The sequence below is a fragment of the Nesterenkonia sp. E16_10 genome, from assembly GCF_017347085.1.
GTDB lineage: Bacteria > Actinomycetota > Actinomycetes > Actinomycetales > Micrococcaceae > Nesterenkonia.
The window spans coordinates 1-112713 of the sequence record NZ_JADPSA010000016.1 but is presented as its reverse complement, the minus strand read 5'-3'; the positions used below and the strand labels follow the sequence as shown (position 1 = coordinate 112713).

At 66.6% G+C, this 112713-nt stretch carries 112 protein-coding genes (1 of these 112 only partly in view); 39 read left to right on the top strand and 73 right to left on the bottom strand.

Going from position 1 to position 112713, the window contains the following annotated elements:
• Positions 1-397, top strand: partial view of a MarR family winged helix-turn-helix transcriptional regulator gene (locus I2487_RS05180; RefSeq protein WP_345941337.1) — the 3' portion only. 188 nt of this gene lie to the left of the window's left edge; the window shows 397 of its 585 coding nt (coding positions 189-585); its start codon lies beyond the left edge, outside the window; the stop codon is at positions 395-397.
• Positions 398-451: 54 nt separating this feature from the next.
• Here the strand turns inward: I2487_RS05180 and I2487_RS05175 are convergent, their stop codons facing one another.
• The 6 genes from I2487_RS05175 to I2487_RS05150 form a co-directional block, all read right to left on the bottom strand.
• Positions 452-1351: an SseB family protein gene (locus I2487_RS05175; RefSeq protein WP_207170897.1), complete on the bottom strand. Its 900-nt coding sequence runs from the start codon at positions 1349-1351 to the stop codon at positions 452-454.
• Positions 1348-2109 carry a bifunctional 1-(5-phosphoribosyl)-5-((5-phosphoribosylamino)methylideneamino)imidazole-4-carboxamide isomerase/phosphoribosylanthranilate isomerase PriA gene (gene priA, locus I2487_RS05170; RefSeq protein WP_207170896.1) on the bottom strand — a complete coding sequence of 254 codons (762 nt, stop codon included), beginning with the start codon at positions 2107-2109 and terminating at the stop codon, positions 1348-1350. Before priA ends, I2487_RS05175 begins: the two co-directional genes overlap by 4 nt.
• A 107-nt stretch (positions 2110-2216) precedes the next feature.
• Entirely contained in the window at positions 2217-2858 is a 642-nt protein-coding gene (hisH, locus tag I2487_RS05165) for an imidazole glycerol phosphate synthase subunit HisH (protein ID WP_207170895.1), read from the bottom strand.
• The gene (hisB, locus tag I2487_RS05160) at positions 2855-3472 is read right to left on the bottom strand and encodes an imidazoleglycerol-phosphate dehydratase HisB (protein WP_207170894.1); all 618 of its coding nucleotides are present in this window, start codon (positions 3470-3472) and stop codon (positions 2855-2857) included. The genes hisH and hisB overlap by 4 nt, the downstream gene beginning before the upstream one ends.
• Positions 3473-3510: 38 nt before the next feature.
• Positions 3511-4650: a histidinol-phosphate transaminase gene (locus tag I2487_RS05155; RefSeq protein WP_207170893.1), complete on the bottom strand. Its 1140-nt coding sequence runs from the start codon at positions 4648-4650 to the stop codon at positions 3511-3513.
• 53 nt (positions 4651-4703) lie between these two features.
• A complete protein-coding gene (locus tag I2487_RS05150) occupies positions 4704-5069 on the bottom strand; it encodes a LysM peptidoglycan-binding domain-containing protein (protein ID WP_207170892.1) in 366 nt (121 codons plus the stop codon).
• A 322-nt stretch (positions 5070-5391) separates the two neighbouring features.
• Between I2487_RS05150 and lexA the strand changes: the two genes are divergently transcribed.
• Entirely contained in the window at positions 5392-6105 is a 714-nt protein-coding gene (gene lexA, locus I2487_RS05145) for a transcriptional repressor LexA (RefSeq protein ID WP_218624219.1), read from the top strand.
• Between the two features lie 33 nt (positions 6106-6138).
• On the opposite strand, the gene I2487_RS05140 is transcribed toward lexA, so the two are convergent.
• From I2487_RS05140 to hflX, 3 genes are all read right to left on the bottom strand, one after another.
• Positions 6139-7569 (bottom strand): CapA family protein, encoded by a 1431-nt coding sequence (locus tag I2487_RS05140; protein ID WP_207170890.1) that lies wholly within the window; start codon positions 7567-7569, stop codon positions 6139-6141.
• 111 nt (positions 7570-7680) lie between these two features.
• Positions 7681-9708 carry an ATP-dependent DNA helicase gene (locus tag I2487_RS05135; RefSeq protein ID WP_345941336.1) on the bottom strand — a complete coding sequence of 676 codons (2028 nt, stop codon included), beginning with the start codon at positions 9706-9708 and terminating at the stop codon, positions 7681-7683.
• Between the two features lie 2 nt (positions 9709-9710).
• Entirely contained in the window at positions 9711-11336 is a 1626-nt protein-coding gene (hflX, locus tag I2487_RS05130) for a GTPase HflX (protein WP_207170889.1), read from the bottom strand.
• A 323-nt stretch (positions 11337-11659) separates the two neighbouring features.
• Between hflX and I2487_RS05125 the strand changes: the two genes are divergently transcribed.
• Positions 11660-12277 (top strand): methyltransferase, encoded by a 618-nt coding sequence (locus I2487_RS05125; protein ID WP_207170888.1) that lies wholly within the window; start codon positions 11660-11662, stop codon positions 12275-12277.
• Between the two features lie 74 nt (positions 12278-12351).
• Here I2487_RS05125 and dapF read toward each other — a convergent pair whose 3' ends face one another.
• The 17 genes from dapF to I2487_RS05040 all read right to left on the bottom strand — a co-directional run bounded on the left by dapF (position 12352) and on the right by I2487_RS05040 (position 30734).
• Positions 12352-13326 carry a diaminopimelate epimerase gene (dapF, locus tag I2487_RS05120; RefSeq protein ID WP_345941335.1) on the bottom strand — a complete coding sequence of 325 codons (975 nt, stop codon included), beginning with the start codon at positions 13324-13326 and terminating at the stop codon, positions 12352-12354.
• Between the two features lie 80 nt (positions 13327-13406).
• On the bottom strand, positions 13407-14378 hold the full coding sequence (gene miaA / locus I2487_RS05115) for a tRNA (adenosine(37)-N6)-dimethylallyltransferase MiaA (protein ID WP_207170886.1): 972 nt from the start codon (positions 14376-14378) through the stop codon (positions 13407-13409).
• Complete coding sequence (miaB, locus tag I2487_RS05110; protein WP_518523698.1) at positions 14378-15952, bottom strand: tRNA (N6-isopentenyl adenosine(37)-C2)-methylthiotransferase MiaB; 1575 nt, start codon at positions 15950-15952, stop codon at positions 14378-14380. The genes miaA and miaB overlap by 1 nt, the downstream gene beginning before the upstream one ends.
• 11 nt (positions 15953-15963) lie before the next feature.
• Positions 15964-17103: a RecX family transcriptional regulator gene (locus I2487_RS05105; RefSeq protein WP_255545960.1), complete on the bottom strand. Its 1140-nt coding sequence runs from the start codon at positions 17101-17103 to the stop codon at positions 15964-15966.
• A gap of 12 nt (positions 17104-17115) precedes the next feature.
• The gene (recA, locus tag I2487_RS05100) at positions 17116-18159 is read right to left on the bottom strand and encodes a recombinase RecA (RefSeq protein WP_036475049.1); all 1044 of its coding nucleotides are present in this window, start codon (positions 18157-18159) and stop codon (positions 17116-17118) included.
• Between the two features lie 221 nt (positions 18160-18380).
• The gene (locus I2487_RS05095) at positions 18381-18599 is read right to left on the bottom strand and encodes a DUF3046 domain-containing protein (RefSeq protein WP_207170885.1); all 219 of its coding nucleotides are present in this window, start codon (positions 18597-18599) and stop codon (positions 18381-18383) included.
• Complete coding sequence (locus I2487_RS05090) at positions 18596-19180, bottom strand: MarR family winged helix-turn-helix transcriptional regulator (RefSeq protein ID WP_207170884.1); 585 nt, start codon at positions 19178-19180, stop codon at positions 18596-18598. Before I2487_RS05090 ends, I2487_RS05095 begins: the two co-directional genes overlap by 4 nt.
• A 146-nt stretch (positions 19181-19326) precedes the next feature.
• Positions 19327-19773: a helix-turn-helix domain-containing protein gene (locus tag I2487_RS05085; RefSeq protein ID WP_036475055.1), complete on the bottom strand. Its 447-nt coding sequence runs from the start codon at positions 19771-19773 to the stop codon at positions 19327-19329.
• A 94-nt stretch (positions 19774-19867) separates the two neighbouring features.
• Positions 19868-20557 carry a CinA family protein gene (locus I2487_RS05080; protein ID WP_207170883.1) on the bottom strand — a complete coding sequence of 230 codons (690 nt, stop codon included), beginning with the start codon at positions 20555-20557 and terminating at the stop codon, positions 19868-19870.
• Positions 20550-21242 (bottom strand): CDP-diacylglycerol--glycerol-3-phosphate 3-phosphatidyltransferase, encoded by a 693-nt coding sequence (gene pgsA / locus I2487_RS05075; RefSeq protein WP_207170882.1) that lies wholly within the window; start codon positions 21240-21242, stop codon positions 20550-20552. Before pgsA ends, I2487_RS05080 begins: the two co-directional genes overlap by 8 nt.
• A 7-nt stretch (positions 21243-21249) precedes the next feature.
• Positions 21250-24621, bottom strand: a complete 3372-nt coding sequence (locus I2487_RS05070; RefSeq protein WP_255545959.1) for an FtsK/SpoIIIE family DNA translocase — start codon at positions 24619-24621, stop codon at positions 21250-21252.
• 203 nt (positions 24622-24824) lie between these two features.
• Positions 24825-26507: a ribonuclease J gene (locus I2487_RS05065; RefSeq protein ID WP_207170881.1), complete on the bottom strand. Its 1683-nt coding sequence runs from the start codon at positions 26505-26507 to the stop codon at positions 24825-24827.
• Between the two features lie 97 nt (positions 26508-26604).
• Complete coding sequence (gene dapA, locus I2487_RS05060) at positions 26605-27567, bottom strand: 4-hydroxy-tetrahydrodipicolinate synthase (RefSeq protein WP_207170880.1); 963 nt, start codon at positions 27565-27567, stop codon at positions 26605-26607.
• Positions 27568-27632: 65 nt separating this feature from the next.
• Entirely contained in the window at positions 27633-28604 is a 972-nt protein-coding gene (locus tag I2487_RS05055; RefSeq protein WP_207170879.1) for an anti-sigma factor domain-containing protein, read from the bottom strand.
• Entirely contained in the window at positions 28597-29154 is a 558-nt protein-coding gene (locus I2487_RS05050; RefSeq protein WP_255545958.1) for an RNA polymerase sigma factor, read from the bottom strand. Before I2487_RS05050 ends, I2487_RS05055 begins: the two co-directional genes overlap by 8 nt.
• Positions 29155-29188: 34 nt before the next feature.
• Complete coding sequence (locus I2487_RS05045) at positions 29189-29908, bottom strand: sortase domain-containing protein (protein ID WP_207170878.1); 720 nt, start codon at positions 29906-29908, stop codon at positions 29189-29191.
• Position 29909: 1 nt separating this feature from the next.
• Positions 29910-30734, bottom strand: a complete 825-nt coding sequence (locus tag I2487_RS05040; protein ID WP_207170877.1) for a DUF4397 domain-containing protein — start codon at positions 30732-30734, stop codon at positions 29910-29912.
• A gap of 217 nt (positions 30735-30951) precedes the next feature.
• Here I2487_RS05040 and I2487_RS05035 point away from each other — a divergent pair, with 217 nt between their 5' ends.
• Positions 30952-32166, top strand: coding sequence for a heparan-alpha-glucosaminide N-acetyltransferase domain-containing protein (locus I2487_RS05035; RefSeq protein WP_207170876.1), 1215 nt, complete (start codon positions 30952-30954; stop codon positions 32164-32166).
• Between the two features lie 15 nt (positions 32167-32181).
• Here I2487_RS05035 and galK read toward each other — a convergent pair whose 3' ends face one another.
• From galK to I2487_RS05015, 4 genes are read right to left on the bottom strand one after another with little or no spacing between them, the layout of a single operon-like run.
• Positions 32182-33402 (bottom strand): galactokinase, encoded by a 1221-nt coding sequence (gene galK, locus I2487_RS05030; RefSeq protein WP_207170875.1) that lies wholly within the window; start codon positions 33400-33402, stop codon positions 32182-32184.
• Positions 33399-34397, bottom strand: a complete 999-nt coding sequence (galE, locus tag I2487_RS05025) for a UDP-glucose 4-epimerase GalE (protein ID WP_207170874.1) — start codon at positions 34395-34397, stop codon at positions 33399-33401. Before galE ends, galK begins: the two co-directional genes overlap by 4 nt.
• Positions 34394-35614 (bottom strand): galactose-1-phosphate uridylyltransferase, encoded by a 1221-nt coding sequence (gene galT / locus I2487_RS05020; protein ID WP_207170873.1) that lies wholly within the window; start codon positions 35612-35614, stop codon positions 34394-34396. The genes galE and galT overlap by 4 nt, the downstream gene beginning before the upstream one ends.
• On the bottom strand, positions 35611-36450 hold the full coding sequence (locus I2487_RS05015; protein ID WP_207170872.1) for a DeoR/GlpR family DNA-binding transcription regulator: 840 nt from the start codon (positions 36448-36450) through the stop codon (positions 35611-35613). The genes galT and I2487_RS05015 overlap by 4 nt, the downstream gene beginning before the upstream one ends.
• Positions 36451-36573: 123 nt before the next feature.
• Here I2487_RS05015 and dapB point away from each other — a divergent pair, with 123 nt between their 5' ends.
• On the top strand, positions 36574-37335 hold the full coding sequence (gene dapB, locus I2487_RS05010; RefSeq protein WP_207170871.1) for a 4-hydroxy-tetrahydrodipicolinate reductase: 762 nt from the start codon (positions 36574-36576) through the stop codon (positions 37333-37335).
• A gap of 5 nt (positions 37336-37340) precedes the next feature.
• The gene (locus I2487_RS05005; RefSeq protein WP_207170870.1) at positions 37341-37793 is read left to right on the top strand and encodes a hypothetical protein; all 453 of its coding nucleotides are present in this window, start codon (positions 37341-37343) and stop codon (positions 37791-37793) included.
• 121 nt (positions 37794-37914) lie between these two features.
• Here the strand turns inward: I2487_RS05005 and I2487_RS05000 are convergent, their stop codons facing one another.
• From I2487_RS05000 to I2487_RS04985, 4 genes are read right to left on the bottom strand one after another with little or no spacing between them, the layout of a single operon-like run.
• The gene (locus tag I2487_RS05000; RefSeq protein ID WP_207170869.1) at positions 37915-38403 is read right to left on the bottom strand and encodes a molybdenum cofactor biosynthesis protein MoaE; all 489 of its coding nucleotides are present in this window, start codon (positions 38401-38403) and stop codon (positions 37915-37917) included.
• On the bottom strand, positions 38400-38990 hold the full coding sequence (locus I2487_RS04995; protein WP_255545957.1) for a MogA/MoaB family molybdenum cofactor biosynthesis protein: 591 nt from the start codon (positions 38988-38990) through the stop codon (positions 38400-38402). Before I2487_RS04995 ends, I2487_RS05000 begins: the two co-directional genes overlap by 4 nt.
• Positions 38987-39529, bottom strand: a complete 543-nt coding sequence (gene moaC, locus I2487_RS04990; RefSeq protein ID WP_255545956.1) for a cyclic pyranopterin monophosphate synthase MoaC — start codon at positions 39527-39529, stop codon at positions 38987-38989. The genes I2487_RS04995 and moaC overlap by 4 nt, the downstream gene beginning before the upstream one ends.
• Positions 39526-40869, bottom strand: coding sequence for a molybdopterin molybdotransferase MoeA (locus I2487_RS04985; protein ID WP_207170868.1), 1344 nt, complete (start codon positions 40867-40869; stop codon positions 39526-39528). Before I2487_RS04985 ends, moaC begins: the two co-directional genes overlap by 4 nt.
• A 158-nt stretch (positions 40870-41027) precedes the next feature.
• Here I2487_RS04985 and moaA point away from each other — a divergent pair, with 158 nt between their 5' ends.
• The 3 genes from moaA (at position 41028) to I2487_RS04970 (ending at position 42966) form a co-directional block, all read left to right on the top strand.
• Positions 41028-42185 (top strand): GTP 3',8-cyclase MoaA, encoded by a 1158-nt coding sequence (gene moaA, locus I2487_RS04980; protein WP_518523701.1) that lies wholly within the window; start codon positions 41028-41030, stop codon positions 42183-42185.
• Between the two features lie 5 nt (positions 42186-42190).
• Complete coding sequence (locus I2487_RS04975) at positions 42191-42523, top strand: MoaD/ThiS family protein (protein WP_207170866.1); 333 nt, start codon at positions 42191-42193, stop codon at positions 42521-42523.
• 62 nt (positions 42524-42585) lie between these two features.
• Complete coding sequence (locus tag I2487_RS04970; protein WP_207170865.1) at positions 42586-42966, top strand: nuclear transport factor 2 family protein; 381 nt, start codon at positions 42586-42588, stop codon at positions 42964-42966.
• 86 nt (positions 42967-43052) lie between these two features.
• Here I2487_RS04970 and I2487_RS04965 read toward each other — a convergent pair whose 3' ends face one another.
• The 3 genes from I2487_RS04965 to I2487_RS04955 all read right to left on the bottom strand — a co-directional run bounded on the left by I2487_RS04965 (position 43053) and on the right by I2487_RS04955 (position 45527).
• The gene (locus tag I2487_RS04965) at positions 43053-43568 is read right to left on the bottom strand and encodes a hypothetical protein (protein ID WP_207170864.1); all 516 of its coding nucleotides are present in this window, start codon (positions 43566-43568) and stop codon (positions 43053-43055) included.
• Between the two features lie 39 nt (positions 43569-43607).
• Positions 43608-44909, bottom strand: coding sequence for a M16 family metallopeptidase (locus tag I2487_RS04960; protein WP_207170863.1), 1302 nt, complete (start codon positions 44907-44909; stop codon positions 43608-43610).
• A 186-nt stretch (positions 44910-45095) separates the two neighbouring features.
• The gene (locus I2487_RS04955; protein WP_106122999.1) at positions 45096-45527 is read right to left on the bottom strand and encodes an Lrp/AsnC family transcriptional regulator; all 432 of its coding nucleotides are present in this window, start codon (positions 45525-45527) and stop codon (positions 45096-45098) included.
• A gap of 147 nt (positions 45528-45674) precedes the next feature.
• On the opposite strand from I2487_RS04955, the gene ocd reads away from it, so the two are divergent.
• Together ocd and ctlX are read left to right on the top strand one after the other, a co-directional pair.
• Positions 45675-46703: an ornithine cyclodeaminase gene (gene ocd, locus I2487_RS04950; RefSeq protein ID WP_207170862.1), complete on the top strand. Its 1029-nt coding sequence runs from the start codon at positions 45675-45677 to the stop codon at positions 46701-46703.
• 6 nt (positions 46704-46709) lie between these two features.
• Complete coding sequence (gene ctlX, locus I2487_RS04945) at positions 46710-47732, top strand: citrulline utilization hydrolase CtlX (RefSeq protein WP_207170861.1); 1023 nt, start codon at positions 46710-46712, stop codon at positions 47730-47732.
• 15 nt (positions 47733-47747) lie between these two features.
• Here the strand turns inward: ctlX and I2487_RS04940 are convergent, their stop codons facing one another.
• The 3 genes from I2487_RS04940 to poxB form a co-directional block, all read right to left on the bottom strand.
• Positions 47748-48458, bottom strand: a complete 711-nt coding sequence (locus I2487_RS04940) for a hypothetical protein (protein ID WP_218624218.1) — start codon at positions 48456-48458, stop codon at positions 47748-47750.
• A 396-nt stretch (positions 48459-48854) separates the two neighbouring features.
• Positions 48855-49517 (bottom strand): DUF6318 family protein, encoded by a 663-nt coding sequence (locus I2487_RS04935; RefSeq protein WP_207170860.1) that lies wholly within the window; start codon positions 49515-49517, stop codon positions 48855-48857.
• 130 nt (positions 49518-49647) lie between these two features.
• Complete coding sequence (poxB, locus tag I2487_RS04930; protein ID WP_207170859.1) at positions 49648-51363, bottom strand: ubiquinone-dependent pyruvate dehydrogenase; 1716 nt, start codon at positions 51361-51363, stop codon at positions 49648-49650.
• 184 nt (positions 51364-51547) lie between these two features.
• On the opposite strand from poxB, the gene I2487_RS04925 reads away from it, so the two are divergent.
• Positions 51548-52180 carry an NUDIX domain-containing protein gene (locus I2487_RS04925; RefSeq protein ID WP_207170858.1) on the top strand — a complete coding sequence of 211 codons (633 nt, stop codon included), beginning with the start codon at positions 51548-51550 and terminating at the stop codon, positions 52178-52180.
• Here the strand turns inward: I2487_RS04925 and I2487_RS04920 are convergent.
• Positions 52177-53133 carry a helix-turn-helix transcriptional regulator gene (locus I2487_RS04920; protein ID WP_207170857.1) on the bottom strand — a complete coding sequence of 319 codons (957 nt, stop codon included), beginning with the start codon at positions 53131-53133 and terminating at the stop codon, positions 52177-52179. The two genes, I2487_RS04925 and I2487_RS04920, sit on opposite strands and share 4 nt — an antisense overlap.
• A 61-nt stretch (positions 53134-53194) precedes the next feature.
• On the opposite strand from I2487_RS04920, the gene I2487_RS04915 reads away from it, so the two are divergent.
• Positions 53195-54358, top strand: a complete 1164-nt coding sequence (locus I2487_RS04915; RefSeq protein WP_207170856.1) for an epoxide hydrolase family protein — start codon at positions 53195-53197, stop codon at positions 54356-54358.
• Between the two features lie 76 nt (positions 54359-54434).
• On the opposite strand, the gene I2487_RS04910 is transcribed toward I2487_RS04915, so the two are convergent.
• Positions 54435-55415 (bottom strand): alpha/beta fold hydrolase, encoded by a 981-nt coding sequence (locus tag I2487_RS04910; RefSeq protein ID WP_207170855.1) that lies wholly within the window; start codon positions 55413-55415, stop codon positions 54435-54437.
• A gap of 155 nt (positions 55416-55570) precedes the next feature.
• Between I2487_RS04910 and I2487_RS04905 the strand changes: the two genes are divergently transcribed.
• Positions 55571-56503: a cation diffusion facilitator family transporter gene (locus I2487_RS04905; RefSeq protein ID WP_207170854.1), complete on the top strand. Its 933-nt coding sequence runs from the start codon at positions 55571-55573 to the stop codon at positions 56501-56503.
• 15 nt (positions 56504-56518) lie between these two features.
• Here I2487_RS04905 and ku read toward each other — a convergent pair whose 3' ends face one another.
• The 3 genes from ku to I2487_RS04890 all read right to left on the bottom strand — a co-directional run bounded on the left by ku (position 56519) and on the right by I2487_RS04890 (position 58272).
• Entirely contained in the window at positions 56519-57391 is an 873-nt protein-coding gene (gene ku / locus I2487_RS04900; protein ID WP_207170853.1) for a non-homologous end joining protein Ku, read from the bottom strand.
• 147 nt (positions 57392-57538) lie between these two features.
• Entirely contained in the window at positions 57539-57940 is a 402-nt protein-coding gene (locus tag I2487_RS04895) for a DUF1048 domain-containing protein (RefSeq protein WP_207170852.1), read from the bottom strand.
• Between the two features lie 2 nt (positions 57941-57942).
• Positions 57943-58272: a helix-turn-helix transcriptional regulator gene (locus I2487_RS04890; protein WP_207170851.1), complete on the bottom strand. Its 330-nt coding sequence runs from the start codon at positions 58270-58272 to the stop codon at positions 57943-57945.
• A gap of 389 nt (positions 58273-58661) precedes the next feature.
• Here I2487_RS04890 and I2487_RS04885 point away from each other — a divergent pair, with 389 nt between their 5' ends.
• The gene (locus I2487_RS04885) at positions 58662-59597 is read left to right on the top strand and encodes a hypothetical protein (RefSeq protein ID WP_207170850.1); all 936 of its coding nucleotides are present in this window, start codon (positions 58662-58664) and stop codon (positions 59595-59597) included.
• A gap of 132 nt (positions 59598-59729) precedes the next feature.
• Here the strand turns inward: I2487_RS04885 and I2487_RS04880 are convergent, their stop codons facing one another.
• From I2487_RS04880 to I2487_RS04855, 6 genes are all read right to left on the bottom strand, one after another.
• Positions 59730-60599 (bottom strand): M23 family metallopeptidase, encoded by an 870-nt coding sequence (locus tag I2487_RS04880; protein WP_207170849.1) that lies wholly within the window; start codon positions 60597-60599, stop codon positions 59730-59732.
• On the bottom strand, positions 60599-61114 hold the full coding sequence (locus I2487_RS04875) for an ArsR/SmtB family transcription factor (RefSeq protein WP_207170848.1): 516 nt from the start codon (positions 61112-61114) through the stop codon (positions 60599-60601). The genes I2487_RS04880 and I2487_RS04875 overlap by 1 nt, the downstream gene beginning before the upstream one ends.
• Positions 61115-61278: 164 nt before the next feature.
• Positions 61279-61506: a hypothetical protein gene (locus I2487_RS04870; RefSeq protein ID WP_036473899.1), complete on the bottom strand. Its 228-nt coding sequence runs from the start codon at positions 61504-61506 to the stop codon at positions 61279-61281.
• Between the two features lie 143 nt (positions 61507-61649).
• Positions 61650-62528, bottom strand: coding sequence for a serine hydrolase (locus I2487_RS04865; RefSeq protein WP_207170847.1), 879 nt, complete (start codon positions 62526-62528; stop codon positions 61650-61652).
• The gene (locus I2487_RS04860) at positions 62518-63396 is read right to left on the bottom strand and encodes a serine hydrolase (RefSeq protein WP_207170846.1); all 879 of its coding nucleotides are present in this window, start codon (positions 63394-63396) and stop codon (positions 62518-62520) included. The genes I2487_RS04865 and I2487_RS04860 overlap by 11 nt, the downstream gene beginning before the upstream one ends.
• 71 nt (positions 63397-63467) lie before the next feature.
• Positions 63468-64373 (bottom strand): LysR family transcriptional regulator, encoded by a 906-nt coding sequence (locus I2487_RS04855; RefSeq protein WP_207170845.1) that lies wholly within the window; start codon positions 64371-64373, stop codon positions 63468-63470.
• Between the two features lie 72 nt (positions 64374-64445).
• Here I2487_RS04855 and I2487_RS04850 point away from each other — a divergent pair, with 72 nt between their 5' ends.
• Positions 64446-65846, top strand: coding sequence for an MFS transporter (locus I2487_RS04850; protein WP_207170844.1), 1401 nt, complete (start codon positions 64446-64448; stop codon positions 65844-65846).
• A gap of 107 nt (positions 65847-65953) precedes the next feature.
• Here I2487_RS04850 and I2487_RS04845 read toward each other — a convergent pair whose 3' ends face one another.
• A complete protein-coding gene (locus tag I2487_RS04845; protein WP_207170843.1) occupies positions 65954-66271 on the bottom strand; it encodes an XRE family transcriptional regulator in 318 nt (105 codons plus the stop codon).
• Positions 66272-66423: 152 nt separating this feature from the next.
• Between I2487_RS04845 and I2487_RS04840 the strand changes: the two genes are divergently transcribed.
• The 3 genes from I2487_RS04840 to I2487_RS04830 all read left to right on the top strand — a co-directional run bounded on the left by I2487_RS04840 (position 66424) and on the right by I2487_RS04830 (position 68617).
• Complete coding sequence (locus I2487_RS04840; protein ID WP_207170842.1) at positions 66424-67197, top strand: CPBP family intramembrane glutamic endopeptidase; 774 nt, start codon at positions 66424-66426, stop codon at positions 67195-67197.
• 126 nt (positions 67198-67323) lie between these two features.
• Positions 67324-68022 (top strand): 8-oxoguanine DNA glycosylase OGG fold protein, encoded by a 699-nt coding sequence (locus I2487_RS04835; RefSeq protein ID WP_207170841.1) that lies wholly within the window; start codon positions 67324-67326, stop codon positions 68020-68022.
• 133 nt (positions 68023-68155) lie between these two features.
• Positions 68156-68617, top strand: a complete 462-nt coding sequence (locus I2487_RS04830) for a hypothetical protein (RefSeq protein ID WP_255545955.1) — start codon at positions 68156-68158, stop codon at positions 68615-68617.
• An 87-nt stretch (positions 68618-68704) separates the two neighbouring features.
• Here I2487_RS04830 and I2487_RS04825 read toward each other — a convergent pair whose 3' ends face one another.
• Both I2487_RS04825 and I2487_RS04820 read right to left on the bottom strand, forming a co-directional pair.
• The gene (locus I2487_RS04825; protein ID WP_207170840.1) at positions 68705-69442 is read right to left on the bottom strand and encodes a flavodoxin family protein; all 738 of its coding nucleotides are present in this window, start codon (positions 69440-69442) and stop codon (positions 68705-68707) included.
• A gap of 34 nt (positions 69443-69476) precedes the next feature.
• A complete protein-coding gene (locus I2487_RS04820; protein WP_255545954.1) occupies positions 69477-70058 on the bottom strand; it encodes a class I SAM-dependent methyltransferase in 582 nt (193 codons plus the stop codon).
• Between the two features lie 252 nt (positions 70059-70310).
• Here I2487_RS04820 and I2487_RS04815 point away from each other — a divergent pair, with 252 nt between their 5' ends.
• Positions 70311-71792 carry a dihydrolipoyl dehydrogenase family protein gene (locus tag I2487_RS04815; RefSeq protein ID WP_207170839.1) on the top strand — a complete coding sequence of 494 codons (1482 nt, stop codon included), beginning with the start codon at positions 70311-70313 and terminating at the stop codon, positions 71790-71792.
• Here the strand turns inward: I2487_RS04815 and I2487_RS04810 are convergent.
• Both I2487_RS04810 and I2487_RS04805 read right to left on the bottom strand, forming a co-directional pair.
• Positions 71777-72460: a CDP-alcohol phosphatidyltransferase family protein gene (locus I2487_RS04810; protein WP_207170838.1), complete on the bottom strand. Its 684-nt coding sequence runs from the start codon at positions 72458-72460 to the stop codon at positions 71777-71779. The genes I2487_RS04815 and I2487_RS04810 overlap by 16 nt on opposite strands.
• Positions 72453-73235 carry a TVP38/TMEM64 family protein gene (locus tag I2487_RS04805; RefSeq protein WP_345941334.1) on the bottom strand — a complete coding sequence of 261 codons (783 nt, stop codon included), beginning with the start codon at positions 73233-73235 and terminating at the stop codon, positions 72453-72455. Before I2487_RS04805 ends, I2487_RS04810 begins: the two co-directional genes overlap by 8 nt.
• Positions 73236-73279: 44 nt before the next feature.
• Between I2487_RS04805 and I2487_RS04800 the strand changes: the two genes are divergently transcribed.
• The 8 genes from I2487_RS04800 (at position 73280) to I2487_RS04765 (ending at position 82060) form a co-directional block, all read left to right on the top strand.
• Positions 73280-74533, top strand: a complete 1254-nt coding sequence (locus I2487_RS04800) for an ABC transporter substrate-binding protein (RefSeq protein WP_207170837.1) — start codon at positions 73280-73282, stop codon at positions 74531-74533.
• Positions 74530-75426 carry an ABC transporter permease family protein gene (locus tag I2487_RS04795; RefSeq protein ID WP_207170836.1) on the top strand — a complete coding sequence of 299 codons (897 nt, stop codon included), beginning with the start codon at positions 74530-74532 and terminating at the stop codon, positions 75424-75426. Before I2487_RS04800 ends, I2487_RS04795 begins: the two co-directional genes overlap by 4 nt.
• Positions 75423-76265 (top strand): ABC transporter permease, encoded by an 843-nt coding sequence (locus I2487_RS04790; RefSeq protein WP_207170835.1) that lies wholly within the window; start codon positions 75423-75425, stop codon positions 76263-76265. Before I2487_RS04795 ends, I2487_RS04790 begins: the two co-directional genes overlap by 4 nt.
• Complete coding sequence (locus I2487_RS04785) at positions 76262-77314, top strand: ABC transporter ATP-binding protein (protein WP_207170834.1); 1053 nt, start codon at positions 76262-76264, stop codon at positions 77312-77314. The genes I2487_RS04790 and I2487_RS04785 overlap by 4 nt, the downstream gene beginning before the upstream one ends.
• 225 nt (positions 77315-77539) lie before the next feature.
• Positions 77540-78250, top strand: coding sequence for a Crp/Fnr family transcriptional regulator (locus I2487_RS04780; RefSeq protein WP_255545953.1), 711 nt, complete (start codon positions 77540-77542; stop codon positions 78248-78250).
• A gap of 60 nt (positions 78251-78310) precedes the next feature.
• On the top strand, positions 78311-78853 hold the full coding sequence (locus I2487_RS04775) for a carboxymuconolactone decarboxylase family protein (RefSeq protein WP_207170833.1): 543 nt from the start codon (positions 78311-78313) through the stop codon (positions 78851-78853).
• Positions 78854-79032: 179 nt separating this feature from the next.
• Positions 79033-81495 (top strand): ATP-dependent DNA ligase, encoded by a 2463-nt coding sequence (locus tag I2487_RS04770; RefSeq protein ID WP_207170832.1) that lies wholly within the window; start codon positions 79033-79035, stop codon positions 81493-81495.
• An 88-nt stretch (positions 81496-81583) separates the two neighbouring features.
• Entirely contained in the window at positions 81584-82060 is a 477-nt protein-coding gene (locus I2487_RS04765) for a pyridoxamine 5'-phosphate oxidase family protein (protein ID WP_207170831.1), read from the top strand.
• A gap of 175 nt (positions 82061-82235) precedes the next feature.
• Here I2487_RS04765 and I2487_RS04760 read toward each other — a convergent pair whose 3' ends face one another.
• From I2487_RS04760 to I2487_RS04720, 9 genes are all read right to left on the bottom strand, one after another.
• On the bottom strand, positions 82236-83177 hold the full coding sequence (locus tag I2487_RS04760) for a ketopantoate reductase family protein (protein WP_255545952.1): 942 nt from the start codon (positions 83175-83177) through the stop codon (positions 82236-82238).
• 117 nt (positions 83178-83294) lie between these two features.
• Positions 83295-83768 (bottom strand): DUF3237 domain-containing protein, encoded by a 474-nt coding sequence (locus tag I2487_RS04755; protein ID WP_207170829.1) that lies wholly within the window; start codon positions 83766-83768, stop codon positions 83295-83297.
• Positions 83769-83905: 137 nt separating this feature from the next.
• The gene (locus I2487_RS04750; RefSeq protein ID WP_207170828.1) at positions 83906-85264 is read right to left on the bottom strand and encodes a TRAP transporter large permease; all 1359 of its coding nucleotides are present in this window, start codon (positions 85262-85264) and stop codon (positions 83906-83908) included.
• Positions 85261-85782, bottom strand: coding sequence for a TRAP transporter small permease (locus tag I2487_RS04745; RefSeq protein WP_255545967.1), 522 nt, complete (start codon positions 85780-85782; stop codon positions 85261-85263). The genes I2487_RS04750 and I2487_RS04745 overlap by 4 nt, the downstream gene beginning before the upstream one ends.
• A gap of 182 nt (positions 85783-85964) precedes the next feature.
• Positions 85965-87083, bottom strand: a complete 1119-nt coding sequence (dctP, locus tag I2487_RS04740; protein ID WP_207170826.1) for a TRAP transporter substrate-binding protein DctP — start codon at positions 87081-87083, stop codon at positions 85965-85967.
• Positions 87084-87163: 80 nt separating this feature from the next.
• The gene (gene mdlC / locus I2487_RS04735) at positions 87164-88762 is read right to left on the bottom strand and encodes a benzoylformate decarboxylase (protein ID WP_207170825.1); all 1599 of its coding nucleotides are present in this window, start codon (positions 88760-88762) and stop codon (positions 87164-87166) included.
• Positions 88763-88874: 112 nt separating this feature from the next.
• The gene (locus I2487_RS04730) at positions 88875-90371 is read right to left on the bottom strand and encodes an aldehyde dehydrogenase family protein (RefSeq protein ID WP_207170824.1); all 1497 of its coding nucleotides are present in this window, start codon (positions 90369-90371) and stop codon (positions 88875-88877) included.
• A 169-nt stretch (positions 90372-90540) separates the two neighbouring features.
• A complete protein-coding gene (locus tag I2487_RS04725; RefSeq protein WP_207170823.1) occupies positions 90541-91413 on the bottom strand; it encodes a LysR family transcriptional regulator in 873 nt (290 codons plus the stop codon).
• A 135-nt stretch (positions 91414-91548) separates the two neighbouring features.
• Entirely contained in the window at positions 91549-91746 is a 198-nt protein-coding gene (locus I2487_RS04720; protein ID WP_207170822.1) for a hypothetical protein, read from the bottom strand.
• Positions 91747-92170: 424 nt separating this feature from the next.
• On the opposite strand from I2487_RS04720, the gene I2487_RS04715 reads away from it, so the two are divergent.
• From I2487_RS04715 to I2487_RS15835, 3 genes are all read left to right on the top strand, one after another.
• On the top strand, positions 92171-94414 hold the full coding sequence (locus I2487_RS04715) for an McrB family protein (RefSeq protein ID WP_255545951.1): 2244 nt from the start codon (positions 92171-92173) through the stop codon (positions 94412-94414).
• Entirely contained in the window at positions 94411-95463 is a 1053-nt protein-coding gene (mcrC, locus tag I2487_RS04710) for a 5-methylcytosine-specific restriction endonuclease system specificity protein McrC (RefSeq protein WP_207170821.1), read from the top strand. Before I2487_RS04715 ends, mcrC begins: the two co-directional genes overlap by 4 nt.
• 319 nt (positions 95464-95782) lie before the next feature.
• On the top strand, positions 95783-96160 hold the full coding sequence (locus I2487_RS15835) for a DUF805 domain-containing protein (RefSeq protein ID WP_207170820.1): 378 nt from the start codon (positions 95783-95785) through the stop codon (positions 96158-96160).
• 22 nt (positions 96161-96182) lie between these two features.
• On the opposite strand, the gene I2487_RS04700 is transcribed toward I2487_RS15835, so the two are convergent.
• The 3 genes from I2487_RS04700 to I2487_RS04690 are packed head-to-tail and all read right to left on the bottom strand — an operon-like array spanning position 96183 to position 99252.
• Positions 96183-97241: a polyphosphate kinase 2 family protein gene (locus tag I2487_RS04700; protein WP_207170819.1), complete on the bottom strand. Its 1059-nt coding sequence runs from the start codon at positions 97239-97241 to the stop codon at positions 96183-96185.
• Positions 97242-97294: 53 nt separating this feature from the next.
• A complete protein-coding gene (locus tag I2487_RS04695) occupies positions 97295-98185 on the bottom strand; it encodes a polysaccharide deacetylase family protein (protein ID WP_207170818.1) in 891 nt (296 codons plus the stop codon).
• A gap of 44 nt (positions 98186-98229) precedes the next feature.
• A complete protein-coding gene (locus I2487_RS04690) occupies positions 98230-99252 on the bottom strand; it encodes an asparaginase (protein ID WP_207170817.1) in 1023 nt (340 codons plus the stop codon).
• A 176-nt stretch (positions 99253-99428) separates the two neighbouring features.
• Here I2487_RS04690 and I2487_RS04685 point away from each other — a divergent pair, with 176 nt between their 5' ends.
• From I2487_RS04685 to I2487_RS04670, 4 genes are all read left to right on the top strand, one after another.
• The gene (locus tag I2487_RS04685; protein ID WP_207170816.1) at positions 99429-99860 is read left to right on the top strand and encodes a hypothetical protein; all 432 of its coding nucleotides are present in this window, start codon (positions 99429-99431) and stop codon (positions 99858-99860) included.
• A 90-nt stretch (positions 99861-99950) separates the two neighbouring features.
• Entirely contained in the window at positions 99951-100490 is a 540-nt protein-coding gene (locus I2487_RS04680; RefSeq protein WP_207170815.1) for a hypothetical protein, read from the top strand.
• Between the two features lie 132 nt (positions 100491-100622).
• On the top strand, positions 100623-101309 hold the full coding sequence (locus I2487_RS04675) for an Rv1352/Rv1906c domain-containing protein (RefSeq protein WP_207170814.1): 687 nt from the start codon (positions 100623-100625) through the stop codon (positions 101307-101309).
• Positions 101310-101498: 189 nt separating this feature from the next.
• The gene (locus I2487_RS04670; protein WP_207170813.1) at positions 101499-102983 is read left to right on the top strand and encodes a benzaldehyde dehydrogenase; all 1485 of its coding nucleotides are present in this window, start codon (positions 101499-101501) and stop codon (positions 102981-102983) included.
• A 294-nt stretch (positions 102984-103277) separates the two neighbouring features.
• Here I2487_RS04670 and I2487_RS04665 read toward each other — a convergent pair whose 3' ends face one another.
• Positions 103278-103880: a TIGR03085 family metal-binding protein gene (locus I2487_RS04665; protein ID WP_207170812.1), complete on the bottom strand. Its 603-nt coding sequence runs from the start codon at positions 103878-103880 to the stop codon at positions 103278-103280.
• Positions 103881-103932: 52 nt separating this feature from the next.
• Between I2487_RS04665 and I2487_RS04660 the strand changes: the two genes are divergently transcribed.
• Entirely contained in the window at positions 103933-104478 is a 546-nt protein-coding gene (locus I2487_RS04660; protein ID WP_207170811.1) for a TspO/MBR family protein, read from the top strand.
• Here I2487_RS04660 and I2487_RS04655 read toward each other — a convergent pair.
• Together I2487_RS04655 and I2487_RS04650 are read right to left on the bottom strand one after the other, a co-directional pair.
• Positions 104475-104729 carry a glutaredoxin domain-containing protein gene (locus I2487_RS04655; protein WP_207170810.1) on the bottom strand — a complete coding sequence of 85 codons (255 nt, stop codon included), beginning with the start codon at positions 104727-104729 and terminating at the stop codon, positions 104475-104477. The two genes, I2487_RS04660 and I2487_RS04655, sit on opposite strands and share 4 nt — an antisense overlap.
• Positions 104730-104743: 14 nt before the next feature.
• Complete coding sequence (locus I2487_RS04650) at positions 104744-106270, bottom strand: TIGR01777 family oxidoreductase (protein ID WP_207170809.1); 1527 nt, start codon at positions 106268-106270, stop codon at positions 104744-104746.
• 132 nt (positions 106271-106402) lie between these two features.
• Between I2487_RS04650 and I2487_RS04645 the strand changes: the two genes are divergently transcribed.
• The 3 genes from I2487_RS04645 (at position 106403) to I2487_RS04635 (ending at position 110845) form a co-directional block, all read left to right on the top strand.
• The gene (locus I2487_RS04645) at positions 106403-106759 is read left to right on the top strand and encodes an HNH endonuclease (RefSeq protein ID WP_207170808.1); all 357 of its coding nucleotides are present in this window, start codon (positions 106403-106405) and stop codon (positions 106757-106759) included.
• 100 nt (positions 106760-106859) lie between these two features.
• The gene (locus I2487_RS04640; protein WP_207170963.1) at positions 106860-109031 is read left to right on the top strand and encodes a RecQ family ATP-dependent DNA helicase; all 2172 of its coding nucleotides are present in this window, start codon (positions 106860-106862) and stop codon (positions 109029-109031) included.
• A gap of 158 nt (positions 109032-109189) precedes the next feature.
• Entirely contained in the window at positions 109190-110845 is a 1656-nt protein-coding gene (locus I2487_RS04635; RefSeq protein ID WP_207173014.1) for an FAD-dependent oxidoreductase, read from the top strand.
• On the opposite strand, the gene I2487_RS04630 is transcribed toward I2487_RS04635, so the two are convergent.
• Complete coding sequence (locus I2487_RS04630; protein ID WP_207172320.1) at positions 110823-111740, bottom strand: ribokinase; 918 nt, start codon at positions 111738-111740, stop codon at positions 110823-110825. The genes I2487_RS04635 and I2487_RS04630 overlap by 23 nt on opposite strands.
• A gap of 144 nt (positions 111741-111884) precedes the next feature.
• A partial coding sequence (locus I2487_RS04625) for a cytochrome c oxidase subunit I (protein WP_207173013.1) occupies positions 111885-112713 on the bottom strand: 829 nt, incomplete at its 5' end.

Genomic DNA, 112713 nt, shown 5'->3' with positions numbered 1-112713 from the left:
CATCAGCGACCGCATGGAGAAGCGGCTGCACACCAGCACCGGGCTGCGGCTCAGCGACTATAACCTGATGCTGCTTCTGGCCGAGGCCGAGGACCATCAGCTTCGTATGGGGGAACTCGCCGAAGGCATGGTCTTCTCTCCCTCTCGGCTCTCCTACCAGGTCAAGTCGCTGCAGAAGCGCGGCTTGATCGATCGCTTCGCCGACGCCGAGGACCGGCGCGGCATGACCGCCCAGCTCACAGAAGAGGGCCACCGCGTCTTCGAACAGGCCTCCCGGCTGCATGCGACCCATATCAAGCAGCTCTTCCACCCTGCACTGGACGACGCCGAGGCGGATACGCTGCGACAGATCTGCGAGCAGATCAAGGACACCGTGGCGGCGGCAGACCGGGCCTGAGCTCAGGCTGCGAGACGGGCTCTGCCCCGAAGCCCGGAGTCCAACGGCCTCGGTTCAGCGGACCAGCTTGAGCTGGACCGAGTCGGCACGTTTGCGCAGCATCTGGACATCCTCCAGGGCGGTCTGCACACTGGCCAGGGCCAGCCGGGCATCCACCTCATCGGCCTCGGGCCGCAGAACGACGCCGATGCTCAGCTCCGGTCCGCTGCCGCCCCCGGCGACAGGATCCCCGGTCGCGGTGCGGGTCCCCACTCCCTCACCGGGCTGCAGCTGCAGCTGGGTGACTCCGGGGCACAGATCCAGGACTCCGGTCAGGGCCTCGGCCAGCTCGGGGTCCTGATACGAGGGCGACCAACGGGTCCCCTGCGCCAGAGCCTCCACCGCGGGGCGGCGCAGCACGAAGGTCAGCTCCGCACCCGGATCCAGCACCGCCAGCTCGGCACCCTCGGCAAGGGTTGCCAGCATGATCCGCTCGGTCTCGGCCGCCACGGGCCGCGCCTTCTCGTGCCACGCCGTGAGCGCCTGCACCGAGCTGAACACCGGCATGGTGGTCCGGCCGTCGCGGTTGGTGAGGCTGATCAGGGTGATATCGGCCTGCTTGTCCCCCACCGGGGCGTTCTCCTCGCCGGTCCCGCTGGCCGGGACCGGTTCGGCCTCCTCGGCCAGCTCGGCGAGGACCGGGACGAAGAGCCGCTGGCCGATGAGGGCGTTGACAAATCCTGCCTCGTCGAGCTCCCCGGCGAGCAGCCGCTCCCGGGCGGAGCGGACCGCGGGGGTGGCCAGGCCGTCGTCGCCGTCGAAGGTGTGCAGCGGGTTGCCCTCCGCCGAGAGATCGCGATCCGCCCAGGGAATCCCGGCAGAGTCCGCGGGGCGACCCTGCGCGTCTCGAGGTGCACGCTGCAGCAGGGCAGCGATATGTCCGGGAAGATCCTTGCTGGCGGCGTTCTGGCTCATGCGGAGGCTGCGGCCACCTTCAGCGCCTCAGGGAACTCGAACTTCCCTGCGTAGAGCGCCTTGCCCATGATGGCGCCCTCGACGCCGAGGGAGACCATCTTGGCCAGCGCGGCGACGTCCTCGAGCGAGGAGATGCCTCCGGAGGCGACCACGGGCTTGCGCGTCTTGGCGCAGACCTGGGCGAGCAGTTCGGTGTTGGGGCCGCGCAGGGTGCCGTCCTTGGTGACGTCGGTGACCACATAGCGGGGGCAGCCGGCGTCCTCGAGGCGCTGCAGCACCTCCCAGATGTTGCCGCCCTCGCGGGTCCAGCCGCGGGCGGCGAGGGTCTCGCCGCGCACGTCCAGGCCCACGGCGATCGCGTCGCCGTGGCGCTCGATGGCGCGGGCGGTCCACTCCGGGTCCTCCAGCGCGGCTGTGCCGAGGTTGACCCGGGTGGCGCCGAGCTCCAGGGCGCGGTCCAGGGACTCGTCGTCGCGGATGCCGCCGGAGAGCTCGATCTTCACGCCCAGCTCCCTGACCACCCGGGCCATGATGTCCCGGTTGTCACCGCGACCGAAGGCGGCGTCGAGGTCCACCAGGTGGATCCATTCCGCGCCCTGCTGCTGCCAGTTCAGTGCCGCCTCCAGCGGGTCGCCGTAGCCGGTCTCGGAGCCGGCCTCACCCTGGACCAGTCGCACGGCCTGACCGTCGGCCACATCGACGGCGGGCAGCAGCTCCAGGGCGGGAACGGGGGCGGTGGTCGCGGAGGACTCAGTCATGGATCAACTTTCGGCTGGTGGTGGGGCTTATCGGGAGGTATGTCTGGGTGGATCAGATGCGCCGGCGGCGGACCCGCAGGTCACCGCCGGGGCTTCGGGGACTCCGGTCAGAGACTCAGGATCCAGTTGCGCAGCAGCTGCATCCCGGCGTCGCCGGACTTCTCCGGGTGGAACTGGGTGGCCGAGAGCGGCCCGTTCTCCACGGCGGCGACGAAGTCGGTGCCGTGGTGGCTCCAGGTGACCTTCGGCGGGTGCATGGACTGCACGGACTGATCGAAGTCCCAGGACTGCACGGCATAGGAGTGCACGAAGTAGAACCGCTCGTCGGCAAGCCCCTCGAAGAGCACGCTGTCCTCGGGAGGACGCACGGTGTTCCACCCCATGTGCGGGACCACGGCGTCAGCGGGCAGTGCGGTGACCTCACCGGGCCACTCCCCCAGGCCCTCTGCGGGGATTCCGTGCTCGACTCCGCGGTCGAACATCACCTGGTGGCCCACACAGATGCCGAGCACCGGGCGGGAGCCGGCGATCCGGCGTCCGATCCAGCGGGGTCCATCGATCTCGCGCAGCGCGGACATCACCGCGGCGAAGGCGCCCACACCGGGCACCACGAGTCCGGAGGCGTTGAGCACCGCGTCGGTGTCCTTGGTCAGGGTGACCTCCGCGCCGGCGCGCTCCAGCGCCCGGACCGCGGAGTGGATGTTGCCTGAACCGTAGTCCAGGACGACGACGTCGGGCCTGCCGCTCACAGGGCACCCTTGGTGGAGGGGATCTCGTCGGTGCGGGGGTCAGACTCCACGGCTTCGCGCAGGGCCCGGGCGAAGGCCTTGAACTGGGCCTCCACGATGTGGTGCGGGTCGCGTCCGCCGAGCAGGGTCATGTGCAGGCAGATCCCGGAGTGGTACGTGATCGCCTCGAAGACATGGCGGGTCATGGAACCGGTGAAGTGCCCTCCGATGAGGTGATACTGCTGACCTTCGGGTTCCCCGGAGTGCACCAGGTAGGGCCTGCCGGAGACATCGACCACGGCCTGCGCGATCGCCTCGTCCAGCGGGATGGTGGCATTGCCGAACCGGCGGATGCCCCGCTTGTCCCCGAGCGCGACGCGCAGCACCTCACCGAGCACGATCGCGGTGTCCTCCACGGTGTGGTGCACATCGATGTGGATGTCGCCGGACGACTCCACGTCGAGGTCGATGAGCGAATGCCGGGACAGCGCGGTGAGCATGTGGTCATAGAACGGCACGCCGGTGCTGATGTTCGAGGTCCCGGTGCCATCGAGGTCCATCCGGACCTTGACGCTGGACTCGCTGGTGACACGTTCCATCCGGGCGATGCGCCCAGAGATCAATTCTGCTCCCATAACTCCTGCTTGGTGGTGGGGTACGCCAACATCTAAGTCTACGCGGTGGTGCTGGTGATGAAGCGCTGCAGTGAGGCCAGGAAGTCGGAGGTCTCCGGCTCGGTCCCGGCGGTCACCCGCAGATGCCCGGGGATCCCGACATCGCGGATCAGGATCCCGTCCTGGAGGAGGTGCTGCCACGCGGCCTTCTCATCGTCGAGTCCGCCGAAGAAGACGAAGTTCGCGTCCGAGGGCGCCGGGCGCAGCCCCATCGCTTCCAGAGCGGTGACGATCCGATCGCGCTGGTCCTTGATGCGTTCCACGTTGGCCATCAGGGTCGCCGAGTGGTCCAGGGCGGCGATGGCTGTCGCCTGGGTCACCGCGGAGAGGTGATAGGGCAGTCGGACCAGTCGCATGGCGTCGGTGACCTCTGGGGCCGCGGCGAGGTAGCCGAGCCTGCCCCCGGCCAGCGCGAAGGCCTTGCTCATGGTCCGGGAGACGATCAGCCGCTCTCGTCCCGGCAGCAGGGCCAGCGCCGATCCGGTGCCGGACTGTCGGAACTCTCCGTAGGCCTCATCCACCACCACCATGGTGTCCGACTCCTCGGCCGCGGCGTAGGCGGCCTCCACGGTCTCCAGGGACAGCGCGGTGCCGGTGGGGTTGTTCGGCGAACACAGGATCACGACGTTCGGGCGGTGCTCACGGATCTGCGCGGCGACATCTGCGGGGCTCTGGGTGAAGTCCGCGGCGCGGGTGCCGGCGATGTACTCGCTGTAGGTGCCGCGGGCGTAGAGCGGATACATCGAGTAGGTCGGCGGGAAGGAGAGCACGGAGCGGCCCGGCCCGGCGAAGGCCTGCAGGATGTGCTGCATGATCTCGTTGGAGCCATTGGCGGCCCAGATGTTCTCGGCCGTGAGGGCGGCCGGCTCGCTCTCCGAGACGAGATCTCGGTTCAGGTATTCGGCGAGCTTCTCCCGCAGCACCGAGAATTCACGGTCTGGGTAGCGGTTGAGCTGGGCGGCTGCCAGTCGGACCTCTTTGCCGATGGCGTCGACCACATCTGCGGGGACGTCATAGGTGGTCTCGTTGACGTTGAGCATCGCCTTCACGCTCAGCTGCGGGGCTCCGTAGGGCTCTTGACCCTGGAGCTCCTCGCGCAGCGGCAGTCTGGACAGGTTCCTGGAGCGGGATGAAGTCACCGGGTCATTCTAGCCCGGTGACGTGCACCGACCCGAGCGCCCCGTGGGCCGGCTCAGTCCTGCGGGACGAACAGCTCCTGGCCCGGGGTGAGTGCCGAGTCGTCGAGGCCGTTGAGCTCAGCGATCTGGCCGATCAGGACCTGAGTGTGCTCCTCGGATTCCACAGAGGCGGCCACGCTCCAGAGGGTGTCCCCCGCGCCGACGGTGACGACCTGGGCGTCCACGCCGGGGACCCCGCCGGAGGACGCCTGTGCCTGGTTGAGCAGGGAGGTGGCGAGCAGGAGCGCCCCCAAGAGTGCGACCGCCAGGACGGCCAGCGCGGGCAGACCTAGCAGGAGGAAACGACCGCGGCGAGTGAGGTGCACCGCCGAGGCGGGTGCAGAGTCGACAGGTGCAAGTGCAAGCTGCGCTGTACTCATGGGAAAGAACCTCTCATTCGAACGTGTGTACTATTTCTAGCACATAGATTCGAAACTTGACCAGACTCGCCGCAGAATCAATGGAATCTCTCTACGATTTCGAGTAACCTGAGCGCCAAGTTCGAAGTGATCTTCGAAGCGAATCTCACAGGGAACAGTCCATCAGCAGGCTCTGACATGGATGCCGACATGGGTCCTGGGCGGCGCAGCTCCAGACCGGTCCAGCAAGACCAGACCGGGCCCGGCGCGGCTCCAGTTCCACCGGGGCAGCAGGACATCGGCGTGGGACGCAGAACGCTCGGCACAACATATGGAGGCAGCAATGGCGCAGAACACCAGGGACTCATCGGCAGCGCCGCGACTCACCGATCGGCAGCGTCAGATCGTCGACGTCATCCAGGAATCCTTGGCTGAGCGCAGCTACCCGCCCTCCATGCGTGAGATCGGTGACTCCTGCGGGCTGGCCTCGCTCTCCTCGGTGACCCACCAGCTGGCGCGACTCCAGGAGCTGGGCTATCTCCGACGGGTGCCCGGACGGCCCCGCGCCATGGAGGTGCTGCGGGACTCAGCCGGGACTCCGGTGCTCAGCGAACAGGCCCAGGAGGCCGCAGCCCGCGACTCGGTGGTCGATCTGCAGGGCTACCGCACCCAGTCCGACAGCCGGATCTCTGAGATCCCTGTGGTGGGCCAGATCGCGGCCGGCGGACCGATCCTCGCCGATCAGCAGGTCGAAGACATCATGCCGCTGCCGCGCCAGCTCACCGGCGAGGGCGAGCTGTTCATGCTTCAGGTCCGCGGCGACTCGATGATCGAGGCCGGGATCTTCGAGGGCGACTGGGTGGTGGTGCGTCGGCAGAGCACCGCGGAGAACGGGGACATCGTTGCCGCACTGCTCGAGGACGAGGCCACGGTGAAGACCCTCAAGCGCCGCGACGGCCACGTCTGGCTGCTGCCACAGAACCGACAGTACGAGCCGATCCTCGGTGACGAGTCCACCATCATGGGCAAGGTCGTCACGGTGCTGCGCAGCCTCTGAGCCAGTCGCGCTCTCGGCGCCTCGGCTCTGCGCTCACCCGTGGTCCTGGCTCGGCGCTGCGCTCTCGTGACTTCGTTGCACCACCGTTGGTTCGTCCCCCGTGGGCGCGGGTGGATCCTCACGAAGCTGCTGCTCGGTCATGACGTCGAGCATCCGTGACCACCGGTCCTCGATCCTTCCCGGGCTCAGTTTAACGCCCGAGGGAGTCTTCCCCTGCGTGAGGTCGCGCAGCGGCCAGATTCCCCGGTGCGGCTCTTCATCGGTGGGACCTCGATCCACCGTGACGGGCAGCCAGTCCAGGCCGCTGACCCGCGCGGCATCCTCGTCGACCTCCACCGTGGCGTAGACCACGGTCCCGCTGGCGGTCTCCGGGACGCAGCAGGCCTCGTCCTGGTTGGACAGGAAGTTCCCCATCGACCACACCACCCACATGCCCTCATCCGTCGGGCCGCCCTCGAGACGCTCCAACGGCTGCGGCGTGTGTGAATGGCTGCCGAACACCACATCGACCTCGCCACCGGCGGCCAGCGCCTCTCCATAGGCTCGCTGTTCCTGGGCCGGCTCATGGGCATACTCCTCGCCCCAGTGCACGGAGGCGACCACGACGTCGGCGCCGTCCTCCCGCGCCATGGCCGCCTGGTCGGTGAGCTCCTGGGCAGAGACATCCGCGACCCGCCACCTCTCGTCCTCCGGCGGCGGGGCGGCCTGGTTGTGCAGCATGGTGGTGGCCAGGTGCGCCACGGTCACTTCGCGTCCGCCGCGTTCCAGGGTGTAGAGCTGAGGCTGCTCCGCCTCGGCCTCGGTCCGTGCTGTGCCCGCATGACCCAGTGCCGCGTCATCGAGGACGTCAAGCGTGCGCTTCTGCCCGGCGCGACCCTGGTCGAAGGAATGGTTGTTCGCCGTGGAGCAGCCGTGGAAGCCGACCTCGCCGAGGTCGGCGGCGATCTCCGGCGGTGCGGCGAACACCGGGTATCCGGCGGGCTCCACGCCCTCGGGAGCGATCTGGGTCTCCAGTCCGCACAACGCGAGGTCCGCGCCGCCGATGAGGTCTTCGACTCCTCGCATGAGCGGCGCGAAGGAGTAGTCCGCGTCATCGGCGAGGACGGCCGCCTGATCGAGCACCGGGCCGTGCAGGAGCACGTCCCCGGCGCCGGCGATGGTGAACTCCTCCGTGGACGGCTCAGCAGTCTCCGTGGGAGTTCCGCCAGCCTCCCCCGGGTCGGCTTCCTCATGGTCGGTGCCCGGCGGCTGGGAGTTCGAAACCTCAGAGGGGGCTGAGCCGGCGTCGTCGTCATCAACGCCCACGCCGCAGCCGGTCAGGATGAACGCTGCCGCGAACAGCCCGAAGGCGACTGCGGCGCTGGGACGCCTCGAAACTGCTGGGCGTCCTATGCCTCCCGGGCGTCCTAGTCCCGCTGGGCCTGCCGGACCTGCCGGGCCCGCTGGACCTGTGGAATCTGTCATCGTCTACCGGCCTCTCGTGGCCAACCATCGTGCTGGATCGATCCGAGTTCTGCGGTCCCACCTCGGCGGCGCTGCACCATCGGCAACACCTGCCGTATCGCCGCGGTCCGGCTAGCTCTCCAGCTCGGCGAGCCGGGCGAGCGCCCCGCGGGCCAGGTCCCCGTTCACGGTGGGCCAGAAATCTGGCATCGACTGTTTCAGGAAGCCGCCGTAGCGCGCGTTGGCCAGGCGTGAGTCAAGGATCGCCAGCACCCCCTTGTCCTGGGAGGTGCGGATCAGTCGTCCAGCGCCCTGGGCCAGCCGGGTGGCGGCGTGGGTGGCCGCGACCTGCATGAACCCGTTGCCGCCATGCCGGGTGACCTCTTGGCTGCGCGCGCTGACCAGCGGGTCGTCCGGGCGGGGGAACGGGATCCGATCGATGGCCACCAGTCGGCAGGAGCGTCCGGGCACATCCACACCCTGCCACAGGCTCATGGTGCCGAACAGGCAGGTCTCCTCATCCTCGGCAAAGGCGCGCACCAGCGAGGACATGGTGGAATCACCCTGGCAGAGGATCGGGAGGTCCAGACGCTGACGCAGGTCCTCGGCCGCCTCCTCGGCCGCCCGACGGGAGGAGAACAGCGCCAGGGTCGCGCCCTTCGAGGCTTCGATCAGGCCGGCCAGCTCATCGCGCTGGGCCTGCGCGGTCTTCATCGACGGCGGCGGCAGGTGCTTGGCGACGTAGAGCACCCCCTGCTTGGGGTAGTCGAAGGGGCTTCCCACGTCTACGGCGTCCCAGGCCGGGGCCTTCTCCCCCGCCAGCCCCAGTGAACCGGCCACGGGATCGAAGCTGTCGCCGATGGTCAGCGTGGCGGAGGTCAGCACCACGGTGCGATCCCCGAAGAGGCCTTCGCGCAGCCGCCCGGCCACGGAGGTGGGCGCGACGTAGATGAGCGGGGATTCCTCGAGATCGGCCTCCTGGTAGCCCCGTCCCGGCACGAACGCGCCGGGGCGGTTCAGCCAGACCACATCGGGGGTCTCCGGGGAGTCGAGGATCCGGTTGGCGGTGTCGAGCACGGCCTGCATCCGGGACCTGGCGGTGCTGCGACCAGGATCGGCCTCGGCGTCGCCGGTGGGCTTGGAGTCGGAGAGCGCGGTGCGCGCGGCGTTGCGGGCCAGCTCGATCGCCTCGCGCTGCTGGGGGTTGAGACCCCGCGCGAGCAGACCTGAGTCGACTCGGTGGAAGGCCGCCTCCACGGCGACCGCGGAGCTCTGCAGCGCCTCGACGTTGATCGCGGTGTGACGTTTTGCGGAGGAGGCTGCGGCCTTGATCATCTGCGCCGAGAGCTGGGCGGTGACGGCGGAGGTCACCCGGTCGGCCAGTTCGTGGGCCTCATCGACGATGACGGCGTCGTGGTCTGGCAGCACGTCGAGGCCTTCGAAGGCGTCGATGGCGAGCATGGCGTGGTTGGTGATGACCAGGTCGGCGTCCTTGGCCTTCTCGCGGGCGCGCTCGGAGAAGCACTCGGCGGCCATCGGGCATTTGCGCGGCCCGATGCAGTCCACGGCGTTGACCGAGATCTGGCGCCAGGCCCGGTCGGTCACCCCCTGGGGCAGGTCGTCGCGATCTCCGGTCTCGGTGACCTCGGCCCACTCGCGCAGCGTCACGATCTCCTTGCCCAGCTGGGAGCCGGGCTCGAAGGCGGTGACCCCGCCGGTGGGTTCATCGGCGAACGCGAAGAGCGCCTGCTCGTCGTCGTCCTCGGGGAAGCCGCCGTCCATCTTGTGTTTGCAGGCGTAGTTCGCCCGGCCCTTCACCAGGGCGACGTCCACCGGACGTTCCACATGTTCCGCGATGTTCTCCAGCAGCCGCGGCAGGTCTCGGCCCATGATCTGGGCCTGCAGCGCGAGGGTGGCGGTGGAGATCAGCACCGGTTTCTCCGCGTCCAAGGCGTGGACCACCGCCGGCACCAGGTAGGCAAGAGACTTGCCTGTGCCGGTGCCGGCCTGGACCAGCAGGTGGCGGCGCTTGCGTAGCGCCATGGCCACATGCTCGGCCATGGTCACCTGACCTTCGCGCTTGACCCCACCCATGGCGGTGACCGCGCGCTCGAGCAGGTCCGTGGTCTCCCGGTATCCCGTGGACCGGCTGGTGCTCACGCTCAAGGCGTCGGCTCTGCCTTGACCTGGAATTCGGCGAGATCTCCCACCAGTTCTCGGCGGACCAGCACCTTCAGCAGGGTGCCCTCCTCCTGATACTCGGTGGAGAGGATCTCGGCGTCCTCGGCGTGGAGCCGGGAGACGATGTCGCCCTGGGCGTAGGGCACCATCAGCTCCAGTGGGACGCTGGGCCGCGGGATGGAGCTGCTGATCAGTTCGCGCAGCTCCTCGATCCCCTGCCCGGAGTGGGCCGAGACCACGATGGTGTGCGGTTCACGACGACGAATGCGTTCCACCACGTCCCAGTCGGCGACGTCGGCCTTGTTGAGCACGATGACCTCATCGACCTCGTGGGCGTCCACTTCGGCGAGCACGGTGCGCACCGCGCTGATCTGGCTCTCGGGCTCGGGGTGCGACGCGTCGACCACGTGCAGGATGAGGTCGGCATCAGCGACCTCCTCCAGGGTCGAGCGGAAGGCTTCGATCAGCTGCGTGGGCAGCTGCCGGACGAAGCCGACGGTGTCCGAAAGCGTGTAGCCGATCCCATCGGGAGTGACGGCCTTACGGGTGGTGGGGTCGAGGGTGGCGAACAGGGCGTTCTCCACCAGGACCCCGGCGTCGGTGAGCCGGTTCAACAGCGAGGACTTGCCCGCGTTGGTGTACCCGGCGATCGCGACGGAGGGCACGGCATTGCGCTTGCGGTTGGCCCGCTTGGCATCGCGGGCCGGCTTCATCGCCGCGATGTCCTTGCGCAGCTTCGCCATGCGCGCGTTGATCCGGCGCCGATCGAGCTCGATCTTGGTCTCACCGGGACCGCGGGATCCGATGCCGGCGCTCGCGCCGCCGACCTGGCCGCCGGCCTGCCGGGAGAGCGATTCGCCCCAGCCGCGCAGCCGGGGAAGCATGTACTCCATCTGGGCCAGCTCCACCTGGGCCTTGCCTTCCCGAGACTTCGCGTGCTGGGCGAAGATGTCCAGGATCAGCCCGGTGCGGTCGATGACCTTGACCTTGACGATGTCCTCGAGGCCACGGCGCTGGGAGGGGGCGAGCTCGGAGTCCACCACGACGGTGTCGGCACCGAGGTCGGCCACGGCCACGCGGATCTCCTCGGCCTTGCCGGAGCCGAAGAAGGTGCCCGGATCGGGCTTGGCACGGCGCTGCAGGAAGCCGTCGAGCACCGTGGAGCCCGCGGTCTCCGCGAGGGCGGAGAGCTCGCGCAGCGAATACTCTGCCTCGGCGACGGTTCCCTCGCCCCAGAGCCCGGCGAGCACCACGCGCTCCAGGCGCAGCTGCCGGTACTCGACTTCGGAGACATCCTCGAGCTCGGTGGAGAGCCCATCGACGCGGCGCAGCGAGCGGCGTTCCATGAGCTCGAACTGCTCGCCGTCGGACTCGGAGTGCGCGGTCTCACCGGCGATCTCGCGGGCCTGTTCGCCCAGGATGCCGCGGCGTTTGAAGCTCGAGTCAGCCTCGAAGCGGGTGGTCCGTTTCGGCGCGTCTTCGCGTGCGCGATCAGCGGCGAGGATCCGTTCGATGGTCGCATCGACGGAGGACTGCTCGGCGGCCGGCGTCGTGGCGTCCTCCGGGGTCTCCCCGGAAGGTGCGGGCGTGTGCTTCTGCTTGGTCATGATCTCCTTAGGACCAGTTTTCGGGCTGGCCCTGCCCGTCGTGGATCTCCATCCTACGTTCGACCCTGGACACGGTTAAGTGTGCGGGGCGGCTCTGGAGATCGGGCGGGACTTGTCCGGGGGTGTGGATGGTGTCCGTTCGGCCAGTTCCCGGATCCGCAGGAGGGATCCGAGACGGCGCAGTCCGGCGGACGCGCGGCGTCGGCGTCGAACGGCACTGCCGGCTCAGCGAGCCGACCAGATGGCGAAGGGGTGACTCAACCGCGCGGGCGGGAGTACGTCAGGTGAATCCACATGCGCATGAGTCTACTACGATTCACCCTGTGAACTCCCAGCATTATTTCTCCGCCTCCCCCGAGGGGCCCTTCACCCGCCGATCCATGAGCGTCACCCTGGGCGGCAGCGAGGTCTCCGTGTCCACCGCCGGGGGGATCTTCTCCCCCGATGGCGTGGACAAGGGCACGGCCGTGCTGCTCAAGCATGCTCCGGATCCGGCCGCCCAGGGCCACCTGCTCGACATCGGATGTGGCTGGGGTCCGTTGGCGCTGACTCTCGCGATGCGCTCTCCGGAAGCCACGGTCTGGGCGGTGGACGTCAATGAACGTTCTCGCATCCTGTGTGCGGAGAACGCGGCGGCGCTGGGCCTGAGCAACCTGCGGGTGCTGGCGCCCGAGGAGGTGCCCCAGGACATCGAGTTCGACACCATCTGGTCCAATCCTCCGATCCGTGTGGGCAAGGAGGTGCTTCACGGGATCTTGGAGCACTGGCTGCCGCGGCTGAGCTCCGGGGGCGAGGCCTGGCTGGTGGTCCAGAAGAACCTCGGGGCAGACTCGCTGCTGTCCTGGATCTCCACGATGCTCGCCGGCGTCGCCGGAGAGTTCCGGAGCGGGCGCGCCGAGACCGCGAAGGGCTTTCGGCTGCTGCGGATCACCCGCAGCTGAGTGCAGGGCTTGTCAGCTCATCGCCCTTCCGGGGACGCCAGCTCACCGACCTGGTGAGCGGAAGGCGCGCCTGTTCAGGTGAGGGTCCCGGTCAGCACCAGCTGAGCCGGCCCTGAGAGCTCCACATCCTCGGCCCCGTCCTCACGGGCGGTGAACCGGACGGTGACCTGTCCGCCGGGGACGTCGACCTTCCAGAGGTTCACCGTGTCATCTGCGGCCCAGACCCGGACCGCAGCGGCCGCGGCGCAGGCGCCGGTCCCACAGGACATGGTCTCCCCGACCCCGCGTTCGTGTACGCGCATACGCACCCGCCCCACGGCCTGACCGTCCGCATCCGGGGTGACCAGCGGTTCGGCGGGGACCACGAACTCCACGTTGGTCCCCGCGGGTGGAAGCGGGTCCACCTTGGGCGCCTCGTGGAGGTTGAGGTCCTGCAGCGTGGTCTCGTCTCCGAGGGCGACGACGGTGTGTGGATTGCCCATCGAGATGCTCAGGGCTGGCCGGGGCTCCTCCAGTCCGGCGGCGATCACCAGCGCGTCAGAGGCGTTGGTGGCGGCCTGGTCGGGGTCGAGGAAGGACCATACGCCCATGCCGATCGCGTAACCCTCGGGCACCTTGCGCACGCTGCGCAGCCCGGCGCGGGTCAGGACCGGCAGCTGCTGACCCTCGAGGAGCTGCACCAGGTCCTGATGGATCAGGAAGTGCGCGAAGGCGCGCACGCCGTTGCCGCACATCTCGGACACCGAGCCGTCGGAGTTCCGGTAGTCCATGAACCACAGCGGAGCCTCGTCGGTGCTGCTCAGCTCGGGGTCCTCGGCGAGCAGTCGGGAGACCATGGCGTCGCCGGCCACCCGATGCGCGGGGACCGCCCGGATGAGCCCGTCGCCGCCGATGCCGAGGTGCCGGTCGCAGAGCGCGGCGACCTGGTGTGCCTCGAGCGTGTGTTCTCCCTTGGGGTCCGCGATCATGACGAAGTCGTTGCCGGTGGCGTGAGCCTTGGTGACTGCGGTGCCGCGCAGGGCCTCCAGGCCGGTGAGGTGATGGGCCACGCGGTTCTCCTTCGTTGCTGCGTCGGTGCGCTGCTGCTGGGATTCGGTGCTGCTGGGACGGGTATCTGCTGCTGAGGTGTTCAACGCTGGGCTTGCCGTATCGCTTCCAGGGCCTGCCCGCAGAGGTCTTCGGAGGGCGCGTGCAACCAGGTCACGCGGGGGTCGGCACGGAACCAGGTCTCTTGCCGGCGGGCGAACCTGCGGGTGGCCGTCGTGGTGGATTCGATCGCCTCGGCCAGGGTGAGCTCCTCGTCGAGGACCTGAAGGAACTGCTGGTATCCGATGGCCCGAGGTGCGGTGCGTCCGCGGCGCAGCCCGGCGTCGTCGAGCTGGCGCACCTCCTCGAGCAGACCCTGTTCGGCCATGCGCTGCACACGGTGGGCGATGCGCTGGTGGAGCAGGGACCGGTCCACGTCGAGTCCGAGCTGCACCACCGGTTCCAGGCTGGGTTCGTGGATTCGCTGCGGCATGAACGAGGAGAAGGTCCGTCCGGTCAGCAGCACCACCTCCAGGGCGCGGATCAGGCGACGGTCATCCTTGATGACCGCGGCGGATTCAGGGTCCAGGTCGCGCAGCTCCAGACGCAGCGGCGCCGCGCCCTCCTCCTCGAGTCGCCGGGTCAGGCGGCTGCGCAGCTCCGGGTCGGTGGGTGGGAACTCAATGACGTCGATCACGGCGCGCACGTAGAGCCCCGAGCCTCCGACCATGATCGGGGTCTTGCCACGGGCCCTGATCTCACCGATGACCTGGCGCGCCTGTTCCTGGAAGTCCGCGACCGAGGCCTCCCGGGTCACGTCGAGGACGTCCAGCAGGTGGTGCGGCACGGCCCCAGCCTCGTCCGGCGTGATCTTTGCGGTGCCGATGTCCATTCCCTGGTAGAGCTGCATGGAATCGGCGTTGATGATCTCCCCGTCGAGCCGCTCTGCCAGCTCGATGCCCAAGGCGGATTTTCCGGAGGCGGTGGGGCCGACCAGGACGATCAGCGGGGCCGTGGGCGCTGCGGCTGCAGAGTCCTCCGTGGTGGTCAGCGGCGCGAGCTCAGCAGCGCTCATCAGGAGGCGGGACGCAGGGTCGGCATGCCGAGGGAGACCGCCGGGGTGGGTCCGCCCACCTGCGTGGTGCCCACTCCGCAGGAGTCCGCCTGCCAGCGGTCCCAGGCCTCCCCGGCGGGTGAGCGGCGAAGTCGGTAGTCTCCCGGCCCTGCCGGATCCGCGAGCAGGTGGAACCCGGCGGCCTCGGTGATGGTGACCGTGACGAAGTCCCCGGGACGCGGAGAGCTGGCTCCGGCGGGCACGGTGAAATGCACCAGTCGGTTGTCCCGCGACCGCCCGCTGAGTCGTCCGGTCTCGCGGGATCTCGTCCCGGAGTCGGCCGTGACCAGCAGCTCCTGGGAGCTGCCGACGAGTTTGGCGTTCTCTTCGGCGCCGATGCGGTCCTGCAGGGCGCACAGACGCTCGAACCGTTCCTGCACGACCGCCTTGGGGATCTGATCCTCCATGGTGGCTGCCGGGGTGCCGGGGCGGGGTGAGTACTGGAAGGTGTAGGCCGAGGCGAAACGGGAGGCCTCCACCACCCGCATGGTGTCAGCGAAGTCGGCCTCGGTCTCCCCTGGGAAGCCGACGATGATGTCGGTGGTCACCGCGGCCTCCGGCATGGACTCGCGCACCTTCTCCAGGATCCCGAGGAACTTCTTGGATCGGTAGGAGCGGCGCATGTCCTTGAGGACCTTGTCCGAACCGGACTGCAGGGGCATGTGCAGCTGGGGCATGACGTTCGGCGTCTCGGCCATGGCGTGGATGACGTCATCGGTGAACGACGCCGGGTGGGGGCTGGTGAACCGGACACGTTCAAGTCCTTCGATCTCTCCGCAGGCGCGCAGCAACTTCGCGAAGGCACCGCGGTCGCCGAACTCTACGCCGTAGGTGTTCACGTTCTGGCCCAGCAGCGTGACCTCCACGGCACCGTCGGCGACGAGCGCGCGGACCTCGGCCAGGATCTCTCCGGGGCGACGGTCGCGTTCCTTCCCGCGCAGCGCCGGCACGATGCAGAAGGTGCAGGTGTTGTTGCAGCCCACCGAGATGGAGACCCAGCCGGAGTGCACGGACTCGCGTTTGGTCGGCAGGGTCGAGGGGAAGGTCTCGAGGGATTCGAGGATCTCGATCTCGGCCTCGGCGTTGTGACGGGAGCGTTCCAGCAGCGTCGGCAGCGAGCCGATGTTGTGGGTGCCGAAGACGACGTCGACCCAGGGAGCCTTCTTCTGGACGGTCTCCTGGTCCTTCTGTGCCAGACAGCCGCCGACGGCGATCTGCATGCCCTCGTGCTCGGCCTTGGTCTGGCGGAGCATCCCGAGATGTCCGTAGAGCTTGTTGTCCGCGTTCTCGCGCACCGCGCAGGTGTTGAACACCACCAGGTCCGCCGTGGCACCCGGTTGCGCGGGGCCGTAGCCGGCATCTTCGAGAAGCCCGGACATCCGCTCGGAGTCATGCACGTTCATCTGACACCCGAAGGTGCGCACCTCGTAGGTGCGTCGGCGCGTCGCCGCCGAATGCGCGTCTGCGGCAGAGGCCTCGACTCGGTCGGGATCTGCTGCGGTGGTCTCGGCGCGGTCCATCAGTGCATCACTCATTGCAGTGGATTCTACTCGCCCGAGTGCTCCTGGATCATTTCTCGGACGATCTGGAACGCCGCCCCTGGGGAGTGGCCTCGGCGGGCCAGCATCGAGACCAATCTGCGGGTGACCTTGTCCCGTTCGGCGCGCTCCTCCGGGCTGGGGCCGGTGGGCACGGGTCTGCCCTGGAGCTTGCGCCGGACGAGTTCGCGCGCCGCAGCACCTTCATCCTCAGGGCTGATCTGCTCCAGCGCCTCCTGGGCCACCAGCTCGCTGATGCCCTTTTCACGCAGTTCCCGGCGCAGCGCAGACTTCCCGAGGTTCTTCAGCTCGTGACGACCCCTGACCCAGGTCTGGGCAAAATCGGTGTCATTGACCAGATGTACCTCTTCCATCCGATCCAGCACCCGGGTGATCACCTCTGGGCTGAACTCCTTCTCCTTCAGCGCCACGGCGAGCTGGTGCCGCGACTTAGGGGATCCCGTGAGTCGGCGCAGCACGACCGCACGTGCCTTCTCGTACTGCTCCTCCGGAGGCAGTGCGGCCACTCCCTCCGCAGCGGGTTCAGCCTCCGCCTCGACGGGTGACTCAGCCTCCGCCTCGTCGACGGGCGACTCAGCCTCCGCCTCGACGGGCAACGCCGCGCGCGCACCAGTCTCGGGCCCAGTCTCCACTTCGGTCCCAGCCCCGGTCCCCGACCGAGCCTCGGCCTGGACCCCGGTGCCGACGGGCTCCCCCGCCGAGAACGAGACGGGATCCTCCGAGAGCTTCTCCGGCTCTATGAGGGGACGCGCCTCGGCGGAGGCTACGAACTCGAGGTCACCGGATTCAAGATCTTCGAAATCCGGGGCGTCAGATTCAGGATCCAGGAACTCCGGGTCGGTGGATTCATCCTCACCAGATTCGCCAGCGCCCCCAGAGGTGGCGGGGGCGGAGGTCGCGGACCCAGAAGCAGCAGGCTCGGAGTCAGCGCCGGCGGCGGCTCCTGGGCCTGACGGAACCGAGCTGGCTCCGGTGGACTCGGCCCGAGCAGGTGTCACCTCGGCCGGCGCGACGGACACCGAGGTGTCCACCACCAGGAAGTCGGGAACCGGGGCGTCCGGGTCCCGCTCCTGGATGCTCGTCATGGCAGCCCGCAGCGCTTCGATCTTCTGCTGCTGATCACCCATAGTCGCCTCCTATCAGGCGTCGACGGCCTTCAGCGCGGGTCCACCCTCTTCTTCCAGCGGGGCGAGCAGACCGAGCTTCTCACGGATACGACGCTCGATCTCATCAGCAAGATCGGGGTTGTCCTTGAGGAAGGTTCGAGCCTTCTCCTTGCCCTGGCCCAGCTGGTCTCCGTCGTAGGTGAACCATGCGCCGGACTTCTTCACCAGACCGTTCTCCACGCCCACGTCGATCAGGCCACCCTCGCGGGAGATGCCTTCGCCGTAGATGATGTCGAATTCGGCCTGCTTGAACGGCGGGGCCATCTTGTTCTTCACGATCTTGGCGCGCGTCCGGTTGCCCACCGCGTTGGTCCCCTCCTTGAGGGTCTCGATGCGGCGTACGTCCACGCGGACCGAGGCATAGAACTTCAGCGCCTTGCCGCCGGAGGTGGTCTCCGGGGATCCGAAGAAGACTCCGATCTTTTCGCGCAGCTGGTTGATGAAGATTGCGGTGGTCTTGGTCTGCGAGAGTCGGCCTGCGATCTTGCGCAGCGCCTGCGACATCAGGCGAGCCTGGAGACCCACGTGGGAGTCGCCCATCTCACCTTCGATCTCGGCGCGCGGCACCAGCGCGGCGACGGAGTCGATCACGACGATGTCGATCGATCCGGAGGAGACCAGCATGTCCATGATCTCCAGCGCCTGCTCGCCGGTGTCCGGCTGGGAGACCAGCAGCGCGTCGGTGTCCACACCCAGCTTCTGGGCGTACACCGGGTCCAGGGCGTGCTCGGCGTCGATGAAGGCCGCGATGCCGCCCATCTTCTGGGCGTTGGCCACTGCGTGCAGGGCCACGGTCGTCTTGCCGGAGGACTCGGGGCCGTAGATCTCTACGACACGGCCGCGGGGGAAGCCGCCGATGCCGAGTGCGGCGTCCATGGCGATCGAGGAGGTCGGGATGGTCTCGATGGGCGCTCGGGTCTCATCACCCAGACGCATGACCGAACCCTTGCCGTACTGCTTGTCGATCTGTGCCAGCGCTGCTTCAAGCGCCTTCTCACGATCTTTGCTGACTGCCATGATTCACCTCGATGACTCGTTGTATGTATGTGGTGTCAGATTAGGCGGACCCTCTGACATGCCCTCGTGCACGGGCAGACGATGTGCATCCAACCGGATCGACTCCGCAGCTCGGGCCCTCTGGGGAAAACTCTAGCGCATCGAATCGAACATATCTTCGACTGCCGCCCGGCGTGTCCGGCCGGGTCCTCGCGGCGGCTGCCCCGTCTCCGGGGACCGGCTCAGCTCTTGGGCGCGATGTCCCGTCCGAGCCGCCGATCAGCAGGCACATCCTGCTGGTCACACACGGCGTCCCAGACGTCGCGGGGACTCACTCCGGCCTGCAGCGCGGACTTCACCGTCAGCTGATACTGGCTCAGCACCAGTGAGTCGGCGAGCACGTGGGCATAGTTCGGTCCGAACTCGCCCTCCATGAGGAACCAGAATCGACTTTCTCTCATGAAATCCTCTTGTCGGTGCTGTCTGCGGTCCCCTGGGGCGCGGCTGATCCGGCCGAGGGCTCTTCGGGCCCGGCGAGGCTCACTGCTCCTGGGATCTCCGCGCCCTGGGTGAGCGCGGGGTCCTGCTCGGCGTCGAAGTCGGTATAGGCCTGGTTCAACTTGGCCAGCAGCTTGGAGAGCGTCTGGATCTCCAGCTCCTGCCAGGGGGTGAGCATCTGCAGGTATCGCTCGGCTCGGTCTGCCTGGGCAGCCTCCAGGCGGGCGCGGCCCTCCTCGGTGAGCGAGACCATCTGTGCCCGACCGTCGGCGGGGTCGGTGGCCTTCTCCACGAAGCCGCGGTGCTCCAAGGTGCTGAGCTGACGCGAGAGCGTGGGCTTGCCGATCCCCAGGTGCCGGGCGATGGCGGTCATCCGCTGCGGGCCCATCTGCTGGAGCGTGGCGAGCACGGAATAGGAGGCCGGCTCGATCTCCGAGTCGATCTGGCGCGCCAGCTGCAGGGCGTTGAATCGTCGCCGGACGAAGAGTCGGTTGAATTCCTGCTCCAGCTCGTGGACCTTCGCGCGTCGATCAAAACTTTCCATGAGCAACAGTCTAAGACAGCAGAAGAGGGCCGCCCTATAGGGCAGCCCTCCGATGCTGAGTCTCGGCCTGTTCGCAGACGGCTTCGGTCAGTCGTCTTCTTGCTCGCTCATGCCGGGCGGACCCATACGGCTCCGGTGTAAAGCCCTCAGGACCCGCTGCGGGCGAGTTCTTCTCGGGTCAGTGCGTCGGGCACCCGGTCCGGGACGACACCGCCGCCGAACTCGCGCTGGAACTCGGTAGGTACGGTGTCGGGGACATGCAGGCCCTCGGCGGTGGCGATGCGCTCCGCGACCTGGGAGAGCATCGTGGAGAGGGGCACCTCGAGTGCCGAGCAGATCGAGGCCAGCAGCTCCGAAGAGGCTTCCTTCTGTCCGCGCTCCACCTCGGAGAGGTAGCCCAGGGACACTCGCGCATCATGAGAGACATCGCGCAGGGTGCGGCCCTCGGCCTGACGGATGCTGCGCAGGACGTCACCGATCTCTTGGCGCAGGACCACGCCCTTGGACTCTCGCGGCTGGGTCGTGGCGACGCCGTCGACGTCCATATCTTTCCAACGGGTCACGCCGTTGACGGTGACTGGTTGTCTCACCATGGACTCACTCCTCTTTCGGTATGTTCCACCTGTCATCAACGGTCTTCGCAGGTGTTTTCTTCCCGGGGCGGCTGAAGGTACCTACGCTCCTACTCTAGTCGCGATCCCCGATGCCGTGAGGTTCGGTCCGCAAGAAGTCTTCGACGAGCTTCAATGCGCCCTCGACCGAGGCTGCCCGGATCTCCGCGCGATCACCGTGGAGGTCCAGCAGCAGGGAGCCGGAGAGCCAGGTCTGGGCGTCCTCCGGGTTCAGCCCTGCCGCGGCAGGTTCGGCACCGGCGGGCAGGTGCAGTCCGAGCCGCTCGGCAGAGGTCTTTCTGCAGGCCAGGCCCAGGTACACGGTGCCCACGTCCTTGCCCTCATGCGGCTCGGGGCCGGCCACACCGGTCGTGGCGATGCCGATATCGGCTCCGGTCACGGACGCGACGCCGCGCGCCATGGCTGCCGCGACGTCCGGGTCCACGGCCCCGCGATCCTCGAGAAGCTGCGCATCGACGTCGAGAACATTACGCTTTACGGCGCTGGAATAGGCGACCACGCCGCCCAGCAGCGCCACCGAGGTGCCGGGCACCTCGGCGATGCGGGAGGACAGGCCGCCGGCGGTCAGCGACTCGGCGGTGGCCAGCGTGAGGTCGCGGTGACCCAGGCTCTGGATGATGGTGCGCGGCTCCGTCCGGCGCTCGGCGGCCCGCGCCACCTCCCCGGCGCGGCCGGACACCTTGCCAGATGCGGGGTCGGGCTCAGTGCCAGATGCCGGGTCGGGCTCTTGGGTGAGATCAGTCATGATCGCGGCCCCGGAGCGGATCCTCAGATTGCGGGGCGGCGCGGTCCGCCCGCACTCGGCGGCGCATCCGGATCGCGGAGATCAGGTAGTCCACGCCGGTGACCACGGTGACGACCAGGGCGAGGATCATGATCCAGAACGCGACGTCGGCGAGCCAGGTGGCGATGACCACCAGCGGCAGCAGCATCAGCAGCAGGCCTGCGGACTGCAGCACGGTCTTGAGCTTGCCGCCGCGGGAGGCCGGCATCACCCCATAACGGATCACGACCATGCGCAGCACCGTGACACCGAGCTCGCGGGCCAGGATCACCAGGGTGACCCACCAGGGCAGCTCCCCGAGCAGCGAGAGCATGACCAGGCCCGCACCGATCAGCAGCTTGTCGGCGATCGGATCGGCGATCTTGCCGAAGTCGGTGACCAGGTTCCGAGATCGAGCGAGATCGCCGTCGATCTTGTCGGTGAGCACCGCAAGGGCGAACACCCCGGCCGCAGCCCAGCGCCAGCCGCCGTTGGTCGCCTCCCCGGAGCCGCCGAACACCTCTCCCTGGGCGTCGAGCACCAGGAACCAGATGAAGACCGGGACGAGCGCGATGCGGAGCATGGTCAGGATGTTGGCGATATTGAGCAGCGGCGGTTCGACCGGTGGCCCGGTCTGTGCAGCTGGTTCACGCGGTGTGTCAGTCATGAGTCTCTCAGCGTCCGGTCAGTTCCCACATGTCCTCGCCGGACGTGGAGTCGTGCCCGTCATGATAGTCCCTCGCCTCGGGCAGGGCCGCGGTGCGTTCGGCGAGATCGCGGGCGATCAGATCGGCGCTGGAGAGCGAGGCCCGGCTGACCTGGCGCTGACCGACGGCCTGGGTGGGTTCGGTCTGCGTGGGCTCCGCGCCGCGGCGTGCGGCGTAGTCCTCGACCTCGCGCGCCTGGACCTGCTGGACCTGGGTGGGCTGGGTGGCGGGGTAGCCCACCGGGTCTGGTGCCGAATCCGCCGAGAGCGCCGAGACGGCCGAGACCGGCGAATAACCGGACGGGGCCGAGGCGCCAGAGACGGCAGAGGCCGAGGAGACCGCTGCATAGCCGGGAGCCGCAGAACCGGGCCCTGCGGCCGGTGCGGGGCTCGGGGCGGTGGGAGCACCTTGAGCTGCGCCGCCGACGATCCCGCTGGGCGCGGTCTGCACCGACTGGCCCGGCTCGTATTCGATGCCGGTGTTGTCATAGGCCTCCGGGGCGTCCTCGCTGGGCGCCGCCGCGCGCGGCTCCTCGCCGCGCATCATGGCCAGCAGACCGGGAAGCTCCTCCGGGGCGACCAGCACGTCACGGGCCTTGGAGCCCTCGGACGCGCTGACCACACCGCGGGATTCCATGAGGTCCATCAGGCGACCCGCCTTCGCGAAGCCCACGCGCAGCTTGCGCTGGAGCATCGAGGTGGAGCCGAACTGCGTGGTCACCACGAGTTCGGTGGCCTGCAGGAGCACGTCGAGATCGTCGCCGATGTCCTCGTCGATCTTCTTGGAGACCTTCTCGGGGACCACGTCTTCGCGGTACTGGGCCTTGAGCTGGGACTTCACGTGCTCGACCACCGCGTGAACCTCGGAGTCGTTGACCCAGGCACCCTGCACGCGCATCGGGTTGGGCCGGCCGGCGGGCAGGAACAGGGCGTCGCCCTGTCCGAGCAGCTTCTCGGCACCCACCGAGTCCAGCACCACGCGGGAGTCGGTGGAGGAGGAAGTCGCGAAGGCCATCCGGGAGGGGATGTTCGCCTTGATCAGGCCGGTGACCACGTTGACCGAGGGACGCTGGGTAGCCAGCACCAGGTGGATGCCGGCGGCGCGGGCGAGCTGGGTGATGCGCACGATCGAGTCTTCGACGTCGCGCGGGGCCACCATCATCAGGTCGGCGAGCTCGTCGACGATCACCAGCAGGTACGGATAGGGGCGCAGGTCGCGCTTGGAGTCCGGGGGCAGCTGGATCGCGCCGTTGCGCACGGCCTTGTTGAAGTCATCGACATGCTTATAGCCGAAGTGGGCGAGGTCGTCGTAGCGGTTGTCCATCTCCTTGACCACCCACTGCAGCGCCTCGGCGGCCTTCTTGGCGTCGGTGATGATCGGGGTGACCAGGTGTGGGACACCTTCGTAGGCGGTGAGCTCCACCCGCTTGGGGTCCACCATGACCAGGCGCACCTCATCGGGGGTGGCTCGCATGAGGATCGAGGTGACCATGGAGTTCACGAAGGCCGACTTGCCCGCACCGGTGGCGCCGGCGACGAGCAGGTGCGGCATCTTCGCCAGGTTCGCGACGACGAACCCACCCTCCACATCCTTGCCGACACCCATGACCATCGGGTGCTCGGTCTTGCGGGCAGCGTTGGAACGCAGCACGTCGCCCAGGGCGACGACTTCCTTGTCCTTGTTCGGGATCTCGATGCCGATGGCGGATTTGCCCGGGATCGGGGAAAGGATCCGGACCTCGTTGGAGGCCACGGCAAGGGAGATGTTCTTCTCCAGACCGGTGACCTTCTCCACCTTGGTGCCCGGGACCAGCTCCACCTCGTAGCGGGTGACGGTGGGACCGCGGGAGAACCCGGTGACCTGGGCCTCGACCTTGAACTGCTGGAAGGTCTGGTTCAGCGCGTGGACGATCTCATCGTTGGCGGCGGTGTGCTCCTTGGCCGGCGGGCCCGAGGGCAGCAGACCCTGCTCCGGCAAGGTGTAGGTGACGTCGCCACCGAGGGTGAGCTGCTCGGAGCGCACCGGCATGGCGGCGGCCGGGGCGGGCGCCTCGGGGTCGGGGTTGCGCTTGAGTGCGGCGGAGGACGGAACGCCCGACGGCGGCACGGCAGGAGCCGCTGCCGCGGCAGGGGCCGCCTGGGCTGCGGCGGTGTCAGCCTTGTCCCGGGCGCGCTGGATGGCGCGCTCCTGGGCGGTGGGGCGACGCACCCCGGCAGGCACGGCCGGGGAGCTGGAGGACTCGGACTCCTCGAGCACCGGGTCCTCATAGGCTCCCTCGGTGGCTCGCTTCGACTCGGGGTCCTCGTGGCCGAAGGACTCGATGTCGGAGTCCTCGGAGTCCTGCTTGGAGCCCATGATCTTCGAGAGCAGAGACTTCTTGGTGTGGCCCTCGGCGGAGCCGTCCTCGGCGTGGCGCGGGGTGCGGAGCGGGCGGGCCGCGGCGTCGTCCTCGGAGCTGGAGGGGGCGGCGGGCGCTGCGGCGGCCGCAGACCTCGACCCGGACCTCGACCCGGACTTCTGCGCCGGTGCGGACTGCTGGGCAGCCCCGCCGCTGGGCAGATTCGGATCTTCCAGCGGTTCGCGGCGCTCCCCGACGAGGAAGCTCTTGGCGACGGCGACCCGGTCGGGCACTCGGCGCAGCGGAGTGTCGGTGAGGACCAGCAGTCCCGAGAGCAGCGCGAGGATCAGCAGCGCCCAGACCGGGTAGACGGTCACCAGGGAGGCCAGCGGGACGCTGACCAGGTAGCCGATGACTCCTCCGGAGTTCAGCAGCGCGGTGAAGCTGCCGTCCTCGCCGACGGTGAAGGCCTCGTTGATGCTGGGCAGGCCATTGGCCAGGTGCACCACACCGGCGGAGGCGACCAGGATGATCGCGCTGCCCGCGGCGATCCGGGCGTTGCTGGAGTGGTCCTGGGGTGCGCGGAAGTAGCGCACCGCGGCGATGAACAGGATCAGCGGCAGGATCACCGAGGCCCAGCCGAAGGTGCCTGCCGTGGAGGTGTGCACCAGGTTCAGCGCCCAGTGATCCAGGGCGCGGGCCCCCCACCAGTCGACCACCGCGGTGAGCAGCGCGAGCAGGAAGAACACCAGCCCGGCGCCGTCGCGGCGATCATCGGGATGAACCTTCACCTGCCGCCCGATCCCGCGCACGGCAGAGGCCACAGGCGTGGCCAGGGCCAGCCAGAAGCCGCGCGCGGCGGAGGCCAGCAGGTTCCCGCGAGGGGCCTCTGCTGGTGGGTTGGAGGAATTCTTCGACGTCGTCGCGCGGCCGGATGCACTCTTGGAGGTCTTGCTTCCTTTGGTGCTGGCGGCTCGAGCGGGGGAAGTACGTGTCGCCATAGAAGCTAACCTACCCTCGATGCCGGGTCCGGTCACCGATCGGCACACCTTTCACCCGGGCCAGGCCCTGGTCCCGGGGAGGCTGCGGGCTCCCCCGGGACCAGGGGCACCCGCGGTGCCATTGGGCCCGGATACGCCGCTGGGCCCCGCGCGATGCGAGGCCCAGCGGCGTGGTGAGGGGGGTGGAGACGATCCACGTGGGATCAGGTCTCGACGACCACCGGGACGATCATCGGCTTGCGGCGCAGCTTGCGCGCCACCCAGGAGCCCATGGTGCGACGCACGATCTGCTGCAGCTGATGCGTGGTGTGCTCCTTGTTGTCCTGGATCGCCTCGGTGAGCGCGCGGGAGATCTTGGGCTTGATGTCCTTGAAGACCTGATCCTCCTCGGCCACACCGCGGGCGTGGATGTCGGGACCGGAGATGATCTTGCCGGTCTGCCGGTTGACCACCACGACCACCGAGATGAAGCCCTCTTCGCCCAGAACCCGACGGTCCTTGAGGTCGTTGTCGGTGATCTCACCGATGGAGGAGCCGTCCACGTAGACGTAGCCGCACTCGACCTGACCCACGATCTGCGCCACGCCCTGGTGCAGGTCCACCACGGTGCCGTCGTCGGCGAGGATCACCCGGTCGCTGGGGACCCCGGTGTCCTCGGCGAGCTTGCCGTTGGCGATCAGGTGGCGGGTCTCGCCGTGGACCGGCATCACGTTCTTGGGCTTGACGATGTTGTAGCAGTAAAGCAGCTCGCCGGCGGAGGCGTGCCCGGAGACGTGGACCTTCGCGGTGCCCTTGTGGATCACGTCGGTGCCGAGCTTGAGCAGCCCGTTGATCACGCGGAAGACCGCGTTCTCGTTGCCCGGGATCAGTGAGGAGGCCAGGATGACGGTGTCACCCTCACCCACCTGGATCGGGTGGTCGCCGTTGGCCATCCGCGAGAGCGCCGCCATCGGCTCGCCCTGCGAACCGGTGGACATCAGCACCACCTCGGAGTCGGGGTAGTTGTCCACCTTCTTCATGTCCACCAGGATGCCCTCGGGCACGTCCAGGAAGCCCAGCTTCGAGGCGATGCCCATATTGCGCACCATCGAGCGGCCCACGAAGGCGACCTTGCGGTTGTGCGCGTGGGCGGCGTTGAGCACCTGCTGCACCCGGTGCACGTGGGAGGAGAAGGACGCGACGATGATCCGCCGGTTGGAGGTGCCGAAGAGCTGGTCCAGGGTCGGACCGATCTCCTTCTCCGGAGTGGTGAAGCCGGGGACATCGGCGTTGGTGGAGTCGGTGAGGAACAGGTCCACGCCCTCTTCGCCGAGCTTCGCGAAGTGGCGCAGGTCGGTGATCCGCCCGTCCAGCGGAAGCTGGTCCATCTTGAAGTCACCGGTGTGCAGCACCGAACCGGCTTCGGTTCGGATGAACACCGCCAGCGCGTCCGGGATGGAGTGGTTGACCGCGACGAACTCGCACTGGAAGGGACCGAAGTCCTCGACGTCGCCCTCTTTGACCTCGAGGGTGTAGGGCTTGATCCGGTGCTCGGTGAGCTTGGCCTCGATGAAGGCCAGGGTCAGGGTGGAGCCGATCAGGGGGATGTCGGGCTTCTTGCGCAACAGGTACGGGACGGCGCCGATGTGATCCTCGTGGCCGTGGGTGAGCACCAGGCCGACGACGTCGTCGAGGCGGTTCTCGATATAGCTGAAGTCAGGAAGGATCAGGTCAACGCCGGGCTGTTCCTCTTCGGGGAACAGCACGCCACAGTCGACGATCAGCAGCTTGCCGCCGATCTCGAAGACCGTCATGTTGCGCCCGACCTCCCCCAGGCCGCCCAGAGCGACCGTGCGCAGGGTGCCGCGGCGTAGTTTCGGTGGAGTGATGAGGCGCTGTGCTGCCAAGGTGAGATTCCTCCTCAAGAGATCCCGGTGGGGACCTCAATTGTGTAGTGGTTGTGTGCTGCGCTCCTGCTGCCCGCCCGTGCTTCGGACGGATGGCTCAGAGCTGCCAGCCTGCCTCGCGCAGGTCGGCGATGATCAGTTGCTTCTCGAGTTCATTGGCCTGCACCAGGGGCAGGCGGACGCCGGGGTACATGCCGGTGCCGAGCCAGTTGAGCACCTGCTTGCAGGAGACCGCGCCCTGGACGCGGGTCATCATCGCGCGGATCACCGGGCCGAGCTCGCCGTGGGCGATGCGGGCCTCGCGCAGCTCATAGTTCAGCACCGCGTCGATCATCCGGCGGAAGGTCGGGGAGGCCACGTGGGCGGTGACCGAGACGACGCCAGCGGCGCCCATGGCCATCCAGGCGAGCACGTTCTGGTCATCGCCAGAGTAGACCTCGAGGTCGGTCTTGGTCAGCACCTCGGTGGTGGCAGTGATGTCGTTCTTGGCGTCCTTGAGCGACATGATGTGCGGGTGCTCGGCAAGCTTGAGGATCGTCTCGGTGGCGATCGGGATGCCGGTGCGTCCGGGGATGTCGTAGATCATCAGCGGCAGGTCCGCGGCGTTGGCCACCGCGGTGAAGTGCGCGAAGACGCCGTCCTGGCTGGGCTTGTTGTAATACGGGGTGACCACCAGCTGGCCGTCGGCCCCAGCGCGCTCGGCACGCTTGGCCATCAGCAGGTCGTGGTCGGTGTGATTGGTCGCGGTGCCGGCGATGACCTTGGCCCGGTCCCCGACGGCGGACTTCGCGGCACGGACCAGGGACTCCTTCTCGTGGTCCTCCAGCGTGGAGGTCTCCCCCGTGGTGCCCGAGACCACCAGCGAGTCGTTGCCCTCCTCGACGAGTCGCACGGCGAGCGCCTCGAAGGCATCGAAATCGATCTTGTCATCCGGGGTGAACGGCGTGACCATCGCCGTGATCAGGTGCCCGAAGAACGGGTCGGTCTGATCCGGGTGCTGGACCTGCCCCTCGGTGAGGTGCGGATCGAATTCGTGTGTGGGCTCATTGTCGCTTGCCATGGGCAACAGCCTACCGCCTGGGTCCCGCCCGGGGGCCAGCGACGGGCGGGAACCTGGACGCGCGGTCAGCTGTCTGGCTCCTCCATGGGCCCGGCGCCCAAGGTGGTGCCGCTGTGGCTGGGGTCGCCGTCGAAGTGTTCGTGCGAGACGTCGACCACGGGATACTGACTCAGATCGATCCCCGCCGGGACGGTGAAGGTGGTGGCCCCGGCGGTGGCGGAGCCGAGCGAGATCAGCTGGGTGCCCTCCGCGTCACGCAGCCAGACCTCGAAGTACCCGGCCTCCGGGTCCGGGGCGGCTGAGATCTCCACGGTGAGCTCCAGGTCCCCGGCCTCGGTCTCGACCATTTCGGCGCGGCCGGTGAAGTCCTCTGCGGCCACCGGCTCCAGGGTGGCGTCGCCGACCACGGTGGTCACCGCCACGGGGGGCTGGACCTCCGCCGGGTCGTTCTGGGCGAGCAGCGCTGCCACCGCCGCACCGCCGAGCACGGCACCCGCGGCGGCCGCCGCCAGCGGAACCCAGAGCCGACGAGGAGGATGCTCCGCGGTGCCGGCCCGCCGGCGCCGGCGGGAGCCCAGCTCGCTGACCGAGGCCATCGGGCGGCCTCCGTCCAGGCGGTCCTCCCCCGAGCGGTCCTCCATCGGGAGGTCCTCCGCTGGGCGGTCTCTGTCCGAGCGGTCCTCCGCCGGGCGGCCTCGGCCCGAGGGGCTCGGGCCGGCACCCCGGGTCTCTTCCGAGATCGCGGCGATCTCGGCGGCGATGCGGTCCCAGAGCTCGGCGGGGGGCTCGTGGAGTGCGGCGGGATCCCGCAGCGCCTCCATGGCGCGTTCGGTGGCCTCGAATGCCGCGCGACAGGGTCCACACAGCGTGAGGTGCTCTCGCTGCACGGAAGGCCGCAGCTGGTGCGCCTGCCCGGCGGCGGGCTCAGCAGTGGGCTCGGTGCGGCCGAGCCGGGGGTCGGCGAGGATCGCGAGGTGCTCGTCTGTGAGGTGCCCATCCGAGCTGGAACCGTTCCGCGGTGGGATCTGCTCAGTCACTATGCACCTCCAGACTTTCTCTCATGCGTGCCAGGCCCCGATGGACATGGGATTTCACGGTGCCGAGCGGCATCTCCAGGCGTTCCGCGATCGTTCTGAGCGGAAGATCCTCGGAATAAGCCAGGCGAATTATCTCATCCTGCGGCGGACCCAGCTGTCGCAGGCTCTGCTGGACCACGACTCGATCGATCACGGCGTCGGTGGGCCGTGTCGCGCCGTTGCGCACCATCACATCGGCCCCGGCCTCGGCGGTCTGCTGATCGCGCTCGCGCCGGGCGAATACGTCAGCGATCACCCGGCGGGTGATCCCGGTGATCCAGGCGCCGGTCGGCTGGGAAGGGTCATAGCTCTCCCGCGAGCGCCAGGCGCGGGTGAACACCTGCTGGGTGGCATCCTCTGCGTCCTGACGATGCCGCAGCGCGACCATGCACAGCGAGAACACGAAGCTCGCGTGCTGCTGGTAGAGGTCATGCATGGCTGCGGGTTCCCCGGCCGCGAAGCGCGTCGCAAGAGGCTGCTGATCCAGGGCGTCTCCTTCGTCGGAGGGCAAGGGCGCGGTCCCCGCAGCCGGGGCGCTCGCCTGCTCAGTCGAGGGGTTCAGCGACCACAATGATGTTGTCCGCATAGCTGCTGCGCTCGTCGATCCACTGACCCCCACAGGTGATGAGCACGAGACGGTGTTCTCCGGCTCGCTCGAAGTACGGAGCGAAGTCCAGTCCGTCCTTGCCGAGCTGCTCCACCTGTGTGACTTCATAGTGGTGCTCCACGCCGGCTTCGTCAAGGACCGTGACCTCCTCGCCTGGCCGGGAGTCCTTCAGTGCATAGAGCGGCCCGACGGGGGTCTCCTGGGAACCGGCGTGAGCCGAGATGACGGTGGTCCCGACCTCATCTGCCGGCGCCTTTCCGTACTCATACCAGGCCGCCTGGGCGGCGTCGTCGGGGATGTCCATCTGACCATCCTCGGCGACGCCGCGCGGCTCCACCGGGATATCCGCATCGATGCCCGGGTAGAGCAGCTGCGTGGGCTCAGGGGTGGGCTCCTGTTGCCCCTGGTCGGCAGGCTGCACCGGGATGGATCCTGGACTCAGAACCGATGGGGTGGCCTCCGGAGACCCAGGGGCCTCCGGCGAAGGGGAAGACGCCGAAGGCTCCTGGGATTCTCCGGAGGCCGAGACCGTCGCCGCCTGGCCCTCGGGGCGCTCAGCAGCTGAGGTGGCGCACCCTGTTGCGACCAGAGCAGCGCTGAGCACGAGAGCCAGGCCGGCGGAGTGACCCGCCCGCAGGCGACGACGGTGGTTGTTCATCTCAGACGCGGCTCTTGGCGCGAACACCCATCGCCACGGTGCCGACACCGATCAGAGCCAGCACGCCGATGCCGGCGACCCAGCCGGCGGTGGACTGGCCGGCGACGACCTCGAAGTTGCCGGTGGGCACGCCGTCCGGCGAGGAGTGCGTGGCGTCCACGGTCTGGGTGGCGAGCGCCAGGTTGCCGTCCGCGGCGGAGCCCCAGGCGTAGACGATCGTGTTGACGCCTTCGGCGACGTCGACGTCGGCCGGGCCGATGACCGGGTCAGACTCGCCGGCCAGAGACACGGCGGCCTCAAGCGTGCCGGCAGGCAGGTCCAGCGAGGCCTCGTCCGGGTTCGACAGCGACTCGACGGCCACCTCGCCGTTGGCCCAGACGTCGACGGCCGGGGCGGCGGCCACGTGGCGCACCGTGAGGCGGCCCTCACCGGCTGCGAGCTCCGAGGTGTCGTTGCCGAAGGCGGTCACGGTCGGGTTGCCGTCGGCGTCGAGGTGGGCCGCTGCGGTGTAGTTCCCGCCGCTCTCCAGGGAGACGTCCACGGGACCGAGCACCGGATCCGAATCATCTTCGGCGTCGGCGGCGGTGATGGCCACTGAGTAGTCGCCGCCGGGCAGTTCCAGCGGCCCGGCGAGGTCGCCGGGGTTGAAGTCATCGAGGGTCAGTTCACCGTTGACGTAGACGTCTACGGGAAGATCTGGCACGGCATGCAGCACCGAGAGCTGGGCTGAGGCTTCGCCCTCCTCGGCGGCGTAGGCGGGGACTGCGGTGGCGGCAATGGCCATACCGACGAGCGCGGTGGTGGCGAGTGGAAGTGACTTGCGCATGGCGATGTCCTTTCAGGGTGCCTGAAGGCAGTGATGGTGATCACTTTTTGTGCTCACACCAGTACTACCGCCGGGGCCGAGAAAAGGTTGCACCGGGTGCGAAGAGTTTTCCCGGTGCCCGGGGAGGCGGCCGGTGAGCTGCCCGTGAATTGCCCGGTCGGCTGCTCCGGTCGGGTCTCGACTCCGGTTCGGTGGGCGAGGCAGTAACGTACGTACGGTGATCAAAGCCGGCCCCACCTCCTCACGCCTGCGGCGCATCTCAGGAGTCGATGCCGCCCGCGGCCTCGCGCTTCTGGGCATGATGACCGTCCACGTGCTGCCCACCATCTCCGAGCCCGCAAACGACGCCAGCTGGACCGGCCTGCTCTTCACCGGGCGCCCCTCGGCGCTGTTCGCGATGCTGGCCGGCGTGGGGCTCTCGCTGCTCACCGGCGGCGGCGGCCGGGCTCACTCCGGGGCGCAGCTCGCCGGTGATCGCAAGGCCATCGCGGTGCGTGCGCTGATCGTGGTGGTGATCGGACTGCTGGTGGCCGCGCTGAACTCCGGGGTGGCCATCATCCTGGTGCACTACGGACTGCTCTTCCTGCTGGCGCTGCCGTTCCTGCGTCTGGGCGCGGTGCCGCTGTTCGCCCTGGCCGGGGCCTGGGTGGCGGCGGCCCCAGCGGCGTTCTGGTGGCTGCACAATGATCTGCGCAGCTCCTGGGAGGGATTCCCCGACATGTGGCGGCTCTGGCACTCCCCCGGAGTCGCCGACCTGGCGAATCCCGCCGTGCTGGGCATGGACCTGGCGCTGACCGGCTACTACCCCTTGCTGATCTGGCCGGCCTACCTCTTCACCGGCATGGCGATCGGTCGGCTGCAGCTGCAGCGGGCCCCCGTCGCGCTGAAGCTGGCCGGAATCGGGCTGGGGCTGGCAGTGGTCAGCTATGCGGTGCACCTGTGGATGCTCTGGCAGTCCACGCTGATCCCCGAGCTCGCCGCGCGCTACGGCTGGTCCAGCGCCGAGGTGCGCGCCGAGCTTCTGGTGGGCACCTATCAGATCCCGTTGGTCAATGAGGATCTGTGGTTCCTGCTGGGGACTCCGCATCAGGGCTCCACGATGGATCTGATCCACACCATCGGCACCTCGATGCTGGTGCTGGGCGTATGCCTGCTCGCCGCAGAGAAGCTGCGCTGGCTGCTGGCTCCGCTGATCGGGGCGGGTGCGATGCCGCTGACCCTCTACGTGGCACACCTGGTGGTGCTCCACTTCTGGCGCGGCACCCAGGTGCCGGACTTCCTGACCTTCCTCACCGAGTATTCCCCGGCCCAGATGCTGATGCTGATGGTCATCGGCGCCCTGGGTGCGGGGCTGCTGCGCTTCATGCTGCGCCGCCGCGGCCCGCTCGAGGCCCTGGCCCATGCCGCGGGCAACGCCGCCGCCGGCCGCTAGGGCCGCGGCAGGTTCTCAGGCCAGACGTCGGGCGCCGGGGCAGGCGCGGGCGAGGAAGCCGGTGGGCTCGGTGAAGCCGCGTCGGCGGGCATTCTCCTGCACCGCGGCGAGCAGCCCGTCAAAGGAGTCCGCGTGGATCAGCGCGATCACACAGCCGCCGAAGCCGCCGCCCACCTGCCGGGCGCCCAGCGCGGGCTGCACGTCGACCGAGGCCGGGACCGTGAGCAGCGTCTCCACCATCGTGTCGGTCTCCTCCACGGTGATCTCGAAGTCGTCCCGCGCGGAGACGTGGGCCGCGGAGAGGATCTCGCCGAGCTGGGCGTAGGCCCCGGTGCGCAGCGCCTCCCGGGCCGCGAGCACCCGGGCGTTCTCGGTGAGCACGTGCCGGACCCGACGCAGGATGACCTCATCGGTGATCCGTGCGAGCAGATCCTCGGGCGCGACGTCGTCGTCGGTGAGCTCGCGCAGACTCGTGACCCCCAGCATCCGCGCGCCGGCCTCGCACTGGGCTCGGCGGGCGGCGTACTCCCCGTCCACCAGGCGGTGTTCGGCGAGGGAGTCCAGGACCAGCAGGGCCAGATCGTCCTGGGCCAGGGTGAACGGGACCTGTTCCGTGCTCATGCTGCGGGTGTCCAGCAGCAGCGCATGCTCGGCTTCGGCCGCGACCGCCGTCATCTGGTCCATGATCCCGCAGGGCATGCCCACGAAGTCGTTCTCCGCGTGCTGAGCCAGCCGGGCCAGCTCTGCGGCGGGCAGCACCACGCCGGCGATCTCGGTGGCGGCCAGCGCCACCGAGCATTCCAGGGCGGCGGAGGAGGAGAGTCCAGCGCCCACCGGGACGTTGGAGTCGATGAGCAGATCCATGCCCGGAAGTCGGTGTCCGGCCTGCTCCAGGGACCAGAGCACCCCGGCGGCGTAGCCGGCCCAGCCCTCGACGACGCCCGGGGCCAGCCCGTCCAGGCTGAACTCCGCGGTCTCCCCGTTGAGCAGCGACCGCACCTTGACCGTGCGGTCCTCACGGGCGGCGGCGGCCACCTTGCTGACCTGGGGCAGCGCGAAGGGCAACACGTAGCCGCCGTTGTAGTCGGTGTGCTCCCCGATCAGGTTGACTCGTCCCGGGGCGGCCCAGATCCCGGCGGCGGGTCTGCCATATACGGCGTGGAAGCGCTCGGCCAGACTTTCGAGCCCGCGCCCTTCGAGCCCGCTCCCTTCGAGCCCATCGATCTCGGGGCTCATGCCGGGTCTCCCGAGGCCTGGGCTCGGGTGCTCGGGTGCGGGGTCTTGACCTCATGCCCCAGTGCGGCCCAGGCGTCGGCGACCATCTCGCGGACCTCTCGGGTGGGGCTCCAGCCCAGACGTTCCAGCGCGCGGGCCCCGGAGGCGACCAGCACCGCCGGGTCTCCGGCGCGGCGGGGCTCCTGCGCGGCTGGGACCTCCGCGCCGGTGACCTCGCGGACGGCGTCGATCACCTGGCGCACCGAGGTGCCGGTGCCGGTGCCGAGGTTGTAGATCTCGTGGGTCGCAGGCTCTGCGGCCTCCAGCGCCCGCAGGTGCGCCTCGGCGAGGTCGAGCACGTGGATGTAGTCACGGACCGCGGTGCCGTCCTCGGTGGGATAGTCGGTGCCGAAGATGCTGGCAGATTCCTTCTCCCCGGCGGCGACCTTGAGCAGGTTAGGGATCAGGTGGGTCTCCGGGTCGTGGCGTTCCCGCAGGTCCCCCGAGGCCCCGGCGACGTTGAAGTAGCGCAGGCTGATCGCGGCCAGGCCGTGGGCATGGGCCTCGGCGGTGAGCATGTGATCGATGGCCAGCTTCGAGGCGCCGTAGGGGTTGGTCGGCATGGTCGGATCGGATTCGGCGATGCTGGCGCCGGCGGGCTCGCCGTAGACCGCGGCGGTGGAGGAGAACACCAGTCGGCGGACCCCTGCCGAGCGCATCGCGTCCAGCAGCGCCAGGGTGGCCACGATGTTGCCATGCCAGTAACGCTCCGGGTGGCTCACCGACTCCCCCACCAGGGAACGCGCCGCCAGGTGGACCACGCCGTCGAAGCTGGCGTCCAGGATCTTACCGACCTCGAGCAGCTCGGCCTGATGCCAGCGCGCCCCCTCCAGGACCGAGTCCGCGTGGCCGGTGCTGAGGTTGTCCAGGACCTCCACGGTGTGACCCTCGGCGAGCAGCCGCTGGACCACCACGGATCCGATATACCCGGCACCGCCGGTGACCAGCAGCTTCATGGTGTCTCCTCTGTGTCTGTGGGTGTTGCCGACCCTGATTCTGCCGTCTGGGGCCCGATCGCCACCAGTCGGCGTGCCGTCTCCTCCGGGGCGATGTCATTGATGAACACGCCCATGCCGGATTCGGAGCCGGCCAGGTACTTCAGCTTGTTCTCCGCCCGGCGGATCGAGAACAGCTGCAGGTGCAGCCGCATCAGTCCAGGTTCGGCCGAGGCCGGGGCCTGCTGCCAACCGGAGATATAGGGCAGGGGTGCGTCGAAGAGCTGATCTCCGCGGCGCAGCAGATCCAGGTAGAGCGCGGCGAAGTCATCGCGTTCGGCGTCGGTGAGCTCAGGCAGCCGCTCCACAGCACGGTGCGGATAGATGTGCAGCTCCACCGGCCAGCGTGCCCAGGCTGGGACGAACGCGGTCCAGTGGGCGGTGCGCGCCACGATCCGGCGACCGTCGGCGACCTCGCCGGCCAGGACCTCGGCGAAGAGATCGGCTCCCCGGCGGGCGCGGAAGTCCGCAGCGGAGTCCAGCAGGGTGCGGGTGCGCGGGGTGATGAAGGGGTAGCCGTAGATCTGCCCGTGCGGGTGGTTCAGCGTCACCCCGATCTCCTCGCCGCGGTTCTCGAAGCAGTAGACCTGTTCGACGCCGGGCTCGGCGAGCATCGCGGCGGTGCGGTCCGCCCAGGCGTCGAGCACCGTGCGCATCCGCCTGAGGCTGACCTGTCCAAGCGCGGAGCTGTGCTGGTCGGTGAAGCAGACCACCTCGCACCGCCCGGATCCGGGCTGGCGCAGCCCGGCGGTCTCCTGCGCCGCCGTCCTGGTGCTCAGCAGGTCCTCGGGGATCGGAATGTCGCCGCGGAAGGAGGGGAACCGGTTCTCGAAGACCACGACGTCGTACTGGTCCTGCGGGACCTCGGTGGCGCGCTTCGGAGTGGAGGGGCACAGCGGGCATTCCGCGGTGGCGGGCAGGTGGGTGCGGTGCTGCCGGGCGGCGGCGATGGCCACCCATTCCCGCAGCAGCGGGTCATAGCGCATCTCGTTGCCGCCCACCGGTCGGGAGATCTCGCGACGGTCCTGGACGGTGCGTCGGCGGGGCGCGTCGTCGAAGAAGAAGATCTCCCGGCCGTCGGCGAGCTGGGCGCGGGTGCGCTGCGCCGCCGGCAGGGTGGGTGCGCCGGCTGGCTCCTCGGAGGGGGGTCGCTGCGCTGCGCTGTCGGGGGTGGTCATCGGGGGCTCCTGGTCTCGGTGGGCTCAGCGAGGATCAGCGACTCGAGCCGCTCGCGCAGCGCCTCGCCTGCGGCGTCCGCGAGCCCGGCATCGGTGATCAGTGTGGGGATCTGCTCCAGCTCGGCGAAGGTGCCCAGCGCGGTGGTGTTCCATTTGCTGTGATCGGCCAGCGCGACGGCGCGCGGCGCGGTCGCCAGCCAGGTGCGGTTGGTCTCGGCCTCCTCCAGATTCGGGGTGGTGTATCCGGCGTCCAGCGCGAAGCCGTGGGCGCCGAGGAAGACCAGGTCCAGGTGCAGGGATCGCAGCGCCTGGTTCGCGATCGGACCGACCAGCGCATCCGAGGGCGTGCGCACTCCCCCGGTGAGGATGATGGTCTGGTCGGTGGCCGCGCCCTCGACCGGCGCCTGATCGGCGCCGCGGTGGAAGATCTCCGCGATCCGCGGGGAGTTGGTGACCACGGTGAGCTCGGCGATCCCGCGCAACTGGTGCGCCAACGCCCAGGTGGTCGTGCCGGCAGAGAGGCCGATGGACATGCCCGGCCGCACCAGGTCCATGGCGGCCGCGGCGATGGCCTGCTTCTCGGCCCGGGACTGGGCGGACTTCGCCTGGAAACCTGGCTCCTCGGTGCGTCGCGCGGAGAGGCTGGTGGAGGACCCGTCCGGAGTCACGGCCCCGCCATGGACCTTGGCGATCAGTCCGTGGGCGGCAAGGTGGTCCAGGTCCCGGCGGATGGTCATGTCCGAGACCTCGAAGCGTGCGGCGAGTTCACTGACGCTCACCGCCCCGGAGGCCTCGAGCAGCGAGACGATTCCGGTGCGGCGCTGGGCTGCCAGCATGGACGTCTCCTCTCCTGTCGAACGGTCACGCATATTCAAACACAAGCAAACACTTTCCAACACCCCTGGACCCGCCTCCGAGCGGGTCACCGGGGCCGGCGGGGTGAGCGATAGGCTGGGGAGATGAGCACAGCAGAGATTCGAGTCGCCGTCCTCGGCGCAGGCGGACGCATGGGCACCGAGGCCGTGGAGGCCGTGCAGAACGCGCCGGACATGGAGCTGGTCGCCGCACTGGGCCGCGGGGCCGAGCTGCCCGAGCTGCTCTCCGCAGGCGCCACCCATGTGGTGGACCTGACCGTTCCGGAGTCCACCGAGGCCAATGTGCGCTTCGCCGTGGAACATGGCCTCCACGCCGTGGTCGGCACCACCGGATGGGATGCCGCCAGGCTGAAGGCGCTGGAGGAGCTCTTGGCCCAGCACGCCTCCGTCGGGGTGCTGATCGCCCCGAATTTCGCCCTGGGCTCGGTGCTGGCCACCGCCTTCGCCGCTAAGGCCGCGCAGTACTTCGACTCCGCAGAGATCATCGAGCTGCACCACCCCAAGAAGGTCGACGCCCCCTCCGGCACCGCGGTGCGCACCGCGGAGCTGATGGGCCAGGCGCGGGAGGCCGCCGACGTCGGCCCCTCCCCCGATGCCACCGAGACCGCTCTGGAGGGTGCCCGCGGCGCAGAGGTGGCGGGGATCCACGTGCATTCGGTGCGGCTGCGCGGGCTCGTCGCCCACCAGGAGGTGCTGCTGGGTTCCGCCGGCGAGCAGCTCAGCATCCGCCACGACTCTTTCGACCGGGCCTCCTTCATGCCCGGCGTGCTGCTGGGCCTGCGCACCGTGGGCTCACGCCCCGGGCTGACCCACGGGCTCGACGGCTACCTGGATCTGGGGCTGTAACCCGGATGAAGACGAAGTTCTGGACCGGACTGGTCATCGTCCTGCTCGCCATCATGCTGGTCGGCGCCGGGGCCTCCGCATGGCGGTTCCTGCGGGTCGATGACCTCGCCGCGCAGCTCATCGGCGCCGGCGCGATGCTGATCGTGATCCTCGGCGTCTGGGTGCTGGCCCGGGAGCTGCTCTTCGGCATCGGCACCGAGCGGCTGGGCCGGAAGCTGGAGACCGAGGGCGGGCTGCCCGAGGACACGGTGGAGCGCTCCGCCGGAGGCCGGGCGAACCGCGCACAGGCCGATGAGCAGTTCAAGATCTACGCCGCCGAGGCCGAGGCCGCCCCAGAAGACTGGCGCTCCTGGTTCCGGCTCTCCATCGCCTACGACATCGCCGGGGATCGCACCCGGGCCAGGAAGAACATGCGCAAGGCCATCGCCATGGAGAAGTCCGACCGCTCAGGCCGGTAGGTCCTGATCCTCCGCTGAGGGCCGCCGGATCGTAGCCGCCGGACCAGGGCCGCCGGACCAGGGCCGCCGGACCAGGGCAGCCGCACCCTGAGGGCGTTGATCCCGGAAGCCCACCAGCAGGCTAGAGTCCGACCCATTCCTTGCTGCCGTCGGCGAAGAACTGCTCTTTCCAGATCGGGACCTGCTGCTTGGTCGCTTCGACCAGCTCCGCGCAGGCCTGGAACGCCTCGGCACGGTGCGCGGAGGCCACCGCAGCGACCAGCGCGTGGTCCCCGATGCCCAGCTCGCCGACCCGGTGCGCCAACCAGACCCGCACGGTGGGGAACCTGGCGGCGACCTCGACCGCGACCTGGGCGATCGCCTCGGCGGCGGAGGGGTGCGCCGTGTAGCTGAGCCGGTGCACCGGCTGGCCCTGGTCGTGGTTGCGCACGATCCCGGAGAAGCCGACGACGGCGCCGGCCCGCTCCGCCCAGACCTCTGCCTCCGCCTGGGCGGGGGTCAGCGGCTCGGCGCTGAGCCGGGCGAGGATCACCCGATCCTGCGGAAACTCGAAGGGCTCATCGGCGGCAAGGCCTGCCTGGTTGAGCTCACGGGGTGCCTCAGAGCTCATTCCTCGCTGCCCCAGGCCTCGTGGTCACGGATATCGGCGACCTGGTCGCACAGATGGGGCAGCAGCTCGATGAGCACCTCCATGCCCTCACGCACGGCCTTCGGAGAGCCGGGCAGATTCACGATCACGGTCTTGCCGGTGACCCCGGCGACTCCGCGGCTGAGCGAGGCCAGCGGGTTCTTGGCCCGGCCGTGGGCGCGCACGGCCTCCATCACGCCGGGAATCTCCTTGTCCAGCAGCGGCTTGGTGAACTCCGGGGTCATGTCATCGGGGGTGAGCCCGGTGCCGCCGGAGGTGATGATCACCGCGGGCTCGATCTGCACCAGCAGCTCGGAGAGGGCCGCGAGGACCCCCTCCCCGTCGGGGATCAGCACCGGGGGGCGGGCGAAGAAGCCGATCTTGCGCGCGAACTCCGCGATCACGGGCGCGGAGCGATCCTCGGTGACCCCGGTGGCCGCACGGGTCGAGACGATCACCGGAGCGATCATGCGGGCGGTCTCGGCGTCGGAGTAGTCGGTCTCGCCGAGATCCGGCAGCTCGGCTCCGGGGTCATCCACGGGCGGGGTGGCGTGCGGGGTGTCGGTCATCGAGTCTCCGTCTCAGTCCTGGACCATGCTCCGCTGGCGCCGCCGGTCTTGAAGAGCACCATCTGATCCGTGATCACGGCGCCCTTGTCCACGGCTTTGATCATGTCGTACAGAGTCAACGCCGCCACGGTGGCCGCCGTCAATGCTTCGATCTCCACGCCGGTGCGCGAGGTGGTCTTCACCTCGGTGGTGATGAGCACCGAACCAGGAGCCGGGGAATCGACCGCGAGATCCACGGTGACCTTCGCGACCGGCAGCGGGTGGCACAGCGGGATCAGCTCAGGGGTCTTCTTCGCCGCCATGATTCCGGCGATCCGTGCGGTGGCCAGCGCGTCACCCTTGGGCAGTCCGTCCGTGGCGAGCAGCGCGGTGACTTCGGCGGTGGTGTTGACCACGGCCTGAGCCCGGGCCACGCGCTGGGTGACCTCCTTGCCGGAGACGTCGACCATATGCGCGCTGCCGTCGCCGCGGACGTGGGTCAGGCGGTGCCCGGCGCTCTGCCCGGGCTGTTCCATGTCACGCGTGGGCTGATCGCTCATCGGGTGCCGACCCCGCGACCGGTGATCAGCACGGCCTGCCGCTGGGAGCCGGCCGGGATCTCGACGTCGTCCTCCGGAAGCTCCAGCAGAGCATCGGCCCGTGCCAGGTGGCCCAGCAGGTGCGAACCAGGTCCGCCCTCGAGCGCCACGGCGGGCACCGCGCCGGTCTCGGCGGCGGCGTCGTCAAGGATCCGCACCCGGCGGAACTGCCGGACGCCCGGTGGGGAGCTGATGTCTTCGGTGGTGCGCACGGTGATCCGACGCGGCGGAGCACAGTTGGGGTCCACCGCGGCCAGCGCCGGGCGGACCAGGGTCTCCATGCTCACTGCGGAGGAGACCGGGTTGCCAGGCAGCGCGATGACCGCGATCGGCGCCCGGGCATCGTCGCTCTGGGCGCGCCAGTGCAGCAGCCCACGGCCTTCGAGGTCACCTTCGAGCCGACCCCAGCCCTGCGGGCCCCCGGGCTGCTGCGCGACGACGCCGAAGGAGATCCCGCGTCGTCCCAGACCTTGGCGGACCACCTCGTAGGCGCCCTTGCTGATGCCCCCGGCGGTGATGATCAGGTGCGGGTGATGCACCGCGACCAGCGCATCCAGCGCCTCCAGGAACCAGGCCGGATCATCGGTGCCGATCCGGGAGGTCTCCACCTGGTGGCCGAAGGTCTCCAGCACCGCCCCGAGCAGCGGAGTGTCGGCGTCGTAGAGCTGGCCGGGGCGCAGCTCGGAGCCGGGTCGGCGGATCTCATCCCCGGTGGAGACCACCAGGGTGCGGATCGGCTCCAGCACGCTGATCTCGGAGAAGCCGCAGGCGGCGAGCACCGCCAGCTGGGCCGGGCTGATCACGTCACCGGGCTCGGCCAGGAGGGCGCCGGCCTCGATGTCGGAGCCCACTGCCCGGATGTAGCGGCCGCGGACGACGTCAGCCTCGGTGAGCCCGGTGAACCGGACCTCTTCGGCACCGAAGCCCTGGGTGAACTCGACCGGGATGACCAGATCGGCACCTGCCGGGACCGGGGCTCCGGTCATCACCTCGAAGGCAGCGCCCAGGGGCAGCAGAGCGGGCTCCTGACCGGCGGCGGTGGTGCCGGCCACCGGCAGGGTGGCCGCGCCGTCGCGCACGGTGAGGTCGGCGGCGCGCAGCGCGAAGCCGTCCATCTGGGAGTTGTCGAACCCGGGCAGGGGAACCTCGGAGACCAGGCGTTCCGCGACGATCCGGCCGGCGACTCCCCCGGAGGAGACCTCGACGGTCTCGGCGGCACGGGCGCCCAGTGCGGCGCCGAGCACCTCTTTGAGTCGGCTGATGTGCTCTTCGACGGGTACGCGGGGGGTGGTCTCTGACATGGTTCCCAGTCTACGCAGTGGCTCTGACATCTCCTTATGACAGGCCGCGGGGCTACGATGGCCAGATGCAGCAGCTTTCAGCTGACCACTCCCCCGCACGAGGCGACTCGAGCAGCGCCCCGGTGCGCGCGGGCGCCTCCGCCCCGGTCTCGCTGGGCATGCCCGGCCTGCCTTCGCAGCAGAGATCCTCCGGTCTGCGGGCTTCGGGCCGTGACAGCTCATCCGCAGCGGCTGCCGCGGACACCAGCGGTGCCGATCCGGCCCGCGGGCTGATGGACTCCTTCGGCCGGCGCGCCACGGACCTGCGGATCTCACTGATCGACAAGTGCAATCTGCGCTGCACCTACTGCATGCCCGCCGAGGGGCTCCCCTGGCTGAGCAAGGATCAGCTCCTCTCGGCCGAGGAGATCCGCCGGCTGGTGGACATCGGGGTCAACACCCTCGGGGTCCGCGAACTCCGGCTCACCGGCGGCGAGCCGCTGGTCCGGGCCGATCTGGTCGACATCATCGCGGCGCTGCGCGCGGACCATCCGGAGCTGCCCATCGCGATGACCACCAATGCCATCGGGCTCGAGCGCAAGGCCGCCGCCCTGGCGGAGGCCGGACTGACCCGGGTGAACATCTCACTGGATTCGGTGCACCGGGAGACCTTCGCCCAGCTGACCCGCCGGGACTCCCTGGACAAGGTGCTGGTCGGGGTCGAGGCCGCCGCCGCGGCCGGGCTGACCCCGCTGAAGATCAACGCCGTGCTGATGCGCGGGATCAACGACGCCCACGCCGCAGACCTGCTCGCCTGGTCGATCGAGCGCGATTTCGAGCTGCGCTTCATCGAACAGATGCCGCTGGACGGGGACCAGCAGTGGAACAAGGAAGGCACCATCTCCGCGGCGGAGACCCGGGAGCTGCTCTCGGCACGGTTCGTGCTGAGCCCGACGCCGGAGAACCGCGACGGAGCCCCAGCGGAACGCTTCGACGTCTATCCGCTGGGCACCACCGCGGAGGCGATCCTGGACGGGCTGGCGGGCGAGCCGCTGGGCCGGGTCGGTGTGATCGCCTCGGTGACCGAGCCGTTCTGCGCGGACTGCCGGCGCACCCGCCTCACCGCCGAGGGCCGGGTGATGAGCTGCCTGTTCTCCAACGAGGAGTTCGACCTGATGCACCTGCTGCGGAACCCGAACACCACCGACGCCGAGATCGCCCAGGCCTGGGCCGAAGCGATGTGGCTCAAGCCCGCGGCCCACGGCACCGACCGGCCCGGCTTCGATCTGGCCAGCTTCCACCGCCCTGACCGCTCCATGTCCGCCATCGGAGGCTGAACCAGATGACCGAGACCTCCGCCGCGACGACCCCTGCGCCGATCCATGTACGGTTCTTCGCCGCCGCCGCCGAAGCGGCCGGGGCGCAGGAGCTGCGACTGCCGGTCCCGGCAGAGGGAATAGCCGTCCTGGAGCTGCTGGCGGACCTGCCGCGGATGGTCCGGGAGCAGGGTGCCAGCACCGACGCCGGCGCCGGCTCCGACGCGACCGCTCCCAGCCTGGAGAAGGTCTGCGCGCGCAGTTCGGTCCTGATCAATGGGGTCAGGGCCCGGACGGAGACCTCCCGAGTGCGTCCCGGGGACCAGCTCGATGTGCTTCCGCCCTTCGCCGGCGGCTGACCGAAGCATCTGGGGCCGCGAGCCGCTGACATGCCACGGGACCCTCAAGTAGATTCCGGAGCATGATCAGGACGCCGATGGAGACGGTTCTGGCGCAGTTCGCCGCCTACCGAGTTGGAGACCGGCGGGCAGCCCGCATGTTGCTCAGCGATGACATGACCTTCAACTCACCGCAGGATGACCACGTGGGCAAATCCACGTTTCTCGACACCTGCTTCCCCACCGCAGAGCGGTTCCTGCGCCAGGAGATCACCACGGTGCTGGAGATCGAACCCGGCACGGTGATGCTGCGCTACATCGCGCAGCTGCCGAACGAGCAGCCCTTCAGCAACGTGGAGATCATGAAGGTGGTCGACGGGCAAATCACCCAGATCGAGGTCTACTTCGGCGGGGTCGAAGCCACTGGGGCTGCCCAGAGTCAGATCTGGTCCGGGCCGCACTGAACGTGCGAGCCACAGAGGGTCAGGCGCGGGCCGACGGGCCATCGCGCCAGTCGGGCAGTGGGTCAACCGGACATCGGACAAGCCGGTCAGCGCGTCAGCTCGACCTCGTTCAGCGGCACGACTTCACGCTCGCCCAGCGGCTGGTCGAGCTCGATGACCAGGGCGACGTAGCGGGCCTCCTGGGTGCAGGCGGAGTTGATCGCATCGGGCAGCGTGCCTGAGATGGTGGCTACCCGGACCTGGGTGTCGGTCTCTTCCACCACCGCACGCACGCCATAGCAGGCGGGGTTGCCGCTGTAGAAGGCCATCTGCAGCTCGGTCTCCGAGGGAGTGCTGTACTCCTGCCAGCTGGAGAGGTGCTCGGACACCAGCTCCGAGGTCTCACGCACCGGGGTGGGCTTCATCTCGGGGCTGCCACCGCCGCCGTCGTCGAGCCCTTCCGCCGGGGAGGTCGCCGCAGGAGCGCTGGTGGACCGATCGTCAGGACTCTCAGCCCCGATAGCATCTGAATCCCCGGCGCAGGATGTCAGCAGCAACAGGCCGAGCATCGTGACCACGGCACCGACTCGTCGGAGATCTCCGCGGCTATGCCTGTGGTGCATGAGGCCCCCTCGGTCTGGACTGCAGCGTCACCCTCCGGTTCAGGCGGGTCCGACCACCGTGACGGCTCGCGGCGAGCCGGCCAGCCTGGCGGCGACCTTGCGCACGTCCTCGGCGGTGATGGCGTCGATCTGGTCCAGCGTGTCGGAGATGTCGACGAACTCCCCGCGCACCAGCTCCGCCCGGCCCAGCCGAGACATCCGCGAGGAGGTCTCCTCCATGCCCAGCACGGTGCCGCCGCGCAGCTGTCCCTTCGCGCGGGTCAGCTCCTCGGCACTGACATGATCCGTGGCGATCCGGTCGAGCTCGGCGGCCATGACCTCGGTGACCTTGGCGACCTTGTTCGGCAGGCAGCCGGCGTAAAGCCCGAAATAGCCGGCGTCGGTCATCGCCGAGGAGAAGGAGTAGGTGGAATAGGCCAGCCCGCGGCGCTCCCGGACCTCTTGGAAGAGCCGGGAGGACATGCCGCCGCCGAGCACCGCGTGCATCACCGAGAGCGCGAAGCGGTCCTCGTCCGAGGCGGCCATGCCGCGTCCGCCGAGGATCACCTGGGACTGTTCCACCGGTTTGATGATGGTCTCGGTGCCGGCGCGGACCGGGATCTCGGTCTCTTGTCCGACTCTGCGCTGCGCCGGCGAGCCGGGGACGCTCATGTCCCAGGAGGACTTCTCCAGCGCCTCGGCGATGAGAGAGACCACGTGGTCGTGGTCGAGTCCGCCGGCGGCGGTGATGACCAGCTCATCGGGGCGGTACCAGCGCTGGTAGTGGTTGAAGACGTCCTCGCGGCTGGCGGCGTTGATCTCCTCGGGGGTTCCGCCGATCGGGCGGCCCAGCGGGTGACCGTCGAGGACCTGAGAGCCGAACCGTTCGTGGACCACGTCCTCGGGGTCGTCCTCGGCCATGGCGAGCTCTTCGAGGATCACCCCGCGCTCGATCTCCATCTCAGCGGGGTCCAGCAGCGCGGAGGTGACGATGTCGGTGAGCACCTCCACGGCCATGGGCAGATCGGTGTCGAGCACGCGGGCGTAGTAGCAGGTGTGCTCCTTGCCGGTCAGCGCGTTGGATTCACCGCCCACGCTGTCGAAGGCTGAGGCGATCTCCAGCGAGGAGCGGGTCTTGGTGCCCTTGAAGAGCAGGTGCTCCAGGAAGTGGGTGGAGCCGTGCTGATGGGCGGCCTCGTCGCGGGAGCCCACCCCGATCCAGAAGCCCAGGGTGACCGAGCGCTGGCCCGGCATCTCCTCGGTGAGCACCCGCACCCCGGCGGGGAGCACGGAGCGGCGGACGGTGGAGCCGGCGTCGTTGTTCAGGACGCCTTCGGTGTGGGGATCAATGGTGACGCGCATAGCCACCCAATCTACCTGGGTGGTTGAGATATCCGGCACTGACATATCCGCCGGAGAACTCAACCACCCATGAGGATTGGCGGGAGAACGACGACGGCGCCGGCGCCGACGACGGCGCAGCCCCCAGCGCTCAGCTCCCCTGATCCCGGCCCCGGCTCGCACCCGGGCCCGCCCCGACCCCGGCTCTCAGCGGACCACGGAGCTCAGAAGAAGGCTGGTCTCGCTGTTGACCACGCCCTTGATCCCGCGGACACGGCGCAGCACCTCGTCGAAGTCGCGCAGGTTCTCGCAGGAGATCTCCGCCACCAGGTCCCAGCCGCCGTTGGTGGTGTGCAGCGCCATGATCTCCGGGAAGCCGCGCAGCTCGGCGATCACGTGATCGGTGGTGCGCCCGACCACCTCGATGAAGGAGATCGCGCGGACCTCTCCGGTCTCGTTGTGGTCGTGGACCCGCACGCTGAAGCCCACGATCACCCCCTGGGCCTTGAGCTTCTCAATCCTGCTGGTCACGGTGGCGCGGGCGACCCCGAGTTGTTCGGCGAGCGCCGCCACCGGCGCCCTGCCGTCCTTGCGCAGCGCGGAGATGAGGCGGCGGTCGAGATCGGTGAGTCGCGGCATGTACATCATGCTAATCGCACCCTGACAAACTGCCACTTGATCAACCCGAATTTCAACATAACTGCTCTTACATGTACACATCGAGATCTCTAGGCTGAGGCCCATCACCCCGACACGCTTCACGCCCCACCCCTGAAGGAGTTCCTCATGACGCAGTTCGTCGACGTCGGCAACATGGCCCGCTGGATCCAGCGCGATGGGGTCGAGCACCTGATGACCGAGATGATCGCCTACCTCGAGGACGACTTCAGGCGCTGGGAGAGCTTCGACAAGATCCCGCGCATCGCCAGTCACACCCCATTCGGTGTCATCGAGCTGATGCCCACCTCGGATATGGAGACCTACTCGTTCAAGTACGTCAACGGCCATCCGCTGAACCCCTCGCGCGGCTTCCAGACCGTCACCGCCTTCGGGATGCTCGCCGATGTGGACAACGGCTACCCCACGTTCCTCGCTGAGATGACCCTGCTCACGGCGCTGCGCACCGCCGCGACCTCGGCGATGACCGCGAAGGCGCTCGCTCGCCCGGACTCCGAGCGGATGGCGCTGATCGGCGCCGGATCCCAGGCCGAGTTCCAGGCGCTGGCGATCCGCTCCGCGCTGGGCATCGAGGACCTGCAGGTCTTCGACGTGGACCCGGCGGCGATGGAGAAGCTGCGTCGAAACCTTGAGCCGCTCGGCTTCCGGGTCCCCCTGGCATCATCCACCAGCGAGGCCGTCGCGGGCGCCGACATCATCACCACCTGCACCGCGGACAAGGCGCAGGACACCATCCTGAGCTCTGCGCAGATCTCCCCCGGCGTGCATATCAACGCCGTGGGCGGAGACTGCCCGGGCAAGACCGAGCTCGACGCCGAAATCCTGCGCCGCGGCCGGGTGTTCGTGGAGTACCCGGAGCAGACCCGGATCGAGGGCGAGATTCAGCAGATGGAGCCCGATTTCCCAGTGGTCGAGTTCTGGCAGGTGCTCACCGGGGCCGCGGCCGGGCGGCAGTCCGCGGAGCAGATCACGATCTTCGACTCGGTGGGTTTCGCGATCGCTGACCTCTCGGCGCTGCGCTTCGTCCGTGATGCCACCGCCGGGACCGATCTGCAGACCTCGCTGGACCTGGTCGCCGATCCCGAGGACCCCAAGGACCTGTTCTCCCTGGTCAGCTCGATGAAGCCGGTGGGGTGATCCTCCATGACTGAAGTGCTTGAGGCCCCGGCGGGACGATTCAACCTGGGACCGGGCAAGGAGGCGAGTGTTTCGGCCGCCGGTTCGGTGACCGAGCAGGCCCCCTCCCGGGTGGTGCTGGTGCGACCGCACCACTTCACACCGAATCCTGAGACGGCGGCGGACAACAGCTTCCAGCAGCGCATCCTCCAGGCACTGGTGCCCTCAGCCGCCCGGGAGGCCTCCCGTGCAGTAGCGGCCGCAGCCTATGCCGAGGTCACCGAGCTCGGGCGCACCCTGAGAGGTCTGGGCATCGGAGTGAACCTCTTCGATGACTCCTCCGCGGAGACGCCGGACAGCGTGTTCCCGAACAACTGGTTCAGCACCCACCCTGACGGCACGGTCACGCTGTACCCGATGTATGCGGAGAACCGCCGGGCCGAGCGGCGCGAGGACATTCTGGCGCACCTGCAGGAGACCCATCGAGTCCGCCGGGTGGTGGACTACTCCTCGGCTGAACGCTTCGGGGAGTACCTCGAGGGCACCGGTTCGATGGTGCTGGATCACCGCGAGCGCCTGGCCTACGCCTGCCGGTCCCGGCGGCTCTCCGGTGGACTCTTCGCAGAGTTTTGCCGGGACTTCGGCTACACCCCGGTGCTCTTCGACGCCACCGACGGCGACGGGGTGCCGGTCTACCACACCAACGTCATGATGTCCGTGGGCACAGACCTCGCCCTGATCAGCAGCGCGATGATCCGTGACCTCGCCCAGCGCGAGCACGTGCTCGAGGTGCTGCGCGACTCCGGCCGGACCGTGGTGGGACTCAGCGAATCCCAGGTCAACCGCTTCGCCGGCAACTGCCTGGAACTCGCCGGGCCCGATGGACGCTACCTGGTGCTCTCCACCACCGCCGAGGCGAGCCTGACCGACGAGCAGCGGGAGACGATCTCGGCACACTGCACGTTGGTGCCGGTGGAGGTCCCCACCCTGGAGTCCGCGGGCGGTTCGGTGCGCTGCATGATCGCCGGCAACCACCTCCCTCTCCGCTGACCCTCCCCGGGTAGTTCAGTCCCCCAGCCAGTTGCCGTTGGCGTCGTACTGGTCGGCGAAGATCTTAGGTGGGGTGTCACCCGGTTCAAGGGTGACGGGTCCGTTGCAGCCCCAGTCGACGGTGTTGCGGCAGGAGCCGGAGACGTTGCGGGCGGCGACTCGCCAGATATCTGCCTCCCCCGGTGAGGCCTGGACATCCACCGAGCCGGGGATCACGATCCAGGGTCCGCCGCCGACGCGATACTCCCCGACGAAGGTGGTGGTCAGGCTGACCGGGAAGCGCCCGGTCTCGGTATAGACGTGACTTGTGAGGGTTTCCTGATTGGTCTTGACCACGGTCTCGCCCTGCCAGCTCTCGGGCATTGGTTGTCCGGGCTCGTAGGTGACGCGACTGGCGCCATCGCCGTAGTCCCATTGGAAGCTCGGCGGGTTCACGCGGATCTCCACGGGGATGCCGAGAAGAGTCTGGTTCAGGGTCTGGGTCTCGACGTCGGCGAACATATGCGTGTGCCGGTTCCGGTAGCCGAAGCCGAGGAGGTCGGGTTCAAACTCGACGGATCCCCCGGCGATAGGGAGGGTTGCGAAGGCCCGCTGAACTTCTCCGGGGAGTCGCTCCAGGATCTCGCCCAAATCATCCTGTGCTGGGACCTCCGGACCGGCAGCCTCTTCGATCTCTTCGATCTCGGGTTCGTACTGACACGCGTAGCCTAGTTCGCCAGCGCCCATTTCGATTAGAAGTGAAGCCGTTGGGTCGTAAGCGTCGCAATTCGAGACAATCTCCTGTCTGCATTCACTAGCTAACGAACCACCGGCGCCGGAGCAAAAAGCGTAAGAACGTTCGCGCGTCGTGGACTCACTCTCGTCCACGTTGTCGCGAGATCCAGCGGGAGCGCCCCAGTCCCTGTCTGGCACCGGTGGCCAGTCGAGCCGGCCAGGCCCGGATCTGAGACTCTCCCTCTCGACTTCGGCCTTAACCGCCTGATCGCTGAAACCCGCACCCACATCCACCTCTGCGCGATCCTCATCCCGTGACGCATAAGCGGCAGGGGGCAACACCGTGCCCAACAGCAAAGCCACCAACACCCCGATCGAGACGAACCCAATCAGACGCCACATGGCCTCTTACTCACCACTCGATGGAGCGTAGATATCGAGGACAATCCATTGACTCTCGACGTACTCAACGTGGGCTTCCACGTTCGAGACTATTTCGCCGCCTCCCGAACCGAGGACCTCACCCGCTTGGTCGTACACGCTGAATTCTGCTTCGCGTAGATCAAAGAAGACGCCCGTATCGAACCCCTCGCGAACGTCTGAGACCTTGGCATCCTCGACAGTGGATCGATCCGACACGTACCAGCCGGATTCGTCCCCATATACGTATTCGTACTGTTCGACAGCAACTGCGCAGAAGGCACAATCTTCCGAGGATGCACTCAGTAGTGGACGAGCATCGCCGGTGAGTTGGAGGAATGTCCTAGCTTCTAACCAATACTCCAGCGCCGCCAGCGCCCCCTCCTCAGTCTCCTCATAGATCTCCGCCGGAATCTCAGGCTCAGGCCAGTTCTGCGCGGGACCGTCCGAGGACGCAGGGACCGGCGTCGGTGACGGCTCAGGTTCCGCGGTGGCTTCCGCGTCATCACCCGGCTCCTCTGGATCCGAAGCTCCATCCTCCGGTGAGGTCTCCTCCGCGCTCGGCTCTACATCGGACCCGCCGAGTTCAGGTCCGGCATCGTTACCGCCGCAGGAACTCAGGAGGCACCCGAGAACCAGCACAGCACTCACCACACCAAGCCGACCCGCTGAAGTGTTCATGAACCTGTCCCGTCCATTGCGTCAGTGCTGCTGAAGCACACACTAGACAGAACCGCCCCGGCGCAACAGGGCCGGGGCGGTTCTGTGGACGAGCGAAGAATCAGAACAGTTGGCGGAAGTTCGTCTTCGCGAGGTCGACGAGCTCATCGCCGCGGCCACTGAGCACCGTACGCACCGCGTAGAGCGTGAAGCCTTTCGCCTGCTCAGCGGTCACGCTCGGCGGCATCGAGAGTTCCTGACGCTCGGTGACGACATCGAGCAGCGCAGGGCCGTCGTGCGCGAGGAACTCCTCCACGGCCGCAGGAAGATCCTCGGACTTCTCGACTCGGATCCCCTTGATGTCCATCGCCTCGGCCACCTTCGCGAAGTTGGGGTTCTTCAGCTCGGTGCCGAAATTGACGATGCCGGCGGCCTTCATCTCCACCTCGACGAAGTTCAGTGAGGAGTTGTTGTAGACCACGGTCTTGACCGGCAGTTCGTTCTGCGTGATGGTCAGCAGCTCCCCCATCAGCATCGCCAGCCCACCGTCACCGGAAAGCGCGATCACCTGTTTCTCCGGCTCGGCCATCTGCACGCCGATCCCCTGCGAGATCGCATTCGCCATGGACCCGTGACTGAACGAGCCGAGCAGCCGACGTCGTCCGTTCATGGTCAGATACCGGCAGGCCCAGACCACCGGGGAGCCGACGTCGGGCAAAAAGATCGCGTCGTCGTCGGCGGCATCGTTGATCAGCTTGGTCAGGTACTGCGGATGGATCGTCCGCTTGGACGGGGTGGCCAGCGCGTCGAGGTCCTTGCGGGTCTTGGCATAGTGCTTCGTCGCCCCATCGAGGTGCCGAGAGTCCTGATGCACGTCGAGCTTCGGCAGCAGCGCCTCCACGGTGTCCTTCACCGAGCCGACCAGTCCAACATCGACCGGGGTGCGTCGGCCGATCTGGGAGCCGCGGATGTCGACCTGCACGACCTTCGCATGCTCGGGATAGAACTGCTGATACGGCAGATCAGAACCGAGCACCAGCAGGGTCTCGCAGGCGGCCATCGCCCGGTACCCGGAGGAGAACCCAAGCAGCCCGGTCATCCCGACGTCGTAGGGGTTGTCCCACTCCACGTGCTCCTTGCCGCGAAGCGCATGCACGATCGGCGCCTGCAGCCGCTCAGCGATCTCGAGCAGCTCGGAGTGAGCTCCGGCAGTCCCGGCCCCGGCCAGGATCGTCACGCGCTCGCAGGTGTTCAGCGCCTCGGCCGCTCGGTCGAGGTCCGCCTCGGCCGGGATGACCCGGGAGAGCATCGGCCGGATGCTCTCCGCCTCGGCCTGGACGTCGGCGAGCGCCACATCGCCGGGGATCACCAGCACGGCGACCCCTCGCTTCTCGATGGCCTCGCGCATGGCGACACGAAGCAGCCGCGGCATCTGGTCCGCGTGGGCAACATGCTCCACATAGACGCTGCACTCGCGGAAGAGCTCCTGCGGATGGGTCTCCTGGAAGTAGGTAGACCCGATCTCCTCACTGGGGATGTGCGCCGCGATCGCGAGCACCGGAGTCCGCGAGCGCTGAGCGTCGAAGAGCCCGTTGATCAGATGCAGGTTGCCCGGTCCGCAACTGCCCGCGCAGACCGCGAGCTCCCCGGTGACCTGGGACTCGGCGCTGGCGGCGAAGGCGGCGGCCTCCTCGTGCCGGGTCGGCACCCACTCGATGGTCCCCGCCGCGCGCAGCGCGTCGGTCAGTCCGTTGAGCGAATCCCCGGAGATCCCATAGATCCGCTCGACTCCGCTGGCGTGCAAGGTATCAACGATGTTCCGTGCGACTGTCGGCATGACGTCCTTCCCGAAAGAGTCGCCGCCACCTGCGCACAGGCCACGGCGCGTATCTCCGCATTCTAGAACTCCTCGGTGAATGCGCCTATGGGACAGGTCACGCAGGGAACGACGACGGCGGCCCGGCCGGTAGGCCGGTGGGCCCCTACGCCGGTGGGCCAGCCTGCCCACGTAGGCTGGCCCCATGCCGATCCACGACTCCCCCGCCGAGCACCCCATCCTCGAGGCCAAGTCGCTGCAGTCGACCCCGATCTATGACCTGGTCGAAGAGACCTTCAGCTTCGGGCATGCCGGTGAGACGCTGACCCGCGCGTTCCTCAAGCACCTCAGTGCGGTGGCCGTGCTCGCGATCGACGAGCAGGACCGAGTGCTGCTGATCCGCCAGTATCGCCACCCGCTGCGCCAGAACATGTGGGAGATCCCGGCTGGCCTGCTCGACGCCGAGGGCGAGCCGATGCTCGACGCCGCAGCGCGGGAGCTCCACGAGGAAGCCGATATCAGTGCCGCCACCTGGCACACCCTGGCGGATTTCCACACCAGTCCCGGCGCCTCCAACGAAGCCATCCGGATCTACCTCGCCTCGGGGATCACCGAGACCCCAGAACATGAGCAGCACGCACGGGAGGGCGAGGAGGCCGAGATCGAGAAGGCGTGGGTCCCGCTGACCGACGCCGTGCAGGCGGTGCTCACCGGTCAGATCCGCAACCCCAGCGCGGTCACCGGCATCTTGGCGCTGCACGCAGTGCGGACCGGAGCCGGAGAGCTGCGCGCACCGCGAGCACCCTGGGCCGATCACCCTCGCGGCATCCAGCCCTAGCGCCGGGCAGCCGCCGAGAATTCCTCGGCGAGGCGGAGGAGAGCCTGACGCACCTCATCACCCTCGAGCAGCTCCCAGTGCAGCCCGCTGGTCCCGAGATACATCACGATGACCTCTGCCCGGTCGGCACCGGTGACCAGCACCGACGTCCCCTCCCCGGCGTCGAACACCTCAGCCACCGTCGGGCCGAAGGTCGCGCGCACCACCTCGGGTTGCGCGTGAACCAGCACCCGGGCGCGCACCGGGTAGGGAGCGGTGCTGATCGCCCGCGTCGTGGCCTGCCGCAACAGATCATCGGGGATCTGACGCAGCTCGAAGTTCTCCTCGTCGCGACGCACGCGCTCGATCCGGTCCACTCGCAGCGTCCGCCACACGAGGCGCTGCGGTTCCCACGCGATCAGATACCAGCGTTCCGCCGTGTGCACGATCCGGTGCGGCTGCACCGTGCGTTCGGAATGCTCCCCGGCGTGATTCCGATAGCGGATGCGGATCTCGCGCCGGTCAGCGATCGCCCGCGCCAGAGCGATCACCGTCTCGACGTCGACGTCGCCGCGCGCCGCCACCAGGGGAACCATCGCCCGCTCCACCGCAGCAATCTGATCCCGCGTGACCGGGGCCAACGAAAGCTCGAGCTTCGCCAGCGCGCGCGCCGCGGAGTCCTCGATCCCGGTGATGACTCCGGATGCGCCGGCCCGCAGCCCGACCGCGATCGCCACGGCCTCGTCCCGCGCCAGGGTCAGCGGCGGCACCACCGCACCGGCTCCCAACCGATAGCCGCCCCCGACGCCTCGGGTCGCCTCGATTCCGTAGCCCAGATTGCGCAGGTCCTCGATATCTCGGCGCAGCGTGCGATCGCTGACCTCCAACCGGGCGCGCAGCTCGGCCCCGGTCCACGCGGACCGCGCCTGAAGCAGACCCAGCAGCTCCAGCGTGCGCCCGGTGGTCCTCGACATGGTCCAAGTATCACCCCGATTCCGGCCGCATTGTGGCCGCAATCACGGTGAGACTGAAGCTATGAACTCACATCACGCACACCCGATCCTCCCCTTCCAGATCGACATCGATCCCGCCCAGGTCAGCGAGCTGCAGTCCCGCCTGGCTAATACTCGTCTCTCCCATCCGCTCCCCGACGACGCCTGGAGCAACGGCGTCCCGATCGCCACCCTGCGCGACTATGCCGAACGCTGGCGCCACCACGACTGGGCGGCCACCCAGGATCGGCTCAATCGGCTCCCCCAGTTCAGCACCGAGATCGACGGGCAGACGATCCACTTCCTGCACATCCGGTCGCAGGCGCCGGACAGCATCCCCCTGATGCTGCTCCACGGCTGGCCCGGATCCTTCCTGGAGTTCGAGCACCTGATCAACCCGCTCACCGATCCCGCTGCCCACGGTGGTCAGAGCGGCGACGCGTTCGACCTCGTCATCCCGTCGCTTCCAGGGTTCGGATTCTCCACCCCGCTGGTCGACGGCGGCTGGTCCACCCATCGGATCGCGACCGCGTTCACCGAGCTCATGACCCGCCTCGGCTATGACCGGTTCGCCGTGCAGGGCGGGGACCTCGGCGCGTCAGTGGCGCCGGAGATCGGGCGCGTGGTGCCGAGCCGAGTGATCGGCGTGCACGTCAACGGCGCGCTCGGCGCCTTCCAACCCGAGGTCGATGACCAGACGCTGGCGGCGATGTCTGCGGTGGAGCAGGACAGGATGCGACGGATCGGTGACTTCATGCAGACCGAGTTCGGCTACATCGCGCTGCAATCCACCCGTCCAGGGCTGCTGGGAGCGATGGTCGCTGACAGTCCGATCGCCCAGTTCGCCTGGATCCTCGACAAGCTGCAGGCCTGGAGCCACCCAGCCGAGACCCCCGCAGACGAGCTGCTCGGCGAGGACTTCATCTTCGCCAACGCCTCGCTCTACTGGTTCACCGCGAGCGCCGGATCCGCCGCCTACGTCGGCTACGCCCAGGATCAGCCCTGGGATGTGATCCCGGAGAGCTCGGGGGTGCCCACCGCGGCGATCCAGTTCGCCCACGACATCGGCATCCGCTCATTCGCCGAGCAGGCCAACAGCATCGTGCGCTGGACCGAGCACCCCGGGAGCGGGGGTCATTTCGCGGCGCTGGAGGAACCTGAGCTGCTGCTTCGGGGCATTCGGGAGTTCTTCCGTCCCTGGCAGTAGTCCACGCACCACGCCAAGCATCCCGCCGAGCACCAACCCATCACCAGAGCTCGACGAGGAACCCTGGCCACTCAGGTCACTGCGGGTCGAAGACCAGGCGCGAGGCCAGCTCATCATTGGCCCGTCGCCAGGCATCCACCATCGCCCCGCCTCCATGACCCTCACGCTCCTCAATGACCAGAGCACTGCCGGGCCACCGACGATGCAGCTCCCAGGCCGTGCGCAGCGGTCCGCTGACATCGAGTCGTCCGTGGATCAGGACCGCCGGGATTCCGTCGAGCCGATCCTTGCGGTCCAGCAGCGGTGGATCGCAGAATCCGTCGTTGGCCCAGTAGTGGGTGGCCAGGGCGACGAAGTTGTTCCGGAACTCTGGATCCTCCCACCGTGGGTCACGTTGGAACCCGCCGGCGCCGATGGCGATATGAGCGTCTTCCCATCGCGCCCACGCTAGCGAGGCGGCGTCGCGCACTGCCTGGTCGGGGTGCCGCATGAGGTCCCGATACGCCTCCACCAGGCGTCCTTGCCCGCGTCGATATCCCAGCCCGGCCCGCTCGGCGTGCTGGACGAAGAGCTCCCACTCCTCCGGGTACAGCGCCCCGACGGTCTCGGTGATCCACTCGACCTCCCAACGGGAGGTCGTGGTCACCGCCATCGCGACGACCCCGCGCACCCGCGCCGGATGAGCCTGGGCGTAGGCGATGGCGAGCGTGGACCCCCAGGACACGCCATTGAGCACCCAGCTCTGCACGCCGAGATGTTCGCGCAGCTCCTCGAGGTCGGCGATCAGCCTGGAGGTGGTGTTGGCCTCCCAGTCATGCTCCGGATCGCTCGCCAGCGGCGCTGACCGGCCGCAGCCTCGCTGATCGAGACCGATGACCCGGAATCGGCCGGGGTCCGCTTTGGTCGCATAGCCACGACCCCCTAAGCCCGCGCCAGGTCCGCCATGCAGGTACAGCAGCGGAATTCCGGCCCGAGAGCCGGACTCCTCCCAATAGACGCGCTGACCATCGCTCATGGTCAGCAGGCCGGTCTCATCAGGCGCTTGCGGGGTGTACATCCGGCCAGCCTAGCGAGGGGGCTGATCCGCACCTGCGTCACCTGCGAATCCCAGCGCAAGCTTCCTCCGAGGACGGAGCGCTGCCCGGCCGGTTGCCGCAATATAGTGGCGGTGCACCTCGCGACCGTCCCGCCCCCGAAAGGTCCACACTCTCCATGCGCACGGAACAGCAGACTCTGAAGGTCTCCCTCATCGGAATCCTGATCGTCGCGACCCTCGGAATCGGGTTCGGTCTCGTGTCGGGATCCTTCGCGATCCTCTTCGACGGCGTCTTCTCGCTGGTCGACGCCGTGATGTCCGTGGTGTCCATCACCCTGGCAGGCCTGATTGCGAAGTCCGCATCCAACGCGCTCTCCCGGCGAACCCAGGATCGGTTCACCATGGGGTTCTGGCATTTCGAGCCCATGCTCCTGGCGGTGAATGCGCTGCTGATGATGTCGGTGGCCGCGTACGCGTTGTTCCAGGCCATCGCGGCGCTGACATCGGGCGGCCGCGACGTCGAATTCGGTCCGGCGGTGCTCTACGCCGCCGTCGTGGCGGTGCTGTGCTTCGTCATCGCACTGATCGAACACCGCGCCAATAAGAAGATCGATTCCGCTCTGGTCGCGATGGACGTCAAGGGCTGGATCATGGCCGGCGGAGTGACCGGCGCCCTGCTGGCCGCGTTCCTGATCGGGATGCTCATCGACGGCACGGCGGCGGAGTGGGCCATGCCTTATGTAGACCCGGCGGTGTTGGCGCTGGTCGCCTTGATCCTGCTGCCCGTGCCCTTCTCCACCTTGCGCAAGGCCGTGGCGGAGATCTCGCTGGTCACCCCACCTGAGCTCAAGGGACGCGCCGAGGCAGCGGCCCAGGACATCGCCGAGGCTGAAGGATTCTTCGACTACCGGGTCTATGCCTCCCAGCAGGGCCGAGCGCGCACCATCGACGTGGTGTTCTATGTTCCAGAAGATCAGGGGCTTCGGTCCTTGGAGGACTGGGACCGAGTGCGCGACGAGACCCGGACACGGTTGGACGGCGACGATCCGCACAGCTGGATCACGATCACCTTCACGACGAAGCAGCCACCGTCGCGTCCGGTGCGCTGACCCTCCTCCTGCGTCTCAGCTGGCCTTCTTCTTGGAGCTGGACCCCGAGCTCTTGGCGCCCTTCGCCTTCGTGCCGCCGGACTCCCCGGACCCCTTGCCTGAGCTCTTCCGCCGGGAGTCCACGGACTGCTTCAGCGCCTCCATGAGGTCGATGACGTTGCCGTCGCCCTCCTCATCGTCTTCGACCTCGCCGAAGGTCGCCTCGGTGTCGATGTCCTCACCGTGGGCGAGCTTCTCCTCCACCAGGGTGTGCAGCTGGTCCTGGTACTCATCCTTGAACCGCTCCGGGTCGAAGTCTTCCGCGTAGGAGTCCACCAGCGAGCTGGCCATCTCCTGTTCCTTCTTGGTCAGCCGCGACTTGGGGACGTCGAACTCCGGGTCCCGCAGCTCATCGGCCCATCGCAGCCCCTGCAGCACGATCACATCCCCGCGCACGCGCAGCACCCCGAGGCGGGTCTTTGAGCGCAGCGTGAACGTCACGATCGCCACCCGGGAGGACTCCTCCAGGGTCCGGCGCAGCAGCACATAGGCCTTCGCGGACTTCCCCGAGGGCTCCAGGTAGTAGGACTTGTCCAGCTCCATGGAGTCGATCTGGTCTTCGGGCACGAACTGCTCCACCGCGATCTCCTTGGAGTCGTCCGCGGGCAGCTCCCCGAGCTCATCCTTGGTCAGGATCACCGTGGACTCCCCGGAGTCATAGGCCTTGTCGATGTCCTTGTAATCGACCTTCTCGCCGCAGACCTCGCAGTGGCGCTCATAGCGGATCCGGCCGCCGTCGTCGTCGTGGACCTGATGCAGAGACAGATCATGACTGCGGGTGGCCGAATACAGCTTGATCGGGACCGTCACCAGGCCGAAGGACACGTCGCCAGACCAGATCGCCCGCATGGGTCACTCCTTGGTTGAGTCGTTACATCTTGTGCGCCTATGACACCACAACCGCAGGGGCCAGGACAGCCCGGGCAACAGACACCACGGCCGACGACGACGACGCGGGCTCGGCGCGGAGACGCGGCGCTCCGGCTGTCTGGGTGCTCAGGATTTGTTCGCTCGGCCTTCCTGCGGTGCTTCTGCTGCGGGTTCGGTCTCGGCGGTCTCGATGGCGGCCACCAGGCGTGCCCGTTCCTTGTTGACCCACCGACCATCCGAGTAGTTCGCGAGGAAGGTCTCGGCGAACTCCACCGGATCCTGCCCCACCACGGCGTTGAGCGGCGTGCCGTCAGCGGCGCTCTGCTCGAAGAGGTCCACGAGGTCCTCCAACATCTGGACCAGGACTTCGCCCGTGGTGATCGCCCCGGCGTACATCAGATAGCGCTCGACTGCTTCGATGCCAGTGCGGTAGCTACCCGGGAGCTCATCGCGGCGGGCCTTGTACTGCCGGTAGCGCTTCTTGCCCTCCAGCGATCCGGTGACCTTCTCAATCCAACGTGGTGCCATGGCTACTTCTCTCCTTTGCGGAGCTGGTCTAGGCGTTCTGCGAGGAAGCTCCAGGTCCTCCAGAACTCATCGAGGTATTCCCGGCCTTCGGCGTTGATGGAGTAGACCTTGCGCGGCGGACCTTTGGCGGAGGGAACCTTCTCCACGTCCACCAGTCGGCGTTGTTCGATCCGGACCAGCAGCGCGTACACGGTGCCCTCGGCGATGTCGGTGAAACCCTGCTCGCGCAGCCAGCCGGTGATCTCGTAGCCGTACGCCGAGCGATCGGCCAAGAGCGCGAGGACGATGCCCTCGAGAGTCCCTTTGAGCATCTCTGTCGCCTGCTTGCCCACGACTCCCCCCCTTCTCACTACCCAGTGTTATTGACTACCAGCATAAAGTAACACCGAGTAGCGGTGCGGACAACGGTTGGGAACTCCGGGACCAGGAATCACTGACGGGTGATTCCCGGGGTCAAGAAGACAGATTCTCGGAACCGATGGACCAGACAGAACCTCGCAACGTTCGTCCTCTTCTGCGCCACACCCAGCCAGGAGGACCCGGCGATAACACACTTTTCTATGTTCTATGTAGACTCCAATTACGTTCTGGCCTCTAAGGTCATTGTTCATCGCCGGAGAGTTTGAACCGGTTGGCCAGCATGCATGTTGTGTCTGAGGCGATCGCCGAGGAATAGACCGCGACCACCCACGGTGGGAACGAAAACAGGATGGAGAAAGTCGTGGCAACGGCACCTGAGAAGATTTCCCTCAAAGAATCGATGTTCAAGACCACCGGCTTGTTGGGGGCAGCAATGCTGGCCCTCACGGCCTGCGGCGGCGACGAAGCTGCACCTGCCGAGGCAGCCGATGCCGATCAGGTCGAGGCGGACACCGACGAGGAAGCGGGCACCGATACAGAACCCGCTGATGAGCCCACCGAGGAGGAGGTTCCCGATGCCCCAGAGATCGGCGAAGCAGAAGACGCGATCTGGCAGTCCTCCCTCGATCAGGACTCCGTCACCATCAACGCAGTCATTCCCATCAACCCCTTGGGCGACGCTGCTGAACACGTCGACGAGAACATCAATGTCGAAACAGAGATCGTCCGGCTTGTACTCTCCGGTGACATGGCGGGCGATGGTTACACCTACACGCTCAACGAGACCATGGGCGACTACCGGATCTTCAGCGACCAGGCAGTCCAATCGGTAGATTCCGTGATCGAAGAATACGCAGCCAATCAGGTCGACATCCAGGGAGTCACTCCGGAAGATTTTCGAGAAGCGCTCGAACCGGAAGGTGAATGGGTGGACATGACGAGCCTCGCGAACCAGTTGGAAACCCCGGCTCTGTTCATCGAGAATCTCCGAAGCAGCATCCTTACCTCGGCTGGCGTGGAGGATCTCTCCGCGTGGGAGGCCGACGCCGCAACAGATACTCACGAAGGTGAGGATGTGTGGGTGTATTCCAGTGAGAACGATGGGGCCACGGTCGAGTTCATCGTGCTGGCGGATGAGCAGGAGCCACTCCTGATGGAGATTCGCTCAGAATCAGCGGGCGAGGAGACGGTGGTGACCTTTAGCGACTGGAACGAGGTCGCGGAGCCAGAACGTCCGGAGGACGACGTCGTCATCGGCGAGGACGAATTCCAGGGCATCGCAGACTCCCTCGTCTAGGGACGACCCCCGTCTCCGCTGACCGAAAACTTCCCCCAGCGGCCAAGGAGCGGCATCTACCTCTGCGACTCATAACTCCACGGTGACTCGCAGAGGTGGATGCCACCCGGCGAACCGCCCCTGTCTCAGGCGTCACACCTCAAAGATCTCTCCGTTGCGCGGCATGGACCGGACCGCGTTCGGCGCAGGCCCCCTCGCGATCTCCTTCAAGGACGGTTCGATCTCCCCGGGACGATCGATGTCTTCCCAGGCCATCTTCAGACCGGCCGCCGCGTAGGGGTTGGCGCGGTCCATCAGGTGCACGTGGAGATGCGGCTCCGAGGAGTTTCCGGTGTTGCCGACCTCGCCGAGCTGCTCCCCCGCACTCACCCGCTGCCCGATCTCCACGCGCAGACTCCGCATCCGCAAGTGGGCATAGACGGCCGCAGTCCCGTCGTCGTGCGCAACGATCACATGGTTGCCCAAGATCGCACCCCGACCGGCGACCGAACGGATCATGCCCTCGAGGGTCATCATGTAGATCAGGCCCTGCCAGGTGTTCCGAGCCCGGTGATCTCGCGCTCCAGACCACGCACCGGTGACGACGCCGTCGGCCATCGCATACACCGGTGCCCCGAAGCACGGATACTTCTGCGGAGGTGAGTTCCGCCAGCCCTTCTGGACCTTGGGCGGGGTCTCGGCGGTGGTGGGCTGCAGGATATCGATCGCGGCGTACTGCCCGAGAAACCTGGAACCATGGCTCGGAAGCTGCTGACCTGGCGTGTTCAGGGCGGCCCAACGGCCTCGGACCGGCGCGGCCATCATATGGGGTTCATGCTCCGACGCCTTCGGGTGGACGGCCGAGAGCACCACGCCCAGGGCGATCATCGCAATCACCACCAGAGACGGTAGTGCTTCGACGAAGCCCGGCACGGCGCCGAAGAGTGAGAGGACACCTAGCGTCGCGCCGAAGAAGACCAAAACCAGCCAGAGCGGCTTCAGGCGCGAGATGATCCGCCGCATCAGCGATCCACCCCCAACAGGGTGACCAGCAACGGCACGATTCTTGCCGGTGGCACCTCGTAGCGCCCTGAACCCAGCGCTGTGACCCACCCCGCGGCGACCAGCTGGCGCAGGTGGTGGTAGACCTGCCCGCTGGTGCCGAACTCTCCGGCTTCACGGATCTCCTCGACGGTGGAAGCGTCCGTGAGCAGCCGCTGCATCAGCTGCAGCCGAACCGGGTGCGCCACTGCTGAGAGCCGCTCTGCCCGCGAGGCAAAGTCGGTGGCAAACATCTCCTGCACCGAGCCCTGCATCTGCCACTGAGCGTGATGCCCCTTCGGCACGGTGACCGCGCCGGTCATCAGCACGGCGCCGGCCGCATCCGTCGTGCGCTGCTTGAGGCCGTCCAGCGCCCAGAAGACCTCGTCCTGGTCCGCGGCCGACGTTGCCGCCGGAGGTGACTCGAGGGCGGCAAGCCGCTCCTCGACCGCCGCGAGGCGCTCAGCCAGGTCTCGGAAGGAGTGATCATCATCCATGACCACACGCTAGTTCAATCACGTGATTACGTAAAGACCAAGAAAGTACGTAGATCCGTGAGGCAATCGCCGAGCCACCACCCCTCGATGAGGAGTCAAAGCTCATCCACGCACAGCGGGGTGCCGCCGATGATCGGTGACGCCCCTTTTGAGAAGTTCTGAGATCAGCGCTTCTTGCCCTTGTTCTCGTACTGCGAGAGCGCCAGGCCCAGACCGAAGAAGGTGGGGGCCCAGTGGCCCACGAAGATGCCCCAGCGGTCGGCCTGCGGCTTGGAATCATCCTTCTTGAAGCGGGACGCGGTCCAGCTTCCGAAAGACAGCGCTACAGAGGCCAACGCGGCATTGTAGGCGTACTCTGAACGAAAACCGAGATTATGCAGTGTGGCCAGCATGTGACTCCTCACATCGAATCATTGTCAGTACCCGAAAGAATTTGGCACCTGACTCGAACCTATGGGTGGCGCCTGGTGATTCCATGATCGTTTCCTCCGCGCTGCCTTGGTGCCGGATGTTCCAGGCTCCACAAAAGCTCTAGTCAACGGCCTGAGGAGTCGTACGCCGCCAGGCCCAAAGTGCCCAGCACGGCTGAGACATCCCGTGGAGAGTGAGCGCCAGCCGACGACGGCGGCAGGTGGGCAGCCACATGGACCCACTCCCCCGTCTGATTGGGCAGGGAGAGCACGGAACTGTATCCGCGCTGCGCGCCGGCCGTGGTGAGCTCGATGCCGGAGAGGGTCTGATGCGGGACTCGGCGGGGTCCATACCCGGGCAGGGCCGAGGCGAGACCGGCGGGTTCGAAGACCTTGCCCATCCAGCCGTGGATCCGGCGCCGAGTCCCGGAGGAGACTCCCGCAACCACCGCTGGATCGCCCTCTGGGTCGTCGGGGGTTCCGAGGGAGCGCAGCAGCTGACACGTTGAGGCGGTGGTGGCGGACCCCAGCAGCCCTTCGCCCCAGGACTCGTCGGATTCGAGCCCGGACAGCTGTACCGCGTCGAGCCGGAGCGAGGTCGTGAGACGTGCGGCCTCGGAGAGCAGGTCGACTCCTTCTGCGGCCGCGAAATCCAGCAGTGCGAGCACGCAGGCGCCGTCACCTGTGGAGAAGACCAGGCTCACCGCGTCCTCCGCACTGAGCCGCAGCTCCCCGGACATCAGCCGCAGCGTACCGGTCTGAGCCGCGGCGCGGTGCCCCGCGGTGACGCTGAGCGGACGAGCCAGGAACCCCTCATCCCGCTCATCGAGGTGGGCCAGGGTCAGCCCGAACAGCAGTTTTCCGATGCCTGCGAGGTCCTGCGGCTCGTCCGCCTGGGCTTCGGCAACCAGCCCGGGAAATCGGGCGGAGCCGACCGCGAACCGCAGCTGCGGATACGCCGCCGCGCATTCCTCCAGAGTCAACATTTCCACCTCAGCGACCATGAGCCCACTCCTGCACGGCAAGTCCGAGCTCGGCGAACAGGTCGAAGACCGCCACCCGGCCGGGGAGCCCCGAGGGCAGCTGCGTGGGAATGTTCTCGGCGTAGGCCGCAACCGCAGCCAGCGGAGCTCCGGTGTCGGTGAGCGCCAGCCCCACCTGGGAGAGGCTGCGCAGCCCGCGTCCGTTCTTCTCCGCGAATCGGATTTCGGTGCAGGCCACACCCAGCGCGGGCGTGAAGAGTCCAAGCATCGCGTCCCGCGCAAACTCACACAGCTCGCGAGAGACCATCAGCTGGGCGGCGGCGGTGTCATCCACGCAACCGCGGCCCAAGCTCTCCAACAGGCGGGACTGATCCCGCGCCGTCGTCGTGGTGAGGGTCTCCAGGGAATGGCTCCAGGTGAGGTCGCCGGTGCGGGGGAAGATCTCGCGGTGCAGGGTGGCGTGCAGGCCCATCCAGGCGCAGTAGTCGTTGACCCATTGCAACGGGTCCGGGCGGACCGAGCCGATGGCGGCGAAGACCAGCTGGGTGCAGATGTTGTCCGAGGTGCTCATCATCTGCAGCAGGGAGTCGCGCAGGCTCAGTGAGATCCCGGCGGAGAGGTTCCGCATGATCCCGGCTTGGACGCCGTCCTTCATGTGCTCGGTGATCACCGAGCGGTCCTGGAGGCTGAGCTCGCCCGTCTCGACCAATGCCAGGCAGGCCAGGAGCACGCTGACCTTGCGGGTGCTGAAGGAGGCGACGGCGCGGGTGGCGTCTTGGCCGATCGCCTCACCGGTGCCGATCGGGCGGATCTCCCAGGAGAGCGCGAAGGGCTGATCTGCGGCCAGACGGGTGACCGCGGTCTCGAGGTGCTGCAAGGATTGCTCCACAAGACTCCTGATCAACGCGCGCTCCGGACTCCTCCAGCATATTGCTGCTCTCCGGCGAGCGCTTCATCCCTTCAGCGCAGCTCGTTCGGGCGAGCCCGTTCCAGGGCGTCGATCACGGCGCGGATCCGCGGATTGCCGCGCGAGCCGCCCCGGAACGTGAGCATGATGCGCCGGTGTGGACGGTGCTCGCCGGCAAGGGGAACGCGCCGGACCTGCGGATGCGAGATCTCTTGCGCGATCCTGGGCACCGCTGAGATCCCCAGCCCTGCGGCCACGAGCGCGGCCGTCGCGGTGAGGTCCTGCGCGTAATGACTGGACCGCGGCGCATACCCGGCTGAACGGGTCGCCGCGTAGAGCTCCTTATACGAGTCCTGGTGCGGGAGGCCGGTGACCCACTCCTCCTGGCGCGCCTCTTCCAGACGCACCTCGTCCCGCGCGGCGAAGGCATGGGACTGGTGCACCAAGAGGTCGATGGGATCGTCCATGAACTCGGCGACCTCAAGGTAGGAGGGAAGCCGGCTCGTCGATTCATCAGCCACGAAGAGTCCCACATCGATCGCCCCAGTCTCGAGGGCTCGGGTGATCTCCTGCGAGTAGATCTCCTTGGCCATGGGCCGGAGCATCTGGTGGTCCTCACGGAGCCGCACCACGGCAGGCGTCACCACCGAGGTCAGGATGGTGGCGAAACCGCCGATGGACACCGGGCCGCAGAGCTCGGTGGCGGCCGACGCGGTGTCGCTGAGTGCTGACTCCCACTGGGCATTCAAAGCCCGAGTGTGTTCGACCAGTCGCTGGCCTGCCGGGGTCAGTTTCACCCGCCGCCCCTCGTGCTCGAGGAGGTCCAGGTCGATCTCCGCCTCGAGCTGCTTGATCTGCCGCGAGACCCCGGAGGGACTCCGGAAGAGCACTTCAGCTGCTGCGGTCACCGTCCCATATTCGCTGACGGCGACCAAGAGCTGCAGGCGTGAATCGATCATGCACTTATAGTGCACGATCATGTGGACTCTGTGAACCTGGACGCAGGCTTGGGCGTTCGATGAACTGGGCCAATGCCGCATGCCACAACCACCGCCATCTCACGTCCGCACGACCCGCCGATCTCACTGGCCCGCCTGACGGGCATCCTGTCGGTATTCACGGTGGTACTGCTCCTCGGCGGAACGGATATGACCAAGGTCGCCGTGGCCCTGCCTGAACTCACCGAACAACTCTCACTGAGCCCAGTACAGGTGTTGTGGACCGCCGATGCCTACGCTCTCACCACGGGAATCGCCATCATCCCAAGCGCGGTCTTCGCTGACCGCTACGGACGCAAACTCGCCTACCTGGCAGGGCTGACCGTCGCCATCGCCGGCGCCCTGCTCGCCGGGATCGCGTTGGATCCGACAGCGCTGATCATCGGACGGATCGGTCAGGGGATCGGATCCGCGCTGCTGATCGCGGCGACGGTGGCGATCATTCGCGCGTCATTCCCCACCGAGAGGTCTCGCGCCTTCGCCTATGGCCTCTGGGTCTCCAGCTTCAGTGCCGGGGTCGGTCTCGGACCACTGCTGGGCGGCGTCCTGGTGGAGCATCTGCCGTGGGCGTGGATCTTCTGGGTCAACGCACCGGCGCTGGGTCTGTGCCTGATCGCGGCGGTCATGGTGCTTCCCACATCCAGGAACTCTGAACCCCCTGGCCTGGACCCATTCAGCATCGCGTCCTCCACGATCGGGATCGCGGCCTTGATCCTGGCGCTGAAGTCGATGCCGCGGGAAGACTCCGCGCTGATCGCACCGGCACTGCTGTGCGGCGGCGCTGTGGCCCTGACGGTGTTCTCTCTGCGGCAAGCTCGACTGCGCCGTCCGTACCTGGATGTCAGGCTGTTCCAGAAGCCGGTGCTCGCGGTCTCGGCGCTGAGCATCGCGGCCACCGCTGGAGTGTTCAACGGCACCCTCTACCTGCTCACCCAGCAGCTGCAGCTCGTGGAGGGTCGCTCCGCCGTCGAAGCTGGCCTGGTGCTGCTGCCTCTGGCCGCGGCAAGCGTCCTGGGTGGCGTGCTGAGTCCCGGGTTGAAGCGATGGATCTCCGAGCCAAATCTCCTGGCCGCAGGGTTCATCTTCACCTCCGCCGGATCCCTGCTGCTGTTCTCCGTGCCGCAGGCCGCCCACGCTGGTGGGCTGATGCTCCTAGGACTGGGTGCCGGCACAGTGATGGCCATCGCTTCGAACGCGCTGATGGGCTCCGCTCCCCCGACGCGTACGGCAGATGCCGGCGCGATTCAGGAGAGCGCCTTCGCCCTCGGTGCGGGGATGGGCATCGCCATTCTCGGTGTGCTTGCCCTGGAATTCAGCACCGCCCAAAATGACGACCTGGGGTCTGGTATCGACTCTGCTCTGGGTCTCAGCGCTTTCCTCTACGTCTGTCTTACGATTCCAGCAGCCTTGATCTTCCTGGCCCGACGGCGCTGAGCGAGGGGTCAGCCATTTGGCCACTCTGCATAGAGTCGGCCCTGAGGCGATTCACCTCCTGCGGGAAGCTTCTGGGGCTAGGCAGCAGCCCCATCACCGGTCGCTGCTCAGATGTCGTCCTCATAAGCAGGTCCGCCCTCGCCCTCCCATCGATCCAGCTGCCGGGTCTTGGCCGCGTTGTACTTGCGCCGGACGCCGTACCCGCCCTGATCGTCTTCATCGAAGAAGACGGCGCCGAACTCTTCCAGCGCAGACCGCAGCTTCCTCCTGGAGTCCTGGTCCAGTCCAGATCCTCGGTGTTCAAAACCGCGAACCCGCGTGGGATCCAGCGCAGCGGCCTCACTGATCTCCTCGACCGAGACCTGCGTGAGCGCGCGGGCGGCCCGGGCCAGATCGGGCGTCAATGGGGCAAGAAAGCGTTTCATCTCCTCAGTGTGTCAAACCCCACTCTGAGTGGGAACGGCAGGCGGAGAGCCTTCCGAAAAGATGTGGTCCATCAGAGATGGACAGCCTCCGGAGCTGGTGGGACCCTCGTGCTCAGGTGCAGCGCTTCTGGGTTCAGTTTCAGGGGGCAGTCATGCGGGTTCAACCAAGAGCGTGGATCGCGGTCGCCGTCGTCGCGGGCTACGCCGCGATCATGGGTCTGACGTGGTTCTTCACGGGAACCGATTATGAGACGGTCGGATCAACCGCGGCCAATGCGATGCAAGGCATAGTTCTGCCGGTCGCGTTGGCCTCGCTGTTCACCGCCGCGGTGACCTACTGGTTGGGATGGTGGGGGCCTGCTCTCCGCGACACCCCCGCGGGTCCCCGATGGTTGCTGCTGCTGCCGATCTTCCTCGTGCTGACGGCCGCGGGAAATCTTCTCGGCCACGGCTTCGAGGGGATCGAGGCCCAGCTGGTGCTCACGCTCGCGCTGGGCACCTTATTGGTGGGCTTCGGCGAAGAGCTGACGCTGCGCGGGGTGAGCGTGGTGGCGCTGCGCGGATCCTTCGGTGAAGTCGGCGTCTGGTTCTTCAGCTCCTTGCTGTTCGCCCTGCTGCACGCGCTCAACGTGTTCTTCGGGCAGTCAGCGGCCGCCACCCTGGAGCAGATCGTCTTTGCCTTCGTGATCGGCAGCGCGCTCTACGTGGTGCGCCGAGTCACCGGAACCCTGGTGATCTGCATGTTGGTGCACGCCTTCTGGGACTTCTCCACCTTCGTCGGTGGAGCCTCGACCGGTGAGGCCACGGGCTTCGCCGCACTCGCGCTGTTCCAGTACGCGGTGGTGGTCGTCGCGATCATCGGCCTGGTCCTGGTCCTGCGTCAGGGGCGTTCGAGCACCCGGCACTCGCGGGTCGCGGCGGCATGATCGACCAGCAGCGCCGCTGAGTGGCTCCCCGGTGCCCCCTGCGATCTTCGCCACTTCCACCCCCGTTGCGGATGCTTGCGCCGAGAGGTGGGGGCCGCAGCCGGCTGCGCCCATTAGGGTTGGAACATGATCAACGAAGACGCACGACTGCCCCAGGACATCCTGCACGCACTCCCCGGCTCCAACGCGGTGATGAAGGACGGTGTCGCTGTCGACGCCGCCCGCTGGCGCGCCGAACTCTCCAAGCGCGGACTCCCCGAGCTGACCGGGATGCTCCGCAGCCTGGACAAGGTGTCGCTGACTCGCCGCGACGTGTTCGAGATCGGTGACCGCGAGCGCACCCCCGAGAACGCCTTCCAGCTCTTCTACTACTCGCTGTCCTGGGGGCTCGGACCCAAGGTCCCGCGTCTGCACCACCGGCTGGACAACTTCGCCTCCCACCGCGAGGAGGCCTCCGAGCTGCTCGTCTCGGCATGGAACGCAGCCCGCAGCGAAGAGTTCGCCAAGGATGCCTTCAGCATCCTGACCACCGAGGACGGCGCTGGCCGGATTCCGTGGTTCGGGCCGGCGTTCTCCACGAAGTTCCTCTACTTCGCCCAGGGCGCGGCAGCGCAGCCGAAGCTGCTCAGCCTGGATCGCGACATTGCCGCGAACCTCGCCCGCGACGCCTGGCCGGATGCCACCACTGACGTCTGGGTCCCCGAGGTCTATGACCGGTACTGCACCCTGCTGACCGGATGGGCCGAGGAAGCCTCCGAGGACTCCTCAGTGGACCGCACGGTCCGCGCTGATGAGATCGAACTGGCGATCACCCGCCGGGCATAGAACACCCAGCTGGAAACGCCGAACGTCAGGTGCCGTCAAGACGTCTGACAAGTGTGTCCTGGATCACAGAATCGGTCCGGCAACCCGTTCTAGATTGAGGTCGTAGGTTCTCACCTCAAGAAGGGACGATCCGATGTCTGCCCCCACTGCAGCACACGGAACACCACACACCGCAAGAAACACCCGTTCGATCGGACATCAGGTCTCTGCCGGGATCGTAGGCGGCCTGGCAGGCGGGCTCGCCTTCGGGGCCCTCATGGCCATGATGGACATGTTGCCGATGATCGCTTCCCTGGTCGGAAGCACCTCGGCTGGTGTCGGCTTCGGCGTACATCTCGTCATCTCGGTCCTCATCGGACTCGGCCTGACGGTGCTTCTCGGCCACACGCTCTCGAGCTACGGTCGCGGAGCGATCGTGGGCCTGCTCTACGGCGCCCTCTGGTGGGTCCTGGGCCCGCTGCTCATCATGCCGCTGCTGATGGGGATGCCGGTCTTCACCCTCGATGCACCAGCGCTGTGGAGCCTGATGGGTCACCTCATCTACGGCCTCATCCTCGGCGTGGCAGGCGTCGCGGCACTGAACCGAAGCAGGTAGCAGCCAGGCTCGCTCGGCATCACACCCCGAGCGAGCCTGGCTGCCACTCTCCTCAGATCAGGTGGCACGAACTCGTTTCGCGCCACCTCATCGGTACTCGGGGTTGGGCCAGAGCCCGAGGTCCTGCCCCGAGTCCCACTGTTCCGGGACGTTGCCCCAGGCCGGGATCCCACCCGCCTGATGGAGCAGCTTGGCCATATGCATCAGGTTCCATGCCATGAACGTGGTGTTGCGGTTGGTGAAGTCGCTCTCCGGGCCTCCGGAGCCGGGGTCCAAGTAGCTCGGACCCGGGCCGATCGGGCCGATCCATCCCGCATCAGCGGCTGGAGGGATCGTCACACCGATGTGCTGGAGGCTGTAGAGGATGTTCATGGCGCAGTGCTTGACCCCGTCCTCGTTGCCGGTGACCAGTGCGCCGCCGACCTTGCCGTAGTAGATGTACTGGCCGGCGTCGTTGGTCATCCCGGACATGGCGTAGAGACGTTCGATCACCTGTTTGGTGACCGAGCTGTTGTCCCCGAGCCAGATCGGTCCGGCGATGACGAGAATGTCAGCCGCCTTCACCAGTTCGAACAGCTCCGGCCAGGCGTCCTGCTCCCATCCATGCTCGGTCATGTCCGGGTACACCCCGGTGGCGATCGGATGGTCGATGGAGCGGATGACCTCCACTTCCACGCCCTGTTCGCGCATCAGTCCGGCGCTGAGCTCCACCAGCCCGGAGGTGTGGCTCAGCTCGGGGCTGCGTTTGAGCGTGCAGTTGAAGAACACCGCCCTCAGCCCTGCGAACCCTTGATCAGCCTCTGATGTCTCTCGATGCTCGGTCATGGTGGCGACTCCTGGTTCCTCGGTGAGCTGGGACTCAGCGTGGAGACCCCATGGCGTCGGACGTCTTCGCCCCGACACGCACCTGCAGGTGTCCGCCGCGCACCGAGGTGGCACGGACGTCGGTGCAGTCGCGTTCCAGCGCAGTCCACGGATGGGCGTCGATGTCGGCGCCGCCCATCCAACAGGCGACCCTCGCCAGGGGTGTCAGCACCGAGCTTGGTCCGGTGGGCCGCTGCATGTCGAGCACGCCCAGCCGGGCCTGCTCCACGGTGAGCTTGCGCATGTGCGCCCAGGCGGCCTGCCAGGGCTGCATCAGGGAGAGCGCGTAGGTCGTCAGCGCCGCCTCGGAGAGCGCCTCTCCCCCGGCGCGCGTGATCTGGGTGGAGATCTTCGCGGGATCCAGAGTGGTGGCGTCGGCCTGGATCAGGATCACGTTGTCCCAGCCCTGGCGTGTGGCCTTCTTCCGGGCCTGGGCGAGCATGTCGGCGCTGCGGTCGATCCCGACGATCCTCCCGCCAGGACCTACCTGGTCCTGCAGCAGGGGGAAGTTCATCCCGGTGCCACATCCGAGATCCAGCACCTGCTCCCCCGCGGTCAGCTCCAGCAGCTCGATCAACCGCGCCCGGCCCGCCCCGTAGACGGGGTACTCCGCGGAAAGCAGGTCATAGAGCGGCGCGAAGGCGCTGTACTTCTCGATGGCGCTGATCCTTCCCCGTACGATGACACTGTTGATCTGAGCCGCGTCTCGGCTGCTCCTCCGACTGTACTCATTCCGGTCGCACAGGAACGTGTCCTGGTTTACAGACCGCTCAGATCGGCGCCCCTAAGCTTGCCCCATTCCCACCTGACCTGCGCAAAGGAACCGTTTATGGATCACCCGATCGACCTGCTGGTCATCGGCGGCGGCACTGCCGGGATCGTGGGATCCAAGACCGCCGCGCAGCTGGGTGCCCGGACCGTGCTCGTCGAAGCCCACCGGACCGGCGGCGACTGCCTCTGGACCGGTTGCGTGCCCTCCAAGACGATCCTCTCCGCCGCGGCACGTGCCGCCCAGGCACGGGAGACGGGCGACTCGGAACCGGACTTCGGGCAGGTGCGTCAGAGAATCCGCGACGCCATCGCCACGATCGAACCCGAGGACTCCCCGGAGGCCCTGGAGCGCGCCGGAGTGAGCGTGCTGCACGGTCATGCCCGGTTCACCGGCCCAGGTGAAGCGGAGATCGACGGGCGCCCGGTGCGGTTCCGCAGGGCGCTCATCGCCACCGGCAGCGCGCCTGCCGTGCCCTCGATCCCGGGCCTGGATGACGCCCAGACCGTCACCTCCGACACCGTCTGGGAGCTGACCTCGCTGCCTGCCCGTCTGGTGGTGCTCGGCGGCGGTCCCATCGCCTGCGAGCTGGGTCAGGCCTTCGCCCGACTCGGTTCCCAGGTGACGATCCTGGCGCGCTCCGGGCTGCTGCCCAAGGGAGACCGCGACGCCGCCGCCCTGGTGCAGGCCAGCCTGGAGCGTGACGGGGTGCAGGTCATCGACGACGACGAGGCAAGCCTCATCCGGCAGAGTCCAGACCGCCAGGGTTCAGCAGACCAGAACCCAGCCGGCTCCCTGATCATTACCAGCGCCGGACGCGAGCTCGAGGCAGAGGTCATCCTGGTCGCCACCGGCCGGACCCCGCGCTCTGCCTCCCTGGGCCTGGAGCACCTCGGGGTGGACCTTGACGAGCGCGGCCAGGTGCTGGTGGACGATTCGATGCGCACCTCCAACCGCTCGGTCTGGGCCGCCGGGGATGTCACCACGCACCCGAAGTTCACCCACCTCGCCGGGGTCCACGCCAGCACTGCCGCGTCCAATGCCGTGCTGGGTCTGCGCCGCAGCATCAGCCAGACCGTCCCGCGGATCACCTACACCTCCCCGGAGGTGGCCACCGTGGGGCTCACCGAGGCCACCGGCCCCGGGATGACCACCTCCACGGTCTCCCTGGAAGACACCGACCGCGCCGTGACCGAGGAATCCCGCGAAGGCTTCGTCCGGCTGGTGATCGACCGCCGGGGACGCATCCTGGGCGGCACGATCGTGGGCCCGCGGGCGGGGGAATCGCTGGGCGAGCTCTCGCTCGCCGTCGCACAGAAGATGACCACCCGGCAGCTGGCCGGTGTCACCCACGCCTACCCGACCTATAACGATGCGCTGTGGAACGCCGCCGTCGTCCATGCTCGGCAGGCGCTGGGCTCCCCCGTGGTCAAGACGCTCACCCGGGGGCTGGCCGCCGTCGCCCGCTACCGGGACACCAGAGGTGAGCAGACCCGAACCCAGGACCGAGCCCCGGGTGACCGGGCTCAGCGCAGCGCGTGAAAGCCGGCCAGGATGCGCTGGGCCGCGCTCAGGCACACCAGCACCGCCCAGACGCTTGCGATGTACACCGCGGCGGCCGGGAAGATCAGCCACAGGCTGTGCACCAGGACCGTCTCCCCGCCCTCGGCGAGCCCGCCGAGGAAGGAGAGCGAGCGCCCGTCGTCGAGCGTCTTGCCCTCCTTCTCAGCGATCGAGGAGAACGCCAGGAACGCGCCGCCGTTGATGTAGTAGGCGAAGAGCACCAGCAGAAACGGCAGCCAGGGGGCGTCGAAGGCTGCGGTGGCGCCGATCGCCACGCCGATCACGGTCGCGCCATAGACGATGAAGTCCGCGCAGATGTCGAAGAACCCGCCCTGGCCGGGGCTCTGCGATGAGCCCGGCGGCGATCCCGGTGCGCCCGAGGCTGAACCCTGCGCGGACCCCTGCGAAGACCCCTGGGCACGACGACGGCGCGCCAGCGGCCCGTCCAGGCCGTCGGCCACGCGGCAGAGCAGCCACATGAGCAGCGCCGGAATCCACAGTTGGGTCGCGGCCAACACCGCGCTGGCCAGACCCGCGATCAGGTTCAGCCCGGTGAGCCGGTTCGGCGTCACCCAGGGCACATCCAGCCATCCCGCCGCCCTGTCCAGTGCGGGGGCCAGTGTGGTGCGCAGCCGGGCGTCAAACATCTACGTCGCCTCGCCGTCTGCGAGCGCGGATCAGGTAGGCGGTCGCGGCCAGGGTCAGCAGGACCAGCACCGCGAAGGCCAGCTCGGCCTGCAGACCCGGCTGGAATCCGAAGGCGCCCAGTGCCAGGTAGCTCGCGGTGCCAGGAATGATGCCGATCAGCGTGCCCAGGACATAGGGCCACCAGCCCAGACTCGTCAGTCCGGCCGAGTAGTTGATCGCGGTGAACGGCAGCACGGGCACCAGCCGCACCCCGACCACGGCGAGGAAGCCGTGGCGCAGCAGGAGGTCTTCGACCTTCGCCACCCGGGTGCCGGTGAAGCGTTCCACAGCCTCCCGGCCCAGGGCGCGTCCGAGCCAGAAGGCACCGGCGGCGCCAGCCATGGCGGCGGTGTAGACGATCAGCAGACCGGGCCCGAATCCGAAGAGCACCCCGGCGGCGATGGAGAGCACGTTCTTTGGCACCGGGGCCAGGGTCAGCGCGGCGTAGGCCACTCCGAACCCGAGGGGCCCCCACCAGCCGGCCTCCGCCACGGTGCTGCGCATCTGATCCACGCCCGGGATCGGCAGCACCAGCGCGGCAACGGTGAACAGGATCAGCGCGATCCCCAGAGCCACCGCCTTGGCCACGGCCCTGCGGTGCGTGCCACCCGCAGCAGCCGGGTGCGTGCCATCTGGAGCCGGAGCCTCGCTACCCGCCGTCGACGCGCCACCAGCACCAGGGGCCTGGCCGCGCGCGGCCGGCACGCGCTGGCTCTCAGGCTCGATCTCGTTCACCCCATGACCCTACGTGAACGCCGACCACACCTCAGAAGGAACCGATGACCCGTCACAGACCACTGATCCGTCGGCGGACGCGCCGGGTGACGCTCGCCTCGGTGGCGGCCGGTGCGATGCTGCTCTCGGCCTGCGCCAGCGGCGCCGCCATCGAGACCGCAGAGTTCGCCGACTTCGACGCCGTGCTGCACGCCGCAGAGGGTCAGACCGTGGACCTGTGGATGTACGGCGGGGACGAGCAGGGCAACGCCTATGTGGATGATGAGCTGGCACCGGCGGCGGCGGAACTGGGCGTCACGCTGCGCCGGGTGCCGGTGACCGACACCGCCGACGCGCTGAACCGGGTGCTCAATGAGCAGCAGGCCGGGCGGGAGGACGGCTCGGTGGATCTGGTCTGGGTCAACGGGCCCACCTTCAGCACCGGGCGCCAGGCCGAGGCGTGGCGCTGCGGCTGGACCGAGATGCTGCCCAACATGGAGTTCACCGACCCGCAAGATCCGCTATTGACCGACGACTTCGGCACCCCGGTGGACGGCTGTGAGGCGCCCTGGCACAAGGCCCAGTTCAGCTACTTCTACAACTCGGAGACCTTGGCCGAGCCGCCGTCCTCGCTGCCGGAGCTGCTCGACTGGGCCGAGGCGAACCCCGGCCGGTTCAGCTACCCCGGTCCCCCGGACTTCACCGGAAGCGTCTTCCTGCGCGAGGTGATGATCTCCCAGGCCGGCGGCGCCGAGGAGATACCGCTGGAGTTCAGCGAGGAGAACTTCCAGGAGTACTCCCCAGCCGCGATCCAGACCTTGGAGGCCCTCGCCCCCTCGCTCTGGCGCGAAGGTGCCACCTACCCGCGGGACGAGCAGGCGCTGAACCAGCTGTTCAACGACGGCCAGGTGGACATCGGCATGACCTACGGCCCGGCACGGCTGACCGAACTCGTGGACTCCGGCGCGCTGCCGGACTCCACCCGGATCATGCCAATAGAGGAGGGCACCGTGGGCAACGCCAGCTTCCTGGCGATCCCGGCCAACGCCCAGGACGCCGCCGGTGCCATAGCGGTGGCGAACCTTGCCATGTCTCCGGACCAGCAGGCGATCAAGGCGGACCCGGAGGTCTGGGGCCAGTTCACGGTGCTCGACGCCGAGCGGCTGGACTCCGAGGACCGCAACCGTTTCGAGGAGCTTCCGAGCTCCCCGGTGGTGCCGGACTATGCGGAGCTCTCCGGCAACGCGCATCCGGAGCTGGACTTCGACTGGGTCCCCGCCCTGGATGAGGCCTGGCGAGAATCCGTGGCACGGCGTTGAGCCGGGCCGCGCTGCTCGCGGCACCGGCGGTGCTGCTGGTGGTACTGGTGCTCGGCGCCGCCCTGCTGACCGCGCTGCTGCAGAGCCTGGGGCTCCTGCCGCTCTTCGGGGAACCGGAGTTCAGCACCGCGGCCTGGACCGACGGCGGGGCTCTGGTCGAATCGGCAGGCGTCTCCCTCTACATCGCGACGACGTCCACCCTGCTCGCCGTCGTGGTCGGGTTTCTGATCGCCGCCTATGCGCTCACCGCGGGCCGCGGAGGTCGGCTGATTGCGGCGCTGAGCGCGGCCACCATCCCGATCCCGCACCTGGTGGCCTCCGGCGCCATCGGGCTGCTGCTCACCGATGCCGGGTTCCTGGCCCGGCTGCTCGGCATGCCCGAGGGGTTCCCGCAGCTGGTGGGCACCGACTGGTGGACCGCGGCGATCCTCGAGTTCGCGTGGAAGGAATCCGCGTTCGTCGCCCTGGTGGTGCTCGGCGGGATCTCCCGCTCGGCGGCGGCGCTGAGCGAGACCGCCGCGACCCTGGGCGCCTCGGCCCGGCAGCGGATCCTCCATGTGATCCTCCCGCTGGCCCGGCTGCCGCTGGGCGTGGCCGGGCTGGTCGTGTTCGTCTACACCTTCGGCTCCTATGAGGCGCCCTGGCTGCTGGGCCCGGTGGCCCCGGAGCCGCTCTCGGTGCGCGCCGTGCGGCTCTTCGGCTCGGTGGATCTGGCCGCCCGACCCGAGGCGATGGCCACCGCTCTGACCTCGGTGGGGATCGCCGTCGCCGTGATCGGGTTGGGAGTGCTCGGTCTGGCCCTGCTCGCCCGCGGCTCGCGACGGCGCTCGCCACGCCGCTCGCAACAACACTCCCAGCTTCCCTCGAGCCGCCGATCAGGAGCCGGGTCATGAGCGCGCTCGCCAGTGGGCCCGCCCGCATGGGTTCCCGGCGACCACGTGCCGCGCTATCCCTGCGGCGGGTCCTCCCCGTGGTCCTGGGGACGGCGCTGCTGATCTGGGTCCTGCTGCCGCTGGTCCCGGTGGCGCTGTGGTCCGTGGCCGGAGAATGGCGGGCCCCGGCGGTGCTGCCGGAGGCATGGTCGTCCCAGGCACTGACCACCCTGGTGTCTCCCGAGGTCCTGCAGGCGGGACTGCGCTCGGCGGCCCTGGGCCTGGGCGTGGCGGTCACCGGCACCGTGCTGGGAGCCCTGGCCGCCTTCGGGCTGCGCCAGCTTCCGCGCACCCAGGCACGAATCCTGGGATTCATCCTGTTGGCCCCGCTGGCGATCCCGCCCTTCGCCCTGGTCATGGGCGCGAACGTGCTGCTGCTCTCCGCCCGAGTGCCCACCTTCGCCGCGGTGCTGATCGTGCTCACGGTCACCGCGCTGCCGTATACCGCCTATATGTTCCACGTCGCGCTGGCCTCCTATGACTGGCGCTTCGAGGAGGTGGCCCGCACCCTGGGCGCCTCCCCCACCCGGGTGCTGCTCAGCGTGCGGATGGCGCTGCTGGCGCCGGCGATCGCCCGCGCCGGGTTCCTCGCCTTCCTGGTGGGCTGGAGCGACTACATCACCACGGTGCTCATCGGTGGTGGCCAGCTGCGCACGCTGCCGATGCTGCTGGGCTCGGCCGCCTCGACCACCGGGGGCGAGCAGCTCACCGCCGCACTCTCCCTGGCGATGATCGCCCCGCCCGTGATCCTGCTGATCCTCTTGGCCCGCTGGGGCCAGCGTGGAAGGAGCCCGCAATGAGTTCGAGCCTGAGCTTCGAGTCCATCTCCCACCGCTTCGGCACCGAGCAGGTGCTTGATGACATCACGCTGACCGTGCCGGAGAGCAGCTGTGTCGCCCTGCTGGGCGCCTCCGGAAGCGGGAAGTCCACACTGCTGCGCATCGCGGCCGGTCTGCTGGACCCCTCCGCGGGCGCGGTGCTGATCGACGGTGAGGACGTCACGGCCCTCGACGCCGAGCACCGCGAGTCCGGGCTGATGTTCCAACGCCCGCTGCTGTTCCCGCATCTGAGCGTGGTGGACAACGTGGCCTTCGCCGCCCGGATGGCGGGGCGCACCAAGGCCGAGGCACGGCGTCAGGCCCGGGAGTACCTGGAGCTGGTGCAGCTGGGCGAGTATGCCCGGCGGATGCCCGGGGAGCTCTCCGGCGGGCAGGAGCAGCGGGTCGCCCTGGCCCGCGCCCTGGCCCGGCAGCCCCGGATCCTGCTGCTGGATGAACCCTTCAGCTCGCTGGATCTGCGGCTGCGCGAGGACATGTATGACCTCATCGACTCTATCCGGGACCAGCTGCGCCCCACCATCGTGTTGGTCACCCATGACCGGCGGGAGGCCGCCATCCTGGCGGACACCATCGCGGTCCTGGACCACGGGCGGATCCTGCAGCACGCCCCGGTGGCCCGGATCCACCACCAGCCGGCCTCGCCGGCGGTGAACCGGATCCTCGGCGGACTCAACGAGGTCCCGGGGGTGGTCCGCGCCGGGGCGCACCACTCACCCCTGGGCCGGATCCCGGTCCCGCAGGACACCCCGGAAGGTCCGGGGCTGCTGATGCCGCGGCAGGAGTCGCTCCAGCTCACGACCGACGACGACGCTCGCCCCGGTGCCCGCGGCACCGTCACCCAGGTCCGGCCCTCCGGGGCGCACAGCCTGGTCCGGGTCGAGCTGGAGCCGGGCCCCGGTGAAGCACCGGTCACCGTGGCGATCGAGGTCACCGGGACCCCCGCGCTGCGCCCCGGAGATGCTGCCGGAGTGGCACTGGGCGGCGTCGTCGGCTGGGTGGTGCCCCTGTAGCGCTCGAGGAGCCCGGGCCCTCCGAACTGTGTGCTGGGTTGCAGACCTGGCTGGCCTGGCACTCCTACCGTGGTCAGTGCGTTCACCACGGGGCGCTGTCACAGTTGGAGAAGGGAGCAGGAGATGTCCATGATGGAGACACCCAACGCATGCGTGCATCACCTGACCCATGCTTCAACCTGCGGTGATCAGCCATGGTCGCCACAGAGACGGGAGAGAGAGCCCTTGAGCTTCGCCACCGATGACTTCACCTGCCTCAATGAGGTGGACCTCTTCGCAGACCTGAGTCCTGCCGAGATGACGGCCCTGGACCAGATGCTCCCGGAGCGCCGATTCAGCGCCGGGGAGCTGGTGTTCTCCCAGTCCGAGCCGGTCAGCGCGCTGTTCGTGCTGAAGTCAGGCCGGGTCCGGGTCTTCCGGGTGGCCGAGGACGGGAAGACCCTCACCCTGGCGATCCTGGAACCCGGCGCGGTCTTCGGGGAGATGCTGCTGGTAGGTCAGCGGATGTATGAGAACTATGCCGAGGCCATCGAGGAGTCGGTCATCTGCCAGCTCACGGCCGAGGACGTGGAGCGGCACCTGGTGGCGGATCCGCGCATCGCGCTGCGGATCGCGAAGCTGCTCGGTGATCAGGTGGCGCGCCTGGAGGAACGGCTGACGGACCTGGCGCTGCGCCCGCTGGCGGCCCGCACCGCCAAGACGCTGCTCACCCTCGCCCGCACGGCGCCCACCACCGCGCTGAGCTCCCGGCTGGGACACAGCGGCACCATCCGGATCACCCACGAACAGCTCGCCGGTCTGCTCGGAGCTACCCGTGAGGGGACCAGCAAGGTGCTCTCCGAGTTCGCCACGCAGGGATACATCCGGCAGGCCCGCGGCCGGATCACCGTGAAGGATGCGCAGGGTCTGCGGACCGCCGCCCGCATGACCGCCTAGAAGCTTCCGCCGCCCATCTTTGTCCGGGCGGCGGTACCCGTATGAGAGAAAGGCATCACCATGTCACGAGTCACCAATGAAACCGTGGAATCCGCGCCGGAGAGCGTGACGCCCGAGCTGAAGGACCTGGAGCAGAAGTTCGGCAAGGTCCTGAACATCCACGGCGCGATGGCCTCCTCCCCGGTGGTCCTGCAGACCTACGTGGCGATCCAGCAGGTCATCGAGGACTACGGCACCTTCGACGCTCCGACCCGCGAAGCGATCGCGCTGGCCGTCGGGAACGTGAACGAATGCACGTACTGCCAGTCCGCGCACACCCAGGGCGCCAAGGGTGCCGGCCTCAGCGAGGAGCAGACCGTGGCCATCCGCCGCGGTGACGTGGACTTCGACCCCAAGCTGCATGCCCTGCTGCAGGTGGCCCGCGAGGCGGCCGCGGAGAAGGGCAACGTCCAGGACGCCACCTGGCAGGCCGCGCTCGACGCCGGCTGGAGCACCCAGGAGCTCACCGAGCTCACCAGCCATGTGGCGCTGAACCTCTACACCAACTACTTCAACCACATGGTGAAGACCGAGCTGGACGTCCCGGCTGCGCCCTCGCTGTAACCGGACTGCCGGGGCGGCGGCTTCGGGCCACCGAGGCTTTCCGTCGGTCTGACGCGGCGACCGTGGCTGACTGGTGGCGGGCGTCCCCTCGTGGGACGCCCGCCATCGGCGTGTCTGGTGCCCTCCGAGGCCCACCTAACATCCAGCCAACGCCCAGCCTCCCCCAGCAGGGTTGACCCATGGCAAGCAACCGGCAGCAGACCGTCACCGTCGGCGGTCATAAGCTCCGGCTCTCCAATCTGGACAAGGTCCTCTTCCCCGCCTCAGGCACCACCAAGGGTGAGGTCGTCCACTACTTCCAGACCGTCGCAGACGCGATGCTCCCGCACACCAAGAACCGGCCCGCCACCCGTAAGCGTTGGCCCGATGGCGTCGGCTCGGAAGACAAGCCCCCTGAGCCGTTCTTCCGCAAGAACCTCGAAGACTCCGCCCCGAAGTGGGTCCCGCGCCAGGAGCTGGAGCATTCGGATCACAGCAACATCTACCCGCTCGCCAACGAACCCGCCGTGCTGGCCTGGTTCGGACAGGTCGGCGCACTGGAGATCCACGTCCCGCAGTGGCGCTTCAACCGCGAAGGTCAGCCGCAGAACCCAGACCGGCTCGTGCTGGACCTGGATCCCGGGCCCAGCGCGGAGCTGGCCGACTGCGCGCAGGTGGCCCGCTGGTGCCGCGAGATCCTCGATGAGATGAACCTGCCCTCGGTCCCGGTCACCTCCGGGTCCAAGGGCATCCACCTCTACGCCGCGCTCAACGGCAGCTACACCTCGGAGCAGGTCTCCCAGGTGGCCCATGAGCTGGCCAAGGCCCTGGAGACCGATCACCCGGATGCGGTGGTCAGCGACATGAAGAAGTCGCTGCGCCAGGGCAAGGTGCTCATCGACTGGTCGCAGAACAACCGCAATAAGACCACCATCGCCCCCTACTCACTGCGCGGCCGCCCCGGATCCTCCGACGGACCGTATGTTGCCGCCCCGCGGACCTGGGAGGAGCTTGAGGATCCGGACCTCGCCCAGCTGGAAATGCACCAGGTCATGGGCCGGATCGCCTCGGGCACGGACCCGTTGGCTGACTTCACGCCCGACGACGACGCCGCGGACGCCCTGCCGGAGACGCAGGATGCACTGTCGACCTACCGGTCGATGCGCGATGCCGCGAAGACCCCCGAGCCGGTCCCCTCCGACTCACCTGCGTCCCGGACCGAGGATCCGATCTTCGTGGTCCAGGAGCACCACGCCACCGCGCTGCACTATGACACCCGGCTGGAGCGCGACGGGGTGCTGGTCTCCTGGGCGGTGCCCAAGGGGCCTCCGTTGGATGTCGGCCAGCAGCGGCTGGCAGTGATGACCGAGGACCACCCGATCGAATACGCCGAGTTCGAGGGCACCATCCCGAAGAACGAATACGGCGGCGGTGAGGTGACCATCTGGGACACCGGCACCGTGGAGATCGAGAAGTGGGAGCAGGCCGAGGGTTCCGGCAAGGTGGTCTTCGTCCTGCACGGTCAGCCCGAGGGAGGCCTGGGTGGGGTTCCGCGCCGTTACGCGCTGGTGCAGACCGATGAGGCGGGCAAGAACTGGCTGATCAGGTTGACCAAGGACCAGCCGAAGGCTGGGGAGTCCTCAGGTACCTCGTCTTCACCGGAGAAGTCCACGAAGCGGCCTGGCAAGCGCGGCAAGTCCGACGAGGACGCCGAGTTTCCGGACCCGCTGCCCTCCCCCATGCTCGCCTCCCCCGGCAAGCCCACCGACATCCGCGGCAAGGGCTGGGTGCTGGAGGGCAAGTGGGACGGCTACCGCGCCATCGCCGCGGTCCACGCCGATGGCCGGGTGGAGATCCGAAGCCGCAACGGCAAGGACTTCACCCAGGTCTTCCCCGAACTGGCCGAGATCGCGGACCTCGTCCCGGCAGGCACCGTGGTCGACGGTGAGATCGTCGCTCTGAACTCGAGCAGTCGCCCAGACTTCGGTCTACTGCAGCGCCGGGGCAAGCTGACCAAGGCGAAGGAGATCGAGCAGACCGCGAAGAAGATCCCGGTGCACCTGATGCTCTTCGACGTACTGCACACCGCCGAGCATGGCGACCTCACCGGTGAGCCCTATGTACGCCGCCGGGAGATCTTGGAGGAGCTCGCCGAGAGCGGCAAGTACGTGCAGGTCCCAGGCGACCTGGGTGATTCCCTGGACGAGGCCATGGATGTCAGCCTGGAGCTCAAGATTGAAGGACTCGTGGCCAAGCGCGCCGACAGTCCCTACCGCGCGGGGCGACGCTCCGAGGACTGGGTGAAGCTCAAGCACGAGAGCCACGCCGACGTCGTGATCATCGGCTGGCGCCAAGGCAAGGGTGCGCGCGCCAAGACCTTCGGCTCGCTATTGCTGGGCATGACCGACGACGACGGCGAGCTCCGCTACGCCGGGCGGGTCGGCACCGGCTTCAGCGACGTGGAACTGACTGATCTCCGCGCCCAGCTGGAGAAGCTGGTCCGCAAGACCGCCCCGGTGGATGACGTACCCGCCGAGGATTCCTCAGACGCCACGTGGGTGACACCCAAGGTCACTGCCGAGGTGCGCCACTCTGGGGTGACCAGGGACAACCGGCTGCGCCACCCCACATGGAGGGGCGTTCGGACGAACAGCGGGCCCTGAACTTTGCTCAGCGCGTACGCGCTGTACTCAAAACCTCTGATCCGTAGACTGCGAATGAAGACGCACATACCCAACACAGGAGAACGATATGACTGATATGACTGCCAACGAGCTCGTCAAGAAGCTGAACAGCATCGGCACCTGCATGTTCACCACCGTGGATCAGAACCACCGGATCGTCTCCCGTCCGATGGGCGTCACCGAGATCGACGACCAGCACAAGTTCTGGTTCTTCACCCCACTGAACTCGGACAAGGTCGAGGACATCATCGGTGAGGGCGAGGTCAACCTGGGCTTCGTGGATTCACACACCTGGGTCTCCATCGCCGGTAGCGCCCAGGTCATCGATGATCTCGAGCGCAAGAAGGAGCTGTGGGACCTGGGCCCGAAGGCCTACTTCGAGGGCGGCCCTGAGGATCCCAACGCGGTGCTCATTGAGGTGACCCCGGAGACCGCCCAGTACTGGGAGGGCCCGGGCAAGGCTGCGGCACTGGTCAAGATGGCGAAGGCTTCGCTCTCCTCGGAGACCCCGAACATGGGCGACCAGGGGCGCGTGGAGCTGTAAGCGGCTCAGATTTTGAATAGGGGCGGGGAACTTCGGTTCCTCGCCCCTTCTCATTTCCGAAATTGAGTGTCACAGCTCCGCTTCCAATCATGTACTACCGGCACAGATGAACGCACTGCTTTCTAGGACGCTTCCCCATCGACACCCATGCCTTGGATGTCGCTCGACTTTGCCTCTAAGTCCGTGACCTGACAACGTCGCAGAGGGCCGACAGAACCGGAGTAGCCAACCCGATCTGGTGACCCGCGGCTACAATTGCACCACCAATCGTGTCGACCTCAGTTCGACGACCTTCCTCGACATCCGTCGTCATTGAGGTCTTATGCGCAGCGTGCCGGACAAAAGCCCTCTCAAGGGAGGACCAAACCTTGTCGCTGTTGACGGCTATGCCACTAGCGCGTGCCACCGAGACAGCCTCTTCGAACACGGAGTCCACCAGCCGCCGCGAGGGTTCCCGTGTGCCTGTAGCGCCGACCGTAAGTCCGGTTGCGCCACCAATGGTGTTCGCGACCGCGTTGAAAATCAATTTCTCCCAGATTGGCACGCGGACCTCTATATGGGCGCTTGCATTCAATCCGGCGTCACTTAGCGCTGTCGCCACCGTCTCGGCGGCTGGCGAGATGCCTTGGCCCGGCAACGTGTCTCCGAGGGTTACGTGGCCGTCTGCAGAACCGATCAGGGTCTCCCCCAGTCTGTTCGCGGGAAAGTCCGTCACACCGACCAGAGTGCGCCCGGGGCCCAGGAGCTTCAAGAGGGCTTCCTCGTTACCCAAGCCGTTTTGCAGGGTTAACCCAATTGTGTAGTCGCGAATCAGGTGACGTACTGAAGAGACGGCCGCCCTGGTGTGACACCCCTTGGTGAAAATCATGAGCAACTCGACCGGCTCTTTCACGTCCATGGCCAGCGCAGCATCCACTGACGTCTGAATGCAAGAGACTGGAGTCTGTACTGTTACTCCACTCTGGTTCAATGCGCTAATCGTAGGTTCCGAGGTGTCGATGAGGACTACGTCGTTGTCACACGCCGTAAGTTTGGCACCAAATAACTGACCCATGGCGCCTGCGCCGACAATCGCGATTCGCACTGAAGTTCCTCCAGATGAGTGTAGAGCGGCCATAGACGACACGTGTAACACCCGAATACCTGATAAATTCATCATCTCGGGAAATAGATAATCAATTACAATCCGCAGGCCATGTTGAGTAGGCCGCCAGAGAGGCCCCTCTTCCAACTGTTAGCGGAGCGCCCAGAGATCTATAACGACCGCGCCAGGGTTCCTGGCGCCTGAACCGACCACCACTGTGGACTCAAGCCATGCCAGCTCCCGCCCCGCAACCTCGAAGCGTGGCGAACAGCGAAAATAGATGCGTTCTGCCGGAACGTGCTCTCCTCTGACCAAGGAGGATATGTCATCCGCCGAACCGCTTCGGAGTGCCTGGTTCGTGACATAAATTCGTTCCCCATTGTCAGCCTCGATCACGTACCGAGCATCGAGGTCGGTGACCGTTTCAGAGCGAAGAAGTTGGAAGTCTGCTCCGCCCGGGAGAATACTCCCACTAAGCTTTGGGCCGGTTGCCTTACCCCCAAGAATTGGGATCACTCGTCGCCCGCCGGCATGGGTAGTTCCGACTTCGATAGGCTGGCCTACAAGGATTTCGAACCGGCAGAGGAACTCTAATTCCGGCACGGTCGGGACATTCTCTGACATTGCGGATAATCTCTTTCGATTGCTAACCCGTAAGGAACGACATTTTTCCTGCTGGTGTTCCACTCTAGAAGAACTTGTTCTCAGTGGTGACGGGCGAAGCTGCCACGCGACTCGACGCCTCAGCAGTCGCACTGCAATTAGTCCACAAGTGATGGCAGCCAAAGTACGACATCAGGAAATGCGAAGAAGAACACGATCATTAAGATCTCTAGTACAACGAACGGCCAAACTCCCCTAAAAACATCAGATGTTCTTATTTTCGCAGCGCCTGCGACGACAAAACAGTTGATCCCTACGGGCGGTGTGACCATCCCAATTTCAATCAATTTGACTATGAGAATTCCTAGCCAGATTCCATCGAAGCCCATCTCTGTGGCTACGGGATAGATCAGCGGAACCGTGATGACCAAGATCGAGATCGACTCCAAGGCCATACCCAGTGGAATCAGTAGTGCGAGCAAGAGCGCCAAGATCAACCAATCAGGGAGTTCCAGCGACGTGAGTGAGTTAGCCACTGACTGTGGCACTCGAGCCACCACGAAGAACAGTGAGAGGATTCCCGAACCGACGATGATGGCGAACACCATACTCGTAGTCTTTGCGGTCTCCTTCAGAGCCTCTCCGAGCTGAGCCCCGATCTCTCGAAGCCCATCCCGCCGGTATTCGAGCACAACCATAAACAGTGCAAAGGTTGCCCCGATGGCGGCTGATTCCGTTGCGGTGAAAATTCCTGAATATATACCACCCATAATGATCGCGAAAATGATCGCTAGTCGAAACACGCCCCGCCACGGAAGCGAACTGCTCTTCTGTCGACTCCTGGACTCGCTAATTTCGGAGTTCAAACGACCACTTAGATCACTCGAAGCACTATCTGCTGTTACCAGCGTCATTTTCCTAGTTTTGATCAGGATGTACATCGCGTACGAAAGGGCCGAGAGGACACCGGGAACTATGCCTGCAGCCAACATTCTGCCAATCGACTCGCCGGTGAGAATCGCATAGAGCACCAGGAAGAGGCTTGGAGGAATCATTGCCCCCAATGTTCCGGCCACAGCGACCAGAGCGCCGGCGAGGCTCACCGGGTATCCGGCCTTGCGCATTTCTCCAATCGACAGTTTCGACATCGTGGCGGCAGTACCGATGCTGGACCCTGAGACGGCGGCGAAGCCCGCGCAGGCCGCCACCGTCGCGATCCCCAACCCTCCAGGCAGTTTCCGGATCGCACGCCGCGCCACCGTGAAAACCTGTTCCGCGATTCTAGCTCTGACGGCAAAGATCCCGAGCAGAATGAACATGGGAATAATGGTCAGACTAAAGGTCGAAGTCTGCTCGAAGGACGTCGAAGCCAGAGTTCGCGTTACAAACGTCGTGTCCCGAAGGACCAGGAGGCCAACGCTGCCTGAGATCGCCAGTGCAATCCACACTGGCATGCGAGTTAAAAGCAATCCAACTAAGATAGCAATAACGAGGAGTACTACCAAGCTGACACTCATGCTTTTACCTCCCCTTGGCTAGGACGATCTTTAGAAACATTTTCTGCATTCTCTTCAGTACTATTCTCTTCGTCTATAGATAGATGATTTGAGTCATTTTCTTCGCCCAGCAGCAGTTCGTTACGGAAAGACAAGTACGTGTTGACCAGTGCTACCAGCAGAAAAGCAACGTAGCCAATAACGATGAGCCACCGCGCGGGCCAGAGGGGCCAGTCCATCAGGCCAACGGTAATCTCGCCTGACGCTGTACTCTCCATTGCTCGTTCGAAGCTTGCGTAGATGAACCATGTGACCATGAGGGATCCCAGCAACCAGACAACTCCCGCGATCTTCCGAGCCATACGACGGGGGAGCTTTTCAGTTAATAGGTCCACGGAAACGTGTGAATTGGTAGTGCCGGTATAGGCAAGACCCAAGAAGACGGTGGCGACGAGGGCACTCTCGCTCATCTCCAATAAGCCTGGGACAGAGCTGCCCAACGCATTCCTAGCGAGAACATCGACGGTCACCGCCACCATGATCGCGACAGTCGCCGTCGATGCGAGTATCCCGAGGGGCGCCGACAGTCTCAAGGTGCCTCGACGAAGAAGACTGGATAACTTGCTAGGTTGGTTCAAAGACATGGCATGTCCTAGGTTCTTCGGTGGTGGGCGCCCTACACGGCGCCCACCACCGACTCGAAGTTGAGGGACCGGTTAGGTTAGCTGCGTTCGGCGCAGACCACCGTCGGGTCTTCACGAACCTCACCCTCGTAGGAGGCAAGCTTCTCCTTGTAGGTGGTGAGGTATCCCTCGGCGTCTTCGAGACCATTGCTCTCCGCGTCTTCAACCCACTGTCGTTCCAGGGTGTCGCCCAGTTCGTCGTTCCAGCGCTGGGTATCGGCTTCGTCCCACTGCTTCAAATCGCCGATAGTCTCCAGGAGTTCGTCACACTGCTCGAGGGTGACCTCGTCGTAGATGCGCTGAGCATGCTCTCCGTTGTATTCCTCTGTGACTTCGTCGACCACTGCACGGTGTTCCTCTGAGAGATCGCTGTAGACGCCGGCATTCATCCACATCCCGATCGTGGTGTACGTTCCAATGCCTGGGTCCGTCCATTCCGGAAGAATGTCTTTCAACTGATAGGCAACGGTGCCGTCCAAGGGAAAGCCGGCAGCGTCGGCCACTCCTCGCTCCAGGCCCTCATAGGTTTCCGGCGCTGTTAGCGTCACTGAGTTTGCGCCTGCTGCGTCTACTGCCTGCTGGGCATACTGGCCCGACATTCGCAGTCGCAGGCCTTCGAGTTCATCAATAGAGGACAGGTCGTCCTGACCTCCTAGGAGCATCCGGCCGGGAGGCACATGAGCAATTGGATGCAAATCGTTCTCCTCCCACAGTTGCGCTGCTCCGTCATGCTCAGTGCTCAATTCATAAACCGCCAACGTGACAGCCTCACTGTTGGGATTGAGGAACGGAATACTCGATATGGTCGCCTGAGGGAAGAGCTGAGACGAGTAATCCGTGATGGTCTGGCCAACGTCTGCGCGTCCGTCGCGAACACACTCCGGGATTTCAGATGCGCTGCAGAGTGAGTCGGCTGCGGCGATATTGAACGTGATCTGGCCATCACTACGCTGTTCGATCTCGTCGTACCACCATTCCGCCATCCTCTCCGAGACGCTATCGGGAGTAGCCCATGAAGCCACGTTCAATTCCACTGCACTCTCGTCGCCGCTGTTGGCCCCACCGCAGGCGGTGAGCCCCAAAGCTAGAACCGCTGCTCCGGCGGCAACCTGAGCCCCACGGGCCCTAGGGGCACTCTTAATGTTTTTTAACGACATGATTCTCCTAAGATGCGTAATCTAACTTTGAGATGATTGTGGAGGGCAGCAACGGCGGGCAACCCGGGACTGCGACGCTTCTAGACGACTTGTACGTCGAGAAGTAGCGGGCCAGAAGAGCGCAGAGCCTCCAAGTACGCGGCCTCAAACTGCTCGCGGGTGGAGACCCGCTTGCCCGGAACTCCATAGCCCTCAGCAATAGACACGAAATCGATCCCGTCGAGATGCAATCCGGGCACGTCAGGTGAGCCCATCCGCTCAGCGAAACCAGCGAGTGCGCCATACCCAGAATTGTTGACGACCACAAAGATTGTTCGAGTCTGATGTTTCGCTGCCGTATAGAGCGCAGTGACTCCGTAGTTGAAGGAGCCATCGCCGACTGTGGCAATGATCGTCCTTGAGGGGTCGCCGAGAGCCATCCCCACCGCCACGGGAAGCCCGAAACCGAGCCCTCCCGAAGCCGGAAAGTGATACATCCCCGGGCGTTCGATCGCTATCCGTTCGAGGTACTCCAGATCCAGAGTCGTGGTCTCGTTGACATAGCACACGGATTCATTCACATGAGCGTTGAGTACCTCAAGTATCTCGGTGCCGGTCATTCCTTCAGGAGAAGTTCTTGCCGCGGGTAACTGCCGTGAGCCCCGATCACCCCGACGAGCACCTCGATCTGTGACTTTCGAAGCCAACGACTTGGTCGCCCAAGCCACATCCGTGACCACCGAGCTACCGAACGAGGCCCGTGTGGCTTCTCGTGCGTCTTGCGTGACGTGAAGCATCTGCGTCCCGGACTCGAGATAGTTACTTGGCTCCCATCGGTGGTATCTGAACATGGCCGCCCCCAGCACTAGGACGACATCGTGCCCCGCTAGGCTGTCCCGTACTGACTCGATACCGGGAACGATCACTCCCTTGAAGTTCGGGTGTGTCGTTGGAAACGGTCCTCGAGAAGGTGACGGGGCGACGTATACAGAAGCATCTAGCTTCTCAGCTAGCTCCATTGCGGCGTGATGGACGCGCACGTCGTTCACTGAGGCCGCGTCTAACTGGGGCCCAACGACCAACGCAGGACTCTCCGCAGCATCTAGGACCGATACCAGGCCCTCAAGCTGTTGTTCGCTCAGCGCTTGGCCGGTTGTTACCCTCCTGGCAGTCAAAAGTGCATCGTCCTCAAGCGCAGGCTCTGCCCAGTCATCAAGCGGAACCGATAGGTAAACGGGGCCACAGGGTTGGGTCGAAGTCTCTAGTACGGCCTGGGATATGGCGCGAGGAACGTCTGCGGCAGACAGTGGCTCGTGGGAATATTTAACGAGCGGGGCAGGCAGAATCGAAGCATCCACATTGGCGAGCATCGACTCCTGACCCACGGTGCGACGAACCTGCTGACCTGCCAAAATAACCATTGGCGTGTGTCCATATTTAGCGTTGGTCAAAGCCCCCATCGCATTACCGGACCCAGAGGCAGCGTGCAGGTTAACGAGGGCAGGCTTACCGGTCGCACGTGCGTACCCCTCGGCTAGCCCCACGACTACTTGTTCGTGCAAACCTAGAACGAAATTAAATTTGCTACTTAGCCCTGCTAGAAATGGTATTTCATTCGATCCTGGATTGCCAAATATGGTGGTAATTCCGTGAGATTCAAGCACATTCAGACTTGACTCGAGGACAGTTTTTTCGCTCATATACTATTTACACGCCCTATCTTGTCGCACAACTGGACCAGTCTTTCGATGCCCAAGACTGAATTAGCCACGGGCGGCGCGCTGTGAGATCACCAACGGCGGCCGCGGTCCGCTAAAAGGGCACTGGACCCATTGCGGAGCGGACGCCGATCCAATGCAGGGTCGTAAAATCATCAATCGCCTGATCGCCATTGAAGCGTCCTATTCCTGAATTTTTTTCGCCGCCGAACATGATGTTCGGCTCGTCGTTGACTGTCGAATCATTGACGTGAGTCATTCCAGCTTTGACACTTCGAGCGAACCTCACGCCTCGTTCGATATCGCGTGTGAACACTGCTGAGGAAAGTCCGAACTCGGTATTGTTTGCCATCTTCAGGGCCGAATCTTCGTTTTCTGCCTTAATAATTCCAATCACCGGGCCAAAGATCTCTTCGACGGCAATTTGCATATCCTCTGTCACGTCTGCAAATACGTGAGGGCCGACCGTTCGACCATCCACGTGGCCCCCATAGACTTCCCGAGCGCCTTGTCTCCGCGCCGAATCTATGAGCTGAACAACCGATGAGGTCTGTGCATCGTTGATAATGGGGCCAAGGAGAACTGATTCATCTGTTGTGTCGCCCACCACTAGCTCACTAACCCGCGCCGCAAACTTTTCAACGAACTCGTCGTACACCTTCGCATCTACAATGACTCGGTTTGCCGCCATACAGATTTGACCTTGATGAAGGAACTTAGCCATCAACGCACCATTGACGGCGCCGTCAAGGTCCGCGTCGTCCAACACGACTAGTGGCGCGTTACCCCCGAGCTCTAATGCCACGTGCTTCATGTAGCCCTGGGCGGCCAGCGCACCTACCCGCTGACCCACAGGCGTGGAACCGGTGAAGGAGATCATGGACGGCACAGGATGCTGCACAATCCTGTCTCCTATCTCAGAACCAGCGCCGGCTACGACCGACAGCAATCCTGCCGGGAGACCGGCTTCCTCGAAGATCTCAGCAACGATGAGACCTCCCGATACCGTCGTATCCGAGGCCGGCTTCAGCACCACAGCGTTTCCGAGTGCCAGAGCAGGTGAAACTGAGCGGATAGACAGATGCAGGGGAAAGTTCCAAGGAGAAATCACACCGATAACGCCTCGCGGCTCGCGGTACACGCGATTCTCTTTGCCAGGAAAAGCCGAAGGCTGAATAGTTCCGTGGGAACGGTTGGGGAAAGTCGCCGCTTCTCGTGTGATGCCAATTGCGGAGCTCACTTCAATGTTCGCCTTGAGCGCCGAAGAGCCCGCCTCGATCCTGAGCAAGCTAGTAATTTCGGACCGTCTACGTTCCAAGATCTCGGCGGCCCGTGCAACGACCATGGCCCGCTCACCGGGGGGAACACTGGCCCACTCCCGTTGCGCGAGGGCTGCGGCTTCATAAGCTTCATCCACGTCACCGGTGGATGCTCCTGGGAAACTTCGAAGCTCACTACCATCTACTGCAACAGTGATACTGATGGCACGTTCGGAGGCACCGTCCCTCCACTCTCCCCCGATGAAACAACCGGCTTTGAGTCCTTCAACGACCGCAGTGGTGGCATCGCGGATGGCGATATTCGAGCTCATGCTGTGACTCCTGGTATGTCGCTGCGTCCCTCAAGACGCTGCCTATGCTGGGTGCATCACCACCGTATGCGACGCAGATCACACAAAACCAATAAATGATTAGCGATTTACCTATAGACGAGGACTATAGGTGGAGTCGACCTGGAGCTTCCTGTGCTTTCCGTGTCGTTCAGGCAGTTCTTTGCATCCTGGTGGTGGCCCACTGCGTGAACCAAGCATTGGCTGCGGAGGTTGGATGGGAAGCCGTATGCGCTCGAATCAGTGCGGTAAATGTGCCTTGCGGCAATGGCCACGTTTCTATGTCCCAGAGAGAGCTCCACGCGCCAATAATTGCGTGTGGCACGAAGGCTATGAGGTCGGATGCACTGACGATCGCTGGAATCGCCGAGAAGGCGGGCAGATACACCGATCCCTCCACCGGTTCTGGCAACAGCGATTCCACGAGCGTGTGCCCCAAAGTGTTGCGGGCAACCACTCTTGGTAATTGCGACAGCTGTTCGAAGGTAGGACTCCCGCTCCCGAACCGACCCTTTCTTGCAACACAGCAATACAGGTCAGGGCGGACGACCGAGCTGCGGAGCTTGCCCGGCAGGACCGTCGAAGCAACGGCCAGATCAATTCGCCCGGCAGCTAAGTCTTCGGAAGCGCTATCGACGTCTAGGTTCAAGACCTCGAGGGTCGCGTGTGGGGCTTCCCGAGTGAGAGCAGGGACCAGCGTAGGCAGGAATATCGTTTGGCCAAGATCCGTCAATGCCATTCTGAAGGTCTCTACCGTAGTTGCTGGGTCGAAGTGCGATACAGCACGCACCGCAGCGTCCACGGCGCCCGGAATGTGGCCGACCTTTGCATAGAGCTCAGTCGCAGAGCGAGTGGGCTCGATACCACGACCGACACGAATAAAAAGCTCTTCACCGGTCTCTCGACGCAAGCGATTCAACGCCTGGGTAACAGTCGGCTGGGATAAGTGAAGACGCTCTGCGGCGGCAGTCACTGAGCCCTCTTCGTGGACGGCTACAAATACTCGAATCAGGTTCAGATCCAAGCCAACACCTCTTCGCGGTTAGTGCCACGACGAGAAAGATCGTCGCTAAATACTATACTTGTAGCTATTTTGTCATTTTAAAGCTCTTTTAAATACTCTCACCAGAATCCACTTATTCTATGGGACGGTCCGACATCAGTACTCCTCGCGGATGTAGCCGTGGGCTTGGGTAAAGATGCCTTTGCCGCCGTTCTTGTGTTTGACGCAATGGGCCTTGCACATTTCCTTGAGGACCTGCCGATCCCCAGACTTCGTCTTTTGCCACCCGGTAAGCCGGACACCGCGCACCACATCGTCGATGTCAGCCACCACTTTGACCGCGCTGATGGGCATACCCTATAACCTGGAGGCCTCGAACAGCTCGGTCAACGCCGCCTCGCCCTGCTCCTGTCGGGGGACCTCCTCGGCCGCTTTCTCCGCGACCAGGCAGCGCGCCCCGGTGGTTCAGAGTTCGTCCAGTGATTTTAGCCTCGGCGTCTTCGGTGTCCACATCATCCCGCGACCGCTTACCTGGCACCAGGTTCTCGAGTGTCCCAGCGTCCAGCGTCCAGCGTCCAGCGTCCAGCACGACCATGTCCGGACCCTGCGGGACCTCCAAAGTGGTCGGCTCACCCAAGAATGAGAGAACGATTCCCAGCCTCATTTTCCATCGCGCTAAGACAAGTTGGAATCGAAAACTCGCTGACCCCATGACCTGAAGTAATTTCTGCAGAGAGAAGCGTGGACTGCACGGGCAGAATAAGGGCAGAATTAAGACATGATCAACGACGCCCTAAACACCTATGCGGACGCTGAACTCGAAGCGTCGCGACCAGCTCCTGACATGGCGATCGCCAATGAGGCAGGCGAGATCATCGCTCACATGCTCGGAGACGGTAAATCCGTGATCGACACGTCGGCAACGATCTGGACCGCCGAGTCGGCCGAGGACCTTCGATCCAGAATCGGAGACAACCCCATCATCGGGACGGACCAAGGCCAGTGGCAGAAGCTCGATCAACAACTCGAGGGCGCGGCCCGGGAAGTCGTCCTGCTCGCTGCCGAACTCGTCTTTCTCCGGGAACATCCGCTGCGTTCCGCCCGCCCTGAAACCCGCCGAACACATGTCGAGCGGGTCCTATCACAGCTTGACTCCCCCACCACGATCCCGGAGCCAATGTCGACCTGGTTGTCTCGACCTGCGGGGACTGCAGGTTTCGAACCCGGCTCCTGGTACAACGGGGCGCTGTGGCGGCACCTTATCTGGGCATCAACTTTCGTGCGCCACTGGAATGACCTGTCGGACGACGAGCGTGAGGCAGCCCGGACAGATCCCTGGGAGTTGCAGCGAGTCATGCTCAACTCTGGAAGCGATCGATCCGACTTCCGCCACATGCTGGAGTATTTCGCCCGGCCAGACACCTTCGAACCAATCACTTCGAAACCGATGAAAGCAAAAATCCGCGATCGTCTAGCCAGCAAGATTGGCGGGACGACGGGCAACACCGCTGCTGCAATCGATCATGACCTTCTGTCGATCCGCGCTGTGATCGCTCGCGAGGTTGAGGGACCCTTCCAGTTCTGGACGCCAGGGGTGGCAGAGCTCTGGGACGGATCTCTCGACCAATCCGCCACTCCGGTCTCTCAGAGCGCAGACTTGGTCGAGCCACGCCCACGCCACTACTGGCTCTATTCTCCTGGGCCTCAGGCATTGAAGTGGGACGAGTTCGCGTCTAAGGACATCATGGCGATCGGCTGGGACGATCTTGACGACCTCGCTACCTACTCTAGCCGCGATGCCATACGTCGGGCACTTGACGTTGAGGGGACCGGCGTATCGCTCAGGAACGACGTCCTGGCAGCATGGCAGTTTCAGAATGAGATCTCGGTAGGCGACATCGTCTACGCCAAGCGTGGACGACGGGAAATTGTTGGTCGTGGCGAGGTCACCTCGGACGCCAGGTTCGAGCCGGACCGCGCCACGTACCATCACGTCCGGTCGGTTAGATGGACCCATGTGGGGTCGTGGGAGCACCCCGGGGATGCCGCCACCAAGACGCTTACCGACATCACGACTTACCACGACTATGTTGAGAAGCTCGAGGCGCTCGTTACTGACGAAGCAGAACCAGGACTACCAGTTACTCCAGAACGTCCTAGCTCCTACGGCAAGGAGGCATTCCTCAGTGAGGTATACCTTTCGGAAGAGCGCTACGACCGACTGGCATCGCTGCTCACCCGGAAGAAGAATGTGATCCTGGCCGGCCCGCCCGGTGTAGGAAAGACCTTCGCCGCGAAGCGCCTGGCGTACTCCATGATGGGCGCGAAGGACCCGAGCAGAGTGCAGACTGTCCAATTCCATCAGAGCTACTCGTATGAGGACTTCATGATGGGGTACCGACCCACCGAGACCGGTGGCTTCACCCTCTCGGAAGGTCCGTTCTACCGGTTCTGCGACGAAGCCAGAGCCGACGACAGCGACCGTCCTTACTTCTTCATCATTGACGAAATCAACCGTGGCAACATCTCGAAGATCTTCGGTGAGCTGCTCATGCTGATCGAAGCCGACAAACGCGGACAAGAGTTGCGCCTCCTGTACAAGAACGAAACATTCTCCGTTCCACCCAACGTCCACATTATTGGCATGATGAACACTGCGGACCGTGGTCTTGCCGTACTCGACTACGCCCTGCGCCGTCGCTTCGGTTTCTTCGAGATGACTCCAGGGTTCGAATCAGCCGGATTCATCCGCTGGCTTCAGGAGGCGGACAACCCGACTCTCGATGATCTCGTCAAGGTTGTCACGAGCCTGAATCAGGCCATTGCCGACGACCCAGCGCTAGGCCAAGGTTTCGCCATCGGACACAGTTTCCTGGCTCGGCCTTCGAACGGTGATGCCAACGAGGCGTCGCTGCTGTCTGTCGTCGACGATGAGCTCATACCTCTGATCCATGAGTATTGGTTTGATGAACCAGCCAAGTCCGAGGAGTGGTCGGCCAGACTCCGGGCGGCTGTTGCATGACGGCCCGGACCATTGCGATACGAAATGTCTATGTGATGATGGCCTACGCTTTTCGGGGGCTCCGCAACGTAGGCAACGATCGCGTAGCGACCGAGTCTTTCGAACACCTCCACGATTTGTTCGCAGAGATGCTGATTCGTGGTGTCGGCACCCAGGTCAAACGCGGTCTCCACCGCGACTACCTTCTTCACAGGGAGGAGCTCGCCACCGTTCGAAGCCGCATCGACATCACTCGGACCGTCGCCACCCGCTCGACGCTCCGAGGAAAGCTCGTGTGTGAGTTCGACGAGTACGACCCCGACACGCCGCATAACCAAGCGCTGAAGTCGGTCATAGTGCTCCTGATCCGCCACGGCGATGTCTACAGCGCTCGAAAGGACGCCCTGCGCCGACTATTGCCTTATCTGGATGCAGTGACTTTGGTTGCACCGACATCGATCCGCTGGGACGCCCTCACCTACCATCGCGCCAACGCGCCGTACCGAATGCTCCTCGGCGTTTGCGAACTGGTCGTCCGAGGGCTTCTACCGACACAAGATGCTGGAACCAGCAAGCTCACCTCGTGGGTCTCGGATGAAGTGATGAGTAGTTTGTTCGAGCGGTTCTTGCTTGAGTACTTCAAGGTCCACTACCCAGACCTTTCACCGAACGCGTCCACCATTGCCTGGGACTACGACTACGCGAGCGCCCTAGGAGCCGCTCAGCTCCCTGCGATGCGCACCGACGTCACTCTTCTGCGGGGAGGACACACACTCATCATCGACGCGAAGTACTACAGCAAGTCAATGCAGACCGGCAGGTGGGGCAAAGCGACCGTGCACTCAGCCAATCTGTACCAACTAGTGACGTACGTGAAGAATGCCGATGTGGACCGCGACGGCTCAGTCAGTGGCCTACTGCTGTACGCACGCACCGAAGCACCTCGACAGCCTGACCTAGATGTTGTGGTCCAGGGAAGCCGGATCGGCGCTCGCACACTGGACCTGGGGCAGCCGTGGGAGCAACTCACCGCTCAGCTCGAAGACATAGTTCGCATGGTGGCTAACTGACACGTGACTTGGATTGTCCTTGGGAGACGGCCTACCGCCCATCCAAGACCATTGCGGTGCTCGCGCGTGGAACCGGTCTGGTCCTGCCGGCCGCGTAGCAGGCCTGCAAACGTCAGTGAGTCCTGAAAGCTGACTAGGCACACGCATCCGTATGGAGTGAGTCAATCGTGAGCAGTTGCAGTACCGATCCATCACAGAGCACCACCTCGGTCCCCCCGTTGAATGAGCCGCTCTACGGTGCCACGCTGGGCCAAGCCGTTGGGCGCTTCTTCGGGAGGTATGCGCACTTCAAGGGTTACGCCTTGCGCAGCCAATACTGGTGGGTTCGGCTCCTCGTGACCGTCGTGGGTGGGCTGATCTCGCTCCCTACCTGCGCCCATGTGGCCCTGCTCTTGGATACTTCGACCTGACTCAGGGCACCGGGAACGTCGAGGGACTGGTCCTGGCCAGCTCGCTGGCGACCCTCGTCTGGAGCCTAGTCACGTTTCTCCCGATGCTCGCCCTGAGCTGGCGCAGGCTGCACGATGCCGGATTCCCTGTGCCTTTGTACTTCGTGGCCCTTGTCCCTGTGATCGGCCCCCTCGCCGCCCTGATCCTGATGTTGTTGCCCACGCGCCTCGACAGGCGAAGCCCCAAATGGGAGTACCCGCTCGAGGCCCACCACCCGAACCCGGACGCCGGGCGGCCCCTCCCCTAGGCGCCACCCGGTCAGCGGAGTCTCAGGACTTCAGCAGCCGCTCCCGCTCGGCCTCCACGTCGTAGTCCGCCGCGGGCCAGCGCAGCTTCAGATCGAAGAACGCCGCGATGAGCAGCTCCTGGACCGCGAGCCGGGAGTACCACTTACGGTCTGCGCCGATCGCATGCCAGGGGGCGTGGTCGGCGTCGGTGGCTTCCATGACCCGCGAGTAGAGCTCCTGGTAGGTGTCGAACTCGGCCCGCGCGTCGGCGTCGGAGGGGTCGTACTTCCAGTGCTTCTCCTTGCGATCCAGCCGCGAGACCAGCCGGTCCAGCTGCTCCTCCTGGGAGATCAGCAGCTTGACCTTGATGATGACGAAGCCCAGCCGGACCAGCTCGCGTTCGAAGAGGATCAGCGCCTCGATGCGACGCTCGATCTCCTCCGGGCTCTCGCTGCCGGTGATGCTGGGCACCAGCACGTCCTCGTAGTGGGAGCGGTCGAAGACGCCCACGTGCCCGGGCCGCGGCAGGCGCCGGATGACCCGCTCCAGGTAGTGCTCGCGCTGCTCCGCCGGGGTGGGTTTGCCGAATCCGGCCACCTCGATGCCCATCGGGTCCATGGAGCTGACCACCTGCTTGACCACCCCGCCCTTGCCGGAGGCATCCATGCCCTGCAGCACCAAGAGAACCCTCGGACCCCGGTCCAGGTTGTTCAACGCGGTCTCCACCTCAGGTGAGAACAGCTCCTCGCGGCGGGCCTTCTCCTGCGGGGTCCGGCGCGGAACCCGTCCGGCGATGGCCTTGGCCACCTCCCACTGATCCGTCTCGGAGGCGGCGACCACATGGGCCCACATGAGCTCCTGCAGATCCGCGAGCATCGCCGAGCGTTCGACGAGCGCGTCCTCGCCGTCGTCCTTCTTGCCCTTGAACCCGATCTTCTCGCGGGTCGGAACGTCTGCGAGCGTGAACGGGGACGGGTACTGGTTCACCCGCCAGAGCGCACGGGGGTCGCCGTCGAACGGGGTCTTCTTCGCGCCCTTGGGCCCGCGGACACCATCCAGCGGGACATCGAGCCGGTGTGCGTTGTTCTCATTCTTGGACACGGTGTCTCCTTGTGGCGGGCGGCTTGCCGGCGGGCAGTCTCAGGGCAAGTATGTCAGTCGGTGGTGCGCGGTGACCTGCGCAGGAAGTCATCGGCGATGTCGTTGAACTGCGCCCACTTCACGCCCTCATGGGAGTTGATGTGTTCGATCAGCCGCTCCAGCATCAACAGCACCTGGGGGCGTCCGGAGACGTCGGGGTGGATGGTGATGGTGAACACCGCGTAGTCGTTCTCGCGGTAGACCCAGTCGAACTGGTCGCGCCAGATCTCTTCGAGCTGGCGAGGGTTCACGAAGCCGTGGCTGTTGGGGCTGGACTTGATGAACATCATCGGCGGCAGGTCATCGAGGTACCAGGACGCCGGGATCTCGACCAGGTCGGTCTCCTCGCCGCGGATCAGCGGCTTCATCCAGGAGCTGGCAGGCTGGTCATAATCGATCTTCGACTGCTCCCATTTGTCCCCGACCCGCACGTAGTAGGGCTCGAAGTCCCGGTGCATCAGCGAGTGGTCATACTTGATGCCCTGCTCGAGCAGCAGCTCGTTGGTGACCGTAGAGAACTCCCACCACGGAGCGACGTAGCCGGTGGGACGGCGGCCGGCGCGCTTCTCGATCAGGTCGATGCAATAGGTCAGGATCTCGGTCTCCTGCTCCCGGGTCATCGCGAGCGGGTTCTCGTGGCTGTAGCCGTGGACCCCGATCTCGTGGCCGGCAGCCACCACCTGGTCGAACTGCTCGGGGAAGGTCTCGATGGAGTGCCCGGGCCAGAACCAGGTGGAGGGGAGGTCGTATTTCGCCAGCAGCTTGTTCAGTCGTGGAACTCCGACCTCACCGGCGAACATGCCGCGGGAGATGTCGCCCGGGGAGTCCTCGCCGCCGTAGGAGCCGAGCCAGCCGCCCACCGCGTCGACGTCGATGCCCAGTGCTACGTAGATCTCTTTGGCCATGATCTGTCCCTCTTTCCTGTGTCGTGCAGTACCTCTGTGAAGTTCTAGTTGTGGTCGCCCAGCCGCGCCTGGAGCTTCTCCTTCGCCAGGCTGGGTGCATGTGTGCTCAGCAGCAGCGCCATCAGGATCCGGGCCTGGGTGGCGGGCAGGTCGGAGAGCGGGACCGCTCCGGCGGCGACGGCGTCCACCGCTCCCCCGCCGCCATAGATCACCGCGACCGGTCCGGTCCCGGTGCGGGTCCCCAGTCCGACCAGGACTCCCTGAGCGGTGGCCTGCGCGATGGCGTCGGTGAGCTGGACGCCGGGGTTGCCGGCGCCTGCACCGAGCACGATCACACCGGTGGCACCTGCCTCCAGGGCCGCGTGCATCAACGCGGCGTCGGCTCCCGGGTAACCCAGGACCAGGTCCACCCGTTGCGTGTCGAAGGATTCATTCGGCAGCGGCAGCGGGTCGGGTGTCAGCGCCTGGGCGAAGTAGCGCGGTCCCGAGCCGAGGACGACGCCCAGGGAACCGGCGCTGCGATGGACGAAGGGCTGAGGGGCCAGTGTGTGATTCTTGCGCAGTCCAAGTGCACTGTGGATCTCGCCGCCGAAGACCAGCAGCACGCCTTGACCTCTTGACGCCGGGGAGGCAGCGGTGCGGATGGCATCATGCAGATTGCGGGGACCGTCACTGTCGAATTGGTCGGGGCTGCGCTGGGCTCCGGTGAACACCACCGGCCGAGGATCATCGTGGGTGAACCCAAGCAGGGCGAGGGTTTCCTCCATGGTGTCGGTGCCATGAGTGACGACGACGCCGTCGACGTCCGCCCGGCGCAGGATCCGCGCCACCGCATGGGCGATCCGAGAGAGGTCGGCGAAGCTGAAGTTGAAGGAATTCTGCACGGCGATGTCCTCGGACTCCAACGAGACGCCGGCTCCGTCGGCATCGACACCAAAGTCGTCGAGTCCGTGGAGCTCCAGACCTCTGATCAGGTCGGCGGCGCTGTCCTTGGCGCGGGAGCCGCCCTCGGAGCTCGGACGGGAAGAGATGGTTCCCCCGGTGGCCAGCACGACGATCCGGGTCATGTCAGCCTCCATTCTGGTGGTCGGAACTGTCTTCTTCGAGTCCATCACAGACCAGCGTTGAGGACAACGACATTCTGCTGGGGCATCGCGAGCGTTACCCTCGGATTGACGCCTCCCATGGATGCCTGCTCGATACGGGCCTGGGTCCGCACGGGGATAGAGAAGGAGCACCACACATGTCATCCTCCGACACCCCCATCCGAGTGATGCTGCTCGCGGATCCCGGCGTGGCCGCCCGCCGAATCAAGAAGATCGAGGAATCGTTCGCGGCCGAGGCACGCGAGGTCTTCATCGACGAGGTCACGGTGGAGATCGAGATCCGAAGTCTGCGCATCACCCCAGCAGGGAGCCTCGACATCGAGGCTCTGAGACAGCTCGACGAAGAGCACCTCGATGCCGATGCCGTGCTGATGCTCACCGAGGTCCCGCGACACATCGAAGGACGACCTCTGGTGGCGGAGATCCTCGCCAAGAGCCGGACCGCGGTCATCTCCTACCCGACGCTGGGAGTGCTCTCGACCAAGCGGCGGATCCGTGAGATCTTCATGGACTGCCTGCTGCGGCTGCTGCCGGATTCCCACGGGCCGCTGCAGAAGGAGTACCGATAGCGATGGACCCGTTGGCAGCCGGTCGAGCCCAGCGGACGGCACCGCCTGTTCGCCCACCCTGGCACCGGCGAAGTGCGCACGCTCGTCGGCATGACCGTCGCCAACGACCCCTTCCGGACCGCGCCGAAGCTCTCCGGTGCTCTCGCCGGCGCAGCCGCGGTGGGCGCCTTCGGCATCTTCTACTACTCGATCTGGGAGATGGCGGATGCCCTGAGCACGGCGCGCCTGCTCTCCATCGGGGTCGCGGTGATCCTGAGCATGGTGGTCTGGCTGATCTTCACCAACCGGCTCTGGGACAAACCCACGAACCAGGATCTGGCACGGGTCGTCTGGCTCTCCAACGGGTCCACCGTGCTGACTCTGCTGATCGCGGTGTCGATGCTCTACGTGGCCTTGGTGGTGACCATTCTCATCGGCGCGCTCGTGGTCATAGACCCTGACTTCTTGGCGGACCTCATCGGCAGCGAGATCAGCTTCTTCAACTACCTGGACATCGCCTGGCTCAGTGCGGCGATGGGGGTCGTGGCCGGAGCCGTAGGCTCCACCTTCGACTCCAGCATGGACATCCGCCGCATCACCCATGGCCAGCGTGAGTCTCAGCGGCGGTATTCGGAGGACGAGCTGGGGTAGATGGTGTTCTTGGTGACCCGAGATTCATGTCCGTGGTCACATCTAGGGTGATCTTCACTGCCGCAGAACACGCTTTGTTCTCTGCGTCAGCCCACTGGATCTCCAGTGGATCGCCCGAGGGAAAGGGACACCATGAATCACTCGCACCAGGATCAGCACCCCACCGACCAGTACCCGAATACGCAGTATTCCAACGATCAGTATCAGCCTTACCCGCCCGCCGCGGCTGGCGGGGAGGCACCAGCCAAGAAGCGGCGGCGCTGGCCGTGGATCGCTGGGATCGTCGTCGCGCTGCTCGCTGGGGTTGGAATCGGCAGCGGTGGAGAGGAAGAACCGGAGGTCGTCACCGAGACCGAGACGGAGACGATCACGGAGGAGGTCGAGGTGGAGGTAGAAGTCGAACCGGCGGATCTCGAGGAGCGCCGTGAGGCCATTGCCGAGGACGAAGAACTGCTCGAGACCCGGGCATCGGAGCTCGACGATCGCGAAGAGACCTTGGACGCCCGCGAAGAAGAGCTGGCATCCCAGGCCGAGGAAGAGGCCCAGACAGAGGAAGCTGACCAGGAAGAGACGTCAGTCTCGGATTCAGGCTCCATCCCAGGCTCTGGAACCTTCCTCATCGGCGAGGAGATCCAGCCTGGCACCTACCGCACCGAGGACACCTCGGGGTTCTGCTATTGGGCCCGGCTCTCGGGACTCAGCGGTGAGTTCGACGACATCATCACCAACGGCATTCCTGAGGGACAAGGGTTCGTCACCATCGCGGAGACTGACGTCGCCTTTGAGACCAGCGACTGCGGCGAGTGGGTCGCGCAGTAGCCATCTCTTTCGCGGAGCTGGGTGAGTCCGCTTCGGGCTCACCCAGCTCCGCACTTGGAGAGTGAAGACCTCGAGCCACATACGCATCGACATATTCGGCCACGACACTTGAGTAAATCTGTGTCACAGATCACTATGGAGATAGGCAATTGCGCCGTGCAGCCTTCACCCTCCTGAGAGGTCACACCCATGTCCACCATCTCCACCCTTGACACCACCACCCTCCTCGACGACTCCCGCTGGGACAGCAAGATCTTCACCGGCGAATGGCAGACCGGCGGCGGTGAGCTGATCCCGATCACCGAGCCCGCCACCGGCGAGAGCCTCGGCACTGCCGGCGGCGCCTCCGTGGCCGACGTCGAGCATTCCGCCACCGCCGCTGCCGCTGCGCAGAAGCAGTGGGCCGCGATGAAGCACTCCGAGCGTGCCGCAGTGCTGCGCCGCGCCGGAATCCTCTTCGAGGAACACGCCAAGGAGATCGAGACCTGGATTGTGCGGGAGACCGGCGGCGTCCCGACCAAGGCAGCCCTGGAGACTCACGTCGCAGCGGCCGAGTGCTTCGAGGCGGCCGCGCTGCCCTCGGCGCCCTCCGGTGAGGTGCTGGCCACCGAGCAGCCGCGCTGGTCCTTCGCGCGGCGCCGCCCGGCCGGCGTCGTCTCGGTGATCTCTCCGTTCAACTTCCCGCTGATCCTCTCCATCAGGTCCGTGGCCCCAGCGCTGGCGCTGGGCAACGCGGTGCTGTTGAAGCCGGATCCGCGCACCACAGTCTCCGGCGGTGTGGCCATCACCCGGATCTTCGAAGAGGCCGGCCTCCCCGCCGGCGTGCTGCACCTGCTGCCCGGTGGCGGAGACGTGGGCAAGGCACTCACCGAGGCCCCTGAGGTGCGCATCATCTCCTTCACCGGTTCCACCGCGGCCGGACGCCTGGTCGGTGAGACCGCCGGCAGGCTGCTCAAGCGCGCGCACCTGGAGCTTGGCGGCAACAACGCCCTGGTCATCCTGCCCGGCGCGGACCTGGACAAGGCCGCCTCGGCCGGGGCCTTCGGCTCCTTCCTGCACCAAGGTCAGGTCTGCATGACCACCGGGCGCCACCTGGTGCACGAGTCGCTGAAGGAGGAGTACATCGCGAAGCTGAGCCAGAAGGCGAAGCACCTTCCCGTGGGCAACCCCGCCGAGGAGGGCATCGCGATCGGCCCGATTATCGATGCCAAGCAGCGCGACCGGATCCACTCGATCGTCCAAGACTCCGCCGCGCAGGGTGGCACGGTGGAGGCCGGCGGCGAGTTCACCGACCTGTTCTACTCCCCCACCGTGATCTCCGGGATCAGCATCGACAACCCGGCCTGGGCCGAGGAGATCTTCGGCCCGGTGGCCCCGGTGATCTCCTTCTCCACCATCGAAGAGGCCGTGGAGATCATCAACGGCAGCGACTACGGACTCTCGGTCGGTGTGCTGGGTGATGTGGGTCTGGCGATGAAGATCGCCGACCAGGTCGACTCCGGCAAGGTCCACATCAACGAACAGACCGTGGGCGATGAGGCGAATGCCCCCTTCGGCGGGGTCGGCGATTCCGGCACCGGCTCCCGGGTCGGCGGGGCGAGCGCGAACATCGAGTCCTTCACCGAGACCCAGTGGCTGACCGTGCGCTCGGAGATCGCTCCCTACCCGTTCTAGACTGCGCATGATCTGCCGGAGGCCGGAAGGGAGCGCTATGAAGTCCCGAGAGAAAGTGGCACTGCTCCTCGTCTGGAGCGCTGTCACGTGGGCTGTGGTCGTCCGCCTGACGCAGGGCGAGGGAACCCTCCTGGTCGTGACAACCGCAATGGTCGCGCTCGGCGTCACCTCAGGAGTGGTGACGCGCAGACGATCCTCTCCTCACACGCCAGCGGAGAACCACTGACGATCGTGCCCCGAATGGAATCCTCCGTTCGGGGCACGACTGTGTAGTCACCGGTGCGTGCCTGAGGGTCAGGCTTCGTCGATGCTGACCTGGGCCTTCTCCTTACGGCCGAAGGCCCAGAGCAGCAGCTCCTCGGGTGCCCCGGTGATTGTGCGCTTCGGGGCAGAGGCCGGGCCAGCCGTCGTCGAGCCGTAGCCGGGGCTGACGAAGGTGATGCGCTGCTTCGCGGAGCGGGCGGCCATGGGGAACATCATCGACCCCTGCTTCCACAGTCGCCGGCGCAGCTTCTCGGAGATGCTGCGCGGATGCTTCGGGTCGAAGTCCGGCTGCGCGCGCAGCACGTCTTCGGTGTGGATGTAGAACTCCGCGGTGTTCATCAGGTCATTCAGCGGCGGGAAGTTCTGCGGGAAGTACGACGGCGGCCCGGCCTGTGCCCGCTCCACCAACGACTCGTACCCGGTGCTGCGCAGATTCTGCAGGGCCTTGCTCGCCCGGTCTCCGACCACAGGGAGGCTCGGACCGATCATCAGGTCCGGGCGGGAATCCCGGATCACGATGTGCAGCGCAAGATCTTCTGCCGCCCATCCTTCACACAGCGTGGGGGCATCTGCGGAGACACTGCGCAGGGCAGTGGCCAGGGCTCGGCGTTGCTCGGAAGCTGTGGAGGTCATAGGCCCAAGTGTATGGTCGGGTGCATCAATTGGGTACGGGAAGGACCATGACATGACACCTCAGGCACGCACCGAAACTTGGCTCGAACCACATGGCTCCCCGGATTCCACGGTGAAGCAGCTGATCGTGCTGATCCTCTTCGTCGGGATCCCGCAGGCCGTGGGATTCCTGGGCAGCCTACTCACCTCGGATCAGACCGACGGCTGGTACGCCGAGGCGGACAAGGCCGCCTGGACTCCGCCGGATGCGGTATTCGGCCCGGTCTGGACCGTGCTGTATCTGCTGATGGGCGTCGGCGCCTGGTTGGTCTGGCGACGCCGGCACAGCGTCAACGCCACCCCGGCCCTGGCGCTCTTCGTGGGACAGCTGGTGCTCAACAGCATCTGGTCCCCGCTGTTCTTTGGCGGCTACCCGATCTTCGGCACTGCGGCGCTCTGGGCGGCGATGGTGCTCATCGTGGTGCTGATGGTCGCGATCGCGCTGACCATCTGGCGGTTCTGGCCGATCTCCCGGATCGGGGCCTACCTGCTGCTGCCGTACCTCGCCTGGACGCTGTATGCCTCCACGCTGAACTTCTACATCGCCCTGATGAACTAGAGCTCCAGCTCCCGCAGCTTGGCCTCGACGTCCGCGTTGGAGGGTTCCACCTGGTGTGAGCCGTCGGGGTAGACGACCACCGGGATCCGTCTGCGCCCCGAGATCTCCTCGGCCACCTTTGCGGCGGCCACGTCCTGCTCCAGGTCGATGTAGTCGTAGTCCAGCTCCAGCGCGTCGAGCTGGGCCTTGGTCCGCCGGCAGTCCCCGCACCACTGCGCGCCGAACATCCGGATCTTGGTCTCTGCTGCCATCGGTTCGATCTCCTTCAGCTGCCCAGGACGTGTTCGAGGGCTTCCTGCAATGTGTGGTGCCGGAACGCGTAGCCCAGGGCCTGGGCCTTCACCGAGGTCACCTGCTGATCCGCGCCGACGATCTCCTTGGCGCCCTGCTCACCGAGGACCAGCTTCGGGCCGAAGGCCGGCACCGGGATCGCCGAGGGGCGACGCATGACCGCGGCCAGCGTCTTGGAGTACTGCTTGGCGGTGACCGGCTCCGGGCCCACGCCGTTGACCGGGCCTTCGGCGTGTGGGTTCAGCGCCAGGTGCACGAAAAGCGAGGCGATGTCATCGATGCTGATCCAGCTCTGCCATTCCTTGTCTCCCAGCGGCCCGCCGGCACCCACGGTGTAGAGCGGGAGCAGCTGGGACAGGGCGCCGCCGGCGGGAGTCTGCACGATCCCGGTGCGGACGATGCCAACCCGGACGCCGGCCTTCTTGGCCGGTGCGGTGCTCTCTTCCCACTTCTTGCAGACCTCGGCGAGGTAGTCCGTGCCGGCCGGTGAGTCCTCGGTGAGGATGGCGCTGCGCAGGGACCGGTCCTCCGGGGTCGCACCGTAGTAGCCGATGGCGGAGCTGCTGATCAGCACCCGGCCACGCTGGTCAGCTTCCTCGAGATGCGCGAGCGTGGTGGCGATCAGCGAGGTGCCCTCCACGCGGGAGTCCAGAACCTTCTTCTTGTGCTCCTCGGTGAAGCGGGCGGCCAGCGGGTGCCCGGCGAGGTGGATCACGGCGTCCACGTCACGCAGCGACTCGGGGTCCAGGGTGCCGGCCTCGGGATCCCAGGCGATCTCCCCGGCGCTGCTGCTTGAGGAGCTTCCGCTGCCGCGGACCATCCGGCGGACCTCGATGCCGGCGCCGCCGAGCAGCGCGCAGACCTGACGTCCGATCAGCCCGGAGGCGCCGCTCACGGCCACGACCTTGATCGGGGCGGCCTCGGGCAGGTGGTTCGTGTCTTGGTTCAGCTGTGAGGCCAGACGGCCATGGGACTGGTGGAAGGCGAGGTCATCGCTGCTCTGCCGGCCGCGGTAGGCGAAGATCCGGTTGAGCTCGGTCTCGAACTGGCGGGCGACCACCTTCTGGACCGCGGCGGGGAGCCGGTCCACCACGGGCAGCTCGTAGGTGACCTTCTCGCGCAGGACCATGCCGGCGCCGTCGTCTTCGAAGCTGCGGTCATGCCGCCAGGACTTCGCGGGGCCGGAGATCATCTCATCGGAGAAGCTGTGGCCGGCCTTGAAGTTGGTGTGCCGCGAGCGCCACTTGGTGTAGCCGCGCATCGGCAGCGAGCTGGCCGAGCCGGCCATGTCCATCAGCCCGGCGAGCGTGGTGCCGAAGAGGCTGGGCATGTTGATCCCGAGCACCGACTCCGAGCCGTCCTGCAGACCGTTGCTGGGCTCCTCGATCACCCGACCGGCGAAGGGCGGATGCAGCCGCACCAGCGCACCCGGACGGGCGTACCAGTCGAAGACGTCTTCACGGGAGAAGGGCAGGTGGGTCTCGTACTCGAAGATCGGCATAATGCCTCCTGGTAGACCTGGCGCGGCAGCTTAGCCGGAACGCTACCAGGCCGCACTGCCCGGTGGCTGGGTGTTGCTGGTCGACTCCCAGCCGCGTCCGCTTCGGAGACTGCGCGATGCTAATCTCAGGCCATGCCGGTTCGTCACACTCGCCGCGCCCGCGCTGCGCGCCGGCGAAGCAGACGCGTCGCCGCCTCGGGCAGCGACCTGACCCAGGAGCAGTGGTTCCGCATCCTTGAGGCCTGGGCGTGCTGCGCCTATTGCGGGGCCGAGGGCGCTCCGCTCCAGAAGGACTGCGTCTCCCCCATCTCACGGGGCGGTCGCTACACGCTCGAGAACGTCGTGCCGGCCTGCGCGTCCTGCAATGCGAGCAAGTCCAATGACGAGGTCACCTCCTGGATCCGACGACGGCGCTTCGACGAGCCGGCGTTCCTGCGACGGTGGGTCGAGATCACCCGCGCGCTGCGCGCGGAGGACGCGCCGAGCTGATCACGCCGCGTCCCCGGACCCATGTCCTGGGGCGCTGAAGTCGACGTGCTCGGAGGCTCGCGTCCGTGTCCCACCCCTGTGACAGAGTGGTCTCGTGAGCATCTCCAGCACGAACACAGCCCGCCCTGACTCCTCCGCCGCCGAGCGCGATCCGGCCTTCTACACCGAGGCCCGCGAGCGCCTGGCCGCTCTGGCCGGAGCCGAGGTGGACTTCCGTGACGGCCAGTTTGAGGCGATCTCAGCGCTGGTCCAGGATCGACGTCGGGTGCTGGTGGTGCAGAAGACCGGCTGGGGCAAGTCCGCGGTCTACTTCCTCGCCGCGCACCTGCTGCGCAGCCGCGGACGCGGGGTCAGCCTGATCGTCTCCCCGCTGATCGCTCTCATGCGTGACCAGATCGCCGCCGCCACCCGAGCCGGGGTGCGCGCCCAGGCGGTCAGCTCGGCGAACGCCCACGAGTGGGACTCCATCATGGAATCCCTGCGCAATGACGAGCTCGACGTGCTGCTGATCTCCCCAGAACGCCTGGCCAACCCGCGCTTCCGCGACGAGGTGCTCCCCGGGCTGCTGCAGCGCATGGGCATGCTCGTGGTCGATGAGGCGCACTGCATCTCGGACTGGGGTCACGACTTCCGGCCGGACTACCGGCGCATCGGGGAGATCGTGCGTAACCTCCCCGCCGAGGTCCCGGTGTTGGCCACCACCGCCACCGCGAACTCGCGGGTGGTCGATGATATCGCCGCCCAGCTCGCCCCCGCGGGGGAAGCCTCCGCAGCTGAGGGTCCAGACAAGGAGGTCATGGTGCTGCGCGGCACGCTCAGCCGGGAATCCCTGCGCCTGGGCGTGCTCTCGCTGCCGGATTCCGAGCAGCGCATCGCCTGGCTGACCCAGCACCTGAAGGACCTCACCGGCAGCGGGATCGTGTATGCGCTGACCATCTCCCAGGCCACCGATCTCGCCGCGCATCTGAATGCCCACGGCTATCAGGTCGCCGCCTACACCGGGCAGACCGACCCGGATGAGCGCCAGCAGCTGGAGCAGGCGCTGAAGGACAACACCGTGAAGGCGCTGATCGCGACCAGCGCGCTGGGCATGGGATTCGACAAACCCGACCTCGGGTTCGTGGTCCACCTCGGCGCTCCCTCCTCCCCGGTCTCCTATTACCAGCAAATCGGCCGTGCCGGACGCGCCGTGGACAGCGCCGACGTGCTGCTGATGCCCGGCAAGGAGGACATCCGGATCTGGGAGTACTTCGCCCAGGCCTCGATGCCCACCCAGGAGCGCGCCGACGCCGTGCTCGGCGCCCTGTCTCCGGAGACCACGCTATCGGTCGCCAAGCTCGAGGCCATGGTGGAGATCCGCCGCTCCCCGCTGGAGCTACTGCTGAAGGTCTTAGAGGTCGACGGCAGCGTCCGCCGGGTCTCCGGCGGCTGGCTCTCCACCGGTCGCCCCTGGACCTACGACGCCGAACGCTATGACACCATCCTGGCGATGCGCCGGGCCGAGCAGCAGCTCATGCTCGACTACGAGCGGCTCCCCGCCGGGGTCTGCCGGATGGTCTTCCTGGCCCATGCCCTCGACGACGAGGAGGCCCAGCCCTGCGGGCGCTGTGACACCTGCGCAGACACCTGGTTCCCGCACGATGTCTCCCAGTCCGCGCTCTCCGAGGCCAAGGACAGCCTGGACCGGGTCGGTCTGGAGATCGCCCCGCGCAAGCAGTGGCCCACCGGGCTCAACGCCCTGGGGATCGATCTCAAGGGCAAGCTGCCCGCCGAGGCGCAGGCCCAGCCCGGACGGGCCCTCGCCCGGCTGAGCGACCTCGGCTGGGGCACCCCGGTGCGCGAGGCGCTCCAGGGCGCCGACGCCGAGGTCTCCGAACAGCTGGTGCGCGGAGCGATCCGGGTCTTGGCCGAATGGGGCTGGTCGCGGCGACCCGACGTCGTCGTCTCGATGCCCTCACGGAGGCATCCGCTGCTGGTGGACTCGACCGCCCGGGCGCTGGCCCAGGTCGGGCGGCTCCCCTACGCGGGGGCGCTGGAGTGGGCCGAGGGTGGTCCCACGAGCACCCCGGACACCAACAGCGCGTTCCGGCTGGCCGGACTGCTGGGGAAGTTCGCGGTGCCCTCGGCGCTTGCCGAACAGATCGACGGCGCCGCGGTGCTGCTGGTCGATGACGAGGTCGTCTCGCGCTGGACGCTCACCGTGGCCGCCCGAGAGCTGCGCGGCGCAGGGGCGGCCGAGGTGCTGCCCTTCGCACTGGGCATGCGCGGCTGATCCGGATTGATCCGGGCTGGTCTGGGCTGATCCGGGCAGCCTCCAACTGCTGCGGCGCGGGCGGCGATCCTGGATACTCCCAGGTCCAGCCACCAGGATGAGGAGCATTGCCAGATGTCAGCTCCCGGCCACCGGCATCCCCTGAGGAAGGACCACCTGTGAACTCGCAGACCCCGCACACCGCCCATGAGCCCTCAAACACGCACCGCTCGGTCTGGCTGGACAGCTACTCCCCCGAGTCCATCCCGACCGACTCGTTCACCGAGGGTGCGCACTATGACACCGTCGTCGCCGGAGCCGGGCTGACCGGGTTGACCACGGCGGTGCTCCTGGCCCGGGCCGGGCACAAGGTCGCGGTGCTCGAGGCCAGGGCGGTCGGCGTGGTCGCCACCGGCAACACCACCGCGAAGCTCTCGCTGCTGCAGGGCACCACCCTTTCCAGCATCCGCAAGCACCACTCGGATGAGGTGCTGCAGGCCTATGTGGACGGCAACCATGAGGGCGTCTCCTGGTTGGTGCGCTACATGCAGGAACACGGGGTGCCGTTTCAGCAGCGCACGGCCTACACCTATGCCACCACCGAATCCGGCCTCTCCGCCGTGAACCAGGAGTTCGCCGCCTGCCAAGCGGCTGGGCTGCCGGTGACCTGGACCGATCAGACCGATCTGCCGTTCGAGGTCAGCGGGGCCGTGGCCCTGGAGAAGCAGACCCAGTTCCACCCGATGGAGGTGCTGGCCGCTCTGGCCGCCGAGCTGCGCGAACGCGGCGGGGAACTCATCGATGGCGTGCGGGTGACCGGGGCGACCTCGCACGGGCCTGACGGTGACTCGGCGGGCGCAGCTGCCGCCGCGGGATCCCATTCGGGAACTCCGCGAGCCTCTGCCGAGGACGACACCGAGGGCTCCCCGCTGGACCCGGCGGTGGATGAGGCGCCGCTGACCATCGAGACATCACAGGGACCGGTGACCGCGGGACGGCTGATGCTCGCCACCGGGGTCCCGGTGCTCGATCGCGGCGGCTACTTCGCCAAGCTCAAACCCAACCGCTCCTACGCGATGACCTACCGGGTGCCCGGGGCTCCGGTCAGCATCCCGAAGGGCATGTATCTCAGCGCGGACACCCCCGGCCGGACGCTGCGCACCGTCCCGGTCCACGGCGAGGAGCTGCTGCTGATCGGCGGCAACGACCACGTCGTCGGCCGATCCCCCTCGGAGCGCGCCGCCGTGGATGACCTCGAGGCCTGGGCGCAGGAACACTTCCCCGGCGCCCAGCGCACCCACGTCTGGTCCGCCCAGGACTACCGCACCGCGCAGTACGTCCCGTTCTTCGGCACCCTGCCCCGCGGCGGCGGCAAGATCTACCTGGCCACCGGGTACAACAAGTGGGGCATGTCCAACGCGGTGGCCGCCGCCCTGGCCATCTCCGCGCAGATCCTCGGCGGGCATATGGAATGGGCCGAGACGCTGAGCGCACGTGCCGTGACACCCTCCGATGTGTTCACCGGGATCAAGGACAACCTCGAGGTCGGCGGAACACTGGTCGCCGGCTGGGTCGGCGCCGAGCTGCATGCCCTGCCCGAGGACGTCCCCGCCGAGGGCGAGGGCCAGGTGGGCCGCGATCACGGGACACCGGTCGGGGTCTCCACGGTGAATGGTCAGACCTGCAAGGTCTCCGCCGTCTGCCCCCACCTGGGTGGGGTGCTGAAGTGGAACGACGCGGCCCTGTCCTGGGACTGCCCGCTGCACGGCTCGCGCTTCGCCGCCGACGGGGAGCTGCTGGAAGGACCTGCGGTCACGAATCTCTCGCGACGCTGAAGACCGGCGGTTCCTCGACCTGGAAGTCCCGCGGGTAGGAGGCCTGGGCGCCCACGCGGGTGGTCGCCGAGGCGGCGAACCGGGCGGCGATGGCTGCTGCCGTCTCCAGGTTGTCCCCGCAGGTGATCCGCCCGAGCAGAGCCCCGGCGAAGGCGTCCCCCGCGCCGCTGGTGTCGACGGCCTGCACCTCCACGCTGGGCACATACACCGTGGCGTGGCCGGAAGCGTGGATGCTCGCACCGGCCGCCCCGCGGGTGACGATCAGTGTTTCGATGCCCAACGCCGCGGCAAGGTCCTCAGGTTGAGAACCCGGCTCCGCCGCGCCGGCGCGCTCCAGCAGCGCGGCGGCCTCACCCTCGTTGACGATCACCAGGTCCACATCGCGCAGATCCAACGTGCGCTCGGGAAGCGGCGAAGCGTTCAGCGCGACCTTGACCCGCGCTGCGCGGGCTTTCGCCGCGGTCTCCAGGACGGTGTCCAGCGGGACCTCCAGGCTGAGCAGGATCCAGCCGGCCCCGGCCAGCAGCTCCTGCGGGCAGTCCTGCGCCCGCAGCTCCGCATTGGCCCCGGGGACCACCACGATGGTGTTCTCCCCGTCGCTGCGCACGGTGATGAACGCCATCCCCTGCGCAGCGCGGCCCGGCGTGACGGCGTCGACGTGCACTCCGGCCTCGCGCAGCGAGCGCACCGCCTCGGCGCCGGCGGCGTCGGACCCGCAGCGCGCGATCAGGTGCGACTGGGCGCCGACCAGCGCTGCGGCCACGGCCTGGTTCGCGCTCTTGCCGCCGGTGGCGGTCTCCGAGCCGGTGGCCAGCAGCGTCTCCCCGGGCTGCGGGAACTCGGGAAGCTGCGCGGTGATGTCCCGGTTCACCGATCCCATGACCAGCAGTGACATGGCTGTCCTTCCTCCTCTGCGGCAACTCTGCCCCATGATGCCAGCGATGCACCCAGCACCGCCGCCGAAGCGAAAGAAAGATGGTCACGCTTCGCGCAGATTCACGCCACGACGGCGTCCTGCGGGGACAGGATCACCTCTGAGTCAGACGCCTTCCTTGTCCCGCTGATCCGCCGGGCCGAAGATCTTCCCCGCAGGGGTCTGCAGGGTATGCCGGTCCGCGAGCTCGGGATGGTGCATATCCAGCGCAGGACGCTCGGAACGGATCCGCGGCAGCGAGTAGAAGTTATGCCGCGGCGGTGGGCAGGAGGTCGCCCACTCCAGCGATCCGCCGAAGCCCCACGGATCATCCACCAGCACCTTCTTGCCCTTGCGCGAGGTGATCCAGACATTCCAGAAGAACGGGATCAGCGAAGCACCCAGCAGCATGGAGAACACCGTGGAGAACTGGTTCATCGTGGTGAACCCGTCTTCGACCATGTAATCCGCATAACGACGCGGCATGCCCATCACGCCCAGCCAGTGCTGGATCATGAACGTGCCGTGGAAGCCCACGAAGAGCATCCAGAAGTTGATCTTGCCCAGACGCTCATTGAGCATCCTGCCCGTCCACTTGGGCCACCAGAAGTAGAACCCGGCGAACATCGCGAAGACCACGGTGCCGAAGACCACGTAGTGGAAGTGCGCCACCACGAAGTAGGTGTCGGAGACGTGGAAATTCAACGGGGGCGCCGCGAGGATCACACCGGTGAGCCCGCCGAAGAGGAAGGTCACCAAAAAGCCCAGGCTCCAGAGCATCGGGGCCTCGAAGGTCAGCGACCCTCGCCAGAGCGTGCCGATCCAGTTGAAGAACTTCACCCCGGTGGGCACCGCGATCAACATGGTCATCAGCGCGAAGAACGGCAGCAGCACCGCACCGGTGACATACATGTGGTGGGCCCACACGGTCACCGACAGGGCGCCGATGGCGATG

Coding starts and splice junctions, on each gene's coding strand:
- I2487_RS05175 (WP_207170897.1), bottom strand. CDS start 1,351: ATGAGCCAGAACGCCGCCAGCAAGGATCTTCCCGGACATATCGCTGCC.
- priA (WP_207170896.1), bottom strand. CDS start 2,109: ATGACTGAGTCCTCCGCGACCACCGCCCCCGTTCCCGCCCTGGAGCTG.
- hisB (WP_207170894.1), bottom strand. CDS start 3,472: ATGGGAGCAGAATTGATCTCTGGGCGCATCGCCCGGATGGAACGTGTC.
- I2487_RS05150 (WP_207170892.1), bottom strand. CDS start 5,069: ATGAGTACAGCGCAGCTTGCACTTGCACCTGTCGACTCTGCACCCGCC.
- lexA (WP_218624219.1), top strand. CDS start 5,392: ATGGCGCAGAACACCAGGGACTCATCGGCAGCGCCGCGACTCACCGAT.
- I2487_RS05140 (WP_207170890.1), bottom strand. CDS start 7,569: ATGACAGATTCCACAGGTCCAGCGGGCCCGGCAGGTCCGGCAGGCCCA.
- hflX (WP_207170889.1), bottom strand. CDS start 11,336: ATGACCAAGCAGAAGCACACGCCCGCACCTTCCGGGGAGACCCCGGAG.
- miaA (WP_207170886.1), bottom strand. CDS start 14,378: ATGAGCGCTGCTGAGCTCGCGCCGCTGACCACCACGGAGGACTCTGCA.
- miaB (WP_518523698.1), bottom strand. CDS start 15,952: ATGAGTGATGCACTGATGGACCGCGCCGAGACCACCGCAGCAGATCCC.
- I2487_RS05105 (WP_255545960.1), bottom strand. CDS start 17,103: ATGGGTGATCAGCAGCAGAAGATCGAAGCGCTGCGGGCTGCCATGACG.
- recA (WP_036475049.1), bottom strand. CDS start 18,159: ATGGCAGTCAGCAAAGATCGTGAGAAGGCGCTTGAAGCAGCGCTGGCA.
- I2487_RS05095 (WP_207170885.1), bottom strand. CDS start 18,599: ATGAGAGAAAGTCGATTCTGGTTCCTCATGGAGGGCGAGTTCGGACCG.
- I2487_RS05090 (WP_207170884.1), bottom strand. CDS start 19,180: ATGGAAAGTTTTGATCGACGCGCGAAGGTCCACGAGCTGGAGCAGGAA.
- I2487_RS05085 (WP_036475055.1), bottom strand. CDS start 19,773: ATGGTGAGACAACCAGTCACCGTCAACGGCGTGACCCGTTGGAAAGAT.
- I2487_RS05080 (WP_207170883.1), bottom strand. CDS start 20,557: ATGACTGATCTCACCCAAGAGCCCGACCCGGCATCTGGCACTGAGCCC.
- pgsA (WP_207170882.1), bottom strand. CDS start 21,242: ATGACTGACACACCGCGTGAACCAGCTGCACAGACCGGGCCACCGGTC.
- I2487_RS05070 (WP_255545959.1), bottom strand. CDS start 24,621: ATGGCGACACGTACTTCCCCCGCTCGAGCCGCCAGCACCAAAGGAAGC.
- dapA (WP_207170880.1), bottom strand. CDS start 27,567: ATGGCAAGCGACAATGAGCCCACACACGAATTCGATCCGCACCTCACC.
- I2487_RS05045 (WP_207170878.1), bottom strand. CDS start 29,908: ATGAACAACCACCGTCGTCGCCTGCGGGCGGGTCACTCCGCCGGCCTG.
- I2487_RS05040 (WP_207170877.1), bottom strand. CDS start 30,734: ATGCGCAAGTCACTTCCACTCGCCACCACCGCGCTCGTCGGTATGGCC.
- galK (WP_207170875.1), bottom strand. CDS start 33,402: ATGAGCCCCGAGATCGATGGGCTCGAAGGGAGCGGGCTCGAAGGGCGC.
- galE (WP_207170874.1), bottom strand. CDS start 34,397: ATGAAGCTGCTGGTCACCGGCGGTGCCGGGTATATCGGATCCGTGGTG.
- galT (WP_207170873.1), bottom strand. CDS start 35,614: ATGACCACCCCCGACAGCGCAGCGCAGCGACCCCCCTCCGAGGAGCCA.
- I2487_RS05015 (WP_207170872.1), bottom strand. CDS start 36,450: ATGCTGGCAGCCCAGCGCCGCACCGGAATCGTCTCGCTGCTCGAGGCC.
- dapB (WP_207170871.1), top strand. CDS start 36,574: ATGAGCACAGCAGAGATTCGAGTCGCCGTCCTCGGCGCAGGCGGACGC.
- I2487_RS05005 (WP_207170870.1), top strand. CDS start 37,341: ATGAAGACGAAGTTCTGGACCGGACTGGTCATCGTCCTGCTCGCCATC.
- I2487_RS05000 (WP_207170869.1), bottom strand. CDS start 38,403: ATGAGCTCTGAGGCACCCCGTGAGCTCAACCAGGCAGGCCTTGCCGCC.
- I2487_RS04995 (WP_255545957.1), bottom strand. CDS start 38,990: ATGACCGACACCCCGCACGCCACCCCGCCCGTGGATGACCCCGGAGCC.
- moaC (WP_255545956.1), bottom strand. CDS start 39,529: ATGAGCGATCAGCCCACGCGTGACATGGAACAGCCCGGGCAGAGCGCC.
- I2487_RS04985 (WP_207170868.1), bottom strand. CDS start 40,869: ATGTCAGAGACCACCCCCCGCGTACCCGTCGAAGAGCACATCAGCCGA.
- moaA (WP_518523701.1), top strand. CDS start 41,028: ATGCCCGGCCTGCCTTCGCAGCAGAGATCCTCCGGTCTGCGGGCTTCG.
- I2487_RS04975 (WP_207170866.1), top strand. CDS start 42,191: ATGACCGAGACCTCCGCCGCGACGACCCCTGCGCCGATCCATGTACGG.
- I2487_RS04970 (WP_207170865.1), top strand. CDS start 42,586: ATGATCAGGACGCCGATGGAGACGGTTCTGGCGCAGTTCGCCGCCTAC.
- I2487_RS04965 (WP_207170864.1), bottom strand. CDS start 43,568: ATGCACCACAGGCATAGCCGCGGAGATCTCCGACGAGTCGGTGCCGTG.
- I2487_RS04960 (WP_207170863.1), bottom strand. CDS start 44,909: ATGCGCGTCACCATTGATCCCCACACCGAAGGCGTCCTGAACAACGAC.
- I2487_RS04955 (WP_106122999.1), bottom strand. CDS start 45,527: ATGCCGCGACTCACCGATCTCGACCGCCGCCTCATCTCCGCGCTGCGC.
- ocd (WP_207170862.1), top strand. CDS start 45,675: ATGACGCAGTTCGTCGACGTCGGCAACATGGCCCGCTGGATCCAGCGC.
- ctlX (WP_207170861.1), top strand. CDS start 46,710: ATGACTGAAGTGCTTGAGGCCCCGGCGGGACGATTCAACCTGGGACCG.
- I2487_RS04940 (WP_218624218.1), bottom strand. CDS start 48,458: ATGGGCGCTGGCGAACTAGGCTACGCGTGTCAGTACGAACCCGAGATC.
- poxB (WP_207170859.1), bottom strand. CDS start 51,363: ATGCCGACAGTCGCACGGAACATCGTTGATACCTTGCACGCCAGCGGA.
- I2487_RS04925 (WP_207170858.1), top strand. CDS start 51,548: ATGCCGATCCACGACTCCCCCGCCGAGCACCCCATCCTCGAGGCCAAG.
- I2487_RS04920 (WP_207170857.1), bottom strand. CDS start 53,133: ATGTCGAGGACCACCGGGCGCACGCTGGAGCTGCTGGGTCTGCTTCAG.
- I2487_RS04915 (WP_207170856.1), top strand. CDS start 53,195: ATGAACTCACATCACGCACACCCGATCCTCCCCTTCCAGATCGACATC.
- I2487_RS04910 (WP_207170855.1), bottom strand. CDS start 55,415: ATGTACACCCCGCAAGCGCCTGATGAGACCGGCCTGCTGACCATGAGC.
- I2487_RS04905 (WP_207170854.1), top strand. CDS start 55,571: ATGCGCACGGAACAGCAGACTCTGAAGGTCTCCCTCATCGGAATCCTG.
- ku (WP_207170853.1), bottom strand. CDS start 57,391: ATGCGGGCGATCTGGTCTGGCGACGTGTCCTTCGGCCTGGTGACGGTC.
- I2487_RS04895 (WP_207170852.1), bottom strand. CDS start 57,940: ATGGCACCACGTTGGATTGAGAAGGTCACCGGATCGCTGGAGGGCAAG.
- I2487_RS04880 (WP_207170849.1), bottom strand. CDS start 60,599: ATGCGGCGGATCATCTCGCGCCTGAAGCCGCTCTGGCTGGTTTTGGTC.
- I2487_RS04875 (WP_207170848.1), bottom strand. CDS start 61,114: ATGGATGATGATCACTCCTTCCGAGACCTGGCTGAGCGCCTCGCGGCG.
- I2487_RS04870 (WP_036473899.1), bottom strand. CDS start 61,506: ATGCTGGCCACACTGCATAATCTCGGTTTTCGTTCAGAGTACGCCTAC.
- I2487_RS04865 (WP_207170847.1), bottom strand. CDS start 62,528: ATGGTCGCTGAGGTGGAAATGTTGACTCTGGAGGAATGCGCGGCGGCG.
- I2487_RS04855 (WP_207170845.1), bottom strand. CDS start 64,373: ATGATCGATTCACGCCTGCAGCTCTTGGTCGCCGTCAGCGAATATGGG.
- I2487_RS04850 (WP_207170844.1), top strand. CDS start 64,446: ATGCCGCATGCCACAACCACCGCCATCTCACGTCCGCACGACCCGCCG.
- I2487_RS04845 (WP_207170843.1), bottom strand. CDS start 66,271: ATGAAACGCTTTCTTGCCCCATTGACGCCCGATCTGGCCCGGGCCGCC.
- I2487_RS04840 (WP_207170842.1), top strand. CDS start 66,424: ATGCGGGTTCAACCAAGAGCGTGGATCGCGGTCGCCGTCGTCGCGGGC.
- I2487_RS04835 (WP_207170841.1), top strand. CDS start 67,324: ATGATCAACGAAGACGCACGACTGCCCCAGGACATCCTGCACGCACTC.
- I2487_RS04830 (WP_255545955.1), top strand. CDS start 68,156: ATGTCTGCCCCCACTGCAGCACACGGAACACCACACACCGCAAGAAAC.
- I2487_RS04825 (WP_207170840.1), bottom strand. CDS start 69,442: ATGACCGAGCATCGAGAGACATCAGAGGCTGATCAAGGGTTCGCAGGG.
- I2487_RS04815 (WP_207170839.1), top strand. CDS start 70,311: ATGGATCACCCGATCGACCTGCTGGTCATCGGCGGCGGCACTGCCGGG.
- I2487_RS04810 (WP_207170838.1), bottom strand. CDS start 72,460: ATGTTTGACGCCCGGCTGCGCACCACACTGGCCCCCGCACTGGACAGG.
- I2487_RS04800 (WP_207170837.1), top strand. CDS start 73,280: ATGACCCGTCACAGACCACTGATCCGTCGGCGGACGCGCCGGGTGACG.
- I2487_RS04790 (WP_207170835.1), top strand. CDS start 75,423: ATGAGCGCGCTCGCCAGTGGGCCCGCCCGCATGGGTTCCCGGCGACCA.
- I2487_RS04785 (WP_207170834.1), top strand. CDS start 76,262: ATGAGTTCGAGCCTGAGCTTCGAGTCCATCTCCCACCGCTTCGGCACC.
- I2487_RS04775 (WP_207170833.1), top strand. CDS start 78,311: ATGTCACGAGTCACCAATGAAACCGTGGAATCCGCGCCGGAGAGCGTG.
- I2487_RS04770 (WP_207170832.1), top strand. CDS start 79,033: ATGGCAAGCAACCGGCAGCAGACCGTCACCGTCGGCGGTCATAAGCTC.
- I2487_RS04765 (WP_207170831.1), top strand. CDS start 81,584: ATGACTGATATGACTGCCAACGAGCTCGTCAAGAAGCTGAACAGCATC.
- I2487_RS04760 (WP_255545952.1), bottom strand. CDS start 83,177: ATGGCCGCTCTACACTCATCTGGAGGAACTTCAGTGCGAATCGCGATT.
- I2487_RS04755 (WP_207170829.1), bottom strand. CDS start 83,768: ATGTCAGAGAATGTCCCGACCGTGCCGGAATTAGAGTTCCTCTGCCGG.
- I2487_RS04750 (WP_207170828.1), bottom strand. CDS start 85,264: ATGAGTGTCAGCTTGGTAGTACTCCTCGTTATTGCTATCTTAGTTGGA.
- I2487_RS04745 (WP_255545967.1), bottom strand. CDS start 85,782: ATGGTGGCGGTGACCGTCGATGTTCTCGCTAGGAATGCGTTGGGCAGC.
- dctP (WP_207170826.1), bottom strand. CDS start 87,083: ATGTCGTTAAAAAACATTAAGAGTGCCCCTAGGGCCCGTGGGGCTCAG.
- mdlC (WP_207170825.1), bottom strand. CDS start 88,762: ATGAGCGAAAAAACTGTCCTCGAGTCAAGTCTGAATGTGCTTGAATCT.
- I2487_RS04730 (WP_207170824.1), bottom strand. CDS start 90,371: ATGAGCTCGAATATCGCCATCCGCGATGCCACCACTGCGGTCGTTGAA.
- I2487_RS04720 (WP_207170822.1), bottom strand. CDS start 91,746: ATGCCCATCAGCGCGGTCAAAGTGGTGGCTGACATCGACGATGTGGTG.
- I2487_RS04715 (WP_255545951.1), top strand. CDS start 92,171: ATGATCAACGACGCCCTAAACACCTATGCGGACGCTGAACTCGAAGCG.
- mcrC (WP_207170821.1), top strand. CDS start 94,411: ATGACGGCCCGGACCATTGCGATACGAAATGTCTATGTGATGATGGCC.
- I2487_RS04695 (WP_207170818.1), bottom strand. CDS start 98,185: ATGGCCAAAGAGATCTACGTAGCACTGGGCATCGACGTCGACGCGGTG.
- I2487_RS04690 (WP_207170817.1), bottom strand. CDS start 99,252: ATGACCCGGATCGTCGTGCTGGCCACCGGGGGAACCATCTCTTCCCGT.
- I2487_RS04685 (WP_207170816.1), top strand. CDS start 99,429: ATGTCATCCTCCGACACCCCCATCCGAGTGATGCTGCTCGCGGATCCC.
- I2487_RS04680 (WP_207170815.1), top strand. CDS start 99,951: ATGACCGTCGCCAACGACCCCTTCCGGACCGCGCCGAAGCTCTCCGGT.
- I2487_RS04675 (WP_207170814.1), top strand. CDS start 100,623: ATGAATCACTCGCACCAGGATCAGCACCCCACCGACCAGTACCCGAAT.
- I2487_RS04670 (WP_207170813.1), top strand. CDS start 101,499: ATGTCCACCATCTCCACCCTTGACACCACCACCCTCCTCGACGACTCC.
- I2487_RS04665 (WP_207170812.1), bottom strand. CDS start 103,880: ATGACCTCCACAGCTTCCGAGCAACGCCGAGCCCTGGCCACTGCCCTG.
- I2487_RS04660 (WP_207170811.1), top strand. CDS start 103,933: ATGACACCTCAGGCACGCACCGAAACTTGGCTCGAACCACATGGCTCC.
- I2487_RS04655 (WP_207170810.1), bottom strand. CDS start 104,729: ATGGCAGCAGAGACCAAGATCCGGATGTTCGGCGCGCAGTGGTGCGGG.
- I2487_RS04650 (WP_207170809.1), bottom strand. CDS start 106,270: ATGCCGATCTTCGAGTACGAGACCCACCTGCCCTTCTCCCGTGAAGAC.
- I2487_RS04645 (WP_207170808.1), top strand. CDS start 106,403: ATGCCGGTTCGTCACACTCGCCGCGCCCGCGCTGCGCGCCGGCGAAGC.
- I2487_RS04630 (WP_207172320.1), bottom strand. CDS start 111,740: ATGTCACTGCTGGTCATGGGATCGGTGAACCGGGACATCACCGCGCAG.